Here is a 96,891-nt window from a genome sequence, read left to right as displayed (position 1 = left end):
TCGGCATGCTCTTCTGGACTGAGGACAATGTTGAGTGCGTTCACCTGCGCTTCTCCGAACGTTGGATGACACCGGAAGTGTAGCCAATATCGGAGAAATGTTAATTTGAGAACAGCACACTAGCGGCCCATAAAATTCTCTGGGGAGAGGAGGCGGATCAAGTTATTCATGACCTGCCGAATCTCACCGAAGAAGAAAGAGCCCTTTTCGATGAACTGAGGGATAACCGAATACAAAATGGTTTGCGGTTGGAGCAAGAGTACGTCAGCTTTCAGTGGCTTCAATCAGCATTGGCAGCATTGGACTGCGAGTGATGACAAAAAAGCCCCAGTCCCTAAAGGCTTGAGGCTTTCTAATTATTATTTATGCTGCGTCTACCGTCGGAGACACGGAATCCAGACCGAGAACCGATTTAGCTTTTTTTCCCTCGTGAGATGTCGTACAGCGCCTCAATACCCAATCGTTCGCCCTCCACTTCTTTTAGGCTTCGGCATTGTTCGGCATAGACTTCATATTCCGCCCGGGCTTTTTCTTCAGCCGCCTGTTTACTGATCTGCCCTGCACCTTGCAGAACATCACGATTGTTGAACACCAGAAACTGATCCAGCTTCTCCTGCCAGTCCCGCAGAAAAACTTGCTTGCGCATCAATGCCTGATCTTCCGCAAAATCCAGCCACATAGTGACGATGCGATTTAGCGCATTGATTTCTTCTTGATTAAGGTAGTTTTTGGCGATTGTGACATCGCTCTTTCGCACCTCATCTCCTTTGAATCCAGTCAAACCCATATTCGGCTTGGTTGCGTCTACGCGATGGGCAATCAACTCAGCCGCGGTCAGACCGGTACTGGCGAAGTGGAGCTTGTTTTGGATGATTTGGAAGAATGCTGTGGTTTCTTTGTTTGACGGCACATAGTCCGCGGCCATTGCGAAAATGTCCCTAACCCTCAAGTAAACCCGCCGCTCGCTGGCCCGGATGTCGCGAATACGTGCCAGCATTTCGTCGAAATAGTCGGGTACCTGCGACGGACCTACGGGAGGATTCCTCAACCGTTCGTCATCCATCACGAAGCCCTTGATCAGGTACTCCTGAAGAGTCTGTGTGGCCCACTGCCGGAATTGGGTGCCACGCTGGGATCGAACTCGGTAGCCAACCGCGAGAATCAGCGGCAGGCTGAAATGCTTAACGTTGTAAGGTTTGTTGTCCGCGGCAGTTGTTCGGTAAAACCGAACAACTGAATCCTCTATCAATTCTCCCTCGGCAAGGATGTGGCTGATGTGCTCGCTGATGGTCGCTTTGGCCTTGCCGTACAATTCGCAGATCATCGCTTGAGACAACCACAGCGTATCGGCCCCGAACCGACATTCCAGACGCACCCGGCCATCCACGCTCTGAAAGAGCAGCATTTCACCCTGTGGGGCTGGGGGATGGTCAGTCTCTTTCTGATCCGTCATCGGGGGCTCCGTCATTGCCTCGGGTTTTGATTGAGATGGTTAAATAGGAACCGTGGCTGTAGGTATAGTTGAACACTCGAACCGCAGATCCACCACCATCGGTTACTTTGAGGTCGTCAGTTTTTGTTTCAGGCAAAGCTGCTGAATTGGTTTCTTAGCACCCACAAAAAAGCCCCAAACCCTACGGGCCTGAGGCTTTCTCGTTTCTTCTATATGGTGCACCAGGCGGGATTCGAACCCACGACCACTGCCTTCGGAGGGCAGTACTCTATCCAGCTGAGCTACTGGTGCAAGCGGGCGCCATGATACTCATATGCGTTGCGGGCGTCCATGCTGCTGAATAGCCTGTGTTTTTCCAAGCTGTAACAGCCGTTTACTACGTTGATCAGAAAAAATAGGCAAATGCGCCGTTTTCGTTCTTTTTTTCGAACGGCCTATTGTCCTTTCCCGGCATTGATCCTAGGATTCGTTCGAGATTTCAAACGCTCTTGTCTGGGTGCTGAACCGCACGAGTTTCAATCAGTGCGCTATTTATGTGCTTCAGCCCGGTGAATGATTTCCCTGACGGCAGCCTTTGAGGCGCCTTTCTACAATCATAATTCGCTCCGCGCTGGTCGCGGTGCTGTTAAGGAAAGCCGACATGCAGCTTAAAGACACCCAGTTGTTCCGCCAGCAAGCCTTTATCGATGGCGCTTGGGTCGATGCGGACAACGGTCAGACGATCAAGGTCAATAACCCGGCAACGGGCGAAATTCTGGGCACCGTACCGAAGATGGGCGCCGCCGAAACCCGCCGTGCAATCGAAGCCGCTGACAAAGCGCTGCCGGCCTGGCGTGCACTGACCGCCAAGGACCGCGCGAACAAGCTGCGTCGCTGGTTCGAGCTGATCATCGAGAACCAGGACGACCTGGCTCGCCTGATGACCCTCGAGCAAGGCAAGCCATTGGCCGAAGCCAAGGGCGAAATCGTTTACGCCGCTTCCTTTATCGAGTGGTTCGCCGAAGAAGCCAAGCGCGTCTACGGTGATGTGATTCCGGGTCACCAGCCAGACAAGCGCCTGATCGTGATCAAGCAGCCAATCGGTGTGACCGCTGCAATCACCCCGTGGAACTTCCCGGCCGCGATGATCACCCGTAAGGCTGGCCCAGCACTGGCCGCCGGTTGCACCATGGTGCTGAAGCCTGCTTCGCAAACTCCATTCTCGGCATTCGCTCTGGCTGAACTGGCCCAGCGCGCCGGCATCCCGAACGGTGTGTTCAGCGTTGTTTCCGGCAGCGCCGGCGACATCGGCAGCGAGCTGACCAGCAACCCGATCGTGCGTAAATTGTCCTTCACTGGCTCGACCGAAATCGGTCGTCAGCTGATGGCCGAATGCGCCAAGGACATCAAAAAGGTTTCCCTGGAACTGGGCGGCAACGCGCCGTTCATCGTGTTCGACGATGCGGACCTGGATAAGGCCGTCGAAGGCGCGATCATTTCCAAGTACCGCAACAACGGCCAGACCTGCGTCTGCGCCAACCGTCTGTACATTCAGGATTCGGTCTACGACGCGTTCGCCGAGAAGCTGAAAGTGGCTGTGGCCAAACTCAAGATCGGCAACGGTCTGGAAGAAGGCACCACCACTGGCCCGCTGATCGACGAAAAAGCCGTGGCCAAGGTTCAAGAGCACATTGCTGACGCGATCAGCAAAGGCGCAACCGTTCTGGCCGGTGGCAAGGTGATGGAAGGCAACTTCTTCGAGCCGACCATCCTGACCAACGTGCCGAAAAACGCTGCCGTGGCCAAGGAAGAAACCTTCGGTCCACTGGCACCGCTGTTCCGTTTCAAAGATGAAGCCGAAGTGATCGCGATGTCCAACGACACCGAGTTCGGCCTGGCTTCGTACTTCTATGCTCGTGACCTGGGCCGTGTGTTCCGTGTGGCTGAAGCCCTGGAATACGGCATGGTCGGCGTCAACACCGGGTTGATCTCCAACGAAGTCGCGCCGTTTGGCGGCATCAAGGCGTCGGGCCTGGGCCGTGAAGGCTCCAAGTACGGCATCGAAGATTACCTGGAAATCAAATACCTCTGCCTGGGCATCTAAGCCCGGCAAGGCGTTTTGCTTCAAGCAGAAAGGGCACGAGAGCGCTGTCCCTTTCTGCGCTTCAAATGGAATTTTCTCTGTGGCCGGGAAAGCTGTGGCAGTCGATCATCGCATGCTGCCGTAGTTGCCTCCCCGCCGCATTTTCCTTGAACCACGCCGCCCGATGAGCGGTGAATGAGGACTTTATGAGCAAGACTAACGCATCCCTGATGAAACGCCGCGAAGCCGCTGTACCACGCGGTGTTGGCCAGATTCACCCGATCTTCGCCGAGTCCGCGAAGAACGCCACCGTGACTGACGTTGAAGGTCGCGAGTTCATCGACTTCGCCGGCGGTATCGCTGTGCTGAACACCGGCCACGTGCACCCGAAAATCATCGCCGCCGTGACCGAACAGCTGAACAAGCTGACCCACACTTGCTTCCAGGTACTGGCTTACGAACCGTACGTAGAAGTGTGCGAAAAAATCAACGCCAAGGTGCCAGGTGATTTCGCCAAGAAAACCCTGCTGGTCACCACCGGTTCCGAAGCGGTAGAAAACGCCGTGAAAATCGCCCGTGCCGCCACTGGCCGTGCCGGCGTGATCGCTTTCACTGGCGCCTACCACGGTCGCACCATGATGACCTTGGGCCTGACCGGTAAAGTCGTGCCTTACTCGGCCGGCATGGGCCTGATGCCAGGCGGCGTCTTCCGCGCGCTGTACCCGAACGAACTGCACGGTGTGAGCATCGACGATTCGATCGCCAGCATCGAACGCATCTTCAAGAACGACGCCGAGCCGCGTGACATCGCTGCGATCATCATCGAACCAGTTCAGGGCGAAGGCGGTTTCTACGTCGCGCCTAAAGAGTTCATGAAGCGTCTGCGCGCTCTGTGCGACCAGCACGGCATCCTGTTGATCGCTGACGAAGTTCAAACTGGCGCTGGCCGTACCGGCACCTTCTTCGCCATGGAACAGATGGGCGTTGCTGCCGACCTGACCACCTTCGCCAAATCCATCGCTGGCGGCTTCCCGTTGGCCGGTGTGTGCGGTAAAGCCGAATACATGGACGCCATTGCTCCGGGTGGCCTGGGCGGCACCTACGCCGGTAGCCCGATCGCTTGCGCTGCGGCCCTGGCCGTAATGGAAGTGTTCGAAGAAGAACACCTGCTGGACCGCTGCAAGGCAGTCGGCGAGCGTCTGGTTACTGGCTTGAAAGCCATCCAGGCCAAGTACCCGGTGATCGGCGAAGTCCGTGCGCTGGGCGCGATGATCGCGGTCGAACTGTTCGTCGACGGCGACAGCCACAAGCCGAACGCTCCAGCAGTGGCAGCGGTTGTGGCCAAGGCTCGCGACAAGGGTCTGATCCTGCTGTCTTGCGGCACTTACGGCAACGTTCTGCGCGTCCTGGTACCGCTGACTTCGCCGGACGAGCAACTGGACAAAGGTCTGGCAATCATCGAAGAGTGCTTCTCTGAACTCTGATCGCCAAGTGTGACCTGATCGACAAAAAAACCCGCTTCGGCGGGTTTTTTCGTGTCCGCGGAACACATCACGCTGTATCGAATGGCCAGCATTGACTAAGGTTCATGCATTGCCGTTGGAGTGTCCGAATGACCGCTGTGGTTTTACCCGCTGTTCCGCGAGTGCTGATTGCCGAGGCCGACCCCTGGTCCCGCGACCTGCTCAAGCAGGTGTTGTTGAATGTGCGTTGCGACGCACGGCTGGACCTGTGTGCCGATGGCCAGCAAGCGATGGAGCTGCTGGCGACTGTGCCATACGACCTGGTGATCGTTGACTGGGAGTTGCCCGGTATCGATGGCCTGAACGTGTTGCGCAGTGTTCGTCAGCGCAAACGCAATCCGCCGTTGCCGTTCATTTTGTTGAGCAGCCGCAACGACAGTGCCAGCGTACGCGAAGCCTTGCCCCTGGCGCCCACCGCGTATCTGACCAAACCCCTGGACATGGAAAACCTGACCCACCGTCTGCAGGAGTTGCTGCTGAACGCCGGTGAAGAGGTGTCCTGCGAGGTGCCTGCGTTGTCGCCGGGCATGACGTTGTCGGTGTACCTGGAGCGTCGACGTGAGTCGACAGACGGCGCACCGCTGATGACCGACGTGCAGTTGGCGGTCAAACGCAGCCTTAATCCCAATGGCCTCGATCTGACGTTGCTGGAAGCCGAGATCCGCAATGATCCGCAAATCACCGCTGTGCTGATTGCCGCCGCCAACAGTGCGGCCCAGCACCTTGGCGTTGGGGTGCAAACCCTGTCCCAGGCGTTGCATCGTTTGGGCACCGGGCAAAGCATGAACCTGATTCTGGGCCTGGCCCTGAAACGCTGCGCACGGCTCAGTGATCCGCTGCTGGCGGACTATGCCGAACGTTATTGGGATCTGTCACTGCGCACCGCCGAATATGGCCGGACCCTGGCGCGCTTGCTGGATCTGGACCAGGAACGCTGTTATTGCGCGGGAATGCTGCATCGCCTCGGCGACCTGGCGTTGCTGCGCTGCTTGCAGGAGTGGAAGCAGGCCGGCGGCGAGCTGGACGAGTGGGAAGAGATCGGTGATGCGTTAGTCGAGTTCGGCGCGGGCTATGGCTCGGCGCTGCGGACTCGCTGGCGTCTGCCGTTGGAACTGCGAGAGCTGATTGCGGCGGTCTATCAGCTCGGTGGCGGGGTTTACTCTCGTGAAGCGCTGGTGATGAACATGGCCGCGCAACTGGCGCGCCTGACCGAGCATGAGGGCATTGAGGAACTGTCCAAGAGCCGGACGGCGCGGTTGCTGAAGATTGGGCTGCCCGAACTGATGCGACTGCGCAAAAAGTGAGCCTTACACATTCCCCCTGTGGGAGCGGGCTTGCTCGCGAAGGCGTCCTGTCAGGCGACATTAACATTGAATGACCCACCGCTTTCGCGAGCGAGCCCGCTCCCACAGGGGATCTATGTTGAGTCTGTCAGGCCGAGATAATCCGGTTCTTGCCCTGGCGCTTGGCTTCGTACATCGCCGCATCGGCGCGAGCAAACATACTGTCGAGGCTTTCGTCTTCGCCGGTGAGACTGGTCAGGCCCTGGCTGACGGTGATGCCGAAGGTCTGGTCGTCATGGCTGAAGCTCAACCGCTGGATCTCCCGCTGCAGGCGCTCGGCCACTTGCATGGCCATGTCCGGCGCGCAGCCCGGGAATACCGCAGCGAATTCTTCCCCGCCAATTCGCCCGAACAGATCGCCTCGGCGTAATGCCGCACGGCCGCTTTCGGCGATGTGTTGCAGCACGGTATCGCCTGCCGGGTGGCCGTAGGTGTCGTTGACCTTCTTGAAATCATCGATGTCCAGCAGCAGGAATGCCAGCGGCGCACCTTGCAGCTTCGCCTGTTCAAATTCGCGATGGGCGCATTCAAAGAAGTGCCGGCGGTTGCTGCTCTGGGTCAATACGTCGGTGGTCGCCAGGCGTTGCAACTCGGTTTCCATTTGCTTCTTTTCGGTAATGTCCTCGGCAATGCCGACGATGATCACCGGTTGCCCCGGTTCGGCCTGGCGGTTGATAAAGCACTTGTCGCTCAGCCAGCGCACCTGGCCGTCGGCAGCGATGATGCGGTATTCGCGGTCTTCGACGGCACCTTTGACCAGTACTTCGGCCAGGCTGTGCTCGGCGTAGTCCAGGTCGTCGGGGTAAATGCTGTCGCGCCACTGGTTGTAGTCGGCCAGCAACAGGCCGGCGGAACGGCCGAAAATCCGTTCATACGCGGGGCTGACGTAGAGCACCTGACGGGTTTCCCAGTTGAACGCCCAAAGCACTGCGTTGACACTCACCAGCAGCGAGCTGAAGAGTTGTTCGCGTTCGCTCAGGCGTGCAACTTCGCCTTGGGCATGCATGAGCGCCATCAGTGTTTGCGCGGCCTCGGGCCATTGCGGGTGGGATGAGTCTTGCAGGTTTTTGGTGACCATCGGCACAAATCTCAAAGGGCGTGCGCCGCTCGAGGTTTCGAAAGCGGCCACTACGTGGGCCCCTTATCGATTATTTCTTGTGCCACAGCAGGCGCTGTCACGCTTTGGTGGGAAATAATTGATAACAGGTCTCGGCCCGCCTGGATGGCGAAGTGTCTTTGAGATAGGGGATTTGGAGCTTAGTTCCCGGCTGGCGTGGCGAGGGAGGGGGCTCCCGCCGGGCGGTACTGACGACGCGTTTTTTCAGCGAAAGAACGCGTCGTCAGGTTTTGCGATGCTGCGCGGTCGAGCGGGAGCGAGCCCCCTCGCCACAGTCAGACTGCGGCAGCTGGGCGCAGGGAGTAGGTTTTCAACTGATCAGCGAAGTCGCGCAGGGATTGAATCCCGCTGGCTTCGGCTTCGTGTACCCAATCCTTGATGGCAGCAAGCATATCGTGACCATTTGAGCTGGTCTTGACCCAGATCTGCTGCAAGGCCAGGCGTTTCTCGTAAATTACCTTCAGCGCCTGGCTGTGCTCGAGCATGTTCTGGATGCGGATATGGTGCTTGTCATCCAGCAGGCTGGTTTCCCGCGACAGCAAACGCTTGGCACGGTGGAATTGGTGACGGACCGAGTGATCGACCTTTTCCAGCTCCTGTTTGACCAGCGGCGCGATCACCAGCTTGCGGTACTGGGCCATGATCTGGAAGCGGTTGTTGAGGATGGCCATGGCGGTGTCCATGTCCAGGCTGCCCTTGCCTTCGACCCGGTGGGCGATCGGCGCAACCCGCTGGACTTTGGCCAGACGGAAGAAACTGAAGACCTGGATCCAGGCCCAGCCGAGGTCGAATTCCCACTTCTTCACCGACAGTTTTGCCGAGTTAGGGTAGGTGTGATGGTTGTTATGCAGTTCTTCGCCGCCGATCAGGATGCCCCAAGGCACCAGATTGGTCGCCGCATCACGGCATTCGAAGTTGCGGTAGCCGATGGCATGGCCCAGGCCATTGACCACGCCGGCGGCCCAGACCGGAATCCACATCATCTGGATGGCCCAGATGGTAATGCCGATGGTGCCGAACAGCAGCAGGTCGATGACGCCCATGATCGCCACGCCCAACAGCGGAAAACGGCTGTAAAGGTTACGTTCGATCCAGTCTTCAGGGCAGTTCTTGCCGTAGATGCGCAGGGTTTCCGGGTTTTCCGCTTCCTCGCGGTACAACTCGGCGCCCTTGCGCAGCACGGTGGAAAGGCCCTTGATGACCGGGCTGTGCGGGTCATCGACGGTTTCGCATTTGGCGTGATGCTTGCGGTGGATGGCTGTCCACTCGCGGGTGTTCTGCGCCGTGGTCAGCCACAGCCAGAAGCGGAAGAAATGTTTCAGGCCGGCATTGAGCTCCAGGGAGCGATGGGCTGAATAACGATGCAGATAGACCGTGACGCCAACAATCGTGACGTGGGTCATCAGCAGGGTGACTGCCACCAGTGACCAGGGCGACAAGCCGAGAAAACCTTCGTACCACATAGGCTATAGGGCCCTCGATAAATAAAAAAACAGCCGTTGCATTATCACTAAGCCCACAGATAAAACCAGTCGCCCTTTCAGATAAGAGTGGCTGGATGTTTCTTTAACCTATAATTCCAACCCTTTTGTAGGGACATGGACGGCCGAATGTCTGCCACATATCGCGATGCCTTGCGTGCAGCGCTGCTTTACCTGGTGCTTTCAGTAGTCTGGCTCCAGTTCAGTGGTTATTTATTGAACAGTTTCTTCGATAGCTCCGCCGAACTGTTGCGATGGCAACTGATCAACGGTTACGCCTGGGTGCTGCTCAGCGCTGGATTAATCTTCCTCGCCCGGGCCAGATTGTTCCGCTGCCTGGGAATCGGCGCGAAATTACGTGAGCGCAGTGAAGACCGGGAACGGCTGCGCCAGGCCGCCGCCGTGTTCGACTGCACCCATGAAGGGGTTTTGGTCACCGACAGCAAAGGCCTGATCGTCCATGTGAACCGGGCGTTTATGGAAATCACCGGTTATCAGAGTGAAGAAGTACTCGGTCAGCAGCCCAGTATGTTCAAGTCCGGTCACCACCCGCCGGCGTTCTATCAGGCGATGTTTGCCATGCTCGGCAGCGCCGGCCAGTGGAGTGGGGAGATCTGGAACCGGCGCAAAAGCGGCGAGATCTACCCGCAATGGCAGACCATCCGCCTCATTCATGACGATCTGGGCCGACTCAGTCATTACGTGGCGGTATTTTCCGACATCAGTGCGATCAAGAATTCCGAACACGAACTGATTCACCTGGCCCATCACGACCCGCTGACTGACTTGCCCAACCGCCTTCTGTTCACCGATCGCGTCGAGCAGGCGCTGACTTCGGCGCAACTGCACAAGCGCGGTTGCGCCTTGCTGATGATCGATCTGGATCACTTCAAGATGATCAACGACAGCCTCGGGCACAACGTCGGCGACCAACTGCTCAAAGCCGTGGCCGAGCGTTTCAAAGGCCTGTTCGTGCCGGGCATCACCCTGGCGCGGCTGGGCGGGGACGAGTTTGCCGTCCTCGCGGAAAACTGTCCGCAACTGGTGCAGGCAGCGGCACTGGCGCAGCGGATCATTGATGGCCTCAAGCAGCCGTTCGAGATTGATGGGCATCAGTTGTTCATCAACGCCAGCATCGGCATCAGTCTGTTCCCCAGCGACGCCCTTGGTGCCGAGCAATTGCTGCGCAATGCTGATTCGGCGCTGTTCAAGGCCAAGAGCGCCGGTCGCGATGGCTACGCGCTGTACACCGAAGAATTGACCGCGCATGCCCAGCAGCGGGTCGAGATTGCCTTCGAACTGCGTCGGGCGCTGGAGTTGCAGGAACTGCGGGTCTACTACCAACCGGTTCATGACCTCAAAACCAGTCGTCTGATCGGTGTCGAAGCATTAGTGCGCTGGGAGCATCCGCAGCGCGGGTTGATCTCGCCGGCGGAGTTCATTCCCGTCGCTGAACGCACCGGGTTGATTTCCGAGATCGATGCTTGGGTCATGCAACAAGCCTGTCAGCAGATGTGCGATTGGCAGCAGGCGGGCGTGGTGTTGTCGTTTGTCGCGGTGAATGTGTCTTCGCGCTTGTTTGCCCGCCGCGAGTTGTATCAGCAGGTGGCGCAGGTGCTGCGCGAAACCGGCCTGGACCCGGCGTATCTGGAACTTGAAGTCACCGAAAGCGCGGTGATGGATGATCCGGAGGTGGCGTTGGAGCAGATGCATCGCCTGCGGGAATTGGGGGTTCGGTTGGCCATCGACGATTTCGGCACCGGGTATTCATCGCTGCTGCGACTCAAGCGATTGCCCGTGCAGAAGCTCAAGATCGATCAGGGTTTTGTCGCCGGGTTGCCGTGGGACGAAGACGATGGCGCGATTGTGCGGGTGATTATTGCGTTGGCCAAAAGCATGGGGATGCAGGTGCACGCCGAAGGGATCGAGCAGGTAGAGCAGGCGGGTTTTCTGCTCGAACAGGAATGTGATCTGGGGCAGGGCTATTGGTTTGGCCGGCCGGTGCCGGCTGAGCAACTGGATTGGGCGCGGGCTCCCGTGATTGGCTGAGGCCCGCGACCTGCTTTTGTGGCGAGGGGGCTTGCCCCCGTCGGGTGGCGAAGCCGCCCCAAAATGTCTGATACACAGCGCTAGCAGAATTTACGACAGCTTCGCAGCCGAACGGGGGCAAGCCCCCTCGCCACAAGGGTTTTGTGTGGCTTTCGAAAAAGCCAAATCCCTCGCAACCCCTTGTCCCATCAAATAATACTTTCTGGTTATATAAACATTCTTAAATAGTCTTTTTAAGAATATCCGCGCGTATCTACTATTGCCCTCACGCCGCAAGCAGTGCCGCCACTGCCAGGCAACCTCTCAGACTAAGGAGCAGCACCATGAGCGCATCCCTACGTAGCGTTGACGGCCAGGACGAAGCAACCATTTTGCGTGAGATCCAGAGCGCCCTGCGCGATCTGCGTTTCGGCGCAGTGGAAATCACCGTGCACAACGCCCAAGTGGTCCAGATCGAACGCAAAGAGAAATTCCGCTTGCAGAACCCGGTTAACAAGCCGAGCTGAAGCGAAAAAATCGAAAGATCAAAAGATCGCAGCCTTCGGCAGCTCCTACGGGGGATGGATGTAGGAGCTGTCGAAGGCGGCGATCTTTTAACCGGCAACCGCGATTCCAGAAACCCATAAGAAAAGCCAACACAACCAGAATTCCAGGAGCTTTCACCATGTCGTCGATTCGTCATTTCGCTTTGGCCGCGCTGGCCAGCGCCCTTTTTGCGGGTTCCGCGGTTGCCAAGGATTACGAGCTGCTCAACGTGTCGTACGACCCGACCCGCGAGCTGTATCAGGATTACAACGCCGAATTCATCAACTTCTGGAAGAAAGACCACGCGGGCGACACCGTGAAAATCCAGCAGTCCCATGGTGGTTCGGGCAAACAGGGCCGTGCGGTAATCGACGGCCTGCGTGCTGACGTAGTGACCCTGGCCCTGGCCGGTGACATCGATGAAATCGCCAAACTCGGCAAAGCCCTGCCGGCTGACTGGCAGAAGCGTCTACCGGATGCGAGCACCCCTTACACCTCGACCATCGTATTCCTGGTGCGCAAAGGCAACCCTAAAGGCATCAAGGATTGGGGCGACTTGATCAAGAATGACGTGTCGGTCATCACTCCGAACCCGAAAACCTCCGGCGGTGCACGCTGGAACTTCCTCGCGGCCTGGGCCTATGGCCTGAAAGCCAACGGCGGTGACGAAGCCAAGGCCAAAGAATATATCCAGACCCTGTTCAAGCACGTGCCTGTGCTGGACACCGGCGCTCGTGGTTCGACCATCACCTTCGTCAACAACGGTCAGGGCGACGTGTTGCTGGCCTGGGAAAACGAAGCGTTCCTGGCACTGAAAGAAGACGGCGGCGCGGACAAGTTCGAAATCGTCGTGCCTTCGCTGTCGATCCTCGCCGAACCGCCAGTGGCCGTGGTCGACAAGAACGCCGAGAAGAAGGGCAACGAGCAAATCGCCGAAGCCTACCTCAAGCATCTGTACAGCCCGGCCGGTCAGGAAATTGCCGCGAAGAACTTCTACCGTCCACGTGACAAGGACGTAGCGGCCAAGTACGCCAAGCAGTTCCCGACCCTGGATCTGGTGACCATCGACAAAGACTTCGGCGGCTGGAAAACTGCCCAACCGAAATTCTTCAATGACGGTGGCGTGTTCGACCAGATTTACCAGGCGCAGTAATCTGCCATAAGCCACACAGCGAGCCTTAAGCTTAGGCACTGAACATGTGGGAGCGGGCTTGCTCGCGAAGGCGGTGTGTCAGACGACGGAAATGTTGACTGATGTTCCCTCTTCGCGAGCAAGCCCGCTCCCACATTGATGCGTTTAGCTGATTGATTTTTTCAACCAAGGACTTTTATGTCGCGTCGTATCTCCCCCGTCATACCCGGCTTCGGGCTGACGCTGGGCTACACCTTGGTGTACCTCAGCCTGATTGTGCTTATTCCATTGGCGGCCATGTTTGTGCACGCCGCCCAGCTCACCTGGGATCAGTTCTACGCCATCGTCACTGCGCCTCGCGTGCTGGCGGCGTTGAAGTTGAGCTTCGGCACTGCGCTGTATGCCGCGATCATCAACGGCATCATCGGCACGTTGCTGGCCTGGGTGTTGGTGCGCTACACGTTCCCGGGTCGCAAGATCATCGACGCGATGATCGACCTGCCGTTCGCCCTGCCCACTGCCGTGGCCGGTATCGCGCTGACCGCGCTGTACACACCGACCGGTCTGGTCGGGCAGTTCGCCGCAGACATGGGCTTCAAAATCGCCTACACCCCACTCGGTATCACCCTGGCGCTGACTTTCGTCACTTTGCCCTTCGTGGTGCGCACGGTGCAGCCGGTGTTGGCCGACATTCCGCGTGAAGTCGAAGAAGCCGCCGCTTGCCTCGGTGCCAAACCATTGCAAGTGTTCCGCTACATCCTGGTGCCCGCGCTGTTGCCCGCCTGGCTGACCGGCTTCGCCCTGGCGTTTGCCCGTGGCGTCGGTGAGTACGGTTCGGTGATTTTCATCGCCGGCAACATGCCGATGAAAACCGAAATCCTGCCGCTGCTGATCATGGTCAAACTCGACCAATACGATTACACCGGAGCTACCTCCATTGGCGTGTTGATGCTGGTGGTTTCCTTCGTCCTGTTGCTGCTGATCAACTTGCTGCAGCGGCGCATCGAAACCCCATAAGGAGGCGCGAACATGTCCCAATCGTCTATTGCGGCCGCCTCTTCGGCCAACGCCGCTCGCCGTGGCAGTGCTACTTCGCGGCGTATCCTGATCGGCCTGTGCTGGCTGGTCTTCACCCTGTTTTTGCTGTTGCCGCTGTTCATCGTGGTGTCCCAGGGTTTGAAAAACGGCCTGGGTGCGTTCTTCACCGCGATCTTTGAGCCGGACGCCTTGTCGGCGCTGAAACTCACGGTGATCGCCGTGCTGATTTCCGTGCCGTTGAACGTGGTGTTCGGCGTCAGCGCGGCGTGGTGCGTGAGCAAATATTCGTTCCGCGGCAAGAGCATGCTAGTGACGCTGATCGACCTGCCATTCTCGGTGTCGCCGGTGATCGCCGGTCTGGTCTACGTGCTGATGTTCGGCGCCCAGGGCCTGTTCGGGCCGTGGTTGCAGGATCACGACATCCAGATTGTCTTTGCCTTGCCGGGCATCGTGCTGGCGACGATTTTCGTCACCGTGCCGTTCGTGGCGCGCGAGCTGATCCCGCTGATGCAGGAACAAGGCACCCAGGAAGAAGAAGCCGCGCGCCTGCTTGGCGCCAATGGTTGGCAGATGTTCTGGCACGTCACCGTGCCCAATATCAAATGGGGCCTGATCTACGGCGTGGTGCTGTGTACCGCGCGGGCGATGGGTGAGTTCGGTGCGGTATCGGTGGTTTCCGGGCACATTCGCGGGGTGACCAACACCCTGCCGCTGCACGTCGAGATCCTCTACAACGAATACAACCACGTGGCCGCGTTCGCTGTGGCGAGCCTGTTGCTGATCATGGCGCTCTTCATCCTGCTGCTGAAGCAGTGGAGCGAAAACCGTATTAACCGCCTGCGCGCCAGCGCCGCGGAGGAATAATTCATGTCGATCGAAGTGCGTAACGTCAGCAAGAATTTCAACGCGTTCAAGGCGCTGGACAACATCAGTCTGGACATCCACAGCGGTGAACTCGTGGCACTGCTCGGCCCGTCCGGCTGTGGCAAGACCACGCTGCTGCGGATCATCGCCGGCCTGGAAACCCCGGATCAGGGCAACATCGTGTTCCACGGTGAAGACGTCTCCGGCCACGACGTGCGTGATCGCAACGTTGGGTTCGTATTCCAGCATTACGCCTTGTTCCGCCACATGACCGTGTTCGACAACGTCGCGTTCGGCCTGCGCATGAAGCCGAAAAACCAGCGCCCGAGCGAAAGCCAGATCGCGGTGAAAGTCCACGAACTGCTGAACATGGTGCAACTGGATTGGCTGTCGGATCGCTACCCGGAGCAACTGTCCGGTGGCCAGCGCCAGCGGATTGCTTTGGCCCGCGCGTTGGCAGTGGAGCCAAAGGTTTTGCTGCTGGACGAACCCTTCGGCGCACTGGATGCCAAGGTTCGTAAGGAACTGCGTCGCTGGTTGGCGCGGCTGCACGAAGACATCAACCTGACTTCCGTGTTCGTGACCCACGACCAGGAAGAGGCGATGGAAGTCGCGGACCGCATCGTGGTGATGAACAAAGGTGTGATCGAGCAGATCGGCTCACCGGGCGACGTCTACGAAAACCCGGCCAGCGATTTCGTTTATCACTTCCTCGGCGATTCGAACCGTCTGCATTTGGGCGACGACAATCACGTGCTGTTCCGTCCGCACGAAGTGTCGCTGTCGCGGCATGAGCTGGAGGATCACCACGCGGCTGAAGTGCGCGATATCCGGCCGTTGGGCGCCACCACGCGGGTGACGTTGAAGGTTGAAGGGCAGAGTGAATTGATCGAGGCCGAAGTGGTGAAGGATCACGACAGCCTAGTTGGCTTGGCCAAGGGTGAGACGTTGTTCTTCAAGCCCAAGGTTTGGCAGAAAGTCGCCAACATCTAAAGCAAAAGCTTCGCGAGCAAGCCCGCTCCCACATTGGATCTATGGCGTACATAAATCCCCTGTGGGAGCGGGCTTGCTCGCGAAGTCGTCCTACGCCGCAGCGCGATTCGGATTAATTCTCACCCCGCCAACCCGCGCCTCAATTTGCTCCTTGAGGTCCCGCCGCAACCCCAGCAAAAACGCCAACTCCGCCACCACAAACAACGGCCCCACAATCAACCCCGTCACATCATCGACAAACGCCGGTTTGCGTCCTTCATAGTGATGGCCGACAAACTGAATCGCCCAGCCAATCACAAACATCGCCACACCACTGCTCAGCCAGACCATCGTGCTTTGCTGTGCGAGAATCTGACCTGCCCAAATGCACAAGCCCAGCAATACCGTCATCAGCACCCCGAGGCGCAGCTCCAGGCGCAGGTAAAACCACGCCGACGCCAACGCCAGCAGCACTGCCGGCGAAACCCAGCCGCCGGCCCATTGCGGCCGCGACAGCAAAACCGCCACCGCCACCACAATCAGCGGAATGCCGATAAAGTGGCTGGCGATATTGCGTGGGTCACGGTGGTAAGCGGCGTATTGACTGAGATGGTCAACGAGGTTTTTCATTGTTATTCCTCCTGTAGGGTGACTGATCATGCCCCGGGTACCGTGTTCGCTCTGTCAGCCAGGCGACAATCTCTAGGAGACTTCATGGACATGCAGGTTTGGCGTCCACGCCTGATGAGTGGGCAGTGGTTCAGTCATTTACCCGTTTCCCTACAGGATAGTCTGCTGGCGGTGGCCCGGGTGCGACGGTTGACGGCGGGGCAACGCCTATTCAAACGCGGCGATCCGCCCTGCGGCTTGTACGCGGTGCTTGAGGGCACCGTGCGCATCGGCGCAGTGAGCGAGCAGGGCAAAGAGGCCTTGCTGAGCCTGGTCGAACCGCCACACTGGTTCGGCGAAATCTGCCTGTTCGATGGCCAGCCGCGCACCCACGACGCGTTTGGCGCCGGTCCATGCACCCTGTTGCATATCCCGCAGTCGGCGCTGCTGAAACTGCTCGATGAACAACCGGTGTACTGGCGGCAACTCGCGCTACTGATGAGCCACAAACTGCGCCTGACCTTCATCAACCTCGAACAACTGAGCCTGATGCCGGCCCCGGCACGTCTGGCCCATCGTCTGCTAATGATTGCCGAAGGCTACGGCGAAATCGACCCGCCGCGTCGAGTGCTGCAACTGCCCCAGGAGCAACTGGCGTCGATGCTGTCGCTGTCGCGGCAGACCACCAACCAGATGCTCAAGGAGTTGCAAGGGCAGGGGATTATCGGGTTGGGCTACGGCGAAATCGAAATTTTGGATGCCGAGCGGTTGCGAGCATTAGCGGTGGTTTGAAGCAAAAGATCGCAGCCTTCGACAGCTCCTACATTGGAATGGCTTACACCTATAGGAGCTGCCGAAGGCTGCGATCTTTTAAAACCTGGCGGTTAGTGATGGGCTTTGTGCCCAAACGCGCCTAGCCTGTACCCCTGAATAATCGAGGTGTGCCATGCGTGTCCTGTTAGTGGAAGACGAACCCGAAATCGCCAAACACTTGGCCAACGGCCTGAACGAAGCGAGCTATTCGGTGGATGTGGCGCTTAACGGCATGGACGGCCGCCGCTTCATCGAGTCCGGCGAATACGACTTGATCATCCTCGACGTCATGCTCCCGGGCCTCAACGGCTGGCAGCTGCAGCAACAAATCCGCAAGCTCGGCGAAACCCCAGTGCTGTTCCTCACCACCAAGGACGGCATCGAAGATCGCCTGCGCGGCTTGGAGCTGCATGAGGATGACTACCTGCTCAAACCGTTTGCCGTGAGCGAACTGGTGGCGCGGGTGCGCAAGTTGTTGCGGCGGGACCGGGGGCGGTGATTTCTAGAGACTGATCAAAAAACGAGCTGGACTTCATTTAAAAACTGCACTAAATACAATGCATATCCACGATTTGTGGAAATTTGCACTGTATACGATGCAGGTTTAATGAATGGAAAGCCTTGGTGAACTGATCCGAACATTGCGCAAAGAGAGAAAACTCTCTCAGCAGGCGCTGGCGCAACAATACGGAATGAGCCGTGCGACGATCTCGGGTATCGAAAACAACACCCTCTCTGAAATTGGTATTCGCAAGGTTGAGGCCATTCTCAATGGTTTCGGGTACGAACTCACAGCCGTGCCTAGACAATCCACGCGTCCGACTCTGGACACCCTGAAGAAGGTGAACTTCCATGGTTGATTCGTGGGATAACGACAGGCTCCACATCAGCGTTGCCGACACCAGCGTAGGGACCTTGGGCCGCAATTATTCTCGCGGTGATTCAGTTTTCACCTACGCCGACGACGTGCTTGAAAAAAACGCCGTATCGCTGACGATGCCGGCTCGCCTCGAAAGCTATCAATGGGAACGAGGTGTCCCGCCGATTTTTGAAATGAACCTGCCGGAAGGTGCCCTGCGCGAAGAGCTGATTCGTCGCTTCAGCAAAGCGGTTCGCGGGTTTGACGACTTCTCGATGCTGGCAATCGTCGGCCCGCATCAGCTCGGGCGAGTGGGGATTGCAAGCTCGCAAGAAGCAAACAACCGACAGCCTGAAACCAGCCTCGCAGACCTTCTTGTGCATGACGGTGCGCAAGGTTTGTTCGAGGACTTGTTGCACACCTACGGTCAATACTCGGGTGTCTCCGGCGTCCAGCCAAAGGTGCTTGTGCGTGACAGTGCAACCACAGCTGACCGGCTTACCCATCGCGGAGCGACGCACCTGGTTAAAGCATTTCGCCCGGAGGAATATCCCGAGCTTGCGGCCAACGAATACTTCTGTATGCGGGCCGCGTTGCATTCCGGGCTGGAGGTACCGGAATTCGAACTGAGCGAGCACGGTAAATTTTTGGTGGTTAAACGCTTCGATCTGAATGACAAAGGCTATCTGGGCTTTGAGGATTTCTGTGTGCTCAATGCCTGGCCTTCCAAGGCCAAATACGACGGTTCATACGAAGGCGCCGCGAAGCAAATAAAGGGATTCGTTTCTCCATTGCTGCTCAACCAGGCACTGGAGTCATTTTTCAAAATCGTTGCGTTGTCATCCGGTCTGAAAAACGGTGACGCGCACCTGAAAAACTTCGGTGTGTTGTATGAACACTGTGGCGACGATGCACAGATCAGCCTTGCCCCGGCCTATGACATCGTCACGACGTCGGTCTACATCAAGACAGATAGCATGGCATTGCTGTTGGGCGGTTCGAAGGCTTGGCCAAAATACAAAATGCTGATGCGCTTTGGTCGTTCGGCCTGCAACCTGACGGAAGGCCGCTGCAATGAACTGCTGCAACAAGTCGTCCATGGGATAGACGTGGCGATGGGCGAGATGGCTGATTACATCAAGGCCAATAGCGGCTTCGCCGAGGTTGGCGGAGCGATGATGGATCAGTGGAAATCAGGTGTAGCCCGCAGCCTGATTAAAGGTTGATGGTTTTGTGTTGGGTTGACGGACGCCATCGCGAGCAAGCTCGCTCCCACATTGGATCTCGGGTGTTCACAAATTTTGTGCCTACTGAAGATCCAATGTGGGAGCGGGCTTGCTCGCGAAGAGGCCGGCCCAGGCAACCCATTTCCCGGGTTCGTCAGCGCAACCCATCCCGAAACTGCCCCGGCGTCATCCCCGTCCAGCGTTTGAACGCGCGGCTGAAGCTGCTGGTATCGGCAAACCCCAGCAGATAGCTGATCTCACTCAGCGAGCACAGCGGATCACGCAGGTGCAGCAGTGCCAGGTTCTCGCGGCTTTCGTTGAGCAGCGTATCGAATCGACAACCCTCGTCCGCCAGATGTCGTTGCAGGCTGCGCAAGCTCAGGTGCAGGGCTTGGGCGATGCGTTCGGCGCTGGGTTCGCCTTCCGGTAGTTGTTCTTCAATCGCGTCACGCACTTTGCGTTCCCAGGTCAGCGGTTTGAGCTGGGCCAGGGTGCGTTTGAGCACGGTTTCGTTGTGTTCGGCCAGTTCCGGGTTGGCGTCGTCCAGGTGGCTGTCGAAATCCACCAAGGCGAATTCCAGTCGGTCTTCGTCGGCAGCGAAATACACCGGTGAGCGGAAGACTTTGTGCCATTGGTGCGGGTCCGCCGGTTCCGGCCGGCGCAGGTACACCGCCAGCGGGGCGTAGTCGCGGCCCAGGCGATTGCGGCAGGTGCGCACGTAAATTGCGGCAAAGGCGTCGATGGCTTCGAAAGCCGGGGCCGGGTTGCCGGGGGGGACTTTCAGGCGAAAACGGTAGCGATCCTCGGTGCGGGTCAATTCCAGTTCCAGGGCATCGCTGACCACTTGGTGATAACGCACGATCCGCTCGAAGACTTCCCGCAGGCTGCCGCTGGCCACCAGCGCATAACCGAGCGCGTGAAACGTGGTCGGGCTGACAAAACGCGACACCCGCAAGCCAATCGCCGGGTCGCCGCTGACTTGCACGGCGATTTCCCACAGGCGCGTGGTGCTGGACAACGGATAACGGGCGTTAGGGTCGTCCATCAACTGCGGGTCAAGCCCCGCCTGTTGGCACAGGGCGGTGCTGTCGAGACCCAACGCATCAAGTTGCTTGCGCAGGGCGCGGGTCCAGCTGGCGAGGGAGGTCGGTTCAGTCATGCTGATTGGCGCTTCCGGTCAACAGGTTGGCGTTCACGGCTACTACCCTGGAATGCATCACAAGGCAGGATGTGACCATCAATAACCAGAGGATGGAAGCATGGACGGTACTTCTGCAAGTCCCCAGCGACTGAATGCAGCCCAACGATCAGCACATATTCGCGAAGTGGTGCTGGCCAGAGGCGTCGAGCTGCGCAAACGCTACCCGATTCTCAACCATCAAGACGCCTTGGGCGCGGGCATTCTGGCCTTCGCGCTGGCCGGGATGATCGGCTCGGCGGCGCTCTACATCACCGGCCACATGGCCTGGTGGTTGTGCCTGTTGCTTAACGCCTTTTTCGCCTCGTTGACCCACGAGCTGGAACACGACCTGATCCACAGCATGTATTTCCGCAAACAGCGGCTGCCGCACAACCTGATGATGGGCCTTGTCTGGCTGGCGCGGCCGAGCACCATCAACCCGTGGATACGCCGCCATCTGCACCTCAACCACCACAAGGTCTCCGGCACCGAAACCGACATGGAAGAACGGGCGATCACCAACGGCGAGCCTTGGGGTATCGCGCGGTTGCTGATGGTCGGCGACAACGTGATGTCGGCGTTTATCCGCATGCTCCGGGCGAAAACCTGGGCGCACAAATTCAGCATCATCAAGCGTACGTTGAAGGTGTATGCGCCGCTGGCACTGGTGCATTGGGGCGCGTGGTATGTGTTTCTCGGTTTTCACGCGGCCAATGGCATCGCGGCTTTGTTGGGCGCGCCGATTGAGTGGTCAGCGACCACGTTGTCGGTGATGCAAGTGATCGACATCGCGGCGGTGGTGATTATCGGGCCGAACGTGTTGCGCACGTTTTGCCTGCACTTTGTCAGCTCGAACATGCACTACTACGGTGACGTCGAACTGGGCAATGTGATCCAGCAAACCCAAGTGCTGAACCCATGGTGGATGTGGCCGATGCAGGCGTTCTGCTTCAACTTCGGCAGCAGCCACGGGATTCATCATTTTGTGGTGAAGGAACCGTTCTACATCCGCCAGATGACCGTGCCCGTGGCGCATAAAGTCATGCGCGAGATGGGGGTTCGGTTTAATGATTTCGGGACGTTTGGGCGGGCGAATCGGTTTGTGCGCAAAGAGGAAGTTCAGGTGCAGCCAGTAGAAGGTGCGCGCGTCTGATGGCCCCTTCGCGAGCAAGCCCGCTCCCACAGGAGATCTCGGGTGTTCACAAATTTTGTGTTCACTGAAGATCAAATGTGGGAGCGGGCTTGCTCGCGAAAGCGGTCGTTCAGTCACCCTCAATCCGGCTGAAACGGCGACTCACTCAATATCACCCCGGTCTCATCCACATACCGCTGCCAATGCTCGATCAACGCAGTCAGTTTGTCCGGCTGCAAAAGCGCCAAATCATGAATCTCCCCAGGATCACTCCCCAGATCATAAAGCTGCCAGGTCGCCGGCCCTACCGGCCCCGGGATGTAAACCGCTTTCCACTGCCCCTGCCGAATCGCCCGCCGTCCAAACAACTCCCACCCGGTCACCGTGTGTTCGTCGTGCACCTGCGCCGTTTCGCCGGACAGAAACCCCAGCCACGATTTGCCGCGCAACTCCGCCACGTCCTTGCCCCTCCAACGCTTGCCCGGATGCCGCACGCCGGCCAGGTCGAGAATGGTCGGCGTGATGTCCATCACCGTGCCAAACCCATGGCTGATCTGCCCTTTAAGCGACAACTGCGGGTAATGCACCAGCGCCGGCACACGAATCCCGCCTTCGGTGGTGAACGCCTTGAACAGCCGTGACGGCGCGGTCGCGACCTGGGCCCAGCTCGGTCCGTACCAGACGTAGGAGTTGGCGCGGCCGATGTTGTCCAGGCTGTTGTCGTAATGCTGGTTCAGATAGGTCAGCAACTCCGGGCCGAATTTCGGGAAGGCTTCCAGCAGCGCCCCTTCAGCGCCGTTATCGGACATAAACAGGATGAACGTATTGTCCAATTGCCCCTGCTTGCGCAGGTAATCAACGACACGCCCGATGTTCCAGTCCATGCGCTCGACCATCGCCGCGTAAACCTCCATAGCTCGCGCGGAGACCTGTCGCTGTTCTTCGCTCAAGGCATCCCATTGCGCGTTGAGTTGAATCAGCGGATGAGGTTCGACATCCGCATCGATCAAGCCAAGGGATTTGAGTTTTTCCAGGCGTTCAAGCCGAAGCACTTCGGGGCCGGCGTCATAGCGTCCGCGATATCTTTCGACCACATCGGCCGGCGCCTGCAACGGCCAGTGGGGCGCGGAAAACGGCAGATACGCAAAGAACGGCCGGGTCTGGTCGCGCTCCTTGAGGTACTGCAGCAACTTGTCGCCAAAAGCATCGGAGGAATAGAAATCCTTCGGCAGCTCATCAACGAAAGTGTCGTCTTCGATGTACAGCGCCGGAGTGGATTTCAACAGCCCCGGCGTTTGTTCATCGTAAGTCGGCTCATAACCGTAATGGTTGGCGGCCCCTGGCAGCAGCGAGAACGAGCGCTCGAAACCCCGTGCGTGGGGCGCCAGTTCGGCGGTCAGGCCCAGGTGCCATTTGCCGCTCATCAACGTCTGGTAACCGGCCTCGCGCAGCAATTCCGGCAACGCCACCACGCGGTCGTTGAGATGCCCCTCGTAACCCGGTTTGCCAATCAGCTCCGGGGTCAGCGCTTCGGCCATGGTGCCGATGCCGGCGATGTGGTGGTCGGTGCCAGTAAGCAGCATCGAACGGGTCGGCGAGCAGGTCGGTGCGGTGTGGAAATCGGTCAGGCGCAAGCCATTGTTGGCCAGGGCATCCAGATTCGGCGTGGCGATTTCGCCGCCGAATGCGCCGATATCGGAAAAGCCCAGGTCATCGGCCAGGATCACCAGAAAGTTGGGACGTTGCGGCATCAAAAGTCTCCTGTTCAGCAGGCAATGAAGGACAGTGGCAGGTCGCGGATCTGCACCGGCACGGCGGGTTGGTAGTGGTCTTCGCTGGTCAATTCGTGCAGCAGCTCTTCGCGCAATTGGTGGAAGTCGAAACTGCTGCGCTGGCGCGGATGGGGCAGGGCGATATCGACCACTTGCTTGATCCGTCCGGGACGCGGCTCCATCACCACCACGCGGTCGGCGAGGAAGATCGCCTCTTCCACGTCGTGGGTGACCAGGATCGTGGTGATCTTGGCCCGACTACGAATCGCCAACAGTTCGTCCTGCATCTGCTGACGAGTCAGGGCATCGAGGGCCCCGAAGGGTTCGTCCAGCAGCAGAATCCGAGGGCTGGCGACCAGGCCGCGAGCGATCGCCACCCGCTGCGCCATGCCGCCGGAGAGTTGGTGCGGGTAGGCGCGGGTGAAATCGCTGAGCCCGACCAGTTCGATGAAATCATCGACGCGTTTTTGCTTTTGTTCGGCGCTCAGCGCTTCGTTGACCAAGCCCAGGCCAATGTTGTCGGCCACCGTCAGCCACGGGAACAAACGGTGTTCCTGGAAGACAATTCCGCGCTCGCCACCGATGCCGGTAACCGCTTTGCCGTCCACGGTAATCTGCCCGCGAAACTGGGTATCGAGGCCAACCAGCAGCCGCAGCAACGTGGATTTCCCACAGCCGCTGGAGCCGACAATGGCGACGAATTCGCCCTCGGCAATCTCCAGGTTGAATTCGCGAATCGCCTCCAGTTCAAAGCCGTCGACGTCGAAGGATTTGCCCACGTGGTTGAAGCTGACAATTGGTGCGTTCATGCGTGTCTCCAGCGGGTCGCGCGGATTTCCAGGCGTTGGCCAATAAGGTTAAGCAGAGCGCCGGTCAGGCCCACCAGGAGCATGCCGGCCATGATCAGGTCCATGCGCAGCAGTTGTTGCGCGCCGATCATCTGACTGCCGATGCCGCCATTGGACGGCATGAAGTATTCGGCGCCGATGGTGCCGAGCCAGGCGTAGATCAGGCTCAGGCGCAGGCCGGCGAAAATCCCCGGCGCGGCGCCCGGCAGAACCAAACGGCGCAGGCGCTGGCCGAGGTTCAGGCGCAGCACTTGCGCGGCTTCGTTGAGTTGCGGCGAGAGGTTGGCGACGCTGCGTTGGGTGGCGATGAACAGCGGGAAAAATGCGGCGAGGGCGACGAATACCCATTTGGCCAATTCCCCCAGGCCGAACCACGCGGTGAGCAGCGGTACCCAGGCGAAAATCGCGATCTGTCGGATGGCAGCAAGGGTCGGGCCGAGCACTCGTTCACTGGTGCGCGACAAACCCAGCAGCAAGCCCAGCGCAAATCCGAGACTGCCTCCCAGCAACAGACCGCCGAGGGTGCGGCCCAGGCTCAGGGCCATGCCGCCGATCAAGGTGCCGTCGAGCAAGCCGTGCCAGGTGGTTTGCAAAACCGTCAGTGGGCTTACCAGAATATTTGCGTCGATCCATTGCTGATCCGTAGTCACTTGCCACAGCGCCAGCAGTGCCAAGGGCAGCAGCCAGGGTTGCAGGCGTTGCCAGCCTTCATAACGCGGGCCTCGGCGAATCTCTGCGGTGGCCGGGTGCGGCCAGTGCACCAGTTTTTTGTCGAGCAGACCGATGCCACGATCCATCGCCACGCCGATAAAACCAATCACCACGATCACCACGAAGACGATGTCGAGCATGAACAACTGCCGCGCCCAGACCATCAGGTAACCGATGCCTTCGCTGGAGGCCAACAGTTCCACGGCCAGCAACGACGTCCAACCGGCCGCCAGCGCCAGCCGCACGCCGGCCATGAACGCCGGCAACGCGGCGGGCAAGATCAGACGACGAATCAACAACCGGGTTGGCAGCCGCAGCACGGCGGCGGCTTCCCGCAGTTTGGGTTGCGCGTCGCGCACGCCGACCAAGGTGTGCAACGTCACCGGCACCACGATGGCCTTCACCAGCACCACCAGTTTCAACACTTCGCCGATGCCGAAAAACACCATGAACAACGGAATCCAGGCCAGGGTCGGGACTTGCGCCAACCCGGCGAAGGTCGGGAACACCAGACGCTCCAGACGCCGACTGAAACCCAGTGACGCGCCTAATACGGCACCGACACTGACCCCGGCCAGCAAACCCCAGAACAGGCGTTGCAGGCTGATCCACAGATGACTCCACAACTCGCCCTGGGACAGTTCGACGGCGCTGCTCCACACCAGCGAGGGCGCCGGCAGGATTTGCTCGCTCATCCAGTGATTTCGGCTGGCCAGCCACCAGAGTGTGAACAGGCTGACGGGTAGCAACCAAGGCAGCAGTCGTTGGCTCAGGCTTGGCCAAAGACGCTGGCCATTGAGCGGCGGCGCGAGCAGCGGCAGGCTGAGAAGGGAAACACGGGCCATGGATGACCTCCGTTTTTGACCTTGTAGGAGCGAGGCTTGCCCGCGAAGGCGTCTGTCCATCCAACATTGTTGGCGACTGACACTCCGTCTTCGCGGGCAAGCCTCGCTCCTACAGGGGGCGGTGTATGCAAATTTGATCTATAAAAATTCAAATCAATACTATTGAGAGATAAGCCAAGCCATTTAAGGCCTACAGCCCACACGCATCCAATGCATTCGAAGAATATTTTCGATGCTGTTTATGCATACGCGCCCAAGAGCCGCGCTTTAACTGACATAGATCTAAAAGATATAAAAATGTGAATTTATAGTATTTAAGTGCTGGCTCCGATTCAGCCTACGTTCTGCTCCTCAACGCCGTCGCCACCAGGAGCCGCACCCATGAATCGTCCCTTCAAACGTGTCATCAGTCTGTTCGCCATACCGGCGCTGGCGGGGTTGTTGGCGTTCACTGCCCACGCCGACGAACTCAAGGAAATCAGGATCGCCGTGCCCGATCTCAGCGCCGGCACCCAACACAGTGGCGGCGGCATAGCGGATGTCTTGCGCGACCAGCAGATCTACGAAAAAGCCTTCGCCGATCAGGGCATCAAGATTCAGTGGAGTTTCTTCAAGGGCGCCGGTCCTGTGATCAACGAAGCGTTCGCCAACGGTCAGGTGGACCTGGCTTACCTGGGGGATTTGGCAGCGATCATCGGTAAGTCGAATGGCCTCGATACGCGGCTGCTCAGCGCCTCCGCGCGGGGCGTGAAACAGTATCTGGGCGTGGTGCCGGGCTCGGGGATCAAAACCCTGCAAGACCTCAAAGGCAAACGCGTGGCGATCTTCCGTGGCACCGCCACGCAGCTGTCCTTCGATGCGGCGCTGGCCAGCCAAGGGTTGAGCGAGAAGGACGTGAAGGTGATTAACCTGGACTTCAACGGTGCGGTTGCGGCATTGGCGGCCAAGCAGATCGATGCGTCCTGGGGTAGCTCCGGGCTGACGGCGTTGCAAGCCAAAGGGCTGGCCGAGTTGCCGTTGAACACCAAGGATCTGGGTGGCGCTGGCAGTGTGCAGGCGGTGTTGGTCGGCACTGGCAAATTTGTCGACGAACATCCTGACGTCGTCGCGAAATTGCTGAAGGCGCAGCAGCAAGCGGTGGAGTGGCTGACTCAGGACAGTAACAAGGACGCGTACATTCAGTTGGTGTCGGGGCTGGCGAGTTATCCGGCGGTGATTCTTCAGCAGGATTTGAAGGATCAGAAGTTGAGCGAAGTGTTCCCGTCGACCCTGGACCCGATATTCCTCGGGAAATTGCAGGATGCGGTGGATTTGGCTTCGCAGCAGAAGTTGATTCGCAAGCCGTTCAAAGTGACGGATTGGGTGGTGCCTGAGTTGGCTGCTGCCAAGCTCTGAATCTTTAGCGCCTGTGCAGGCGCCTTCGCGAGCAAGCCCGCTCCCACAGTAGATTTTCGGCGTACACAGATGTTGTGTCCGACAGAGATCCACTGTGGGAGCGGGCTTGCTCGCGAAGAGGCCCTAAACCGCTACGCTAATCTGCTGCTTATCCACCGCCACCAACGTCTCAATCATCGCCCGCGCCGCCGGCGACAACCTGAACCCCGTGCGGCTCACAATCCCGCACCGCGCATTCATGCTGTCAATGTTCTGCGGCAAGTTGCGCCAGTGCAGCAGCACCAGTGAACCCTTGGCAATGTCCTCGATAAACGCCTCTTCCGTGCCGATGCCGATGGCGTTCGATTGCAGCACGATCTTCACCAGCGCCGGAAAGTGCTCGGTTTCGATGGTCGGCGAAAAATCCATCCGCCCACTGAGGTTTGCCAGCAGTTTGCGGATGCCCGGCGGGATCAGAGTGGTCGCCAGCGGGTAGTCGAACATATCGTTGGTCGACAGGCTGTCCTTGGCCAACAGCGGATGCCCCGGCCGGCAGAAAAACACGCCGCGCTTGGGCGTCAGGGCCTGGGTCTGGAAGTTAGGGTCGGCTTCGAAATGGCGGATGTCGGCGATGAAGAATTCGATCTCTTCCCGGCTTAGGGCGCGGCTGAGTTTTTCCCAGTTATCCACCTGGAAACAGGTGCGCACTTTCGGGTGCGCATTGATGAATTGTGCCACCGCATCCGGCACCAGTTTCACCGCTGGCGCCGGGCCGCAACCGAAGCGCAGTTCGCCGGCGTCGAGCTTGGTCATCTGCGTCACTTCAGCATTGAGCAACGCCGCGCCTTGCACCAGGGTCAGGGCGTGTTGCAGCACTACCTGGCCTTCCGGTGTCGGGCGCAAATCCTTGTTGCCACGGTCCACCAGCACACAGCCGAACTCTTGCTCCAGCCCCTGGATACTGCGGCTGAACGCCGGTTGAGTGATGCCCATGGCGTCGGCCGCGCGGACAAAACTGCGGTGTTCGTTGAGGGCGATGAAGTAGCGCAACTGGCGAAGATCCATATGCTTTTGCGGCATCCTAAAAATAGCTCGAAGGCATTTGCGACGAAGGTTGCTTGAGGTTTTAAATGCAAGCTCTTATTCCGTCAACGAAGCATGTGAATATCTATTAGACCTAAATTGAATATAGATAGAGCAATGCTTCGCTGCCGCTCAACCGTCAGCAGTCCGATCGAGGGTCTACCCATGAGCAATGCCGCTTTAGCTGTAAAACCCGCTGTTCACGCGCTTGAAATCCATCCGGTGGCCGGTCGGATCGGCGCCGAGATCCGCGGCGTGCAACTCTCCGGCGAGCTGGATGCCGGCACCGTCGAAGCGATCCAGCAGGCGCTGGTCCAATACAAAGTCGTGTTCTTCCGCGAGCAGACGCAGCTCGACGACCAGAGCCAGGAAGCCTTCGCGCACTTGCTCGGCGAACCGGTGGCGCATCCGACTGTGCCGGTACGCGACGGCACCCGTTACCTGCTGGAACTCGATGGCGCTGAAGGCCAGCGCGCCAACTCCTGGCACACCGACGTGACCTTTGTCGACGCTTACCCGAAAGCCTCAATCCTGCGCTCGGTGGTGGCCCCGGCGTTCGGCGGCGACACCTTCTGGGCCAACACCGCCACGGCCTACAACGAACTGGCGCCGGAACTGCGCGAACTGGCAGACAAACTCACGGCGGTGCACAGCAACGAATACGACTACGCCGGCGCCAAGCCCGACGTGTCGGCTGAGAAGCTGGAGCGCTACCGCAAGATCTTCACCTCCACGGTTTACGAGACTGAGCACCCGGTGGTGCGCGTGCACCCGATCAGCGGCGAGAAGAGCTTGCTGCTGGGGCATTTCGTGAAGCGTATCAAGGGCTATTCCCAGGCGGATTCGGCGCATCTGTTTGGGCTGCTGCAAAGCCATGTCACCCGTTTGGAAAACACCGTGCGCTGGCGCTGGAAGGCCGGCGATGTGGCGATCTGGGATAACCGTTCCACGCAGCATTACGCGGTGGATGACTATGGGACCCAGGATCGGATTGTTCGCCGGGTGACGTTGAAGGGTGAAGTGCCGGTTGGGGTGGCGGGGCAGCGGAGTCAGACCATTAAAGGCGCTTGAAACACGGACCCTGTGGGAGCGGGCTTCTGTGGGAGCGGGCTTGCTCGCGAAGAGGGAGTGTCAGTCGATCAAGTGTTGACTGACACACCGCTTTCGCGAGCAAGCCCGCTCCCACAATTTGATTGGGTTACCACACGCCGATCTGGACCAACTTTTCGGTTTCGGGCTCGCCATAACGAAACCGCTGACCGCGCAAATCAATCTCCTGATGGCTAATGGTCGTGCGCCGCTTCAACCCGCGCACCCACTCGAACAAATACCCCGCATGCTCTTCGCGCACCGCCGCATACGCCGGATCCGCGCCCAAATCCTTCAACTCCTGCGGATCATTCAGCAGATCAAACAGCTGCGGCCGAAAGCCGTCATACGCCAGGTATTTCCAGCGCTCACTGCGCACCATGGTCATGCGGCAACGGTCAATCGGCTGTTCCAGACGCTCACGCGCCGGGGCCTGGAAGGCGTAGTCGTATTCGCTGATCGCATAGCGGCGCCAGTCAGTTTCCACGCCGTGCAATAGCGGGATCAGCGAGCGCCCTTCGAGTCGGTGATCGGCGCTTGGCAACCCAAGTGCTTCAAGGAAAGTCGACAACGCATCGATGGTTTCCACCAGCCGATCATCCACCGAACCCCGGGTTACATCCGCCGCCACACGCGGGTCGCGCACGATCAGTGGAATCCCCACCGCCGGCTCCAACAAAAACTCTTTCTCCCCCAGATAATGGTCGCCCAGGAAGTCGCCGTGATCGCTGGTGAACACAATCAGCGTGTCATCCCAGCGGCCATTGCTCTGCAGAAAGTCGAACAACCGCCCGAGCTGATCATCGACCTGTTTGATCAAACCCATGTAGGTCGGCACCACGTTTAAGCGCACTTCGTCGCGGGAGAAATTCAGGCTTTCTTCATGCTGGCGAAACGCGTTGTACACCGGGTGATCGCTTGCCTCGCCAGCCGCTGCACGCACCGGATCAATCACCTGATCGGCGCCGTACAACGCGTGATACGGCGCCGGGGCGATGTAGGGCCAGTGCGGCTTGATGTACGACAGGTGCAGGCACCACGGCTGCTCGCCTTGCTCGCCGATAAAGTCGATGGCGCGGTCGGTGGTGTAGACGGTTTCCGAATGCTGTTCGGGGACGCGCGCCGGCAAATGAGCGTTGCGCATTTTCCAGCCGCTGAGGATTTCTCCCCGTTCGCCTTCGGCCGCGTTGGCCCAGTCGTGCCACGGGTTGCGGCCTTCGAAACCGTGGTCGCGCAGGTAACGGGTGTAGGGCGCGGACTCGCGTTTATCGTCAAACAAAGGGTCGTCGGGGAAGATCCCGTCGTGGCGGAAAAAGGGTTCGAAGCCGACCTCGTTCAACACCTCTGCCTGCTGACTAAGCGGGTCGATGGCAAGGCGTTGCAGCGCATCCAGATTAGGCGTGGCGTGGGTCTTGCCCACCAGCGCGGTGCGGATGCCGTGGGGGCGCAGATAGTCGCCGATGGTCAGTTCTTCCAGGGGCAACGGCACCGCGTTCCATGCCACTTGATGGCTGCTGACATAGCGCCCGGTGTAGGCCGACATCCGCGACGGTCCGCAGATCGTGCCTTGGGTGTAGGCGCGGCTGAAACGCACGCCGGCGGCGGCGAGGCGATCGATGTTCGGGGTGTGCAAGTGCGGGTGGCCGTAGCACGACAGGTAATCGCGGCGCAGTTGATCGCACATGATGTACAGCACGTTGCGCACGGGTTTTGGGGTGTTGGGCATGGGGTTCACCAATCGGAAGACAGGCGAGGGTTTTCGCTGGTGGGGCGGGGTTGAGGCAAGTGCATTTGGGGAATGGGTTTTATGCAGTGGGTGCATTGGCGCCTGGTCTGGCCTCTTCGCGAGCAAGCCCGCTCCCACATTGGTATTGCGTCGTTCACAAATTCCCTGTGGGAGCGGGCTTGCTCGCGAAGGCAGCCTATCAGACGGCCAGATTCTCCAGCGAACACACCTCTTCATCCTGCTGATCAATCGCCTTGATCTGCGCAATCATCGCCTCGGCCAACGGCGACAAGCGATACCCGGCGCGGCTGACAATCCCGTACCGCGTGTACAGCTCCTCCAGATCATCCGCCAACCCGTCGATCTTCAAACACACCAGCTCACCCTTGGCGAGATGCAGCGCATCTGAATAAGCGCCGACAATCCCGATCGCATCCGAACGCATCACCACGCTCAACAGGCTGTAGCTGTTTTCGCACTCCACATTCGGCGTGAAATCGGGCCGGCCGCTCAGGTCGACGATGACTTTGCGCAGGTTCGGCGGGCGGATGCTCACCGCCATCGGATAGCTCATCAACTCCGCCGCGCTGACGCTTTCGCGCCCCGCCAGTGGATGCCCGGCGCGGCAGCAGAAATGCCATTTGCGTGGGCGCAGGCGTTGAGTCTGGTAATCCGGGTCCGCTTCGAAATAGCGGGTGTCGGCGACGAAGAATTCAAACTCCTCACTCAGCAATCGCTTACTCAAGCTCTGCCAATCATCCACCTGAAACTGCACCCGCGCTTTCGGATAGCGCCCGATGAAGGCGCCAATCGCCCGAGGGATCAACCCTGCCGCTGGCGCCGGGCCGCAACCGAAGCGCAACTCGCCGGCCTCCAGGCCATTGAACTGGCTGATCTCGTTGGCCATCTGCTGCGCGCCGCTGACCAACCGCCGCGCATGTTCGAGCAACACCTGGCCTTGTTTGGTCGGCGCCAGGTCCTTGCGTCCGCGATCCACCAACTGACAACCGACGCTGTGTTCCAGCGCCTGAATGCTGCGGCTGAACGCCGATTGCGAGAGGTTCACCGCCAGCGCACCCGCGACGAAACTGCGCTGGTCGGCGAGGGCGATGAAGTGTCGGAGTTGGCGCAAATCGATATGCATTTTTCACATAAAAAATATCGGGCAAATGCATTGGATATGCATTAGGTCGACTCCTTATAAAGGCAATCTCTTATGCAGTAAATCTTTGTAAAAACATAAATAAATAACTTTAAAGAATATGCAGTGCGAAAAGTCGTTGCGTGTTTTTTGACCAGGAGCCGCCCCATGAGTCCGTTGAACCTTGCGTCACCCCTATCGCCCCGACGGCTCAAACGCCTGCCCCTGGCCCTGTTGCTGGCGGGAAGTGCCCAGGCTTACCCGGCTGACACCACATCCCCGCAAGCGGCTCCCGCCGGCAAAACCACGGCCGATAGTTCGCAGCTGGAAACCGTGACCGTCACCACCCGCCGTCGTGAAGAAAGTTCGCAAGATGTGCCGACGCCGATGAGTGTGGTCAGCGGCCAGGCCCTGGAAACCCAGCGGGTCTATCGCATCCAGGATCTGCAACAACTGGTGCCCAGCGTCAACGTCGCCTACATGCATGCGCGTCAGTCCAGCGTGTCGATTCGCGGCCTCGGCAACAACCCGGCCAGCGATGGCCTGGAGGGCAGCGTCGGGCTCTATATCGACAACGTTTACCTCGGGCGGCCGGGCATGGCGGTGTTCGACTTGATGGACATCGAGCAGCTCGAAGTGCTGCGCGGTCCGCAAGGCACGCTGTTCGGCAAGAACACCACCGCCGGGGTGATCAACATCAGCACCCGCGCACCGACATTTACCCCGGAGCGCAGCATCGAAACCTCGGTGGGCGAGGACGGTTACTTCCAGACCAAGGGCACGATTTCCGGGCCGTTGAATGACGAGCTCGCCGGACGTTTTTCCGCTTACCGCACCCGCAGCGACGGCGACATCAAGAATGAATTCAACGGCCATGAGTTGAACGGTGGTTCGCGCGACGGCTTCCGTGGCCAGTTGCTCTACAAGCCCAACGAGTCGTTCAACCTGCGCTGGATCGGTGATTACAACGAAGAGGATTCCAGCGCCGGCACCCGCGTGCTGTACAACACCGGGCCGACCATCAATGGCGTCAACCTCTACTCGGCGCGGGCCGCTGCGGCTGGCGCCACGTTGGTGAACGGCTCTCATCGCAAGGTCAATCTGGACAACGATCAGCACGTCACGGTGCATCAGGGCGGCACGTCGTTGGAGGCCAACTGGACCTTGCCGAACGACTTCACCCTGACTTCGATCAGTTCCTATCGCTGGTGGAATTTCACCCCACGCAACGACGACGGTTTGAACGTACCGGCGAGCTACAACGCCGGGGTTTCGGTTGAAGATAAGCAGTATTCCCAGGAATTCCGCCTGGCGTCGCCCAAAGGCGAATTCTTCGACTACGTACTCGGCGCCTATTACTTCGGTTCGAACCTGGACAACAAATCCTTCTCCTTTTACGGCCCGCAAGCGGACATCTGGAACGGCACGCCACGGGGCGCACTGGCCAATGTCGACAGCGTCGGCAACGGCCATATCGAAACCAACAGCTTTGCGCTGTTCGCCCAAGGCACCTGGCACCTCACCCCGCGTCTGGACTTTACCGCCGGCGTTCGTGGCACTTATGAAGAGAAAAACGCCTGGGTGACTCGCAATGCGCCGGTCGGTGGCGCGGCAGTAACTGGCGCGGCAGCGACCGCTAGACGCGGTCGTGCCGGGGCCTACGACTCCGGTGATTTGAATCAGTACAGCTCAAGCCCTTCCGGCCTGTTGAACCTCAGTTATCGCTTCACCGACGATTTGCTCGGCTACGCGACCCTGTCCCACGGTGAGAAGTCCGGCGGCGTGAACCTCGCCGTGGGTTCCGCGCCCACCGCTGGCGCCGACTCGTTGTTGATCGGCACCGAGCGCGCCAACAACGCCGAACTCGGATTCAAAAGCACCCTGTGGGACCGTCGCCTGCAACTCAACGCCAACGTGTTCTGGACCCAGGTCAACGCGTACCAGACCAACGCCTACGACGACGTCAATCGCGTGCAATACCTGACCAACGCCGGCTCCGTGCGCTCGCGCGGGGTGGAAGTCGAAAGCACAATCATCCCGTTGCGCGGCCTGACCCTGAACCTCAACGGCTCGTTCAACGACGTCAGCTACCTCTCCTATAAAGATGCCCCGTGCCCGCCAGAAGTCAGTCTGCGACCAGGTGCACCGGCCTCCTGCGACCTCAGCGGCCATCAGGTGGTCGGTGCCTCGAAATGGATCGGCAACGCCAACGGCGAATACAAATGGAACCTGAGCAACGGCTTCGAAGAGTACGTCACCGCCAGCTACGCGTTCCGCTCCAAAGCCGTGGGCACGGTGGAGGATTCCGACTTTGGGCAGATCCCGAGTTACGCCGTGGTCAACTTATCCACAGGCCTGCGCGGTGACTTCAACCAAGGGCAGTGGGATGTCTCGCTATGGCTGAAAAACGCCTTCGATAAAACCTATTACACGACCCTGTGGACGGGTGGGAACGGTGGGTATGAAGGCTTGCTCGGCACGCCACGGACCTTGGGCGTCACCGGTCGCTACGACTTCTGAATCGGCTTAGTACTGGTGGAAGTAATGTCTGATTGTTTTGGAATAATTTATGAAGACTTTGCATAGTGGCTATCGCATTTTTGTCGAACAATAAGTCTGTTTCCGCGTGGACAATAAACGATTGTCGAACCATGCTCTGTTTCGTGAGTTTCCAGGAGGAAACTTGCTCTCATCGGAAGACACTTATTTAACAGATAAAGGAAGTCGAACCATGTCGAGCATTAATGGTACTTACGTAAACGACAACGCTGGCGCCAAACTGGTGATTACCGATGGCAACGATTCCAACGGCACCTTCAGCGGTACGTTCAGCCAGGGCGGCGTGAACTACGATGTCAGCTATGGGCATTATCATTTCCAGAACAGCACCGGACAACCTACCACTATCACGTTCACCGGGCTGAATGGCAGCAGTGGTTTTCAAGCATGGTCGTTGTTTTCACCTGACCACAATTACAAAAAAGTTCGTGCGGTGGGTTCCCGTACTAACTTTGATGGCGAAGTAGTTGGTCTGGCTGGAGAGTTCATCAAGCAATAAACATCGCTGTAATAAACAACAGGCTGATGCATTTAACATGCATCAGCCTGTTTTCGTTTGTGGGCGATTTACGCTGTAGTTAGTTGTAGCGCCTACTACTTTTCCCATAATTCGATGCCTTCCACGAATACTTTCAATGCTTGGAAAGCATCGTTTTTGCGGTGCTTCGCTACAAGCCTTGTACGACGTGGCTTTGGCGAATTTGACTGTTTTGCATATTCGATCTGGATCTATCCATAACTTTAAAGATTACTTTAAGAGATAAGCGTCTGGCCCAATGATTGGCCCCTCGATACGCCGCGCGGGGGATGGATAAGCGGGTGTATGGGGTTATTCGCAAAGAGACCGCAGGGAGTTAATCAATGGGCAATGTCCAGACCGCCGCCGGCGCACATGAGGTGCTCTGGCGCCAGGCGCCGAGTGGCGAGTTGGTCGACCTCGGCCGGGTGCATCGCGTGCCGTTGGGCCAGTTGCGTTTGCAGCGGGCGCCCAAGGGTATTTTGAGCCGACGCGAAGCGATCCTGCTTGGCGTGCTGGCGTTGCTGGTACATGGCGCGGTGATCTATTGGGTCAATCAACAACCGACCAAAGTATTGCCTATCGTGCCGCCAGAAATTCCGCCGATGACCATCGAGTTTTCGCGCCCGGCACCGCCCGTGGTCGAGCCGCCGCCGCCACCGCCTCCTCCGCCGCCTCAACCAGTGGTCGAGCCACCGCCGCCGGTGCAAGACGAGTTGGCCGTGAAGCCGCCGCCACCGAAACCGATTCCCAAGCCGAAACCTGTGGTTAAGCCTGTGCCGAAACCGGCACCCAAAGCCGTCGAGCAACCACCGGCGCCGCCACAACCCGCTGCGCCTGTCGCGGCTCCAGCACCACCCGCGCCACCAGCGCCGGCACCGGTTACTCCCGCTTCGGCCAACGCTGCGTACCTGAAAAACCCGGCGCCGGAATACCCGTCCCTGGCTCAGCGTCGGGGTTGGGAAGGCACGGTGTTATTGCGGGTGCATGTGCTGGCAAACGGCAAGCCCGGCGAAATCCAGATTCAGAAAAGCAGTGGTCGCGATCAGCTCGACGAGGCCGCGTTGAACGCGGTGAAGCGTTGGAGCTTCGTCCCGGCCAAGCAAGGTGATGTAGCCCAGGATGGCTGGGTCAGCGTGCCCATCGATTTCAAGATTCATTAAACCGAAACCAATTTCGCGCGAAACGTTTACACGAGGGAATACATCATGACGTTACTGGCATCTCCACTTGAATCCATCGAAGGCGCGGTGATCTGGCTGCTGGTGGTTTTTTCCGTTGCCACTTGGGGTCTGGCGTTGCTCAAGGGCGTGCAGTTTGGCCGCCTGAAAGCCCAGGATAAAAAATTTCATAAACAGTTTTGGGCCGCTTCGAGTCTCGACTCAGCGGCCGAGCTAAGCGAGACCCAACCGGGTGCTGCGGCCCGTGTGGCCCAGGCCGGTTATGCGGCGATTCAGGTGGGTGAAGCGCCGCCGGCGAATGACCTGAGCCAGGCGATCAATCATCAGGATCGTCTGGAGCGCGCCTTGCGTCAGCAGATCGTCCGCGAGCGTCGCTCGCTGGAAACCGGGCTGGCGGTGGTCGCGAGTATTGGTAGCACCTCGCCGTTCATTGGTTTGTTCGGCACGGTGTGGGGAATCATGGAAGCGTTGAAAGGCATCAGCGCGGCGGGTTCGGCGAGCCTGGAAACGGTGGCCGGACCGATTGGTGCGGCACTGGTCGCCACGGGTGTGGGGATCGCCGTCGCGGTGCCGGCGGTGCTGGTTTACAACTACTTTTTGCGGCGCCTGAAACTGACGGCGGCGGACCTGGATGACTTCGCCCATGACTTCTACAGCCTGGCGCAGAAGAGTTCGTTCCGGCTGTTGATTCACCCGACTTCGCACAAAGTGGTAGCCCAGGGCGGCGCGCAGAAAGTGAAGGAGGCGTCCTGATATGGCCTTCTCCACGCAAGACAGTGACGAGGTGCTGAGCGAGATCAACGTGACACCGCTGGTAGACGTGATGCTGGTGCTGCTGGTGGTGTTTATCGTCACCGCGCCGCTGCTGACCAACGCGATACCGATCAACCTGCCCAAGACCGAGGCCGTGGCCCCGGTGGAGCAGAAAGACCCGCTGGTGGTGAGCATCGATGGCGCCGGCAAGTTGTTTATCAACAAGGACGAGATTCAGCCGGACTTGCTGGAATTCAACCTCAAGTCGGCGAAGGCCAAGGACCCCGAAGTGCGCGTGCAATTGCAAGCCGACGACGGAGTGAATTATGGCGAAGTGGCACGGGCGATGGCGTCCATTGAGCGGGCGGGGATTACCAAGTTGTCGGTGATTACCGCGCGCTGACAGATTTCAAGTTTTCCGGGGCCGTCTCCTTGGCAGGGTGCGGCCCTTTTTTTTTGCGTAGGACTTGGGATCCACCCCTCACCCCAACCCTCCCGAAACGTCGGACCGCCCCAAAGGGGAGAGGGGGAAAGGGGGCCGATCTTCATGCTGTTCAAACCGGAGTTCGCCTCGGACGTTCAGGTCGATGCAGCTCGAATGAACAACTCGGTCAGTCCCCTCGCCCCCTTGGGGAGAGGGTTAGGGAGAGGGGTGGTTCTAAAGCCAGGCACAAATATCCAATCCACCTCGCATATGCAATTAAGGTCTTAATAAATAGCTTCTTATTCCTTAACGAATATAACTCTCATCCCTATACTCGATCAGGAACAGACAAGCAGCAGGAGAGCTCCCCATGCGCAACGAATCAATTCGCTACCTGATTGTGCCGGGCTGGCAAGGATCGCCAGAAGATCATTGGCAAAGCCATTGGCAGAACAGTCTGCCGAACAGTGCGCGGGTAGAGCAGGCCGACTGGCTGACACCGCGCCGTGAAGACTGGGTCGCGGCGCTGGCCGAGGCGATTGCCGCCGACAGCACGCCGGTGATCCTGATCGCCCATAGCCTGGGGTGCATCACCGTTGCCCATTGGGCCGCCACTGCCCCACTGAATTTTCTGCGTCAGGTGCGTGGTGCCTTGCTGGTCGCGCCAGCGGATGTTGAACGTCCGGCCTGTGCACCGGCCCTGCGTAACTTTGCGCCGATCCCGACCACGTTGCTGCCGTTCCCGAGCCAGGTTGTCAGCTCCGATAACGACAGCGCCGTCAGTGCAACCCGTGCGATGGAGCTGGCCCGCAACTGGGGCGCCGAGGCGGGGATTCTGGCGGGTGCCGGACATATCAACGTCAAGTCCGGACACCAGCGTTGGGAGCAGGGTTTTGCCTATCTCTATCGCCTGCAAAATCGCATGGAGCATCACGCCCTGCGCCGCGCTTAAATCTTTTTTTTAACGCCCCCGTCTCCCGACGGTTTTGGGCGGGAGTCTGCCATGAGTTTTGAAGCCTTCGGTCAGCCACTGCTGACCTTCCCCGACGCAGAAAAAAGTCCCCTGAGCATCCGCGCCAAAGCGTTGGTGTTTGTCGATCCGCGTTCGCGGCAGTTGCGCCAGGAGCTGGAGCAACTGGCTCCGCGCTCCATTTCAGTATTGATTCGCGGTGAAACCGGCAGCGGCAAGGAATTGCTCGCCCGGCACATCCACCGTGCCAGTGATCGCGGCGGCTTGTTCGTCTCGGTCAATTGCGGTGCGATCAGCCCGACCTACGCCGATGCAGAATTGTTTGGTTATGCCGCCGGCAGCTACACCGGCTCAGCCAGCAGTCGTGCCGGTTGGTTCGGTTCGGCCAATGGCGGGACGCTGTACCTGGATGAGATCGGCGACTTGCCGCTGCCGATCCAGATCAAGTTGCTCTCGGCCTTGGAAAACCACGAAGTCACCCGCGTCGGCGCGCACCAGCCGAGCCCGGTGGACGTTCGCCTGGTTGCCGCCACCAGCATCGACCTGGCCCAGGCCGTGGCCGCCGGCAAATTCCATGAACGGCTTTATCACTACCTCAGCGAAGGCCAGCTCGAATTGCCGGCGCTACGTGAACGGGTGGGCGACATCCTTTCCCTCGCGGAATACTTTCTGGGCATCTACAGCCAGCGCCTGGACTTGCCGGTGCCGCTGATCAGCGAAGCGGCGCAACATGTGCTGGAGGCACACAGTTGGCCAGGCAACACCCGGGAGCTGGAGAACGTCATTCACTTTGCGCTGCTGGTCAGCACCGGGGATGAGATCTTGCCCGAGCATTTGAATCTGCCGGAGGCATTGCCGTCGTTGGCGCAGATTGAGCGGCAAGCGGCTCAGCTCGTGAAAAACGGCACGGCCGCCGAGCGCTCGGCCCTCAAAGACTTGCTCGAAAGCTTGAGCCAAACGCTGTAACCCTTGTGGGAGCGGGCTTGCTCGCGAATGCGGTGTATCAGTCGAAATCAATGTTGGCTGACACACCGCATTCGCGAGCAAGCCCGCTCCCACATTGGGATGCGCGAGTTAGAGCTGTATGAACAAAATGGAATATCAAAGTGAATAAAAGATATTGTTCGGGAATAAAAAATCCCGGTATTGTCCGCTTCACGCCAGCGATAGCACTTCACTGGCACTCGTACTAATAGCCGTCGTCATTGGCGACCGTGATTTTCGATAAGGACACTGCATGAAAAAGGTTCTGTTGTTCACCGCATTGGCGGCTGCCCTGACTGCGGGCCTGGCCCAGGCTGGCGAGAAACTGGTGGTTGCGGCGACCCCGATTCCACACGCCGAGATTCTGGAACTGATCAAACCGACCCTCGCCAAAGAAGGCGTGGATCTGGAAATCAAAGTCTTCACCGACTACGTTCAGCCGAACGTACAGGTTGCCGAAAAGCGCCTGGATGCCAACTACTTCCAGACCAAGCCGTACCTGGACAGCTTCAACAAAGGTAAAGGCACCAACCTGGAAACCGTTATCGGCGTCCACGTTGAACCGTTCGGTGGCTACTCGAGCAAATACAAATCCCTGGCTGACCTGCCAAACGGCGCGACCATCGCTCTGCCGAACGAAGGCAGCAACAGCGGCCGTGCCCTGATCCTGCTGCAGAAGGCTGGCTTGATCGAACTCAAAGATCCGAAAAATGCTCTGGCTACGCCGAAAGACATCGCCAAGAACCCGCACAACTTCAAGTTCAAAGAACTGGAATCGGCCATGCTGCCGCGCGTTCTGAAGGAAGTCGACCTGGACTTGATCAACACCAACTACGCGCTGGAAGCAGGCCTGAACCCGGCTAAAGACGCGCTGGTGATCGAAGGTGCAGATTCGCCTTACGTGAACTTCCTGGTCGCTCGTCCGGACAACAAGAACAGCGACGCTATCCAGAAACTGGCCAAAGCCTTGACCAGCCCGGAAGTGAAAGCGTTCATCGAGAAGAAATACAGCGGCGCGGTATTGCCGGCGTTCTGATTCGACGCAACATCAAACCCCTTCAAGGTTTCGAACGCCGACGGCTGATATAGCGTCGGCGTTTTTTATTGCGCCAGAAGATCAAAAGATCGCAGCCTCGTTTCACTCGACAGCTCCTACAGGGATACGCATTCAATGTAGGAGCTGTCGAGTGAAACGAGGCTGCGATCTTGATCGTTCCCACGCTCCGCGTGGGAATGCCTCAACGGACGCTCCGCGTTCGGCGTTGGATGCGACGCGGAGCGTCACGGGCTGCATTCCCACGCGGAGCGTGGGAACGATCATCGCCCTCAGGCCATCCCGGCCTTCAACGCCCTGCGCAACGCAACCAACAACTTCACGATGTCTTGCGGGTCCAGCCGTTGCGGCACTTTTACGTCAGCCATTTTTTTCTTCCTTGTGATGGTTTGGCCGGGGAGTCTGGCCAAAAGCTGTGGGTCCTTGGAGGGGCTTTTTGAAAAAAAGATCCTTCCTACAGCGCAAAGAAAAATAGTCGTCTTCCCTCAGCCCCGCAAATCCACGGGATAGTTTTTTGCGTGATATCAATATGCCTTAACGGTATTTAAATTCTTCTTTTTATACCTTTAAAGTCGGTGCCTGCCGGGTGGTTATCCACCGCCCATGGACTGCACCACCGTCGCTTACCGAGCGACGTCCAGGATGTTCAATGACCTTCGATTACGCTTTTATCCTCAGCACGCTGCCGGCGTTTCTCAAAGCCGTGGGCGTGACGTTGCAGGTCGGCTTCATTGCCATCGGCACATCGTTGCTGGTGGCGCTGATCAACGCGACGATTCTGGTGTTCCGCACGCCTTACCTGCAGCGTCTGGTCGGGCTGTACGTGGAGCTGGCGCGCAACACGCCGTTGTTGATCCAACTGTTTTTCGTCTACTTCGCCTTGCCGGCGCTGGGCATCAGCGTTTCAGGTTTTGCGGCGGCGATCATCACCATGACTTTTCTCGGCGGCGCCTACCTCACCGAAGTGCTGCGTGCCGGCGTGGATGCGGTGCCCCAGGCGCAACTCGAATCCGGTCGCTCCATCGGCCTGTCCCACGGACAATTGCTGCGCTACGTGATTCTGCCGCAGGCCGGAATACTCAGCTTGCCGTCACTGTTTGCCAATTTCATTTTCCTGATCAAGGAAACCACCGTGGTCTCGGCGGTGGCGGTGGCGGAGATTATCTACACCACCAAAAGCTACATCGCGCTCTACTACAAAACCTACGAAATGCTCGCCGTGCTGACGCTGATTTGCGTGCTGTTGTTCTTGCCGCTGTCGCTGCTGCTCAGCCGTCTGGAAAGGAGGCTCCAGCATGGCCAGTTCGGGTCTTGAGTTGCTGTGGGTGTCGTTGTCGCAACTGGGCAAGGGCGCCGCGCAAACGTTGTCGATTTCTTTTCTGAGCATCGCCATCAGCACCGTCGGCGGTGTGCTCTACGGCGTGTTACGCACGCTGAGTTCGAAATGGCTGAACGCAATCCTGCGGGTCTATCTGGAGCTGTTCCGGGCGATTCCGGTGCTGGTCTGGCTGTATCTGTTGTTTTTCGGTTTGCCGATCTTTTTTGGCCTGAGCATCCCGAGCTTCTGGTGCGCTGTGCTGGTGCTGTCGCTGTGGGGCGCGAGCGAGGTTGGCGAAGTGGTGCGCGGCGCGTTGCTGTCGTTGCCGCGCGGCCAGCGTGAGGCGGGGTTGTCGATTGGCCTGAACGGCCCGCAATTGTTCGGTTACGTGCTGCTGCCCCAGGCGCTGAAACGCATGACGCCGCCGACCATTAACGTCTACACGCGAATCATCAAGACCAGCTCCCTGGCGGTGTTGATCGGTGTGGTGGACGTGATCAAGGTCGGCCAGCAGATCATCGAGCGCACCTACGAATCAGTGCTGATCTACGGCGCTCTTTTCCTGTTTTTCTTTTTCATCTGCTACCCACTCTCGGCCGCCTCGCGCGTGCTGGAGCGGCGCTGGACGCAAGCATGAGCGCATTGATCGAGTTCAAGGGTTTCAACAAGTTTTTCGGCGAGCAACAGGTGCTCAAAGAGATCGACCTGAGTGTGAAATCAGGTGAAGTGATCGTCATTCTCGGCCCCAGCGGCTGTGGCAAAAGCACTTTGCTGCGTTGCCTCAACGGCCTCGAAGTCGCCCACAGCGGCAGCTTGAAATTCAACGGTCGCGAGCTGCTGGACAAGGGCACCGACTGGCGCGACGTGCGCCAGCAAATCGGCATGGTGTTCCAGAGTTATCACCTGTTTCCGCACATGAACGTGCTCGATAACTTGCTGCTCGGCCCGGTCAAAGTGCAAAAGCGTGATCGCCGCGAGGCCCGTGACCAAGCCGAAGCCTTGCTGGCGCGCGTGGGCCTTTCGGACAAGCGCGACGCCTTCCCGCGCCAACTCTCCGGTGGTCAGCAGCAACGCATCGCCATCGTCCGTTCGCTGTGCATGAACCCTAAAGTCATGCTCTTCGATGAGGTCACCGCCGCCCTCGATCCGGAAATGGTCAAGGAAGTGCTGGAAGTGATTCAGGGCCTGGCCCGCGAAGGCATGACCCTGTTGATCGTCACCCACGAAATGGCCTTCGCCCGCGCCGTGGCCGACCGTATCGTGTTCATGGATGCCGGGCGCATCCTCGAACAAAACCCTCCCGAGCTTTTCTTTACGAACCCGCAAACCGCACGAGCGCAGCAGTTCCTGGAGAAATTCTCCTACGTCGAAGCCCTGCCCAAAAAGACTCAAACAAAGGAACTGGAACTGCTATGAAAACTGCCAAGTCTTCACTCTTGCTACTCCCATTGCTCGGCCTCGCTTTGCTGGCCGGCTGCAACAAATCCGAAGAAACGCCAAAGCCGAAGGTCGCCAGCGAAAGTGCGGCGCCGGCCAGCTACCTGGAAAAAATCAAGGCCCGGGACAAGCTGATTGTCGGGATCTTCACCGATAAACCGCCATTCGGCTTCGTCGATGAGGCCGGGCGTTACGTCGGTTTTGATACCGACATCGGCCGTCAATTCGCCAAGGACTTGCTCGGCGATGAAAACAAAGTCGAGTTCGTCGCGGTGGAGCCGGCGAGCCGGATTCCGTTCCTGCAAAGCGACAAGGTTGACTTGATCCTGGCCAACATGACCGTGACCCCGGAGCGCAAGGAAGCGGTGGATTTCACCAACCCGAACCTCAAGGTCGCGGTGCAAGCGCTAGTCCCACAGGGCAGCTCGGTGAAAAACCTTGATGACCTGGCGAGCCGCACCACCATCGTTACTACCGGCACCACGGCTGATATCTGGCTGACCAAGAATCACCCGGACTGGAAACTGCTGAAGTTCGAGAAAAACACCGAGTCCCTGCAAGCCCTCGCCAATGGCCGTGGCGATGCCTATGCGCAAGACAACCTGGTGCTGTTCAGCTGGGCCAAGCAGAACCCGGGCTACCGCGTACTTGCACAGACCCTGGGTGCCGAAGCGCCAATTGCGCCGGCGGTGAAGAAAGGCAACATCGAACTGCGTGACTGGGTGAATACCGAGTTGGCGAAGTTGGGTGAAGAGAAGTATCTGCTCAAGCTGTATGACCAATATGTGCGTAAAGAACTGAGCGATGACACCAAGCCTGAGAGCGTGATTGTCGAGGGTGGGAAGTGGCAGGGGTGATGACCAGACCTACGCGGTGATCTTTCGATCGCCTTCGCGAGCAAGCCCGCTCCCACATTAGACCGCATCCGCCGGGACAACTCGGTCAACTGTGGGAAGTGGCAGGGGTGATGACCAGACCTATGCGGTGAACTTTCGATCGCCTTCGCGAGCAAGCCCGCTCCCACATTAGACCGCGTCCGCCGGGACAACTCGGTCAACGGTGGGAAGTGGCAGGGGTGATGACCAGACCTATGCGGTGATCTTTCGATCGCCTTCGCGAGCAAGCCCGCTCCCACATTAGACCGCATCCGCCGGGACAACTCGGTCAACTGTGGGAGCGGGCTTGCTCGCGAAAGCGGTGTATCAGGTGCCGCTCAATCCGGCCAATTCCACGCCGGCTCATCCAGCATCCGCTGCCCGACGATCCCGGTCTGACCCAACGTCTTCTCCAACACAATGCAATTGCATTCCGGGTCTTCCTGCAAGGCCGAGATCAACCGTCGGGCGTGGGACACCACCCACACCTGACACTGCCCGGACACACGGATAATCAACCGCGCCAACGCCGGCAGCAGGTCCGGGTGCAGGCTGGTTTCCGGCTCGTTCAGCACCATCAACGACGGTGGTCGCGGCGTCAGCAGCGCGGCGACCAGCAGCAGATAACGCAGCGTCCCGTCCGACAACTCCGCCGCCGACAACGGCCGCAGCAATCCTTCCTGATAAAACTCGATGGCAAACCGTCCACCCTGCAACGGCGCGATGTTCAGTCGTGCGCCGGGGAACGCATCGCTGATCGCCGCCTGCAAAGCCTCCGGATCGCCGATTTCACTGATCGTCTGCAACGCCGCCGCCAGGTCCCGACCGTCGTGGTGCAGCACCGGCGTGCGCGTACCCAGTTGCGGTTGACGCACCGGGGCGTCGGCGTCGCTGCGAAAGTGATCGTAGAAGCGCCATCGGCGGATGAATTCGCGTAGGTGCATGACTTCCGGCGAGGTGCGGAAACTGCCGACCTGATCGAACAGGCTGTCGAAATTCGGCGTGTGCTGGACCAGTACGTCCCAGTTGCGCCCTTCACGGGCGCGGATCATCGGGCCTTCGCGATCCACCAGCAGGCTGGCCGGGCGATAGAGCGGTCCGGCCCAGATGCATTCCTTCTTGATTTCCGGGTCGAGGGAGAAGTAGGACTGTGTCGGCGCAGGCAACCCCAGGGCAATCGAATAGCTGAAGTCTTCCCCGGCAAATCCCAGACGCAGGCGTTTGACGCCGTGGCGCACGGTGGCTTCGATCGGCACTTCACCGTTGCGCATGCGCCGGGTGATGGATTCCGGTCCGGCCCAAAACGTCGAATCCAGCCCGCCTTCACGGGCCAGCGCATTGACCACGCCGCCCTGGGCGGTTTCCGCCAACAGGCGCAAGGCGCGATAGAGGTTGGACTTGCCGCTGCCATTGGGGCCGGTGATCAGGTTCAACCGACCCAGCGGGATCACCAATTTGTTGATCGAGCGGTAATTGGCCACCGCGAGGGTTTTGAGCATAAGCGCTTCCTGCTGCATAGGCGGCCAGTTTGCCTTATTGTCGGCCACATGGAGATCCCTTGTGGGAGCGGGCTTGCTCGCGAAAGCGGTCTGTCAGTCGCATCAGTCATTGACTGACACGGCCCCTTCGCGAGCAAGCCCGCTCCCACAGGGTTTGCAGCAAACCCGTGCGTGCGTGGAACCCTGTTCTAAGCTCACAGTCGTATCGTCACTGGCACGTTCGTACAACGCAAAGGAGTCTGCATGACGGGTCCCGGATTTAAAATTTTGGTGGGGCTGGGCGTGTTCGCGCTGCTGACCGCTTGCGGCGATAAGAAACCGGTCGAAAAAGACCTGCCGCGGGTCTTCGTGCAAGCGGTCAAACCCGCGGATTACGCGGCTTCGGTGACCCTCACCGGCGATGTCCAGGCCCGAGTGCAGACCGAGTTGTCGTTCCGCGTCGGCGGCAAGATCATCCAGCGCATGGTCGATGTCGGTGACCGGGTGTCCGCCAAACAGGTGCTCGCCAAACTCGATCCGAAAGACCTGCAGACTAACGTCGATTCGGCCCAGGCCCAGGTCGTCGCCGAACAGGCGCGCGTCAAACAGACCGCCGCCGCGTTCGTGCGCCAGCAAAAACTCCTGCCCAAAGGCTACACCAGCCAAAGCGAATACGATGCCGCCCAGGCTGCGTTGCGCAGCAGCCAGAGCGCCCTGACCGCTGCCCAGGCACAACTGGCCAATGCCCGCGAACAACTGAGCTACACCTCACTGATCTCCGAAGCCCCCGGCGTGATCACCGCGCGCCAGGCCGAAGTCGGCCAGGTGGTGCAAGCCACGGTGCCGATCTTTAGCCTGGCCCGGGACGGGGAGCGCGATGCAGTGTTCAACGTCTACGAATCACTGCTGGCCGAGCCGCCCTCGGACAAATCGTTGGTGGTCAGCCTGCTCGATAACCCTGCAATCAAAACCACCGGCACTGTCAGGGAAATCACCCCGGCGGTGTCCGCGCAGACCGGCACCGTGCAGGTCAAAGTCACCCTGCATGGCCTGCCCGACGGCATGCAGCTCGGCTCGGTAGTCAGCGCGACGGCGAAGACGCCGGGCAAATCCGCGGTGGAATTGCCCTGGTCAGCCCTGACCAAAAACCTCAGCGACCCGGCCGTGTGGCTGGTGGACGCTGACGGCAAGGCGCAATTGCACACCGTCACCGTCGGCCGTTACCTGACCGGCAAAGTCATCATCAGCGGCGGTCTGGACGGTGGCGAAAAAGTCATCATCGCCGGCGGCCAGTTATTGCACCCGGGAATGAAAGTGGAAATCGCCGAAAACACCTACAAGGATTTGGCACCGGGAGCCGATCAATGAAGCGCCTGATGCTGTTGTCCGCCGGCCTGTTGCTGGTCGCCTGCTCAAAAAAAGAACCACCGCCGGAGCCAGTGCGCCCGGTGTTGTCTATCGAGGTCAAATCCCTGAGTCAGGAAGACCTCGGGCGTTTCGCCGGCAGCATCCAGGCCCGATACGAAAGCAACATCGGCTTCCGTGTGCCGGGCCGAATCGCCAGCCGTAATGTCGATGTCGGCGCCGAAGTCGAGAAGGGCGCCTTGCTCGCGACCCTCGACCCTACCGACCAGCAGAACCAGTTGCGTTCGGCTGAGGGCGATCTGGCGCGCATCCAGGCGCAGTTCATCAACGCCCAGGCCAACGCACGCCGTCAGCAAGCCTTGTTTGATCGCGGGGTCGGCGCCCAGGCGCAACTGGACATCGCCCAGACCGACTTGAAAACCACCCAGGCGTCCCTTGATCAAGCCAAGGCTGCGGTCGATCAGTCCAAGGACCAACTCAATTACGTGCAGTTGCGCACCGATCACAAAGCCATCGTCACCGCGTGGAACGCGGAGGCCGGGCAAGTCGTCACCGCCGGCCAGCAAGTGGTGACCCTGGCGCAACCGGACATCAAGGAAGCGGTGATCGACCTGCCGGACACCCTGGTCGATCAACTGCCAACCGATGTGGTGTTCCAGGTCGCCTCGCAACTGGACCCAAGCATCACCAGCACCGCGATCATCCGTGAAATCGAACCCCAGGCTCAAAGTGCGACCCGTACCCGCCGCGCCCGCCTGACCCTGAACGACACGCCACCGGGCTTTCGCCTGGGCACGGCGATCAGCGTGACCCTCAGCTCGGCGATCAAACCGCGTCTGGAATTGCCGGTCGGCGCTCTGCAAGAAGTCGATGGCAAAACCCGAATCTGGGTGATCGACCCGCAAAACCAGACCGTTTCCCCACGGGATGTCAGCCTGATCAGCCGTACCGATTCGACGGTGGTGCTGGCCGACGGCGTGAGGTCCGGTGAGCGCGTGGTCAGCGCCGGTGTGAACAGCCTGAAACCCGGGCAAAAAGTCAAAATCGACGAGGAAAGCCCGCGATGAAAGGGAGTTTCAACTTATCCGAATGGGCCCTCAAACATCAGTCGTTCGTCTGGTATTTGATGTTCGTCGCGCTGCTGATGGGCGTGTTCTCGTACATGAACCTGGGCCGCGAGGAAGACCCCTCGTTCACCATCAAAACCATGGTCATCCAGACCCGCTGGCCCGGTGCGACCCAGGAAGAAACCCTCAAGCAGGTCACTGACCGTATCGAGAAAAAACTCGAAGAGCTCGACTCCCTCGACTATGTGAAAAGCTACACCCGGCCCGGCGAATCCACGGTGTTCGTCTACCTGCGCGACACAACCAGCGCCAAGGACATCCCGGAAATCTGGTACCAGGTGCGCAAGAAGATCAACGACATTCGCGGCGACTTCCCCAAAGGCCTGCAAGGGCCGGGGTTCAACGACGAATTCGGTGATGTGTTCGGTTCGGTCTACGCCTTCACCGCCGACGGCTTGTCGATGCGTCAGTTGCGCGATTACGTCGAGCAAGTGCGGGCGGCGATTCGCGATGTGCCGGGGCTGGGCAAGGTCGAGATGGTCGGTGAGCAGGACGAAGTCCTCTATCTGAACTTCTCCACGCGCAAACTCGCCGCGCTGGGCATCGATCAGCGTCAGGTGGTGCAGAGCCTGCAATCGCAGAACGCCGTGACCCCGGCGGGTGTGATCGAGGCCGGGCCGGAGCGGATTTCCGTGCGCACTTCCGGGCAGTTTGCCTCCGAGAAAGACCTGGCCAACGTCAACCTGCGGCTCAACGACCGCTTCTATCGCTTGGCCGACATCGCTGAAATCAGCCGTGGTTACGTCGATCCGGCCAACCCGGAATTCCGCTTCAACGGTCACCCGGCCATCGGCCTGGCAATTGCGATGAAGAAGGGCGGCAACATCCAGGAATTCGGCAAGGCCCTGCACCAGCGCATGACCGACCTGACCGCCGACCTGCCGGTGGGCGTCGGCGTGCACAACGTCTCTGACCAGGCTGACGTGGTGGAAAAAGCCGTTGGCGGCTTCACCAGTGCGCTGTTCGAAGCGGTGGTGATCGTGCTGATCGTCAGCTTCATCAGCCTCGGCGTGCGCGCCGGGTTGGTGGTGGCCTGCTCGATTCCGCTGGTGCTGGCGATGGTCTTCGTCTTCATGGAATACAGCGGCATCACCATGCAGCGAATTTCCCTCGGCGCGCTGATCATCGCCCTCGGCCTGCTGGTGGACGACGCGATGATCACCGTCGAGATGATGGTCACGCGCCTGGAGATGGGCGAAACCAAGGAGCAGGCGGCAACGTTCGCCTACACATCGACGGCGTTCCCGATGCTCACCGGTACGCTGGTGACCGTGGCTGGTTTTGTGCCGATTGGCTTGAACGCCAGCTCCGCCGGTGAGTACACCTTCACGCTGTTTGCGGTGATCGCCGTGGCGATGCTGGTGTCATGGGTTGTCGCGGTGTTGTTCGCTCCGGTGATCGCCGTGCACATCCTCAGCACCGATGTGAAACCGCATTCCGCTGAGCCGGGTCGCATTGGTCGGGCGTTCAATGGCGGCATGTTCTGGGCCATGCGCAATCGCTGGTGGGCCATCGGCATCACCATCGCGTTGTTCGTGGCGTCGGTGTTTTCCATGCAGTTTGTGCAGAACCAGTTTTTCCCGTCCTCGGACCGCCCGGAAATCCTCGTCGACCTCAACCTGCCGCAAAACGCCTCGATCGACGAAACCCGCAAGGCCGTGGACAAGCTCGAAGCGACGCTCAAGGACGACCCGGACGTCGTGCGTTGGAGCACCTACATCGGCGAGGGCGCGATCCGTTTCTACCTGCCTCTCGACCAGCAATTGCAGAACCCGTACTACGCGCAATTGGTGATCGTCAGCAAAGGCCTGGAATCGCGCACCGCACTCAGCCAGCGCTTGCGTGAGCGGCTGCGCAAAGACTTTGTCGGCATTGGCAGTTACGTCCAGGCCCTGGAAATGGGGCCTCCGGTCGGGCGGCCGATTCAGTACCGGGTCAGCGGCAAGGACATCGATCAAGTGCGCAAACACACGATCGAACTGGCCACCGAACTCGACAAGAACTCGCACATCGGCGAAATCATTTACGACTGGAACGAACCGGGCAAAGTCCTGCGCATCGACATCGCCCAGGACAAGGCGCGGCAACTGGGGCTGTCGTCGGAAGACGTGGCCAACTTGATGAACAGCATCGTCGTCGGCTCGCCGATCACTCAGGTGGACGATGATATTTACCTGATCAACGTCGTTGGTCGCGCCGAGGATGCCGAGCGGGGTACGCCGGAAACCTTGCAGAACCTGCAGATCGTTACGCCGGGCGGCACCTCGATTCCGTTGCTGGCCTTCGCCACGGTGCGTTATGAACTGGAGCAACCGCTGGTCTGGCGCCGCGACCGCAAACCGACCATCACCATCAAGGCTGCGGTGCGCGACGAGATTCAGCCGACTGACCTGGTGAAACAGCTGCAACCGACCATCGACAAATTCGCTGCCGGGTTGCCGGTGGGTTACAAGGTCGCCACCGGCGGCACCGTCGAAGAAAGCGGCAAGGCCCAGGGGCCGATTGCCAAGGTTGTGCCGCTGATGCTGTTCTTGATGGCGACGTTCCTGATGATCCAGCTGCACAGCGTGCAGAAGCTGTTCCTGGTGGCCAGCGTCGCGCCGCTCGGCTTGATCGGCGTGGTGCTGGCGCTGATCCCGACCGGCACGCCCATGGGCTTCGTGGCGATCCTCGGGATTCTGGCGTTGATCGGCATCATCATCCGCAACTCGGTGATCCTGGTGACGCAGATCGATGCGCTGGAGAAGGAAGGCCTGGCACCGTGGGATGCGGTGGCGCAGGCGACGGAGCATCGTCGCCGGCCGATCCTGCTGACGGCGGCGGCCGCGAGCCTGGGGATGATCCCGATTGCGAGGGAAGTGTTCTGGGGGCCGATGGCCTACGCGATGATTGGCGGGATTATCATTGCGACGTTGCTGACGCTGCTGTTTTTGCCGGCGCTTTATGTCGCCTGGTACAAAATTCGCGAGCCGAAGAAAGACGCACGGTAAAGCACGAACCCTGTGGGAGCGGGTTTGCTCGCGAAAGCGGTTTATCAGTCGACCTCTCCATTGACTGAAACGGCCCCTTCGCGAGCAAGCCCGCTCCCACAGTTGACCGAGTTGTCCAGATGGACGCGACCCCTGTAGGAGCTGCCGAAGGCTGCGATCTTTTGATCTTCGCGCTAGTCGGCGCGACGCCAAACACTCGCCAACCAAGGCTGTTGCTCCCGAGGCAACCCCGCTGGCCGGAAGTAATGCTCCAACTCGACAAAACCGGCTTCGGTCAGCAATTTCTGCCACGTCTGCAAATCGTGATACGCCCCATATCGCGGCCCGTTCCAGCCTTCCTGATTCTCCCCACGCGGGTTGGAACTGAACAACACACCGCCCGGTTTCAACGCCCCGCGCAATTCCTTCAACACCCGAGGCAATTCCTGACGCGGGATATGAAACAGCACCGCATTGGCAAAAATCCCGTCGAAGCGTTCAGCCGGCAGATCCAGCTTCAGGAAATCCTGCTGCAAGACTTCACAACCGCTGTCCTCCCGGGCCATCTGCGCAAACTTCTCCGAGCCATCAAGGCCGACGGCGATGTGGCCCATGCGCGTAAACGTCTGCAAATCCCGCCCCGGCCCGCAGCCAAAGTCGAGAATGTTGAACGGCGCCTCACCCTGGATGTGCCGCAGCAACGCATCGATATTTTGGCTGACATCGTGATCGCGCGTGCCCTCGCGAAAACCCTCGGCCACCGAGTTGTAATGGCCCAGGGTGGTGGCGGTGATTTTCTGGAGGTCGTCGGGGGTTTGTTTCATGGGGGGCTGCGCAGGCAATGGGGATTTGCCGAATATACGCCATCAACCTTGGGGCTGCTTCGTAGCCATTCGCGGGCAAGCCTCGCTCCTACAGGGAAATGCGGTCAACTGTGGGAGCGCGGCTTGCCCGCGAAGGCGATGTCACTGACGACGCATGACGTCTGTGTGTATGCACCCCTGTGGCGAGGGAGCTTGCTCCCGCTGGGTTGCGAAGCAGCCCCCAAGCCATTCAATGAGGTGTGTAAGGCAAAACAGGTCAGCAGGTTTTGCGATTGCTGCGCAATCGAGCGGGAGCAAGCTCCCTCGCCACAAAAGCGCTTCAATCGCACTGCATTCAACGCTTGTTCAACCCTCGAGCCAACCGATCCCCGCCGAGTTGAATAATCGCCACCAACACCACCAGCAACACAATCACCGTCAACATGATCTGGCTGTCAAAGCGCTGATACCCATACCGATAGGCAATGTCCCCCAACCCGCCAGCACCAATCGCCCCGGCCATGGCGGAAGAGTTGATCATCGTCACCAGCGTGATGGTGAAACCGCCAACAATCCCCGGCAATGCCTCAGGCAACAGCACATGCCAGACGATATGCCAGCGCCGGCAACCCATCGCCTGCGCCGCTTCGATCAAGCCGTGATCGACTTCGCGCAAGCTCACTTCGGCAATCCGCGCAAAGAACGGTGTAGCCGCAATGGTCAGCGGAACGACGGCAGCCCAAACACCATAGGTGGTGCCGACGATCAACCGGGTAAACGGAATCAGCGCCACCATCAGAATCAAAAACGGAATCGAGCGAAACAGGTTCACGAACGCGCCCAACACGCGATTCAAAACGGGTGCCTGGTAGATGCCACCCTTGTCGCTGGTGACCAGAATCACCGCCATCGGAATCCCCACCAGCAGCGCGATCAGCGATGACACGCCGACCATCAGAAAGGTGTCGATAAAGCCCTGAAGCAAGCGATCAAACCACATAACCCAACACCTCCACCTGTTGCGCCCAGTTACCGGCGCGCTGACGCAATTCCTCGGCGCCCAGGGACGATCCCGCCACCGCTAACAGCAATTGCCCCAGCGCATGCCCCTGAATCCGCTCCACGCCGCCCTGAAGCAGGCGCACGCGGCCACCGAGGGCGCTGAACAGCGCTGCCAGATCCGGTTCGTCCGTGGCGCTCCCGGTGAATTGCAAACGCAGCACCACGGCGGCGTCCGAAGATTGAGGTTGGGCTTGTAGCCGACTCTGCAATTCTTCCGGCAACGCGTGTTGCAGCGGCGCGAGCAAGGTCTTGCTGACCTCGTGCTGCGGGTTGCCGAAGACTTCCCACACCGGCCCTTGCTCGACGACACGTCCGTGCTCAAGCACCACAACGCGGTCGCAGATATCGCGGATCACCGCCATCTCGTGGGTGATGAGCACGATGGTCAAACCGAGGCGCTGATTGATCTCGCGCAACAGGCCGAGGATCGATTGCGTCGTCTCGGGATCAAGCGCCGAAGTTGCCTCGTCGCACAGCAGAATTTCCGGGTCATGCACCAATGCGCGGGCGATCCCGACACGCTGCTTCTGCCCGCCGGAAAGCTGCGCCGGGTAAGCCTTGTGCTTCTCTTGCAGGCCCACCAGCTCCAGCAATTCGCGGACTTTCTGCTCGCGTTTGTCCTTGGGCACACCGGCGACTTTCAACGGCAACTCAACGTTCTGCCAAACCGTCTTGGCCGACATCAGATTGAAGTGCTGGAAGATCATGCCGATCCGCCGGCGCAGCGCGACCAAACGGTCTTCGTCGAACTCGCCGATGTCGACCTGATCGATCAATACGCGCCCGGTGCTCGGCTGCTCCAGGCGATTGATGGTGCGGATCAGCGATGATTTGCCAGCGCCGCTGCGGCCGATAATGCCAAACACTTCACCGCGCTGGATCGCCAGGTCGATGCCGTGTAACGCCGCCACCGGACCTTGCTGACCGTTGTAGGTTTTACCCAAGCCGATGAAGCGCACGTGAGCACGATTCAGGTCGGGACGCAGTTCAGTCTGTTCGGCTTTCTGAGGCTCTGGAATATCCAGTCGCCGTTGGATCGCGGCCGTCATTCTCAGCTTTCCCAACCGGCTTGATACAGCTTGCCGTGGGCCTTATCCAGCGCCGCGCGAACGACTGGCGAGTGCTGATAGATGTCGACGAATTTGATCAGGCGCGGATCGGTTTTGCTTTTTGGCTGGATCACGAACTGGATCACGTATTCCTTGTGATCGAGGCCGTCGAACAGCAGCGCCGAGCCGGCATCGAAGGTCTTCGCCAGGCGGATGTAGGCCGGGTAGCCCTGGACCAGATCGGCGTCGTCATAGGCGCGCACCAGTTGCACGGCTTCGACCTGGAGGATTTTGATCTTCTTCGGGTTGGCGATGATGTCTTCTTCGGTGGCCTTGTAGCCAACCCCCGGTTTGAGGGTGATCAGCCCGGCCTTGGCCAGCAGTTGCAGGCCGCGACCGCTGTTGATCGGGTCGTTGGCGATGGCGACGCTGGCGCCTTCTGGCAGTTCGTCGAAGCTTTTGTATTTCTTCGAGTAGAGGCCGACGTTGTTGATGATCCCAGGCGCAAACGGCACCAGGTCAAAACCGGCGGCAGCCTTGGCGTTTTCCAGGAACGGCACGTGCTGGAAGTAGTTCACGTCGATGTCGCCGGCGGCGAGGCTGACGTTCGGGGCGATCCAGTCGGTGAACTCCACGAGTTCGACTTTCAGGCCTTGTTTGGAGGCCTCTTCGACGGCGGCTTCCAGCGGGATGGCGAACGCGGCGGTGGTGCCGACTTTCAGCGGCGCGTCGGCGGCGAAGGTGATGGAGCTGAAGAGGCCGAGGGCCAGGGCCAGTGCTTTGACTGGGTGGGAGAGGTAGTGCTTGGTCATGATGGTTATTCCAGTCAGTGCATTAAATTTTGGGTGTTTGGGCGGGCCTCTTCGCGGGCAAGCCCGCTCCCACAGGGGAGCGCATTCCAAATGTGGGAGCGGGCTTGCTCGCGAAGCTTTTAACGGCGAAACGCTGCGCCCGTGTGTTGCTCAGGCAAATGCGCCTCGCCGTGAAACAGCTTCTCGCGCAGGCTGCCGCTGTCATAAGCCGTTTTGTAAGACCCGCGACGCTGCAACTCCGGAATCACCAGATCGATGAAATCCACGTAGCTTTCCGGCGTGACGATGCGTGTCAGGTTGAAGCCGTCGAGGCCGGTTTCGGCGATCCACGATTCCAGCTCATCGGCCACTTGTTCGGGCGAACCAACCACGGTGATGTAGCGGCCACCGAGGGCGTGTTGTTCGAGCAATTTGCGCCGGGTCCAGTCGTTGTTTTGCAGGTTCTTGGTCGCCGACTGGATCGCGTTGCTCTTCACGTACTGGATCGGTTCGTCGATCTCGTACTGGGAAAAATCGATCGCGGTGGACGCCGAGAAATGCGCCACGCCGGCCTCGGCACTGGCGTAGCTCAGGTACTCGGCGTGCTTGGCCCAGGCCAGTTCTTCGGTGGCGCCGACGATCACGTTCAGCCCCATGAACACCTTGATGTCCTCAGGGTTGCGCCCGGCTTCAACGGCGCTGGCCCGGACTTTGTCCACTTGCACCTTGGTCGATGGTTTGTTCTGGCCGCTGATAAACACGCACTCGGCATGGCGCCCGGCGAACAGCAAGCCGCGATCCGAACTGCCGGCCTGGAACAGCACCGGCGTGCGCTGCGGCGACGGCTCGCAAAGGTGATAACCCTCGACCTGATAGAACTCGCCCTTGTGCTCGACCTTGTGCACTTTCTCGGGTTGGGCGTAGATCCGCTGCTTGGGATCGTTGAGCACCGCGCCGTTTTCCCAGCTGCCTTCCCAGAGTTTGTAGAGCACTTGCAGGTACTCATCGGCCTGGTCGTAGCGGCGGTCATGTTCGACCTGTTCGCTGAGGCCCATGGCCTTGGCGGCGCTGTCGAGGTAGCCGGTGACGATGTTCCAGCCCACGCGGCCGCGACTCAAATGGTCGAGGGTCGACATGCGGCGGGCGAACAGATACGGCGGCTCGTAAGTCAGGTTGGCGGTCAGGCCAAAGCCAAGATTTTTCGTCACCGCAGCCATGGCCGAGACTAGCAGCAGCGGGTCGTTGACCGGCAGCTGGATTGACTCTTTCAGCGGCACGTCCACCGAGTTCTGGTAGACGTCGTACACGCCGACGATGTCAGCGATGAACAAGCCGTCGAACAGACCGCGCTCCAGCAGTTGCGCCAGTTCGGTCCAGTATTCGATGGTTTTGTATTGGGTGGAGGTGTCCCGTGGATGGGTCCACAAGCCATGGTTGATGTGCCCGATGCAGTTCATGTTGAACGCGTTGAGCAGGATCTTCTTTTTCGCATCAGCCATCAGATGGTCCCCCGCAGCGGCGGGTTTTCATCGTTGAGGTAGTAATTGCCCACCGCGTGATACTTCCAGCGCACCGGGTCGTGCAGCGTGTGTACCCGGGCGTTGCGCCAGTGGCGATCCAGACCGTGTTCGATCAGGGTCGCCTGGCTGCCGGCCAGTTCGAACAGCGTGGTGCCGGCGGCGAGGGAGATTTCGGTGCTGATGGCCCGGGCTTCGGCAACGGCAATCGAGGCGGCTGCCACCGTCTCGGCGTTCATGTTGGCCTGGGCTTTGTCGAGGAATTCGCCGGAGCGTTCCAGCAGCGCTTCGGTGGCGTGCAAGCGAATCGCCAGGTGGCCGAAGCTCTTGATGGTCAGCGGGTCTTCGACGGCTTTTTCATGGGTGGCGTCGATCCATGGCCGGGTTTTAGTGCGCACGAAATGCAGGGCATCTTCGTAGGCTGCGCGGGCGATGCCGGTGTCGATGGCGGCGTGAAGAATCTGCGCCAGCGGGCCAACGGTGGTTGGGCGTTCGAAGGCGCTTTGAAATGGAATCACGTCTTCGGCGGCAACGTAGACGTCTTCGAACACCACCGAACCGCTGCCGGTGGTGCGCTGGCCGAAGCCGCTCCAGTCGTCGATCACCGTCAGGCCTTGGCTGTCGCGAGGTACGAAGGCCAGTTGCTGCACGCCGTTTTCATCCACGACTGACGTCGGAATGCGCTGGGCGTAGATCGCGCCCGTGGCGTAGAACTTGCGACCGTTGATGCGATAGCCGTCACCGTCGCGCTTGAGGCTGGTGACGCGGTCATGGGCAGTCTTGGTGCCGAGTTCGGCGAGGGCATTGCCGAAGCGCTGACCGGCCAAGACTTCGGCGTACAGGCGTTTCTTCTGCGCGTCGCTGCCGTTCACACGCAGCACTTCGAGGGCGTAGAAATGGTTCTGCGGGATTTGCCCGAGGGACCCATCGGCCTGGGCGATCAGGGCAATGACTTTGGCCAGGGTGACGTTGGACACGCCAGCGCCGCCGTATTCTTTTGGCACGCTGATGCCCCAGAGACCCGAACGGGAAAACACTTCCAGTTCCGGGTGCGGCAAACGGCGTTCGCGGTCGCGCAGGGCGCTGTCGCGTTTGAAATCTTCGGCCAGGTCACTGGCGACGATCAGGGCTTGCTCATCGCTGGTTATGACCGCGACGTGGTGAGAAAGAGTCATGTGTTTCTCCAGAGGTCTGGTCAAATCCAGGAATGGCGAGCGGGCAAAGTACCGTTCAAGTGGTAAGTGCCGACGGCGTAATACTTCCAGCGCACAGGGTCGTGCAGGGTGTGCACGCGAGCGTTGCGCCAGTGGCGGTCGAGGTTGAATTCGGCGAGGGTGGCGCGGCTGCCGGCCAGTTCGAAGAGTTTTTCGCTGGCCAGCAGCGAGATCTCGGTGGTCAGCACTTTGGCTTCGGCCACCGCAATCGAAGCGCGGGCAGCGGACTCGGCGGTGAGCGGCGCGGCGTTAACCTGATCGAGCACTTGCCCGGCCTTGCGCAACAGCGCTTCGGCGGCGTGCAGTTCGATTTTCAGTTTGCCGATGTCGGCGATCACGTACAGGTCATCGCTGGCGCGTTCGACCTTGGCGTCGATCCATGGGCGGGCGCGGGTTTTGACGAACTCGATGGCGTCGTCGATGGCACCGCGAGCGATGCCGGCGTCGATGGCGGCTTGAATCAATTGCGACACGGCGCCCTGGATGTTCGGGCTGTCGTTGATCTTCCAGTTATCCACCACCAGCTCGGCGTCGACCCGCACGTTATTGAGCAAAATGGTGCCGCTGGCGGTGGTGCGCTGGCCGAAACCGGACCAGTCATCAACGATGCGCAAACCCGGCGTGCCACGGCGGACGAAGGCCAGCACTTGCTTGCCGTCGTCGTTCAACGCCTTGACCGCCACCCAGTGAGCGAACAGCGCGCCGGTGGAATAGAACTTCTGACCGCTAACGACGAAACCGTCGCCGTCGGCAGTGATCCGCGCCTTGAGTTCGAGGGTGTTCTTGGTGCCGCGTTCTGGCCCGGCATTGCCGATGCGCCAGCCTTCGAGCACGCTTTTGAACAGCTGCTTTTTCTGCGATTCCGTGGCGCTGCCGAGCACCAGATTCAGGATGCCGAACTGATTCTGCGGGATCTGCCCGAGTGCCGGGTCCGCCGCGGAAATGATCGCGAAAACATCCGCGATGGTCACAAAGGAAACCTGCGGGCCACCGTACTCGCGCGGGATGGCAATACTGCCCAGGCCGCTGCGGGTGAACTGTTCGATTTCCGACCACGGCAGCTTGCGCTGCTGGTCACGTTTGGCCGCTTGCAAGCGGGCGGTTTGCGCCAGCTCATGGGCAGCTTTGATGGCTTGTGCGTCGTTGCGCAAAACCTGCGCGGGCAACAACAGGGGGGCGATATCCAGATCACTCTGGATGGTGGCTTCTGCCAGACTGGACATCAGTGCCGCTCCTTGGCTGCACGCAATGCCCTGGCGATCTGCACTGGGGTGATTGTGTTGTGGACCATACCTACCTCACATCTCATGGAAACGCCGCGATGGTGGCGGCGAATGAATATCAAGAATGTCCGGTGGTCCGGTGCATATACCCTAAGCGTGTATAAATAATTAATAAACTAACTTTTGGGAATATGCATAGAAGGGCGTCTGTCCGCAGGGCAACAGTTGTTTGTGGAGCAACAGTCGGCGTTTGGGCTGGGGCGGCAGGGTCTCCTGTGGGAGCGGGCTTGCTGTGGCGAGGGGGCTTGCCCCCGTCGACTGCGCAGCAGTCGCCATTGCGTTCTCCGCGATTCAACAGAGAAATCACAGTTGCAGATTTGGGGGCGCTTCGCGCCCCAACGGGGGCAAGCCCCCTCGCCACAAAAGCCCTCCAGGCACAGTGGTGTTTTTACTTTTTGCGGGGTTCTGCTGCCTTCAGTTCTTCCTTCAACGGCGCTTTCAGATAGGGATTGGCGCAGCCGATCTTCAGCATTCGCGGCGGCGCCCAGCGGGAGTTGTTGCCCACTCGGTCGAGGATGCAGTAGGTCACTTCCAGACGAAGGTCTTCGCCAGCCTCAAGAATGATCGCTGGCGGCACCCAGACCTGAATTGGCTCGCCAATGTCACCAGCCTTGAGCTTGGGCAGGTCCATGCGTACATCGCCCCACTGCAGAGTGATTTCGTCGTCGATGGCCATGTTCAGGTAAGGCTCGATGGTCAGCGGTACGCCGCGTTTGATCTGGTTCGGGTTGACCCCCTGGCGGCGAATGGTTTCGGGAATGTTCACCGGAGCCAGGCTCTGGTTTTCGTCGCCGGATAGGGCTGGCGCCTGACCGCCCGGGCAATCGAGCTTGATCTGCACCCGCGTGGTCGGCGACAGCGCCGGGTCGTGCCCTACCTGCATGACGCGGTAGTGGACGTGTGAGGTGCCATTGATGACAAAGCTCTCGGGCACTCGCAGTTGCACGGGTTGATTGACGTCGTCGACGATCAGGGCCTTTGAAGCCACGTAGCAGTCGTCCCAGTAGAGTTCGATCAGATCGCCTTCGTCCATGCCGGGGTAGGGCGCTACCGCAATCAGCAAGTGGGCGGCCGAGGTGATGTTGATACCGCTCCTGTGGGATTGCGCCAGGGTCGGTGCCGCAAGTTCGGGTTTGTTCGAGGTGCTTGTCATGGGTTCTCTCCTTGAAGCCTGCAGCGAAGTCCGTTTCTGGAAGTCAAAGGCGTGAATTGCCGAGCAACAAAACTGTTAATTATGTGTGAGAGTTAAAAACGATTGAGTTGGATGGCTGGCGCCTGTTGGTGACTAGATAAGAACGCGCTTGAATAGGTGTCAATAGAGTTTGTTAGTTGGATGTTGGAATCGGTGTTATTCAGAAATTTCCTACAGGTGAAAGTTAATAAGCGGCATCGCGCTGTCGAACTTTTCCGTGTTTTTCTCTTGGTTTTACGCTCTGTGTACGGTGAGCGGTGGAGCTTGATGATTAGGTTTTGGCTTGATTTCAGGCGGCAGGATTCTGTTGCAGGACATATATATATGTACCGCATGAAGAGAGGGGGAAGTTATATGTACGTGAGTACGAGGTGGTTTAGCGGGGGAGAAGGGCGTGTAATTTTTTGATTGGATACAAGTGCAACTTCCTTCCATGGAAGCTGACAAGTTTTAAATCAATATTTCAGTGGTGCGCGTTATTCAGAAACTTGCTGAGGAACTGTTTGGTCCGTTCTTCTTTCGGGTTGGCAAACAACGCCTTGGCTTCGCCTTGTTCGACGATCACACCCTTGTCGAAAAACACCACGCGGTTCGCCACGTCCCGGGCAAAGCCCATTTCGTGGGTGACGATCACCATGGTGCGATTCTCTTCTGCCAGGCTGCGGATGGTCGCCAGCACTTCACCGACCAGCTCCGGGTCGAGTGCAGAGGTGGGTTCATCGAACAGAATGACTTCCGGTTCCATCGCCAGCGCCCGGGCAATCGCCACACGCTGTTGCTGACCACCGGACAGGCGTCGCGGGTAAGCATCTTCCTTGCCCGCCAGGCCAACCCTGGCCAACAGCTTTTTACCCAAGGCAACGGCTTCGGCGTGGGGGATCTTCTTCACGATGATCGGGCCTTCGATCACGTTTTCCAACGCCGTGCGATGCGGGAACAAATTGAAGTTCTGGAACACGAAGCCCACATGCTGGCGCAGACGTCGCACCAGGCCTTGCTGCTGGTTCAACGGGCGGCTGCCATCGATCTCGATGTCGCCAACCTTGATCCGGCCGCTGGTGGGTTCTTCGAGGAAGTTCAGGCAACGCAGGAACGTGGTCTTGCCCGAGCCGCTCGGCCCGATAATCGCCACCACCTCGCCTTCCTTCACTTCCAGATCGATGCCGTTGAGCACCACTTGACCCTTGAACTGCTTTGTCAGTTTTTCCACGACAATCATTGGGTCAGGACTCCTGGTCGTGCCGATTGACCCGCTCTTCCAACTTGTTCTGCAGGTGCGAGAGCACCGTGGCAAGAATCCAGTAGATCAGGGCGGCGGCCAGATACATGGTGAAAATTTCAAAGGTGCGCGCGGTGATCAGTTGCGCCTGGCGGAACAGCTCCGGCACCTGGATGGTGGCGGCCAGCGCCGTGTCCTTGACCAGTGAAATGAAGCTGTTGCCCAGCGGCGGCAGGGCCGTGCGCATCGCTTGCGGCAGGATGGCCCGGCGCAGGGTCTGCGCGCGGGTCATGCCGATACTCGCAGCGGCTTCCCACTGGCCACGCTCGATGGAACTGATCGCAGCACGCAGGATTTCACAGGCGTAGGCGGCCATGTTCAGCGAGAAGCCGATCAGGGCGGCTGGCAGCGGATCGAGTTCGATGCCCAATTGCGGCAAGCCGTAATAGATCACGAACAACTGCACCAGCAACGGCGTGCCGCGAAAGAACGACACGTAGATGCGGGCCAGCCAGCTGACCGATTTGAAACGCGACAGGCGCATCAACGCCAGGCCGAAGCCCATCACCAGGCCGAAGAACATTCCGCCCAGGCTCAGGATGACCGTGTAATACGCGCCCTTCAGCAGGAAGGGCGCGGAGTCCAGCGCAAGTTGGAAAGCTTCTTCCATTATTGAGTGACGTCAGCGCTGAAGTATTTTTCCGAAAGCTTTTTCAGCGTGCCGTCGGCGCGCAGCTTGTCGATGGCCTTGTTCACCGCAGCCAGCAGCTCAGGCTCGCCTTTGCGCAGGGTTACACCGGCTTCCTGACGGGAGAACGCTTCGCCGGCGGCGGAGGTGTCCTTGGCCTTCTTGGCGTATTCGAGGGCGGCGAGGCGGTCGATCAGAATGGCGTCGGTGCGGCCGTTACGCAGGTCGGCGAACTTGCTCGGATCATCTTCATAGGTGCGCACGTCAGCGGTCGGCACGTTGGCTTTCACCCATTGCTCGTAGTTGGTGCCCAGGCCTACGCCGACTTTCTTGCCACCCAGGTCGGCGGCAGTCTTGATGTTCAGCTCCGCAGCCTTCTTGGTCAGCACCAGCGCCTGAATCCCGGAAACGGTGTACGGCTCGGAGAAGTCATACTTCTTCTTGCGCTCGTCCGAGATGGTCACCTGGTTGATCACCGCGTCCAGACGCTTGGATTCCAGCGCCGCGAGGATGCCGTCCCATTTGGTCGGTTGCAGTTTGACCTTCACGCCCAGCTCTTTGGCCAGGGCTTCGGAGAACTCGACTTCGAAGCCGGCCAGTTTGCCGTCGGCGTCAACGAAACTGAACGGTGGGTAAGTGCCTTCCAGGCCGACGTTGATCACGCCTGCGTCCTTGATTTTTTGCAGTTGCTCACCGGCAACCGCTTGCCCCAACAGGCCAGCGCTCAATGCCAGGCCCAGCGAACCTACCAGCAGGTTGCGACGTAGTGCGGAAAAATTCATGACAAGCCCCTGTGTTTTCTTATGAAGACGCTTTTAGGAATGTTGGCAAAATCGGGATTTGAACGATTGCGATATCCTGCCCTAAAGCAGCTTATGCGTCTCGCGCCAAATTCGCCTGCGGCGCGACTATATGATGATGTCGTTAGATAGGAAAATACTAAATATTCAGTTTGTTATTCTTTAAAAGAATATACGGCTGATGCGATTCCCTGTGGCGAGGGGGCTTGCCCCCGCTGGAGGCCGAAGGAATCCCAAAAACAGCGAAGCGTAGTGTCAGGCTTTACACGGTCGCAGATATTGCGGCTGCTGCGCAGCCGAGCGGGAGCAAGCTCCCTCGCCACAAAAAGGCTGAATCCAGTTACAGAAAATCTTTATAGGCAAACAACGCCGGTGCCCCGCCGGTGTGCAGGAAGATGATCGGGCCTTCATCAAAGCGCCCGCGCCCGATGCCATCCAACAACCCGGCCATGGCCTTGCCCGTGTACACCGGGTCCAGCAACAAACCTTCCTGACTCGCCAGCAACTTCACCGCCGACAGCGTCCCGGCATTCGGCTCGCCATAGCGCGGGCCAAAGTATTCGTCCCACAATTCAACCTTGAAGCTCTTCGGCAGGCTCACACCCAGCAACTCGGCTGTGCGCTCGGCTAGGCCCTGGACTTTCGGTCGTTGATCCTCTTCGCTGCGGGAAACCGTCACGCCAATCACTGGCAAATCCGGGAGTGCTTCACTCAAGGCCAGCGCCAGACCACTGTGGGTACCGGCACTGCCCGACGCCAGGACCACGGCGGCGAATTGCAGGCCGGTGTCCTTTATCTGTTCCGCCAATTCCAGCCCCGCACGCACATAACCCAAAGCGCCCAAGGCATTGGAACCACCAATCGGCACCAGATAGGGCTTTTTGCCGTTGTTGCGCAGGCGATCAGCCAAGGCTTGCAGTTGGTCGTCGGCGTTATCGAGGTTCTCCACCAGCTCGACCTTGGCATCGAACAGGTCCAGCAGCAGCCGATTGCCGTTACCAACATAGTTGGCGTCATCGGTGCCCAGCGGGTTTTCCAGCAGCGCCACACAACTCAGGCCCAGTTTGGCGGCAATGGCAGCGGTCTGGCGTACGTGGTTGGATTGCAGCGCGCCAGCGGTGATCAAGGTGTCGGCGCCCTGGGCCAGCGCATCGGCAGCCAGGTATTCGAGTTTGCGCAGCTTGTTGCCGCCCATGGCCAGCGGCGTCAGGTCATCGCGCTTGACGTACACATCCCGGCCCAACCAGGTCGACAGTCGTTCAAGTTTTTCCAGGGCGGTGGGGTGGCCGAGCAGGTCGAGGCGGTTAAAGCGGGCAAGCGATTGTTTGATCATGGGTCCGTACTGGCGGTGGAGGATGTCAGGACTATAGGCACGCCCATTTGTACGGGCAACCGCCAATCGCTTATATCCGAATGTATTGATCACAGCACAATTGGTTCTTAATTCGGCTTCAAGCCCTTGCCGTAAAGTAATCGCCGTCAGTGCGGCCAGACAGTCCGGCCGCCCGTGAGGAGTTTTTACCGTGAGCGAGCGTTCCAGCCATTGGCAATTGCAGACCATCGTCAGCCAGCTGCGCACGGCGCGTGATCAATGGCGTGCACAAAACGGCCGCGCCAGCGGCGAGCAGGGCGGTCGCGAGTTGCCGTCCCGGGCGGCAATGGCGGAGATTCTTGAAGCGTTGTGTGGTGCGCTGTTCCCGATGCGCCTGGGGCCGGTGGATTTGCGTGAAGAGAGTGAAGATTTCTACGTCGGCCACACCCTCGATGTCGCGCTGAATGCGTTGCTGGCCCAAGCGCGGCTTGAACTGCGTTACGCCGCTCGCCACAGTGCCCAGGCTGACACTGAAGTCGAAGCCAAGACCATCCAGATCATCCAGGACTTTGCCCTCGCATTGCCGGGGCTGCGCAGTCTGTTGGACACCGACGTGCTGGCTGCTTATCACGGTGACCCGGCGGCCCGCAGTGTCGATGAAGTGTTGCTGTGCTATCCGGGGATTCTGGCGGTTATTCACCATCGCCTCGCCCACCATTTGTACCGCGCCGGGTTGCCGTTGCTGGCGCGGATCAGCGCGGAAATCGCCCACTCCGCCACCGGCATCGACATTCATCCGGGGGCGCAGATCGGCCGCAGCTTCTTTATCGATCACGGGACGGGTGTGGTGATCGGCGAGACGGCGATCATTGGCGAGCGGGTGCGGATTTATCAGGCCGTGACCCTAGGTGCCAAGCGCTTCCCTTCGGATGAGGACGGGCAGTTGCAGAAGGGGCATCCGCGGCATCCGATCGTTGAAGATGATGTGGTGATTTACGCCGGGGCGACGATTCTCGGGCGGATCACCATCGGCCAGGGTTCGACCATTGGCGGCAACGTGTGGCTGACCCGCAGCGTGCCGGCGGGGTGCAACCTGACGCAGGCGAATTTGCAGCATGATGATGGGACGCAGAAGTAAGCATCAGTTAGATCGTTGTTTGATTTGAGAGCCACCCCTCACCCCAACCCTCTCCCCAGGGGGGAGAGGGGAAGGGAGCCGATCTTTGTTGCTTTCAAATCCTGAGCTCGGCTCGATAGTTCAGGTCGATGTAGCTCAACTGAACACCTCGGTCAGTCCCCTCTACCCCTTGGGGAGAGGGTTAGGGTGAGGGGTGGTTCTCAAGGTTGATCGAGATACTGGCAATTAGCTCCTTTCTCAATGAACGAATCCTCCAAACCCCGCGTCATACCCTTCCCTGAGCTAGCGTAGGAAAGCGACCGCCGAGCCCTGCGATTAGTCCTTAGCACGCTATTCATGTTTAACTTGAACGCTCATTCAAGTTAAACCGCCGGTTTGCTGCCCGCTCACAACAGGAGGCTTGCCCTTGCCGAGTCCGTTACTGATTGCCCTGTTTCACCCCCTTGAGGCGCACTGTTCATGAGTGCACCGTCCACCCCTCCAAGCGGCCAAGTCCGCATGAATCCGCCGGTGTTCTACTTTGCTGCGGGTTTCATTCTGCTGTTCGGCATTGTCGTCATGGCCATGCCCAAACAGGCCGGTGCCTGGTTACTGGAAGCGCAAAACTGGGCGGCCAACACGGTCGGCTGGTATTACATGCTCGCGATGACCCTGTATCTGGTCTTCGTGGTGGTCACCGCGTTGTCTGGCTACGGCAAGATCAAGCTCGGTGCCGACCACGACGAACCCGAATTCAGTTACCTGTCCTGGGCCGGCATGCTGTTCGCCGCCGGGATCAGCATCACGCTGTTTTTCTTTTGCGTGTCCGAACCACTGACGCACCTGGCGCAGCCACCCCAAGGCACCGCCGGTACGCCGGAAGCGGCGCGGCAGGCGATGCAGATTCTGTTTCTGCACTGGGGCCTGCATGGCTGGGGCGTGTTCGCCTTCGTCGGCATGGCCCTGGCCTACTTTGCCTATCGACATAACCTGCCGCTGGCCCTGCGCTCGGCGCTGTACCCGCTGATTGGCAAACGCATCAACGGCCCGATCGGCTACGCAGTGGACGGCTTCGGCATCATCGCCACGGTGTTCGGTCTCGGCGCGGACATGGGCTTCGGGGTGTTGCACCTGAACTCGGGCCTGGACTACCTGTTCGGCATCGCCCACACCCACTGGATTCAGGTCGGTTTGATCACCTTGATGATGGGCGCGGCGATCATCGTGGCGGTGTCCGGCGTCGATAAAGGCGTGCGGGTAATGTCCGATATCAACATGCTGCTGGCCTGCGCGTTGCTGCTGTTCGTGTTGTTTGCCGGCCCGACGCAGCACCTGCTCAACACCTTGATCCAGAACATCGGCGACTACCTCGGCGCATTGCCGATGAAGAGTTTCGACCTCTACGCCTACGACAAACCCAGCGACTGGCTGGGCGGTTGGACAGTGTTCTATTGGGCCTGGTGGATTGCATGGTCGCCGTTCGTGGGCCTGTTCATCGCACGGATTTCCCGTGGCCGGACCATCCGTGAATTCGTCTTCGGCGTGCTGCTGATTCCGCTCGGTTTCACCCTGGCGTGGATGTCGATCTTCGGCAACAGCGCCATCGATCAAGTCCTCAACCACGGCATGACGGCGCTGGGTATGTCGGCCATCGATAATCCGTCGATGACCTTGTACCTGCTGCTGGAAACCTATCCGTGGAGCAAGACCGTGATCGCGGTGACGGTGTTTATTAGCTTCGTGTTCTTCGTCACGTCCGCCGACTCGGGCACCGTGGTGTTGTCGACGCTCTCTGCGAAGGGCGGCAACCCGGATGAAGACGGGCCGAAATGGCTGCGGGTGTTCTGGGGGGCGATGACGGCGTTGGTGACCAGTGCGCTGCTGTTCTCGGGCAGCATCGATGCGCTGAAATCTGCGGTGGTGCTGACCTCGTTGCCGTTCTCGATGATCCTGTTGCTGATGATGTGGGGGCTGCACAAGGCGTTCTACCTGGAATCCCAGAAGCAGATCGCGCAGATGCATTCCCTGGCACCGGTCTCCGGTTCCAAGCGTGGCGGCTGGCGTCAGCGCTTGAGTCAGGCGGTGCATTTCCCGTCGCGGGATGAGGTCTATCGCTTCCTCGAAACGACGGTGCGTCCGGCGATTGAAGAAGTGACGGCGGTGTTTGTCGAGAAGGGTCTGAACGTGGTCGCTCAGCCGGACCCGGCGAATGACAGCGTCAGCCTGAAAATCGGGCATGGCGAGCAGCATCCGTTCATTTACCAAGTGCAGATGCGCGGCTACTTCACGCCGTCCTTCGCCCGTGGCGGCATGGGTTCCAAGCAACTCAACAACCGTCGCTACTACCGGGCCGAAGTGCATTTGAGCGAGGGCAGTCAGGACTACGATCTGGTGGGTTACACCAAGGAGCAGATCATCAACGACATCCTCGACCAGTACGAACGGCACATGCAGTTCTTGCACCTGGTTCGTTGATCGGGAGCCGGTGGCGTCTAGGTTTTGCTCAGCACCATGAACAGAACCAGCGCCGCCACCGGCACGCCGAACACCACCGTGCCGACCACCAGTTCCGAACTCACCGGCTGCCCGGCCGTGACCACGCCCACCGCGCCGTTGATCACCGTCAAGGCTAGCCACAGGACGACGAAACTGTAGGTCAGCGTCTGACGGCTGAAGCCGACCCGCTCGCCGATGTAGAGCATCAGCGCCAGCAGGACCAGGCCGAAGAAGATGATGATGGTGGTGTGCATGGTGTGGTCCGTCCTTTAGATGTTTGGTGCCTGATAGGCCGCTTTCGCGGGCAAGCCTCGCTCCTACGGAACGCGCGAACCCTTGTAGGAGCGAGGCTTGCCCGCGAAGGCGTCCTTACTGACTCACGCGAAGCAAATCATCTATTCCAATCCGCTTGGCAAAGTCGATCCGCACCCGCTCCGAAACTTCCAATACCTCAGCCGCGCCATCCCCGACAAAATCGATCACCGACCGCGCCGGCCGTGAGCCTTGCGGCAGTCCGACAATGCGCACGATGTCATCGGCCACCGCTTGCGGGTCGGCATCGTCCGGGGTCAATGCGCTCAATCGTTCGCCGACTTTATCCATCACCCCGTCATATCGAGCATAGGCGGCGTTGCGCGCGACGTCGGCCGGTTTGCCGGCGCTGGGGAAATGATCGGTGCCACGGGTGAACGCGCCGGGCACCACGATCGAGGTTTCGATGCCGAAGCGGGTCAGCTCATAGGACATGCTCACCGCCAGGGAATCCATCGCCGCTTTCGCGGCGGCATAAGGCCCCAGGAACGGTGGGAAGCCGCCCTTGGTCGTGGAGCTGCTGATCCACAACACCAAGCCCGAAGCCTGAGCGCGCATCTGTGGCAACACCGCGCGGCTGACCCGGTGGGCGCCGTAGAAGTTGGTGTCGAAGACCTTCATGATTTCTTCGGCGGTGTAGGCTTCGCTCGGGCCGATCACCAGGTGCCCGGCGTTCTGGATCACCACATCGAGGCGACCTTGCTCCTTGATGATGGAGGCGACCGCAGCGTCCGCCGAATCCTGGGACAACACGTCCAGTTCCAGTGGATGCAATTCAACATTTTGCTCCTTCGCCCACCGGCGAATAGCGTCGGCCCGAGTGGCGTTGCGCCCGTTCACGTCACGCATGCTGGCGTAAACGATGTGCCCGGCCCGGGCGAGGGATTGGGCGGCGACTTTGCCGATGCCGGTGCCGGCGCCCGTGATTAGGATGACGTTTTTCATAAGGTTCTCCTTGAGTCGGCTGGCTTAAACCAGACCACCGTTAACCCGCAGGATTTGCCCGTTGACCCAGCCCGAATCAGGGCCGACCAGGAAAGACACCACGCGGGAGATATCTTCTGGCTGCGCCAGGCGTTCCAGCGGCGCCATCTTGGCGAAGGTCTGAATCTGTTCTTCGCTCTTGCCGTGCAGGAACAGGTCAGTGGCGACCGGGCCTGGTGCGACCGCGTTGACCGTGATGTTGCGACCGCGCATTTCCTTGGCGAACACCTGGGTCAGGGATTCCACGGCCGCTTTGCTGGCGATGTACACCGCGTAGCCCGGCAGATTCAGGCCGACGGTGCTGCTGGAAAAGTTGATGATCCGCCCGCCGCTGTTCAGGCGCGTGGCGGCTTCACGCAGGGCATTGAACGTGCCGCGGGTGTGGATATTGAAGTTCTGGTCGAACAGTTCGTCGCTGTGCTGGGCCAGTGGCAGCACCTTGAGGATGCCGGCGTTGTTGATCAGCACATCGACCTTGCCCAGTTGCGTTTCGGTCTCGTCGAACAAACGGCGAACGTCGTCGGCACTGGAAACGTCGGCCTTGATTGCTATGGCCTGGTGGCCGGCCTGACGCAATTCAACCACCAGTTTCGAGGCTTCGGTGGCGCTGCTGGCGTAGTTGATGGCGACGGCAAAACCTTCGTTGGCCAGTTGCTTGGCGATCACCGCGCCGATGCCGCGGGAGGCGCCGGTGACGATGGCTACTTTCGAAGTTTGAGTGGTCATGGCGGTGGTTCCTGTGAAGTGGTTGGCTTGGGGTGGAGCCAATTTCACATGTTTACTCAGGGCGATAAATGCACGAGAGTTGCCTTGACTGTTCAATAATCGCCAACAATCGAAGGCCAGGAGTCGAACGTGGATCAAGTCAAAGCGATGAAGGTTTTCGTGCGGATCTACGAGCGCAGCAGCTTCACCCTGGCCGCCGATGACCTGAACCTGCCACGGGCCACATTGACCCATACGCTGAACCAGTTCGAAGCCTGGCTCGGCACGCGATTGTTGGAGCGCAGCACACGCAAAGTGCGCCCGACCCTGGATGGCGAGGCGTATTACCAACGTTGTGTGCAGTTGCTGGCGGAGCTGGAAGAAGCCGAACTGGCGTTTCGCGGCGTGGCGCCGAAAGGGCGGCTGCGCGTGGATTTGCATGGCACCTTGGCCAAGCACTTTGTGATCCCGGCGCTGCCGCAATTCATGGCCCGTTATCCGGACATCGAGCTGTCGATCAGCGAGGCCGACCGTTTTGTCGACCTGATCGCTGAAGGCGTCGATTGTGTGCTGCGCGCCGGCACGCTGAGTGACTCGGCATTGATCGGTAGGCGCGTGGCCAACTTGCGCCAGATCACCTGCGCCAGCCCCGCGTACCTGCGCAAATACGGCGAACCGAAAAGCCTCGAAGACCTGAGCAATCACCGCGCGGTGAACTACGTGTCGCGCACCACCGCCAAGCAGTTTCCGCTTGAATTCATGGTCGATGGCGAACTGCAGGAAGTGTCCATCGATGGCGCATTGTCGGTGTTCGGCGCCGAGATCTACGCCGCCTCGGCGATTGCCGGACTCGGCATCATCCAGTGCCCGCACTACCGGATGGAAACGCAGATAGCCCAAGGTCTGGTGCAGGAAATCCTCACCGACACACCGCCACCAGCGATGCCGGTTTCAGTGCTGTATCCGCACAATCGACACATGTCGCCACGGGTCCGGGTGTTTGTAGATTGGTTGGGGGAAGTGTTTGCTGGGGGCGCGGTAGCCACGACTATCAAGCCTGGCAAATAAACCTGTGGGAGCGGGCTTGCTCGCGAAGGCGTCCTGGCATTCAACATTGATGTCGTCTGATACGCCGCCTTCGCGAGCAAGCCCGCTCCCACAGGTATTGTGGAGTTCCGTCAGGCGCTTTCGCGCTCGATCACATGGCACTCCAGCAGGTTCAACCGCTGCACTTCATCCCCCACCGGCAGCACCCCCAGGCTCTCCAGCACTCGTGTCGCGGCCAGTACGCCGATCTCCAGTGCCGGTGGCTTGATGGTACTCAAACTCGGCAGTAGCATTTCGGCGAACGGGTAATCGCCGAACCCGAGGACTGCACAGTCTTCAGGGATTTTCAGCCCCGCCCGTTGCCCGGCCAGCAAGCCGCCAGCGGCGAGGTTGTCGTTGGCGAAGATGATTGCGTCGGGGCGGGGTGAGGCGTTCATCAAAGCTTCCATCGCCTGCTTGCCGGCCTCGAACGGCGCGCGATCCGCATCCGGGGCGAACACCCACGGTTCCAGCCCCAGCTCGATAACGGTCGCCGCGTAGCCATCCCGTCGCTCCAGTGCACTGAGGTCCCCCGGTGCGCTGTTCTGCACAAAGGCAATCCGCCGATAGCCCTTGCCATGCAGATAACGCGCGGCTGTTACGCCGACTTCAAAATGTGAAAAACCAATCTGTAGCGGCTCGCGTTCGGGCTGATAGTCCCAGGTTTCGATCACCGGAATATCCGCCTCGGCAATCATCTTTTCGGTGCCGACGCTATGAAAGTGACTGGTCAGCACCAACGCCGCCGGCGACCAGCCGAGAAACGCTCGCACGGCGCTTTCTTCCTGTTCGGCGCTGAAGTAACTCGACGCTAACAACAGTTGGTAACCGTGGCGGCTGAGGGTGTCGCTGAAGCCCTGGATCGTGTTGGCGAAGATCGGCCCGGAGATGTTCGGGATCACCATGCCGACAATCTTGCCGCGCGCCGACGCCAACCCGCCGGCCACCAGGTTCGGCACGTAACCCAACTCGGCGACCACCGCCGCGATGCGCTCGCGTCGTTCCGGCGACACCTGTTCCGGCTGATTGAAATAACGCGACACGGTGATCGCCGAAACCCCGGCCTGCCGCGCCACGGTATTGAGCGTGACGCGGCCGGCGCCACGGCGTTTGCGGGGCTTGTCTTCACTCAACGGGTGATCCCTCTCAAAACCAAAACGCATATAAAAGTAATTTTTCAGTATTGGACGGTCTATGTCCGGCTTGCCGATACTGGCGATGTTAGCGCTAACAAAGCGTTCTGTCTGCTACTCGCTCGAGCGAATGCCCAAGACACATTCACACGCGCTGTCTTCGCAGAAGGGCAGCGGTTCAGGGCAATTTTTCGAGCGGGCAGACCATGCACAGCATTCCTGGGGAATCACATAAACTGGCGCGATCGATTCGCGCCGCCACACCACGCCGACCGTATCTGGGCTGGCTGCTCGCCGGGTTGACCGCGATGCCTGTGTCTGGTGCTTTCGCCGCAGACAGCGCAGACCAGGAGCCAACCCTCAAGTCTGTGACAGTCACCGCCACCCGCCGCGAAGAGTCGCTGCAAAAAGTCCCGGTGGCGGTGTCGGTGCTGGATGGCGAGCAACTTGAGCGCGACAACCGCAATGGCGTGGCCAGCATCGTCCAGCAAGTGCCGTCGTTGAATTTCCGCACCGGCGCGTCGAACAAGGACACCTCGCTGTTTGTCCGTGGTGTCGGCACGATTTCCACCTCGCCGGGCGTCGAGCCGACCGTGGCCACGGTGATCGACGGCGTGGTCTACGCCCGCCCGGGGCAGGCGACCCTCGACCTGCTGGACCTGGAGCGCATCGAAGTCCTGCGCGGCCCTCAAGGCACACTGTTCGGCAAGAACGCCTCGGCCGGGGTGCTCAATATCACCAGCAAAGCGCCGACCGCCGAGACCCACGGTTTCATCGATCAGTCGTACTACAGCGGCAACGAAAGCCGCACCCGTTTCGGTATTGGCGGCAGCCTGATTCCGGATACGCTGAAAGGCTCGATCACCACGCTGTTCGGCAGTTACGACGGCAATGTCGACAACGAGCACAACGGTCAGGAGGTCAACGGCTACAACCACAAAGGCGTGCGCGGCAAACTGGAATTCACCCCGAATGACGACCTCAAATTCACCCTGATTGCCGACTACATGCAGTCCCACGACGACGCGCCCAACGGCGTGGTCAGCAAGTCCCTGACCCCGGCGTTCGCCAATGCCTTGAACCCGGTGCGGGCGTCCAGCGACAACCGTGACATCAACACCGACACCCGCACCCACGTCGATGACATCAACAAGGGCCTGTCCGGCCAGCTCGACTGGAACCTCGGCGATTACACCCTGACCTCGATCACCGCGTGGCGTGGCTGGGACAACACGCAATATCAGGACGGCGATCGCCTCGGTACGGTGACTGCTGCGTTCCCGGGCACGGCTGACAAGGGCGATCTGGCGTTCGATCAGTACTCCCAAGAACTGCGTCTGGCTTCACCGAAAGGCGAGTTCCTGGAGTACGTCGGCGGCTTGTTCTACATGCACGGCAAGGACGAGGAAACCTATCAGCGCACGCTGACTACGCCGACCAGTGTCAACCGTGGTGTCGCCGACTACAGCACCACCAGTGACAGCTACGCGGTGTTCGGCGAAAGCACCCTCAACTTCACTTCGAACTTCCGCAGCATCGCCGGCCTGCGCTGGACCCACGACGATTTGGAATACGATCACCGCCGAGTCTCCACGTCGGCCACCACCGTCAGTGGCATTCAGCCGGGCACCAGCAGTTCGGGTTCGGTGGACGAAGACGGCTGGTCCGGGCGGCTCGGCGTGCAGTACGACTTGAGCGATACGGTCACCACGTACCTGACCTATTCGCGCGGCTACAAAGGTCCGGCCTACAACGTGTTCTTCAACATGCAGCCACGGGACACCGAGGCGCTGAAACCGGAGACGTCCAACACTTGGGAGGCCGGGATCAAAGCCACTTCCTGGAACAATCGCCTGACCACCAACCTGGCGGTGTTCCACAGCGATTACGACAACTATCAGGCTAACTTCTTCGACACCGTCGCCGGGCAAGTGGTGACGCGTTTGATCAGCGCCGGCAGCGTCAGCACTGAAGGCGTCGAGCTCGATTACGCCTTGCAGGCCACCCAGCAACTGAAGTTCTCCGGCGCCCTGGCCTACACCCGCGCGCGCATCGACGAATTCGCCTGCCCGGCCGGTGCGGCGGCGTCGTGCAACGTCAATGGCAAGCCGCTGCCGTTCAGTCCTGACTGGAAAAGCTACGTGCGCGCCGACTACAGCATCCCGCTGGATAACGGCCTGGATATCGAACTCGGCACCGACTATAGCTGGCAGAGCGAAGTGCAGTACGACATCAGCCAGAACGTCGACACCAAGCAAGGCGCCTACGGCTTGTGGAACGCGAGCGTGGCCCTGGCGGATTACAGCAACGGCTGGCGCGTGGCGTTGCTGGGCAAAAACCTCGCTGACAAGTCCTACTCCCCACTACTGGCCAGCGGCGGCAACTACATCTACCGCGCCGTGCCACGGGACGACGAGCGCTACTTCGGCGTGCAACTGCGCAAGGACTTCTGACCATGGCTCGACAGCTCAAGCTTGGCGCGTTCCTGATGGCCACCGGGCACCACGTCGCTGCCTGGCGTCACCCCGACGTACCGGCCGACGCCGGACTCGACTTCGCCCACTACAAGCACTTGGCGCAGATTGCCGAGGCGGCGAAGTTCGATGCGTTGTTCATCGCCGACAGCCTGGCGGCGCCGACCGGAGCGATTGCCAGCCGCATGGCTCGCTCAGACCACTTTGAACCCCTGACTTTGCTCGCTGCATTGAGCGCTGTGACAGCGCGTATCGGGCTGATTGCCACGGCCACAACCAGCTATAACGAGCCGTACCATGTAGCACGAAAGTTCGCCTCCCTGGACCACCTTTCCGGGGGGCGCTCGGGGTGGAATCTGGTGACTTCCGACAATGCCGCCGAAGCGCAGAATTTTGGTCGTGACGAGCATATAGGTCACGCAGACCGCTACAGCCGGGCTCGGGAGTTTTATCAAGTGGTCACCGGGTTGTGGGACAGTTGGGAAGATGACGCCTTTGTACGGGACAAAGCCAGCGGTACGTACTACCGCCCGGAAAAAGTACACGTGCTGGATCATGTCGGGGAACACTTCCGTGTTAAAGGTCCGCTGAATGTGGCGCGCTCACCCCAGGGTCAACCGGTGATTGTGCAGGCGGGTTCTTCCGAACTCGGTCGTGAATTGGCAGCGCAAACCGCTGAGGTGGTGTTCACTGCGCAGACGTCCCTGGCCAATGCCCAGGCGTTTTATGCCGACCTCAAGGGACGCTTGAGTCGCTACGGTCGCAGTGCCGACTCGCTGAAAATCATGCCGGGTGTTTTTGTGGTCGTCGGGCAGACCGAAAGCGAAGCCCGGGAGAAATATGAAACGTTTCAGCAATTAGTCGAACCTGAGGTTGGCGTCGCATTACTTGGGCGTATGCTGGGCAACTTCGACTTGTCGAAGTACCCGTTGGACGGACCGCTGCCGGAATTACCGTTGACCGAAAGCGGCCAGCAAAGCCGTCAGAAACTGCTGACCGAATTGGCAGGCCGGGAAAACCTCAGCCTCGCCGAACTGGGCCGCAAGATTGCCGGCAGTCGCGGGCATTACAGCCTGGTGGGCACGCCGGTACAGATTGCCGACCGCTTGCAGGAATGGTTCGAACAAGGCGCGGCGGATGGCTTCAACGTGTTGGTGCCGCATCTGCCGGGCGGGTTGCAAGACTTTGCCAACGGCGTGGTTCCGGAACTGCAACGGCGTGGGTTGTTCAGAACAGAGTACGAAGGCCGGACCTTGCGCCAGAACCTTGGGCTCGCCAGGCCCGGCAACAGATTTACGTAACACCCTGTAGGAGCGAGGCTTGCCCGCGAAGGCGATCTTGAGTACGCCTTCGCCAGCAAGCTTGGCTCCCACAGACTCCAGACAAAACAGACAAGAGAGGATTCGATGACTTACACCGCTGCCGAAAACCGCTATGACTCTATCCCTTACCGCCGCGTAGGCCGCAGCGGGCTGGTGCTGCCGGCACTGTCCCTGGGCCTGTGGCACAACTTCGGCGACAGCACGCCGATCGACACCCAGCGCTCACTGTTGCGTACCGCGTTCGACCTGGGCATCAACCACTTCGACCTGGCCAACAACTACGGCCCGCCGTACGGCAGCGCCGAAATCAACTTCGGTCGCCTGCTGCGCGAAGATTTCAAGCAGTACCGCGACGAACTGATCATCTCCAGCAAGGCCGGTTGGGACATGTGGCCAGGCCCGTACGGCCAGGGCGGCGGTTCGCGCAAATACGTGCTGGCCAGTCTCGATCAGAGCCTGCAACGCCTGGGCCTCGACTACGTGGATATCTTCTATTCCCACCGCTTCGATCCGGACACCCCGCTGGAAGAAACCGCCAGCGCATTGGCCACTGCTGTGCAGCAAGGCAAAGCGTTGTACATCGGCATCTCGTCGTATTCCGGGGTAAAAACCCGCGAAATCGCTGCGCTGTTGCAAGAGTGGAAAGTGCCGCTGCTGATTCACCAGCCGGCCTACAACCTGCTCAATCGCTGGGTGGAAAAGGATCTGCTGGACGTCACCGATGAACTCGGTGCCGGCGTGATTGCCTTTACTCCGTTGGCCCAGGGATTGTTGACCGACAAATACCTCAACGGCATTCCGAAGGATGCGCGGGTCAACCGTCCGGGCGGTGGTTCGTTGCAGGAATCGCACCTGTCCGAAGCCAACATCGCCCATGTTCGCGGGCTCAACGAAATCGCCAAGCGTCGCGGCCAGAGCCTGGCGCAATTGGCGTTGGCCTGGACCCTGCGCGACCCGCGCGTGACCTCGGCCCTGATCGGCGCGAGCCGGCCAGAGCAGATCATCGAGAACGTCGGGGCGTTGAAGAACCTGAGCTTTAGCGCGGAAGAGTTGGCGGAGATCGATCGGTTTGCCCAGGAGGGCGGGATCAATTTGTGGGAGAAGCCTTCGACGGCTGAATAAGTGTTCGGTGCCGGATCTTTCGGCGCCTGTCTTATCGCCTTCGCGAGCAAGCCCGCTCCCACATTGGAACGCATTCCAACTGTGGGAGCGGGCTTGCTCGCGAAGGGGCCAGATCGGGCAATGAAGAAATCAATGCTCACCGAAAAAACGGCACATCCCCCAACACCGTAGCCCGCTGCATCACCCGCCGCGCCGGGCGGTAGTCATCTACCGCGTAATGCTGGGTCACGCGGTTATCCCAGAACGCCACGTCATCCTTCTGCCAGCGCCAGCGAATGGTGAATTCCGGCCGGGTCGCGTGGGCGAACAGCAGCTTCAGAATCGCCTCGCTTTCGGTCTCCGACAATTCATTGATCTTCGACGTGAACCCTTCATTGACGAACAACGAACGGCGCCCGCTCACCGGGTGCGTGCGGATCACCGGGTGCGACAGTGGCGGATTCTTGCGACGTGCCTCTTCCCACTGCGCCAATGCCTCAGGCGTGTTGCCATAGCGTTCAAGCGGAAATGAGCGAGTGAAATCGTGAGTCGCGGTCAGCCCTTCGAGCAACGTTTTCATCGGCGCCGACAACGCCTCATACGCCGCAATCCCACTGGCCCACAACGTGTCGCCTCCAAACTCCGGCAGCAACTTGGCGCTGAGTACCGCGCCCATGGCCGGGGTCGGCAGGAAGGTCACGTCGGTGTGCCAGATCGCGTTGTCGCGCACGTCGGTGACGGCGGTGTCGAGGATCAACACTTCCGGTTGTTCCGGTACGTTCGGGTAGATCGGGTGAATGTGCAGGTCACCGAAATTGGCGGCGAAACGCGCTTGCTGCTGCGGCGTGATCGGTTGGTCGCGAAAGAACAGCACTTGGTGCTTGAGCAGCGCCTGTTCGATGGCGTCGCGCTGTTCCTGGTCCAGCGGCTGGCTGATGTCGATGCCACTGATTTGCGCGCCGAGGGCCGAGCTCAGAGGGACGATGGTCAAGTTGCTCATGGCGGTTCTCTTCAATTCTGGGTGTCGTACATGAATGTTGTGAACGACACCGCACCCGTAGGAGCTGTCGAGTGAAACGAGGCTGCGATCTTTTGATGTTGTTTTTAGAGAGCAAGATCAAAAGATCGCAGCCTCGTTTCACTCGGCAGCTCCTACAGGGTTGATCCAAAAAAGTGGGGATCAAGACAGTTGATCCCCACATTCAAACGTTTTAGTGCGCCTGGCCGTGCCACGGCACCAGTTTGCGTTGCAGTGCGCGCAGGCCCATTTCCATGGCGAAGGCGATCAGCGCGATCACCAGAATCCCCAGCACCACCACATCGGTGACCAGGAACTGCGCAGCCGACTGCACCATGAAGCCGAGGCCGCTGGTGGCGGCGATCAGCTCGGCAGCAACCAGCGTCGACCAACCCACACCCAAACCAATGCGCACGCCGGTCAAGATGTCCGGCAGCGCACTCGGCAGAATCACATGCCGAATCAACTGCGCCCGGGTTGCGCCCAAGGACTGCGCGGCGCGCAACTTGGCCGGATCAACCGTGCGCACGCCAGTCGCGGTGGCGATGGCAATCGGGGCGAAGATCGCCAGGTAGATCAGCAAAACTTTCGACAACTCGCCGATACCGCACCAGATCACAATCAGCGGCAGATAGGCCAGCGGTGGAATTGGACGGTAGAACTCGATCAGTGGATCGAGAATCCCGCGCGCGATGCGGTTGTGGCCGATGGCAATCCCGACCGGCACGGCGGTCAGCACCGCGAAGCCGAGGCCCAGGCCAATGCGGCTCAGGCTCGCGCCCAAGTGCTGCCACAAGGTTGAATCCATATAGCCCGTAGTCGCCAGCAGCCAGCCTTTTTGCAGCACGGCAGACGGCGGTGGCAGGAACAGTGGTTCGATCATTCCAGTGGCCGTCACGGCCCACCAGATGAACACCAAAGCGAACAGCGTCAGCACGCTGATCCAACGAGTATTGAGACTGCGGCGCACCGGAATCACCGTTGAACCCGGTTTCACCGATACGGCCGGAATTTCATAGCTGCTCATGCGCGCTCCTGCCGCGTGGCGGCGCTGCGTTGGGAGAACACTTTGGCGAGCACGTGTTCACGAGTCTCGATAAAGCGCGGGTCGGATTTGATCGCCCGTGCCGACTCGCCAGCGGCGTAACGCTGACCGAAATCCAGGCTTAAACGCTCGACGATTTGCCCGGGATTCGGCGCCAGCAGAATCAGATCCGTGGCGAGGAACACCGCTTCTTCGATGTCGTGGGTAATCAGGAATACCGGTTTGGCGGTGCGCTGCCAGACTTGCAGCAACAGCTCCTGCATCTGTTCGCGAGTGAAGGCATCAAGGGCGCCGAAGGGTTCGTCCATCAGCAACACACGCGGGTCGGCGGCGAGGGCGCGGGCCAAGCCAACGCGTTGCTTCTGGCCGCCCGAGAGCTGCCAGATCCGGCGGTTTTCAAAACCGGAAAGGTCCACCAGCGCGAGCATTTCCCGGGCGCGGATTTCCCGTTTGTCTTTGGCAATGCCGGCCAGTTCCAGACCGAAGCCCACGTTGGCCAACACGTCTTGCCAAGGCAGCAGGGCGTCGTCCTGAAACACCACGCCGCGCTCGGCGCTCGGGCCTTTGACCGGCACGCCGTCAAGGGTGATGCGCCCGGCGCTGGGCTCGACGAAACCGGCAATCAGGTTCAACAGCGAAGTCTTGCCACTGCCGGACGGGCCGAGGGCCACCAGCAATTGCTGGGGCCCAAGGCTCAAGGAAATATCCGTCAGTACCGGTTCCGGACTGCCGGGGTACTGTGCGCTGATGCGCTCCAGCTGTAGCAAAGCCATCGCGGTTAACTCCGATCAGTTGGTGATGTATTTAGCGCTGACATACGGGGCGTAGTCCGGCAGCACGGCCTCGACCTTGCCTTGTTCTTTCAGGAACGCGGCGGTGTCGGTGATGGCCTTGGTGGTTGGTGCGCCGAGGGTGATCACTTGATCAGCCGCCAGCGGGTAGACGTTGCCTTGCAGCAGCAATGGAATGTCAGTGGCCTTGGCGCCGGAGAGCTTCACCAGTTTGTCGACGTTGCTCTGGTTGGCGAGCCAGGCTTTCGGGTCTTTGCGGTAGTCGGCGTAGGCGTCGAGGGTCACTTTGGCGAACGCGGTGACGATTTCCGGGTGCTTCTCGGCGAAGTCTTTACGCACGATCCAGGCATCGAAAGTCGGCGCGCCAAACTTGGCCAGTTCGCCGGAGGTGATCAGCACTTTGCCGTTTTCCTTGGCCACGCCGAGGGCTGGGTCCCAGACGTAAGTGGCGTCGATGTCACCGCGTTTCCACGCAGCAACGATGGCCGGTGGCGCGAGGTTGAGGATGGTGACTTTCGACGGGTCGATGTTCCAGTGCTTGAGCGCGGCCAATAGGCTGTAGTGGCCGGTGGAAACGAACGGTACGGCGATTTTCTTGCCGATCAGGTCTTGCGGGGTTTTGATCCCGGAACCGTCGCGGGCAACCAGTGCTTCGGCGGCGCCGATCTGGGTGGCGATGAGGAAGGTTTCAACCGGGACTTTGCGGGTGATCGCCGCCGTCAGCGGGCTGGAACCGAGGTAGCCGATCTGCACGTCGCCGGAAGCGATGGCGGCGATGATGTCGGCCCCGTTATCGAATTTGCGCCAGTCGATTTTGGCGTTGGTGGCTTTTTCGTACGCGCCGTCGGCCTGGGCGACTTTGGCCGGGTCCACGGTGGTCTGGTAGGCGACGGTGACGTCAGCCGCCTGGGCAAAGAAACTCGCCGCAGCCAGGGACGCGGCCGCCAGGAGGCGAAGAGGGAAATTCAGTTTCATTGGGAAGCTCCTTGTCAGGCGACCGAGGATCGGCGTGAAAAGGAGACTAAATGATATAAGAATCAGAAAATAAATAACTTTTTCGAATGAGCTTATGAGCGGAAAATTCTAAGGGATGGGTGGGAGGGTAGTGGAGAATTTGCCATTGTGTGCAGTCAGGTGGATCGACCCCTCACCCCAGCCCTCTCCCCACAGGGGAGAGGGAAAGGGAGCCGATCTTCGTGATGTTCAGAACTTGAGTTCGACTCGGTTTTTCAGGTCGATGTAGCTCTAAGAACAACCCGGTCAGCCCCCTCTACCCACAGGGGAGAGGGGGAAAGGGAGCCGATCTTCGTGATGTTCAAAACTTGAGTTCGACTCGGTTTTTCAGGTCGATGTAGCTCTAAGAACAACTCGGTCAGCCCCCTCTACCCTCTGGGGAGAGGGTTGGGGTGTAGTGGTCAGGGTGAGGGGTGAGTCTCGAGGTTAGTTACTGATCGCCAGAATACTCGCCTGATACGACCCGACAAACACATCGAAATCGCCAACTTCGTTCTGCTCCAGCTCCGCCTGCTCAGCCAGCGACGAACGCGCCCGCTCTTCAAACTTCGCCTGGTCTTCAACGCTCAGCGGCTCACTGCGGAAGTACTCCGCATGCACCCGGCTCTGACGCAGGGAGAATTGAGCGAAGCTTTCCTTGTGCTCGGCCATGGCCGCCAGCACTTGGGCCGATGGGGTTCGCGACGAATCCTTGACCTTCTCCAGTTGCACGTCCAGCGCCTTGCTGTACGCATCGCCGCCATGGCTCTGATCGAGCAACGCCGCCAGTGGCGCAATGTTCTCCAGCAGTTCGGTGGCCCATTCCTTCATGTCCACCGGCTGACCGTCACGCTGCAATTGCAGGCCAGGGCGACGACCTTCCTTGACCACGCTGAGGAAGTTCGAGGTCGCATTGCCGCAGGTGTTGTTGGAGAGCAACGGGCTGTCGTTCAGCGCGCAGTACAGCAGGAATGCGTCGAGGAAGCGCGATTCCGTCAGGTCGATGCCCATCGGCAGGAACGGGTTGATGTCCAGGCAACGCACTTCGACGTACTGAATGCCGCGAGCCACCAGCGCCTGGATCGGCCGTTCGCCGGTGTAGGTCACGCGTTTCGGGCGGATGTTGGAGTAGTACTCGTTTTCGATCTGCAGGATGTTGGTGTTGAGCTGAACCCACTCACCGTCCTTGTGCGTGCCGACTTCGACGTACGGCGCGTAAGGCGTGGCCACCGCTTTGCGCAGGCTGTCGGTGTAGCTCGCCAAATCGTTGTAGCACGGCGTCAGGCCGGCCTGGGCGTTGCTCTGGTAACCGAGGTCGCTCATGCGCAGGCTGGTGGCATACGGCAGGTACAAGGTGTCCGGGTCCAGTTGTTCCAACTGGTGCGAACGACCGCGCAGGAAACCGGCGTCCAGGGCAGGGGAGGCACCGAACAGGTACATCAGCAGCCAGCTGTAGCGACGGAAGTTGCGGATCAGCGCGATGTAGGCCGATGACTGATAGTCACGGTCGGTGCCGACAAAGCCTTCGGCCTCTTTGAGCAGCGGCCAGAGCTTTTCCGGCAGGGAAAAGTTGTAGTGAATCCCGGCGATGCACTGCATGGTCTTGCCGTAACGCAGGGCCAGGCCCTTGCGGTAGACGTACTTGAGCTGACCAATGTTGGAGGTGCCGTAATAGGCAATCGGGATGTCTTCCTCGGCCGGCAGCGGGCACGGCATCGATGGACTCCACAGAAACTCGTTGCCGAGCTTGCTGTAGGCAAAACGGTGAATGCTGTCCAGGCTCGCCAGCGTGTCTGCCGGGTCGGGCAGGGCGGGCGTGATGAACTCCAGCAGCGATTCGGAATAATCGGTGGTGATCTGTTCGTTGGTCAGCGCGGAACCCAATTCTTCCGGGTGCGGCGTTTGCGCCAGGCGACCTTCGTCGGTCACGCGCAGGCATTCACGTTCGATGCCGTGAAGGCACTGTTCGAGCAGAGAGAGGTTAGCGCGCTCGCCAAGCAGAGCCAGGCGGCGGTTGAGAAGTTCGCTCAAGTTGGATTCCTTCACGCGTCAGTCGCCCCAATATGGGGGTGGGCAAGACGGTCTACAAGGGTGAAGTTAAAACTGGCGTTTTCGCCTGGTTCTTGAGTCGCACAGACCTGATGCCTGCCAGTTAAGGATTGATCACCGCAGCCCCCTGTGGGAGCGGGCTTGCTCGCGAAGAGGGCGTGTCAGTCAACATTAACGTCGCCTGACACACCGCTTTCGCGAGCAAGCCCGCTCCCACAGGTTGCGCGTCTTAACTGGCGGGCATCAGCCGCACAGCTCACAGTTAATTGCCAACTTCACTCCATGAATCTGGCTGTCGCGAACGCGGAAAAGTTCGACGCCGCAGTCGTAGCGCCGAAATTAACTCAAATCGAGGGTGGGGAGCTATAGGACAGCGAAGGTGCCTTGTGCTTTTGCGACCAGTTTGTCGCCTTGCATCACGTCGGCTTCAACTACCAACGTGCGCCGGCCCGGATGGATCACCCGTGCCGTGCACATCACTTCGCCGTCGGAAACCGCGCGAATGTAGTTGATCTTGCATTCGATGGTCGCGCTCTGCTGGTCAAAGCCGTGGGTGCTGGAACAGGCCAGCCCCATGGCAATGTCCACCAGACTGAACAAAGCCCCGCCGTGCAGCTTGCCGCCGCGATTGCGCAGCTCTGGCTCAAGCGCTAGGGCGACTTGCGCCACCCCGGTTTCCAGGCTGTGCAAGCGACACCCCAGCAGCTTGAAAAAAGCGCTTTCGGTCAGCCCGGCAGGGATATCCATCAGCGTTTCTTCAACTGCTTGGCGTTGGCGAACAGCGAAGCCATGGCGTTGTTGGCCGGGGCCGGCGCCGTGGTTTCCTTACGCGGTGCAGAGTTCTGGGATTGGCGCGGTGCCGAACCCGGACGTGCACCACGAGCACCGTCGATTTTCTCGCCCGGCGTGTCGCTCATGCGCATCGACAGGCCTACGCGTTTGCGCGGGATGTCGACTTCCATGACCTTCACTTTCACCACGTCACCGGCCTTCACCGCTTCGCGCGGATCCTTGATGAACTTCTCCGAAAGCGCGGAGATGTGCACCAAACCGTCCTGATGCACGCCGATGTCGACGAACGCGCCGAAGTTGGTCACGTTGGTCACCACGCCTTCGAGGATCATGCCCAGTTGCAGGTCCTTGAGGTCTTCGACGCCTTCCTGGAACTCGGCGGTCTTGAACTCGGGACGCGGGTCGCGACCGGGTTTTTCCAGCTCTTGCAGGATGTCGGTGACCGTTGGCAAACCGAAGGTTTCGTCGGTGTACTTTTTCGGATCGAGGCGCTTGAGGAAACTCGCGTCGCCGATCAGCGAACGGATATCACGGTCGGTTTCAGCGGCAATGCGCTGTACCAGCGGATAGGCTTCCGGGTGAACCGCCGACGAATCCAGCGGGTTGTCGCCGTTCATGACGCGCAGGAAACCAGCGGCCTGTTCGAAGGTTTTTTCGCCCAGACGCGCGACTTTCTTCAACGCCGCACGGGTTTTGAACGCGCCGTGTTCGTCGCGGTGGCTGACGATGTTCTGCGCCAGGGTCGCGTTGAGGCCGGAGATGCGGGCCAGCAGCGCCACGGAAGCGGTGTTCACGTCCACGCCAACGGCGTTTACGCAATCCTCGACCACAGCGTCCAGGCCGCGGGCCAGTTTCAACTGCGACACGTCGTGCTGGTATTGGCCGACGCCGATGGATTTCGGATCGATCTTCACCAGTTCGGCCAACGGGTCTTGCAGACGACGAGCAATGGACACCGCGCCACGGATCGACACGTCCAGATCCGGGAATTCCTTGGAAGCCAGTTCCGACGCCGAGTAAACCGATGCACCGGCCTCGGAGACCATGACTTTGGTCATCTTCATGGCTGGGTATTTTTTGATCAGTTCAGCGGCCAGTTTGTCGGTTTCGCGGCTGGCGGTGCCGTTGCCGATAGCGATCAGGTCTACCGCGTGCTTGGCGCACAGGGCAGCCAGAATCGCGATGGTCTGGTCCCACTTGTTGTGCGGCACGTGCGGATAAACCGTGGCGTGATCCAGCAGCTTGCCGGTGGAGTCGACCACTGCAACTTTGCAACCGGTGCGCAGGCCCGGGTCGAGGCCCAGGGTGGCGCGCGGACCGGCCGGGGCCGACAGCAGCAAGTCGTGCAGGTTGTGCGCGAAGACGTTGATTGCTTCGGTTTCCGCGCCGTCACGCAGTTCGCCCAGCAGGTCGGTTTCCAGGTGGGTGTAGAGCTTGACCTTCCAGGTCCAGCGCACCACTTCGCCCAGCCATTTGTCGGCTGCTCGGTTCTGGTTCTGGATGCCGAATTGCTGGCCGATCATGCCTTCGCACGGGTGCATGGTGCCCGGCAGTTCATCGCCGACTTTCAGCGCGGAGCTGAGAATGCCTTCGTTGCGGCCACGGAAAATCGCCAGCGCGCGGTGCGACGGCATGCTTTTCAGCGGTTCATCGTGTTCGAAATAGTCGCGGAACTTGGCGCCTTCCTCTTCCTTGCCGGCAATCACGCGGGCACTGAGGGTGGCTTCCTGCTTGAGGTAGCTGCGCAGCTTGTCCAGCAGGCCGGCGTCTTCGGCGAAGCGTTCCATCAGGATGTATTTGGCGCCTTCGAGGGCGGCCTTCACATCCGCCACGCCTTTTTCGGCGTCGACAAAGCGCGCGGCTTCGGCGTCCGGCGTCAGGCTCGGGTCGTTGAACAGGCCGTCGGCCAGGTCGCCGAGGCCGGCTTCCAGGGCGATCTGGCCCTTGGTGCGGCGCTTCTGCTTGTACGGCAGGTACAAGTCTTCGAGGCGGGTCTTGGTGTCGGCGAGTTTGATGTCGCGTTCGAGTTGAGGGGTCAGCTTGCCTTGCTCCTGGATGCTGGCAAGGATGCTGATGCGCCGTTCGTCGAGTTCTCGCAGGTAGCGCAGACGCTCTTCCAGATGCCGCAACTGGATGTCATCGAGGCTGCCGGTCACTTCTTTCCGGTAGCGGGCGATGAAGGGAACGGTAGAGCCCTCATCGAGTAGCGCGACGGCCGCTTCGACCTGTTGTGGGCGTACACCGAGTTCCTCGGCGATGCGGCTGTTGATGCTGTCCATAAAACCACCTGACAAATTGTGAAAGCAGGCTCGCAGGCGCAGGGATAAAGGCTCGGCGAGACTGGTTGAGCGGCCTGGCCTGCGCCGCTACCTGGGTCAACAGGCATCCCGTTGACCCGTGAAATCGAACAATTACTGCGCAGGCCATGAAAATAAAAAGCGGCCTTCTACAGTAACGATCAGACGTTGCCTGACACAAAACGCCGCGCATTATAACCAGCGTTCTGTCATTCGGGGGCATTGCACCCTGTAGGCAGAAATACCGGTTTTCTGGCAGTGAAGGAAAAATCTGCTAACAATGCACACGGTGCGTATAACGGCAGCTACGCCATAATGCGCGCCGAGCTAAAAGGAGCATCTAATGAGCAGCACTGCAAACAATGCTGAAGGCGAAAAAATTCTTATTGTTGATGACGATCCAGGGCTAAGCAGCCTGCTGGAACGCTTTTTCGTCAGCAAGGGCTACCGTGCCCGTGCCGTACCGAACACAGAGCAGATGGACCGTCTGCTGGCGCGTGAAGTGTTCAACCTGGTCGTCCTCGACCTGATGCTGCCCGGCGAAGACGGTTTGACTGCCTGCCGCCGTCTGCGCGGCGCGAACAATCAGATTCCGATCATCATGCTGACCGCCAAGGGCGATGAGCTGAGCCGCATCAAGGGCCTGGAGCTGGGCGCCGACGATTACCTGGCCAAGCCGTTCAATCCGGACGAGCTGATGGCGCGGGTCAAAGCGGTCCTGCGTCGTCAGGCTGCGCCAGTGCCGGGTGCACCGGGCAGCGAAGACGAAAGCGTGACCTTCGGTGACTACGAACTGTCCCTGGCCACCCGCGAACTCAAACGCGGCGATGAAGTGCACATGCTCACCACTGGTGAGTTCGCGGTGCTCAAGGCCCTGGTCATGAACGCCCGTCAGCCGTTGACTCGCGACAAGTTGATGAACCTGGCCCGTGGCCGCGAGTGGGATGCCCTGGAACGTTCCATCGACGTGCAGATCTCCCGTCTGCGCCGGATGATCGAGCCCGATCCATCCAAGCCGCGCTACATCCAGACAGTCTGGGGCGTGGGTTACGTGTTCGTTCCGGACGGCGCCGCCACCAAGTGATCGGCGATTTGTAGGAGCGGGTGTGCGGGCAACGGGTCAAACGACCTTGCCCGCAGACTCGCGATCCGCAATGTGCGAGCATCGCTCGCTCCTGCAAGTGTGTAGCGGTTATCCATGAAAACCCCCGTTTGGTTCCCCCAGAGTTTCTTCTCTCGCACCCTGTGGCTGGTGCTGATCGTCGTCCTGTTCTCCAAGGCGCTGACCCTGGTTTATCTGTTGATGAACGAAGACGTGCTGGTGGACCGCCAATACAGTCACGGCGTCGCCCTGACGCTGCGTGCCTATTGGGCCGCCGATGAAGAAAACCGCGCGAAAATCGCTGATGCCGCGACCCTGATCCGGGTAGTGGGCGCCGGTGTGCCGGAAGGTGAGCAACACTGGCCATACAGCGAGATTTACCAGCGGCAGATGCAGGCGGAGCTGGGTGCCGACACCGAAGTTCGATTACGCATGCACTCCCCGCCGGCGCTGTGGGTCCGGGCGCCCAGCCTGGGCGATGGCTGGCTGAAAGTGCCGCTGTATCCGCATCCGCTGCGTGGCCAGAAAATCTGGAACGTACTCGGCTGGTTCCTCGCCATCGGCTTGCTGTCCACCGCCTCGGCGTGGATCTTCGTCAGCCAGCTCAATCAACCGTTGAAACGCCTGGTCTACGCCGCACGGCAACTCGGCCAGGGCCGCAGTGTGCGCCTGCCGATCAGCGACACACCGAGTGAAATGGCCGAGGTTTACCGCGCGTTCAACCAGATGGCCGAAGACGTCGAGCAGGCGGGTCGCGAGCGTGAGTTGATGCTGGCCGGGGTGTCCCACGACCTGCGAACGCCATTGACCCGGTTGCGCTTGTCCCTGGAATTGATGGGTGACCACAGCGATCTGTCGGACGACATGGTGCGCGACATCGAAGACATGGACGCGATTCTCGACCAGTTCCTGGCGTTCATTCGCGACGGTCGTGACGAGTCGGTGGAAGAGGTGGACCTGAGCGATCTGGTGCGCGAAGTTGCCGCGCCGTACAACCAGAACGAAGAGAAAGTGCGCTTGCGTCTGGAGCCGATCCAGCCGTTCCCGCTGCGTCGGGTGTCGATGAAACGCTTGCTGAACAACCTGATCGGCAACGCCTTGCACCATGCGGGCAGTGGGGTTGAGGTCGCGGCGTATGTGTCCGGCGACACCAGTGCTCCGTATGTGGTGCTGAGCGTGATGGACCGCGGGGCGGGGATTGATCCGTCGGAGCTGGAGGCGATCTTCAATCCGTTTACCCGTGGTGACCGGGCTCGGGGCGGTAAGGGCACCGGGTTGGGCCTGGCGATCGTGAAGCGGATTGCTTCGATGCATGGCGGGAATGTTGAGCTGCGTAATCGGTCGGGTGGCGGGCTGGAAGCGCGGGTGCGGTTGCCGTTGGGGTTGATGTTGCCGCGGGATGCGGTTTAAGGACATTAGGTTTTGGTGGGAATCTAAAGCCACCCCTCACCCCAGCCCTCTCCCCAGAGGGGAGAGGGGAGAGGGGAGAGGGGAGAGGGGAAAGGGAGCAGACCGCATGCTATTCAAATCCTGAGTTCACCTCGATTTTTCAGGTCGATGTAGCTCTAAGAACAACTCGGTCAGTCCCCTCGCCCCTTTGGGGAGAGGGTTAGGGTGAGGGGTGTCCCTAACTGACACCCCTTAGTTCCGAAACCTCAACCCTTACCTTTGGTGCGCGTCATATTCGGCCCACCATTCTTCTCCAGATGCTCAATGATGATCCCCGCCACGTTCTTGCCGGTGGTGGTCTCAATCCCTTCCAGCCCCGGCGACGAGTTCACTTCCATCACCAACGGCCCGTGATTGGAGCGCAGGATATCCACACCTGCCACCGCCAAACCCATCACCTTCGCCGCACGCAACGCAGTCATGCGTTCTTCCGGGGTGATCTTGATCAGGCTGGCGCTGCCGCCGCGATGCAGGTTGGAGCGGAACTCCCCTGGCTTGGCCTGGCGCTTCATCGCCGCGATCACCTTGTCGCCGACCACGAAGCAGCGAATGTCCGCGCCGCCGGCTTCCTTGATGTATTCCTGAACCATGATGTTCTGCTTCAGGCCCATGAACGCTTCGATCACCGACTCGGCCGCCGTCGCTGTTTCACACAGCACCACGCCGATGCCCTGGGTGCCTTCCAGCACCTTGATCACCAGCGGTGCGCCGTTGACCATGTCGATCAGGTCGGGAATGTCATCTGGCGAGTGGGCAAACCCGGTGACCGGCAAACCGATTCCCCGGCGCGACAGCAATTGCAACGAACGCAGCTTGTCCCGCGAGCGGGCAATGGCCACCGACTCGTTGAGCGGGAACACCCCCATCATTTCAAACTGGCGCAACACCGCGCAGCCATAAAACGTCACCGACGCACCGATCCGCGGGATCACCGCATCGAAACCTTCCAGCGGCTTGCCGCGGTAGTGGATCTGCGGCTTGTGGCTGGCAATGTTCATGTAGGCGCGCAAGGTGTCGATCACCACCATTTCATGGCCACGCTCGATACCGGCTTCGACCAGACGACGGGTGGAATACAGACGCGGGTTCCGCGACAGCACAGCGATCTTCATGCAACACCTGTGGAAGAGGTAGATACCGGGAACACCGGCTTGTCTTGTACATATTTAATGCCCGGATTGACCACCAACTGGCCGTCGATCAGGGCTTTGGAGCCGAGTAGCAGGCGATAACGCATGGACTTGCGGCAGGCGAGGGTGAACTCGACCCGCCAGACCCGATCACCGAGGGCCAGGGTGGTGCTGACCACGTAACGCATTTGCGCGTGGCCGTTGGAGCTTTTAATGGTTTTCATCGTCACCAGCGGCGCCTCGCAGCGTCGGTGGCGCAATTGCACCACCGTGCCCAGGTGCGCGGTGAAGCGCACCCATTCCTGCCCGTCGCGCTCGAATGTCTCGATATCGGTGGCGTGCAGGCTGGAGGTGCTGGCCCCGGTGTCGATTTTTGCCCGAAGGCCCGCGACTCCCAAATCCGGGAGCGCCACCCACTCGCGCAGACCGACAACGGTCAAATGGTCAAATGTCTTCAATAGGAAAAAACCGGCGATTAACGCGTCCAGGCTTCAGGCGTTACCTGAGCCAACGCTTTGAATGCAGGTTTGGCGAACCAGAAACCCTGCATCAGAAATATTCCACAGTCCGCCAGGAAATCCCGTTCGCCAGCGCTCTCAATGCCTTCGGCAATGACTGTAACGTTCAACTCCGCACAGATTGTGACAATCCCCCGAACGATAGCCTGACGAACACGGTCGCGGTCGACATCGCGGATCAGCGCCATGTCGAGTTTGATCAGGTCCGGTTGGAAATCTGCCAGCAGATTGAGCCCCGAATAACCGGCACCGAAATCATCGATGGCGGTCTTGAAGCCGAATTCGCGGTATTCACGCAGAATATTGGTCAAATGGCGATAGTTATCTACGTGCTCGCTTTCCAGTGTCTCGAAAATCAGCCGGTTGATCGGGAAATTGTGTTTTTTCGCCGCCTCCAGGGTGCTGCGAATGCATAGCTCTGGACGATAGACGGCGTTGGGCATGAAGTTGATCGACAAGTGTGTCTGCATATTTAGATTCGCCGCGCCTTCGATGGCGCGGGTCCGGCAGAGCTGGTCGAAGCGGTAGCGGTTCTCTTCTGTAACCTGATCTAACACGGATAATGCGCCTTCACCGGCCACCCCACGGACCAGTGCTTCGTGGGCAAAAATCGATTGGTCCCGCAGGTCGACGATCGGTTGGTAGGCAAAGGCAAAATCGAAGCCCAGCGGCTCGCTTTGCTGGCAGCCCTGGCAACCGACTTTGGGTGAGGTCAAAGAAGAGGGGAATATAGTCACTCGATCACTCCATGCCGGTGAGCCGGCCACGATCACAGTCTATCGGGAGGGCCGAGTTCTTGCGCCCGACAGAAACGGTAGTACAGTTCCGACTACTGGCGGAAAGAGGAATTCATATGGCACAAAAACAGGAAGAGGACGACAAGGTCCGTCTAGATAAATGGTTGTGGGCCGCGCGTTTTTTCAAAACACGTGCCCTGGCCAAATCGGCAATCGAGAGTGGCAAGGTGCACTGTCGGGGCGAACGTTGCAAACCGGGCAAGGAACCGCGCATCGGCGATGAGTTTCAGATCCGCATTGGGTTCGAGGAAAAAACGGTCGTGGTCCAGGCACTGTCGATCGTGCGCCGTGGCGCGCCAGAGGCGCAGACGCTGTATGCGGAGACCGAAGCGAGCGTCGCCAAGCGCGAAGCGGCAGCGGCGATGCGCAAGGCCGGGTCGCTGGGCGTGAGCACTGATGGCAAGCCGAGCAAAAAGCAGCGGCGGGATTTGTTCAAGTTTCGCGGCAGTAGCAACGACGAGTGAATCAGTTGGTTATGTGTTGTCTGGGCTGACGCTTTCGCGAGCAAGCCCGCTCCCACAGGGGAAGCGCATTCCAATGTGGGAGCGTGGCTTGCCCGCGAACGAGTGCGCAGCACTCGGCCAGGCGCCTTAGTCTTATCAGGCGCTACGCACCACACTCATCCGCGAAACCACCGGCAATTTCCCCAGCAGCTCAAACAGCGGCGCCGTCACTTTCAGGAAAAACTCCGAAACGTGATACGCAAACGGCGTGTAGTAACCCCAGCCCAACGCCCACACCGCCAGCAACACGCCACCGATGTAATCGTCCTGGCCCCAATGCGCGCCCGCCACCAGCCGCGGCATCATGAACAGCAGCGCCAGGCCCCAGATCGTCAGCGTCTGCCAGGTGCTGCGGCTGAACACCGTCATGAACATGGCCCAGATCAGCAACACCGAAGCATGGTCGCCAGGGAAGCTTTGGGTCGAGCGGTCCTTCAATTCCCACGTCTTCTCAAGCTCGGGGAAGTAGTTGCTCATGCGAATGGCGTTTTTGATCATCATCGACGGACTGCTGTGCTGCCAGTCCATGTGATCGGCAAGTTTTGTGAACAGCATGCGAATAAACAGCAGCAGCAACAGAATCGCCAGGAAGCCAAAAAACGCCCGGCGTACATCGATGGCATCGAACACCCAATCGCCCTTGATCAGCAGCGTCAGCAGAATCACTCCGACCACCGCGTCAAATGGACGCAGACTTGCAATTGCCCAGATGTGGAGCCATATCGGGTTGCTGGCCAATGGAGCATTGAGCAGGTGAAACAGCCACTCGTCGAAAATCACGCACAACATCTGACCCGTAGGCCATAACCAGAATGCCAACAGCACCAAAGGCACAAAATTGCACAAAACCAGCCGGCGCAGGTTCCACCTTGCTTGGAACAAACCCGGATTGTTCATAAAATGCCTCCAATGGCTGAACATTGCGCACCAAAATGGTGCTGCAAAGACGTAATTGTCACTACTAGCAACTAAATTGTCATCACTTCAGATACCCAGACCTATGACCGATCTACCGGATTCCGACTTCACCCAACGCTTCATCTTCGATGACAGCGACACCCGCGGCGAGCTGGTGGCGTTGGAACGTAGCTATGCCGAAGTGCTGGCCAAACACCCCTACCCAGAGCCGGTCGCGCAACTGCTGGGCGAACTGATGGCGGCCGCCTCGTTGCTGGTCGGCACCCTTAAGTTCGATGGACTGCTGATCCTGCAAGCGCGTTCCGATGGCCCGATCCCGCTGCTGATGATCGAGTGCTCCAGCGAGCGCGAAATCCGTGGCCTGGCCCGTTACGAGGCCGACCGGATTGCCCCCGACGCGACCCTCGCCGACCTCATGCCCAACGGCGTGCTGGCGCTGACCGTCGACCCGACCCAGGGCCAGCGTTACCAGGGCATCGTCGACCTCGACGGCGAAACCCTGTCCGAGTGCTTCACCAACTATTTCGTCATGTCCCAGCAGGTCGGTACCCGCTTCTGGCTGTACGCCGATGGCCGTCGCGCCCGTGGCCTGTTGCTCCAGCAATTGCCCGCCGACCGTCTGAAAGACGAAGAAGAACGCGCCGCCAGCTGGCAGCACATCACCGCGCTGGGCAGCACCCTGACCGCCGATGAATTGCTGAGCCTGGATAACGAAACCGTGCTCCATCGCCTCTACCACGAAGAGCAAGTGCGCCTGTTCGATGTGCAGAAACTGCGCTTCCGTTGCAGCTGCTCGCGCGAACGTTCTGCCAATGCGCTGGTCAGCTTGGGTCTGGAAGATGCCCAGTCGCTGGTGATTGAGCATGGCGGAAATATCGAGATCGACTGCCAGTTCTGTAACCAGCGCTACCTGTTTGATGCCGCGGATATCACTCAATTGTTCGCTGGAGCGGGTGTGGATACCCCGTCAGATACCCGGCACTAAAACGGTTCAGCGCAGGTAAATTCACTGGTTTGCGCCGGAATAACGCCGTTACGACGGGAGGGCCCTACTCTTTTTGGGCGTTTCTGGCATAATCCGGCCCACTTTTTGTCGCGGTAGTAGTGCACGACTTTCTACTACAAAACGTTTGGAGCACACTCGGCCACTGGCCGACGGGGAATCTCATGACGCAAGCCAATAACGCCGTGTACACCGATCTGAGTGTTGATGATCTGGTAAAAGAAGCCTTGAGTCGCGGTGAAGGCGAGCTTGCCGATACCGGCGCGCTGGTTGTTCGCACCGGTCACCGCACCGGCCGCTCGCCAGTCGATCGTTTCATCGTTGACGAGCCATCCACTTCGGCTTCCATCGCCTGGGGCCCGATCAACCGCAAGTTCCCGGCCGACAAGTTCGATGCCCTGTGGAGCCGCGTAGAAGCATTCAACAACGCGCAAGAGCATTTCGTTTCCCACGTGCATGTAGGCGCAGCTGAAGACCACTACCTGGCCGTGAAGATGACCACCCAGACTGCCTGGCAGAATCTGTTCGGTCGTTGCCTGTTCATCAACCCGGAAAAGTACAACCCGGCTGGCCGTGATGAGTGGCAAGTGCTCAACGTAGCCAACTTCGAATGCGTGCCTGAGCGTGACGGCACCAACTCCGACGGTTGCGTGATCCTCAACTTCGCACAGAAGAAAGTGCTGATCGCCGGCATGCGTTACGCCGGTGAAATGAAGAAAGCCATGTTCTCCGTGCAAAACTTCCTGCTGCCGGCCGCTGACGTGCTGCCGATGCACTGCGCCGCCAACATCGGCGAAGCAGGCGACGTGACCCTGTTCTTCGGTCTGTCCGGCACCGGCAAAACCACCCTGTCCGCCGACGAAAGCCGTTACCTGATCGGTGACGACGAACACGGCTGGGGCGAAGGCGTTGTCTTCAACATCGAAGGCGGCTGCTACGCCAAGTGCATCGACCTGTCCGAGAAGAACGAGCCGGTCATCTGGAAAGCCATCAAGCACGGCGCTGTACTGGAAAACGTCGTCATCGACGACGCCAAGCACGCCGACTATGCCGATGTCAGCCTGACCCAGAACAGCCGCGCCGCCTACCCGCTGGAGCACGTTGCCAAGCGCTCCGAGCACAACCTCGGTGGCGAGCCAAACGCGGTGATCTTCCTGACCTGCGACCTGACCGGCGTCCTGCCGCCAGTGTCCATCCTCAGCGAAGAACAAGCGGCCTACCACTTCCTGTCCGGCTACACCGCACTGGTGGGCTCGACCGAAATGGGTTCCGGCAGCGGCATCAAATCCACCTTCTCCACCTGCTTCGGCGCACCGTTCTTCCCGCGTCCGGCTGGCGAATACGCAGAACTGCTGATCAAGCGCATCCGCGGCTTCGGCTCCAAGGTTTACCTGGTTAACACCGGTTGGACTGGCGGCGGCTACGGCGTCGGCAAGCGCTTCAACATCCCGACCACCCGTGGCGTGATTGCAGCGATCCAGAGCGGTGCGTTGATCGGTGTTGAAACCGAGCACCTGGACACCATCAACCTGGACGTGCCGTTGGCTGTTCCTGGTGTTGAGACTGGCCTGTTGAACCCGCGTAATACCTGGGCTGATAAAGCTGCTTACGATGAAGCAGCCAAGGCGTTGGCTGGGTTGTTTGTTGAGAACTTCAAGAAGTTTGAAGTGAGCGACGCGATCAAGGCTGCTGGGCCTAAGTTGTAAGATTTGGTCTGACGCAATGAAAGAGCCGCCCTCAGGGGCGGCTTTTTTGTGGGAGCTGTTTGGTCTTGAAAGTTATGAAGATCCCTTGTGGGAGCGGGCTTGCTCGCGAAAGCGGTTATTCATTCAACATTGATGCTGACGGCTCCACCGCTTTCGCGAGCAAGCCCGCTCCCACAGGAACTGGCGTGCGTTTCAGGTTTTCAGGTGCAGAACTAATGCGCCAACCAAGACCAAAACAACGCCCAGCACTTGTACCTTGGCCAATCGCTCCTTGAAAAAAACATAGCCCAAAATCGCCGCAATCCCGCCCGACAATGTGCTGATCACGGTCACAACCGAAACTGATCCGGCCACCGCGCCCCAGGCGAATGACGAAAAGCCACCCAGGTTCATTAGGCTTGCACCCGTCAGCGTCATGCAGTTTTTCAGGGGAGGGATTTTCAAGCCATCCTTTATTTTGATCACGATGAGCACCAGCACGATCAGCCCAACAAGATAAGCGAGCCAGAGCATCGTCACCGGCCCAAGAACAGGAAGGACGAAGTGTCCTTGCAACCAAAAACTGGTGCCGTAGAACACTGCCGCCAACAATGCGTAGGCAATCGAACTGCTGGCTTGTGTGGTGTGTGGAATCTTCGGGTCAGAGTGAATGCTGGAAAGAATGACCCCGAGCACGCACAGGCCAATGCATAGCAGTTGAATCAAGCTGATCTGCTCACCGCCAGCCCACGAGAGCAATGTCGTGACCACACCGTAGGACGTCACCAGCGGCGCGACAATGGAGGCTTTTCCGAGGGCGAAGGCTTTGGACAGCGCCAGGGCGCCAGACACGGTCAGGATGGCGGCGGCGATGCCGATCAGCCAGACGTTGAGTGGTGCCGCCATGGATTTGAAGATGAAGCTGGGAACGGCGATCAGCAACAGGCTCATGATCGTAAAGCCCAACGCCTGGCCAAAATAAACAGCCCGTTTGACGCCGACTGCGCGGGCATTCAGGCCCACGAGAAAATCTGTACCACCCCAGAGCAGGGCGGCGAGTAAACCCATCAGTACGTCCACGCTATGTCCTTATAGGTGTTCGCTGCGCACGTTTAGAGGCTTTCCAGCTCCTGAGTGTCCCAGCGTTGGGCCTTGATGGCCTGGTAGAGCATGCCGATAGTCAGCGGGACTTTGTCGCCGCGACCCTTGGCCCTGCGTTTGAGGAACACATCGTAGCCTTCGCGTTGGAAGTAGCGATAGGTATCTTGTTCGATGATAAGAGGAGGGCTCTCAGCTATTTTCCTGATAGCCGAAACGCTGAAGCCATATTGTCTTGCTCCCGTTTCGACAGCCCCGCAGCACTGGCCACTTTTGGCCACTGGCTCACCACTTCTCGGAAACGCTCAATAATCTCCTGTGCATCATCACGGCCGACTCGGAAGATTTCGGCGACTTCGCGAGCGAGTTCGAGATCCAGCGCATTGTCGGCATCGGTAATGTTGAGCTTCAATCCATCGGCATGTGCGACCGGATTCATGTCGTAGGCATCAGACAGGCGCCACCCACGACCCGGATCAAGAAGAAAGCCATGGTTGCGCATGTGATCGTCGGTATTTGAAACCAAGATGTTGAACACAATCCGTGACCACAATTCGCGGAGATCTTCGTCGGGCTCTGAACCGTGCTGCACGAGTACTTCTGCCAACTCAAGGTAGCTGGCGCCTACTGACGCATCATCACCGTCTACGCGGTCGGTCATGGTCATGGCTGAGGCGAAATGCAGTCGCCCTCCCGTTGCAGTGCGGTCGAAGCGTTTGACCATGAAGCAGTAATGGTCACTCGCATAGCGCTGCGCCATCCCCGTAGCCACGCGCAGACCACATTGCTTCGCCATGGCGTTCACCACGAATTCCCATCCGCCGACGTCATAGTCGTCGCGAGTGCTCGGGAACTTGGCGATCCACAGATGACCGTTCTTGTCAGCAACGCTGGCCTTGGGTCTGGCGCCGCCCAGTGAGCCACCGGGTGCAATCAACATTCTTAACCACTCGCGCCCATCGAGTGATGTGTTGTCTGGATCGTTTTCCAGCGCGCGACTTGCCTGTTCCAGCTCCCGTAACTTGATAAAGGGCGGCGCTGCCAACCCATCTCGATCGTCCAGAA

At 59.6% G+C, this 96,891-nt stretch carries 83 protein-coding genes, 1 tRNA gene and 2 pseudogenes (1 of these 86 only partly in view); 43 read left to right on the top strand and 43 right to left on the bottom strand.

The window, feature by feature from the left end:
• Positions 1-122: 122 nt before the first annotated feature.
• Positions 123-314: pseudogene (locus tag ACWIKB_RS27190) on the top strand (Wadjet anti-phage system protein JetD domain-containing protein); the annotation flags it as partial.
• A gap of 98 nt (positions 315-412) precedes the next feature.
• Here the strand turns inward: ACWIKB_RS27190 and ACWIKB_RS27185 are convergent.
• Both ACWIKB_RS27185 and ACWIKB_RS27180 read right to left on the bottom strand, forming a co-directional pair.
• Positions 413-1,453: a virulence RhuM family protein gene (locus ACWIKB_RS27185; protein ID WP_475270563.1), complete on the bottom strand. Its 1,041-nt coding sequence runs from the start codon at positions 1,451-1,453 to the stop codon at positions 413-415.
• Between the two features lie 214 nt (positions 1,454-1,667).
• Positions 1,668-1,744, bottom strand: a tRNA-Arg gene (locus ACWIKB_RS27180).
• Between the two features lie 349 nt (positions 1,745-2,093).
• On the opposite strand from ACWIKB_RS27180, the gene gabD reads away from it, so the two are divergent.
• The 3 genes from gabD to ACWIKB_RS27165 all read left to right on the top strand — a co-directional run bounded on the left by gabD (position 2,094) and on the right by ACWIKB_RS27165 (position 6,342).
• A complete protein-coding gene (gabD, locus tag ACWIKB_RS27175) occupies positions 2,094-3,536 on the top strand; it encodes an NADP-dependent succinate-semialdehyde dehydrogenase (RefSeq protein ID WP_054050229.1) in 1,443 nt (480 codons plus the stop codon).
• Positions 3,537-3,721: 185 nt separating this feature from the next.
• On the top strand, positions 3,722-4,999 hold the full coding sequence (gene gabT, locus ACWIKB_RS27170) for a 4-aminobutyrate--2-oxoglutarate transaminase (protein WP_054050227.1): 1,278 nt from the start codon (positions 3,722-3,724) through the stop codon (positions 4,997-4,999).
• A gap of 128 nt (positions 5,000-5,127) precedes the next feature.
• Complete coding sequence (locus ACWIKB_RS27165; protein ID WP_475270562.1) at positions 5,128-6,342, top strand: HDOD domain-containing protein; 1,215 nt, start codon at positions 5,128-5,130, stop codon at positions 6,340-6,342.
• A 127-nt stretch (positions 6,343-6,469) separates the two neighbouring features.
• On the opposite strand, the gene ACWIKB_RS27160 is transcribed toward ACWIKB_RS27165, so the two are convergent.
• On the bottom strand, positions 6,470-7,459 hold the full coding sequence (locus ACWIKB_RS27160) for a GGDEF domain-containing protein (protein WP_475270561.1): 990 nt from the start codon (positions 7,457-7,459) through the stop codon (positions 6,470-6,472).
• A 314-nt stretch (positions 7,460-7,773) separates the two neighbouring features.
• A complete protein-coding gene (gene desA, locus ACWIKB_RS27155; RefSeq protein WP_403024925.1) occupies positions 7,774-8,961 on the bottom strand; it encodes a delta-9 fatty acid desaturase DesA in 1,188 nt (395 codons plus the stop codon).
• A 147-nt stretch (positions 8,962-9,108) separates the two neighbouring features.
• On the opposite strand from desA, the gene dibA reads away from it, so the two are divergent.
• The 6 genes from dibA (at position 9,109) to ACWIKB_RS27125 (ending at position 15,580) form a co-directional block, all read left to right on the top strand.
• Entirely contained in the window at positions 9,109-11,028 is a 1,920-nt protein-coding gene (dibA, locus tag ACWIKB_RS27150) for a phosphodiesterase DibA (RefSeq protein ID WP_475270560.1), read from the top strand.
• 323 nt (positions 11,029-11,351) lie between these two features.
• On the top strand, positions 11,352-11,534 hold the full coding sequence (gene oscA, locus ACWIKB_RS27145; protein ID WP_123498265.1) for a sulfur starvation response protein OscA: 183 nt from the start codon (positions 11,352-11,354) through the stop codon (positions 11,532-11,534).
• Positions 11,535-11,692: 158 nt separating this feature from the next.
• Entirely contained in the window at positions 11,693-12,706 is a 1,014-nt protein-coding gene (locus ACWIKB_RS27140) for a sulfate ABC transporter substrate-binding protein (protein ID WP_475270558.1), read from the top strand.
• A 177-nt stretch (positions 12,707-12,883) separates the two neighbouring features.
• Positions 12,884-13,702, top strand: coding sequence for a sulfate ABC transporter permease subunit CysT (cysT, locus tag ACWIKB_RS27135; RefSeq protein ID WP_123402746.1), 819 nt, complete (start codon positions 12,884-12,886; stop codon positions 13,700-13,702).
• A gap of 12 nt (positions 13,703-13,714) precedes the next feature.
• On the top strand, positions 13,715-14,587 hold the full coding sequence (cysW, locus tag ACWIKB_RS27130; RefSeq protein WP_054050211.1) for a sulfate ABC transporter permease subunit CysW: 873 nt from the start codon (positions 13,715-13,717) through the stop codon (positions 14,585-14,587).
• A 3-nt stretch (positions 14,588-14,590) separates the two neighbouring features.
• The gene (locus tag ACWIKB_RS27125; protein ID WP_475270557.1) at positions 14,591-15,580 is read left to right on the top strand and encodes a sulfate/molybdate ABC transporter ATP-binding protein; all 990 of its coding nucleotides are present in this window, start codon (positions 14,591-14,593) and stop codon (positions 15,578-15,580) included.
• 90 nt (positions 15,581-15,670) lie between these two features.
• Here ACWIKB_RS27125 and ACWIKB_RS27120 read toward each other — a convergent pair whose 3' ends face one another.
• Positions 15,671-16,189: an Mpo1 family 2-hydroxy fatty acid dioxygenase gene (locus ACWIKB_RS27120; protein WP_475270556.1), complete on the bottom strand. Its 519-nt coding sequence runs from the start codon at positions 16,187-16,189 to the stop codon at positions 15,671-15,673.
• Positions 16,190-16,273: 84 nt separating this feature from the next.
• On the opposite strand from ACWIKB_RS27120, the gene ACWIKB_RS27115 reads away from it, so the two are divergent.
• The 4 genes from ACWIKB_RS27115 to ACWIKB_RS27100 all read left to right on the top strand — a co-directional run bounded on the left by ACWIKB_RS27115 (position 16,274) and on the right by ACWIKB_RS27100 (position 19,066).
• Positions 16,274-16,960, top strand: a complete 687-nt coding sequence (locus tag ACWIKB_RS27115) for a Crp/Fnr family transcriptional regulator (protein WP_475270555.1) — start codon at positions 16,274-16,276, stop codon at positions 16,958-16,960.
• 154 nt (positions 16,961-17,114) lie between these two features.
• Positions 17,115-17,480, top strand: a complete 366-nt coding sequence (locus ACWIKB_RS27110; protein WP_475270554.1) for a response regulator — start codon at positions 17,115-17,117, stop codon at positions 17,478-17,480.
• A gap of 112 nt (positions 17,481-17,592) precedes the next feature.
• Complete coding sequence (locus tag ACWIKB_RS27105) at positions 17,593-17,841, top strand: helix-turn-helix domain-containing protein (protein ID WP_475270553.1); 249 nt, start codon at positions 17,593-17,595, stop codon at positions 17,839-17,841.
• Positions 17,834-19,066: a type II toxin-antitoxin system HipA family toxin gene (locus tag ACWIKB_RS27100; RefSeq protein ID WP_475270552.1), complete on the top strand. Its 1,233-nt coding sequence runs from the start codon at positions 17,834-17,836 to the stop codon at positions 19,064-19,066. Before ACWIKB_RS27105 ends, ACWIKB_RS27100 begins: the two co-directional genes overlap by 8 nt.
• Positions 19,067-19,220: 154 nt before the next feature.
• Here ACWIKB_RS27100 and ACWIKB_RS27095 read toward each other — a convergent pair whose 3' ends face one another.
• Complete coding sequence (locus ACWIKB_RS27095) at positions 19,221-20,225, bottom strand: AraC family transcriptional regulator (protein ID WP_475270551.1); 1,005 nt, start codon at positions 20,223-20,225, stop codon at positions 19,221-19,223.
• 100 nt (positions 20,226-20,325) lie between these two features.
• Here ACWIKB_RS27095 and ACWIKB_RS27090 point away from each other — a divergent pair, with 100 nt between their 5' ends.
• A complete protein-coding gene (locus ACWIKB_RS27090) occupies positions 20,326-21,399 on the top strand; it encodes a fatty acid desaturase (protein WP_475270550.1) in 1,074 nt (357 codons plus the stop codon).
• Between the two features lie 119 nt (positions 21,400-21,518).
• Here the strand turns inward: ACWIKB_RS27090 and ACWIKB_RS27085 are convergent, their stop codons facing one another.
• From ACWIKB_RS27085 to ACWIKB_RS27075, 3 genes are read right to left on the bottom strand one after another with little or no spacing between them, the layout of a single operon-like run.
• Positions 21,519-23,129, bottom strand: coding sequence for an arylsulfatase (locus ACWIKB_RS27085; RefSeq protein WP_475270549.1), 1,611 nt, complete (start codon positions 23,127-23,129; stop codon positions 21,519-21,521).
• Between the two features lie 14 nt (positions 23,130-23,143).
• On the bottom strand, positions 23,144-23,959 hold the full coding sequence (locus ACWIKB_RS27080; protein WP_475270548.1) for an ABC transporter ATP-binding protein: 816 nt from the start codon (positions 23,957-23,959) through the stop codon (positions 23,144-23,146).
• Complete coding sequence (locus ACWIKB_RS27075) at positions 23,956-25,554, bottom strand: ABC transporter permease (RefSeq protein ID WP_475270547.1); 1,599 nt, start codon at positions 25,552-25,554, stop codon at positions 23,956-23,958. Before ACWIKB_RS27075 ends, ACWIKB_RS27080 begins: the two co-directional genes overlap by 4 nt.
• Before the next feature lie 381 nt (positions 25,555-25,935).
• On the opposite strand from ACWIKB_RS27075, the gene ACWIKB_RS27070 reads away from it, so the two are divergent.
• A complete protein-coding gene (locus ACWIKB_RS27070; protein WP_475270546.1) occupies positions 25,936-26,949 on the top strand; it encodes an ABC transporter substrate-binding protein in 1,014 nt (337 codons plus the stop codon).
• 123 nt (positions 26,950-27,072) lie between these two features.
• On the opposite strand, the gene ACWIKB_RS27065 is transcribed toward ACWIKB_RS27070, so the two are convergent.
• Positions 27,073-27,993: a LysR family transcriptional regulator gene (locus ACWIKB_RS27065; protein WP_475270545.1), complete on the bottom strand. Its 921-nt coding sequence runs from the start codon at positions 27,991-27,993 to the stop codon at positions 27,073-27,075.
• 183 nt (positions 27,994-28,176) lie between these two features.
• On the opposite strand from ACWIKB_RS27065, the gene ACWIKB_RS27060 reads away from it, so the two are divergent.
• Positions 28,177-29,082, top strand: coding sequence for a TauD/TfdA dioxygenase family protein (locus tag ACWIKB_RS27060; RefSeq protein WP_123402734.1), 906 nt, complete (start codon positions 28,177-28,179; stop codon positions 29,080-29,082).
• Positions 29,083-29,209: 127 nt separating this feature from the next.
• Here the strand turns inward: ACWIKB_RS27060 and ACWIKB_RS27055 are convergent, their stop codons facing one another.
• Together ACWIKB_RS27055 and ACWIKB_RS27050 are read right to left on the bottom strand one after the other, a co-directional pair.
• Positions 29,210-30,826 (bottom strand): alkaline phosphatase family protein, encoded by a 1,617-nt coding sequence (locus tag ACWIKB_RS27055; protein WP_475270544.1) that lies wholly within the window; start codon positions 30,824-30,826, stop codon positions 29,210-29,212.
• 199 nt (positions 30,827-31,025) lie between these two features.
• Entirely contained in the window at positions 31,026-31,970 is a 945-nt protein-coding gene (locus ACWIKB_RS27050; protein WP_475270542.1) for a LysR family transcriptional regulator, read from the bottom strand.
• A gap of 165 nt (positions 31,971-32,135) precedes the next feature.
• Between ACWIKB_RS27050 and ACWIKB_RS27045 the strand changes: the two genes are divergently transcribed.
• From ACWIKB_RS27045 to ACWIKB_RS26990, 12 genes are all read left to right on the top strand, one after another.
• Positions 32,136-34,487 (top strand): TonB-dependent receptor, encoded by a 2,352-nt coding sequence (locus tag ACWIKB_RS27045; protein ID WP_475270541.1) that lies wholly within the window; start codon positions 32,136-32,138, stop codon positions 34,485-34,487.
• 211 nt (positions 34,488-34,698) lie between these two features.
• Positions 34,699-35,025 (top strand): hypothetical protein, encoded by a 327-nt coding sequence (locus ACWIKB_RS27040; protein WP_054616563.1) that lies wholly within the window; start codon positions 34,699-34,701, stop codon positions 35,023-35,025.
• A 362-nt stretch (positions 35,026-35,387) separates the two neighbouring features.
• Positions 35,388-36,206 carry an energy transducer TonB gene (locus ACWIKB_RS27035; RefSeq protein ID WP_475270540.1) on the top strand — a complete coding sequence of 273 codons (819 nt, stop codon included), beginning with the start codon at positions 35,388-35,390 and terminating at the stop codon, positions 36,204-36,206.
• A gap of 45 nt (positions 36,207-36,251) precedes the next feature.
• Positions 36,252-36,977, top strand: a complete 726-nt coding sequence (locus ACWIKB_RS27030; RefSeq protein ID WP_475270539.1) for a MotA/TolQ/ExbB proton channel family protein — start codon at positions 36,252-36,254, stop codon at positions 36,975-36,977.
• 1 nt (position 36,978) lies between these two features.
• Positions 36,979-37,380, top strand: coding sequence for an ExbD/TolR family protein (locus ACWIKB_RS27025; protein ID WP_003220570.1), 402 nt, complete (start codon positions 36,979-36,981; stop codon positions 37,378-37,380).
• Positions 37,381-37,771: 391 nt separating this feature from the next.
• Positions 37,772-38,353 carry an alpha/beta hydrolase gene (locus tag ACWIKB_RS27020; protein WP_475270538.1) on the top strand — a complete coding sequence of 194 codons (582 nt, stop codon included), beginning with the start codon at positions 37,772-37,774 and terminating at the stop codon, positions 38,351-38,353.
• Positions 38,354-38,404: 51 nt separating this feature from the next.
• Positions 38,405-39,337 (top strand): sigma 54-interacting transcriptional regulator, encoded by a 933-nt coding sequence (locus ACWIKB_RS27015; protein WP_475270537.1) that lies wholly within the window; start codon positions 38,405-38,407, stop codon positions 39,335-39,337.
• Between the two features lie 271 nt (positions 39,338-39,608).
• Entirely contained in the window at positions 39,609-40,391 is a 783-nt protein-coding gene (locus ACWIKB_RS27010) for a MetQ/NlpA family ABC transporter substrate-binding protein (protein WP_475270536.1), read from the top strand.
• A gap of 667 nt (positions 40,392-41,058) precedes the next feature.
• The gene (locus ACWIKB_RS27005; protein ID WP_475270535.1) at positions 41,059-41,724 is read left to right on the top strand and encodes an amino acid ABC transporter permease; all 666 of its coding nucleotides are present in this window, start codon (positions 41,059-41,061) and stop codon (positions 41,722-41,724) included.
• Complete coding sequence (locus ACWIKB_RS27000; protein WP_475270534.1) at positions 41,705-42,364, top strand: amino acid ABC transporter permease; 660 nt, start codon at positions 41,705-41,707, stop codon at positions 42,362-42,364. Before ACWIKB_RS27005 ends, ACWIKB_RS27000 begins: the two co-directional genes overlap by 20 nt.
• The gene (locus tag ACWIKB_RS26995) at positions 42,361-43,143 is read left to right on the top strand and encodes an amino acid ABC transporter ATP-binding protein (RefSeq protein WP_475270533.1); all 783 of its coding nucleotides are present in this window, start codon (positions 42,361-42,363) and stop codon (positions 43,141-43,143) included. Before ACWIKB_RS27000 ends, ACWIKB_RS26995 begins: the two co-directional genes overlap by 4 nt.
• Positions 43,140-44,021 carry a transporter substrate-binding domain-containing protein gene (locus ACWIKB_RS26990; RefSeq protein WP_475270532.1) on the top strand — a complete coding sequence of 294 codons (882 nt, stop codon included), beginning with the start codon at positions 43,140-43,142 and terminating at the stop codon, positions 44,019-44,021. The genes ACWIKB_RS26995 and ACWIKB_RS26990 overlap by 4 nt, the downstream gene beginning before the upstream one ends.
• Positions 44,022-44,377: 356 nt before the next feature.
• Here the strand turns inward: ACWIKB_RS26990 and ACWIKB_RS26985 are convergent, their stop codons facing one another.
• Complete coding sequence (locus ACWIKB_RS26985) at positions 44,378-45,538, bottom strand: AAA family ATPase (RefSeq protein ID WP_475270530.1); 1,161 nt, start codon at positions 45,536-45,538, stop codon at positions 44,378-44,380.
• A 243-nt stretch (positions 45,539-45,781) separates the two neighbouring features.
• Here ACWIKB_RS26985 and ACWIKB_RS26980 point away from each other — a divergent pair, with 243 nt between their 5' ends.
• From ACWIKB_RS26980 to ACWIKB_RS26970, 3 genes are read left to right on the top strand one after another with little or no spacing between them, the layout of a single operon-like run.
• The gene (locus tag ACWIKB_RS26980) at positions 45,782-46,885 is read left to right on the top strand and encodes an efflux RND transporter periplasmic adaptor subunit (RefSeq protein WP_475270529.1); all 1,104 of its coding nucleotides are present in this window, start codon (positions 45,782-45,784) and stop codon (positions 46,883-46,885) included.
• Positions 46,882-47,949 carry an efflux RND transporter periplasmic adaptor subunit gene (locus tag ACWIKB_RS26975; protein WP_475270528.1) on the top strand — a complete coding sequence of 356 codons (1,068 nt, stop codon included), beginning with the start codon at positions 46,882-46,884 and terminating at the stop codon, positions 47,947-47,949. Before ACWIKB_RS26980 ends, ACWIKB_RS26975 begins: the two co-directional genes overlap by 4 nt.
• The gene (locus tag ACWIKB_RS26970; protein WP_475270526.1) at positions 47,946-50,999 is read left to right on the top strand and encodes an efflux RND transporter permease subunit; all 3,054 of its coding nucleotides are present in this window, start codon (positions 47,946-47,948) and stop codon (positions 50,997-50,999) included. Before ACWIKB_RS26975 ends, ACWIKB_RS26970 begins: the two co-directional genes overlap by 4 nt.
• A 173-nt stretch (positions 51,000-51,172) precedes the next feature.
• Here the strand turns inward: ACWIKB_RS26970 and ACWIKB_RS26965 are convergent, their stop codons facing one another.
• The 12 genes from ACWIKB_RS26965 to ACWIKB_RS26910 form a co-directional block, all read right to left on the bottom strand.
• Complete coding sequence (locus ACWIKB_RS26965) at positions 51,173-51,802, bottom strand: class I SAM-dependent methyltransferase (RefSeq protein WP_475270525.1); 630 nt, start codon at positions 51,800-51,802, stop codon at positions 51,173-51,175.
• A gap of 334 nt (positions 51,803-52,136) precedes the next feature.
• Positions 52,137-52,781: a methionine ABC transporter permease gene (locus ACWIKB_RS26960; RefSeq protein WP_475270524.1), complete on the bottom strand. Its 645-nt coding sequence runs from the start codon at positions 52,779-52,781 to the stop codon at positions 52,137-52,139.
• Positions 52,771-53,892 carry a methionine ABC transporter ATP-binding protein gene (locus ACWIKB_RS26955; RefSeq protein WP_475270523.1) on the bottom strand — a complete coding sequence of 374 codons (1,122 nt, stop codon included), beginning with the start codon at positions 53,890-53,892 and terminating at the stop codon, positions 52,771-52,773. The genes ACWIKB_RS26960 and ACWIKB_RS26955 overlap by 11 nt, the downstream gene beginning before the upstream one ends.
• 2 nt (positions 53,893-53,894) lie before the next feature.
• Complete coding sequence (locus tag ACWIKB_RS26950; RefSeq protein WP_475270522.1) at positions 53,895-54,704, bottom strand: MetQ/NlpA family ABC transporter substrate-binding protein; 810 nt, start codon at positions 54,702-54,704, stop codon at positions 53,895-53,897.
• A gap of 119 nt (positions 54,705-54,823) precedes the next feature.
• A complete protein-coding gene (locus ACWIKB_RS26945; RefSeq protein ID WP_163907714.1) occupies positions 54,824-56,182 on the bottom strand; it encodes an LLM class flavin-dependent oxidoreductase in 1,359 nt (452 codons plus the stop codon).
• A complete protein-coding gene (locus ACWIKB_RS26940) occupies positions 56,182-57,375 on the bottom strand; it encodes an SfnB family sulfur acquisition oxidoreductase (protein WP_475270521.1) in 1,194 nt (397 codons plus the stop codon). Before ACWIKB_RS26940 ends, ACWIKB_RS26945 begins: the two co-directional genes overlap by 1 nt.
• Positions 57,376-57,395: 20 nt before the next feature.
• Complete coding sequence (locus tag ACWIKB_RS26935; protein WP_475270520.1) at positions 57,396-58,637, bottom strand: SfnB family sulfur acquisition oxidoreductase; 1,242 nt, start codon at positions 58,635-58,637, stop codon at positions 57,396-57,398.
• A 448-nt stretch (positions 58,638-59,085) separates the two neighbouring features.
• On the bottom strand, positions 59,086-59,850 hold the full coding sequence (locus tag ACWIKB_RS26930; RefSeq protein ID WP_475270519.1) for a hypothetical protein: 765 nt from the start codon (positions 59,848-59,850) through the stop codon (positions 59,086-59,088).
• 502 nt (positions 59,851-60,352) lie between these two features.
• The gene (gene tcyN, locus ACWIKB_RS26925) at positions 60,353-61,108 is read right to left on the bottom strand and encodes an L-cystine ABC transporter ATP-binding protein TcyN (RefSeq protein WP_475270518.1); all 756 of its coding nucleotides are present in this window, start codon (positions 61,106-61,108) and stop codon (positions 60,353-60,355) included.
• Positions 61,109-61,112: 4 nt separating this feature from the next.
• Positions 61,113-61,778 (bottom strand): cystine ABC transporter permease, encoded by a 666-nt coding sequence (gene tcyL / locus ACWIKB_RS26920; RefSeq protein WP_054047827.1) that lies wholly within the window; start codon positions 61,776-61,778, stop codon positions 61,113-61,115.
• Complete coding sequence (tcyJ, locus tag ACWIKB_RS26915) at positions 61,778-62,578, bottom strand: cystine ABC transporter substrate-binding protein (RefSeq protein ID WP_475270517.1); 801 nt, start codon at positions 62,576-62,578, stop codon at positions 61,778-61,780. The genes tcyL and tcyJ overlap by 1 nt, the downstream gene beginning before the upstream one ends.
• 358 nt (positions 62,579-62,936) lie before the next feature.
• Positions 62,937-63,929, bottom strand: coding sequence for a D-cysteine desulfhydrase (locus ACWIKB_RS26910; protein WP_475270515.1), 993 nt, complete (start codon positions 63,927-63,929; stop codon positions 62,937-62,939).
• A gap of 190 nt (positions 63,930-64,119) precedes the next feature.
• Here ACWIKB_RS26910 and epsC point away from each other — a divergent pair, with 190 nt between their 5' ends.
• On the top strand, positions 64,120-65,046 hold the full coding sequence (epsC, locus tag ACWIKB_RS26905; protein WP_475270514.1) for a serine O-acetyltransferase EpsC: 927 nt from the start codon (positions 64,120-64,122) through the stop codon (positions 65,044-65,046).
• Positions 65,047-65,544: 498 nt separating this feature from the next.
• Positions 65,545-67,500, top strand: a complete 1,956-nt coding sequence (gene betT, locus ACWIKB_RS26900) for a choline transporter BetT (protein ID WP_475270566.1) — start codon at positions 65,545-65,547, stop codon at positions 67,498-67,500.
• Between the two features lie 17 nt (positions 67,501-67,517).
• On the opposite strand, the gene ACWIKB_RS26895 is transcribed toward betT, so the two are convergent.
• The 3 genes from ACWIKB_RS26895 to ACWIKB_RS26885 all read right to left on the bottom strand — a co-directional run bounded on the left by ACWIKB_RS26895 (position 67,518) and on the right by ACWIKB_RS26885 (position 69,543).
• A complete protein-coding gene (locus ACWIKB_RS26895) occupies positions 67,518-67,775 on the bottom strand; it encodes a hypothetical protein (protein WP_475270513.1) in 258 nt (85 codons plus the stop codon).
• 115 nt (positions 67,776-67,890) lie between these two features.
• Positions 67,891-68,778, bottom strand: a complete 888-nt coding sequence (locus tag ACWIKB_RS26890) for an SDR family oxidoreductase (RefSeq protein ID WP_475270512.1) — start codon at positions 68,776-68,778, stop codon at positions 67,891-67,893.
• Between the two features lie 24 nt (positions 68,779-68,802).
• Positions 68,803-69,543 carry an SDR family oxidoreductase gene (locus ACWIKB_RS26885; RefSeq protein WP_475270511.1) on the bottom strand — a complete coding sequence of 247 codons (741 nt, stop codon included), beginning with the start codon at positions 69,541-69,543 and terminating at the stop codon, positions 68,803-68,805.
• A gap of 129 nt (positions 69,544-69,672) precedes the next feature.
• Between ACWIKB_RS26885 and ACWIKB_RS26880 the strand changes: the two genes are divergently transcribed.
• On the top strand, positions 69,673-70,590 hold the full coding sequence (locus ACWIKB_RS26880) for a LysR family transcriptional regulator (RefSeq protein WP_475270510.1): 918 nt from the start codon (positions 69,673-69,675) through the stop codon (positions 70,588-70,590).
• A gap of 110 nt (positions 70,591-70,700) precedes the next feature.
• Here the strand turns inward: ACWIKB_RS26880 and ACWIKB_RS26875 are convergent, their stop codons facing one another.
• Positions 70,701-71,741, bottom strand: coding sequence for a LacI family DNA-binding transcriptional regulator (locus tag ACWIKB_RS26875; RefSeq protein ID WP_475270509.1), 1,041 nt, complete (start codon positions 71,739-71,741; stop codon positions 70,701-70,703).
• 206 nt (positions 71,742-71,947) lie between these two features.
• Between ACWIKB_RS26875 and ACWIKB_RS26870 the strand changes: the two genes are divergently transcribed.
• The 3 genes from ACWIKB_RS26870 to mgrA all read left to right on the top strand — a co-directional run bounded on the left by ACWIKB_RS26870 (position 71,948) and on the right by mgrA (position 76,659).
• On the top strand, positions 71,948-74,194 hold the full coding sequence (locus tag ACWIKB_RS26870) for a TonB-dependent receptor (protein WP_475270508.1): 2,247 nt from the start codon (positions 71,948-71,950) through the stop codon (positions 74,192-74,194).
• Positions 74,195-74,196: 2 nt separating this feature from the next.
• On the top strand, positions 74,197-75,516 hold the full coding sequence (locus ACWIKB_RS26865) for an LLM class flavin-dependent oxidoreductase (RefSeq protein WP_475270507.1): 1,320 nt from the start codon (positions 74,197-74,199) through the stop codon (positions 75,514-75,516).
• 105 nt (positions 75,517-75,621) lie between these two features.
• Positions 75,622-76,659: an L-glyceraldehyde 3-phosphate reductase gene (gene mgrA, locus ACWIKB_RS26860; RefSeq protein ID WP_054047800.1), complete on the top strand. Its 1,038-nt coding sequence runs from the start codon at positions 75,622-75,624 to the stop codon at positions 76,657-76,659.
• 136 nt (positions 76,660-76,795) lie between these two features.
• Here the strand turns inward: mgrA and tauD are convergent, their stop codons facing one another.
• From tauD to ACWIKB_RS26825, 7 genes are all read right to left on the bottom strand, one after another.
• Positions 76,796-77,638 (bottom strand): taurine dioxygenase, encoded by an 843-nt coding sequence (gene tauD / locus ACWIKB_RS26855; RefSeq protein WP_475270505.1) that lies wholly within the window; start codon positions 77,636-77,638, stop codon positions 76,796-76,798.
• 211 nt (positions 77,639-77,849) lie between these two features.
• Positions 77,850-78,683 (bottom strand): taurine ABC transporter permease TauC, encoded by an 834-nt coding sequence (gene tauC / locus ACWIKB_RS26850; protein ID WP_475270504.1) that lies wholly within the window; start codon positions 78,681-78,683, stop codon positions 77,850-77,852.
• Entirely contained in the window at positions 78,680-79,474 is a 795-nt protein-coding gene (tauB, locus tag ACWIKB_RS26845) for a taurine ABC transporter ATP-binding subunit (protein WP_054047794.1), read from the bottom strand. Before tauB ends, tauC begins: the two co-directional genes overlap by 4 nt.
• Before the next feature lie 15 nt (positions 79,475-79,489).
• Positions 79,490-80,467 carry a taurine ABC transporter substrate-binding protein gene (gene tauA, locus ACWIKB_RS26840; protein ID WP_201199701.1) on the bottom strand — a complete coding sequence of 326 codons (978 nt, stop codon included), beginning with the start codon at positions 80,465-80,467 and terminating at the stop codon, positions 79,490-79,492.
• Between the two features lie 465 nt (positions 80,468-80,932).
• Positions 80,933-82,516 carry a glutamate--cysteine ligase gene (gene gshA / locus ACWIKB_RS26835; RefSeq protein WP_475270503.1) on the bottom strand — a complete coding sequence of 528 codons (1,584 nt, stop codon included), beginning with the start codon at positions 82,514-82,516 and terminating at the stop codon, positions 80,933-80,935.
• Between the two features lie 381 nt (positions 82,517-82,897).
• Complete coding sequence (locus ACWIKB_RS26830) at positions 82,898-83,281, bottom strand: PaaI family thioesterase (protein ID WP_007972875.1); 384 nt, start codon at positions 83,279-83,281, stop codon at positions 82,898-82,900.
• A complete protein-coding gene (locus ACWIKB_RS26825; protein ID WP_475270502.1) occupies positions 83,281-85,605 on the bottom strand; it encodes a Tex family protein in 2,325 nt (774 codons plus the stop codon). Before ACWIKB_RS26825 ends, ACWIKB_RS26830 begins: the two co-directional genes overlap by 1 nt.
• Before the next feature lie 361 nt (positions 85,606-85,966).
• Here ACWIKB_RS26825 and ompR point away from each other — a divergent pair, with 361 nt between their 5' ends.
• Positions 85,967-86,707 (top strand): osmolarity response regulator transcription factor OmpR, encoded by a 741-nt coding sequence (gene ompR / locus ACWIKB_RS26820; RefSeq protein ID WP_054047784.1) that lies wholly within the window; start codon positions 85,967-85,969, stop codon positions 86,705-86,707.
• Positions 86,708-86,821: 114 nt separating this feature from the next.
• A complete protein-coding gene (locus tag ACWIKB_RS26815; protein ID WP_401326337.1) occupies positions 86,822-88,135 on the top strand; it encodes an ATP-binding protein in 1,314 nt (437 codons plus the stop codon).
• A gap of 245 nt (positions 88,136-88,380) precedes the next feature.
• On the opposite strand, the gene rimK is transcribed toward ACWIKB_RS26815, so the two are convergent.
• Genes rimK through rimA form a run of 3 tightly spaced genes read right to left on the bottom strand, consistent with a single transcriptional unit; the run spans position 88,381 to position 90,559 of the window.
• Complete coding sequence (gene rimK, locus ACWIKB_RS26810) at positions 88,381-89,286, bottom strand: 30S ribosomal protein S6--L-glutamate ligase (RefSeq protein WP_054047778.1); 906 nt, start codon at positions 89,284-89,286, stop codon at positions 88,381-88,383.
• The gene (gene rimB / locus ACWIKB_RS26805; protein WP_054047776.1) at positions 89,283-89,762 is read right to left on the bottom strand and encodes a retropepsin-like aspartic endopeptidase RimB; all 480 of its coding nucleotides are present in this window, start codon (positions 89,760-89,762) and stop codon (positions 89,283-89,285) included. The genes rimK and rimB overlap by 4 nt, the downstream gene beginning before the upstream one ends.
• 17 nt (positions 89,763-89,779) lie before the next feature.
• On the bottom strand, positions 89,780-90,559 hold the full coding sequence (rimA, locus tag ACWIKB_RS26800) for a S6 modification regulatory phosphodiesterase RimA (protein WP_475270500.1): 780 nt from the start codon (positions 90,557-90,559) through the stop codon (positions 89,780-89,782).
• A 116-nt stretch (positions 90,560-90,675) separates the two neighbouring features.
• Here rimA and ACWIKB_RS26795 point away from each other — a divergent pair, with 116 nt between their 5' ends.
• Complete coding sequence (locus ACWIKB_RS26795) at positions 90,676-91,083, top strand: RNA-binding S4 domain-containing protein (RefSeq protein WP_092274946.1); 408 nt, start codon at positions 90,676-90,678, stop codon at positions 91,081-91,083.
• A 135-nt stretch (positions 91,084-91,218) separates the two neighbouring features.
• Here ACWIKB_RS26795 and ACWIKB_RS26790 read toward each other — a convergent pair whose 3' ends face one another.
• The gene (locus tag ACWIKB_RS26790) at positions 91,219-92,019 is read right to left on the bottom strand and encodes a phosphatase PAP2 family protein (protein WP_475270499.1); all 801 of its coding nucleotides are present in this window, start codon (positions 92,017-92,019) and stop codon (positions 91,219-91,221) included.
• 103 nt (positions 92,020-92,122) lie between these two features.
• Here ACWIKB_RS26790 and hslO point away from each other — a divergent pair, with 103 nt between their 5' ends.
• Together hslO and ACWIKB_RS26780 are read left to right on the top strand one after the other, a co-directional pair.
• A complete protein-coding gene (gene hslO, locus ACWIKB_RS26785; protein WP_475270498.1) occupies positions 92,123-93,025 on the top strand; it encodes an Hsp33 family molecular chaperone HslO in 903 nt (300 codons plus the stop codon).
• A 182-nt stretch (positions 93,026-93,207) separates the two neighbouring features.
• Entirely contained in the window at positions 93,208-94,749 is a 1,542-nt protein-coding gene (locus ACWIKB_RS26780; protein WP_475270497.1) for a phosphoenolpyruvate carboxykinase, read from the top strand.
• Positions 94,750-94,941: 192 nt separating this feature from the next.
• On the opposite strand, the gene ACWIKB_RS26775 is transcribed toward ACWIKB_RS26780, so the two are convergent.
• The 3 genes and pseudogenes from ACWIKB_RS26775 to ACWIKB_RS26765 all read right to left on the bottom strand — a co-directional run.
• The gene (locus ACWIKB_RS26775) at positions 94,942-95,796 is read right to left on the bottom strand and encodes an EamA family transporter (RefSeq protein WP_475270565.1); all 855 of its coding nucleotides are present in this window, start codon (positions 95,794-95,796) and stop codon (positions 94,942-94,944) included.
• Positions 95,797-95,840: 44 nt separating this feature from the next.
• Positions 95,841-96,002: pseudogene (locus ACWIKB_RS26770) on the bottom strand (DUF1493 family protein); the annotation flags it as partial.
• Positions 96,003-96,022: 20 nt separating this feature from the next.
• Positions 96,023-96,891 carry the 3' portion of a type II toxin-antitoxin system HipA family toxin gene (locus ACWIKB_RS26765; RefSeq protein ID WP_475270496.1) on the bottom strand. It continues 403 nt past the right edge of the window, so only the last 869 of its 1,272 coding nucleotides appear in the window; its start codon lies beyond the right edge, outside the window; the stop codon is at positions 96,023-96,025.

It is taken from the genome of Pseudomonas sp. 5Vm1k, assembly GCF_056161485.1.
This window is presented reverse-complemented; position numbering and strand designations above follow the sequence as displayed.

Excerpts from the sequence above, each read along its gene's own strand:
- ACWIKB_RS26870 (WP_475270508.1), top strand. The coding sequence starts at position 71,948 with ATGCACAGCATTCCTGGGGAATCACATAAACTGGCGCGATCGATTCGC.
- ACWIKB_RS27075 (WP_475270547.1), bottom strand. The coding sequence starts at position 25,554 with ATGGCCCGTGTTTCCCTTCTCAGCCTGCCGCTGCTCGCGCCGCCGCTC.
- ACWIKB_RS27050 (WP_475270542.1), bottom strand. The coding sequence starts at position 31,970 with ATGCATATCGATTTGCGCCAACTCCGACACTTCATCGCCCTCGCCGAC.
- ACWIKB_RS26990 (WP_475270532.1), top strand. The coding sequence starts at position 43,140 with ATGAAAACTGCCAAGTCTTCACTCTTGCTACTCCCATTGCTCGGCCTC.
- ACWIKB_RS26955 (WP_475270523.1), bottom strand. The coding sequence starts at position 53,892 with ATGACGGCCGCGATCCAACGGCGACTGGATATTCCAGAGCCTCAGAAA.
- ACWIKB_RS27110 (WP_475270554.1), top strand. The coding sequence starts at position 17,115 with ATGCGTGTCCTGTTAGTGGAAGACGAACCCGAAATCGCCAAACACTTG.
- ACWIKB_RS27045 (WP_475270541.1), top strand. The coding sequence starts at position 32,136 with ATGAGTCCGTTGAACCTTGCGTCACCCCTATCGCCCCGACGGCTCAAA.
- ACWIKB_RS26985 (WP_475270530.1), bottom strand. The coding sequence starts at position 45,538 with ATGCTCAAAACCCTCGCGGTGGCCAATTACCGCTCGATCAACAAATTG.
- ACWIKB_RS27025 (WP_003220570.1), top strand. The coding sequence starts at position 36,979 with ATGGCCTTCTCCACGCAAGACAGTGACGAGGTGCTGAGCGAGATCAAC.
- tauB (WP_054047794.1), bottom strand. The coding sequence starts at position 79,474 with ATGGCTTTGCTACAGCTGGAGCGCATCAGCGCACAGTACCCCGGCAGT.
- ACWIKB_RS27085 (WP_475270549.1), bottom strand. The coding sequence starts at position 23,129 with ATGCCGCAACGTCCCAACTTTCTGGTGATCCTGGCCGATGACCTGGGC.
- cysW (WP_054050211.1), top strand. The coding sequence starts at position 13,715 with ATGTCCCAATCGTCTATTGCGGCCGCCTCTTCGGCCAACGCCGCTCGC.
- ACWIKB_RS26795 (WP_092274946.1), top strand. The coding sequence starts at position 90,676 with ATGGCACAAAAACAGGAAGAGGACGACAAGGTCCGTCTAGATAAATGG.
- ACWIKB_RS27010 (WP_475270536.1), top strand. The coding sequence starts at position 39,609 with ATGAAAAAGGTTCTGTTGTTCACCGCATTGGCGGCTGCCCTGACTGCG.
- ACWIKB_RS27095 (WP_475270551.1), bottom strand. The coding sequence starts at position 20,225 with ATGACTGAACCGACCTCCCTCGCCAGCTGGACCCGCGCCCTGCGCAAG.
- ACWIKB_RS26890 (WP_475270512.1), bottom strand. The coding sequence starts at position 68,778 with ATGAAAAACGTCATCCTAATCACGGGCGCCGGCACCGGCATCGGCAAA.
- ACWIKB_RS26965 (WP_475270525.1), bottom strand. The coding sequence starts at position 51,802 with ATGAAACAAACCCCCGACGACCTCCAGAAAATCACCGCCACCACCCTG.
- ACWIKB_RS26945 (WP_163907714.1), bottom strand. The coding sequence starts at position 56,182 with ATGGCTGATGCGAAAAAGAAGATCCTGCTCAACGCGTTCAACATGAAC.
- cysT (WP_123402746.1), top strand. The coding sequence starts at position 12,884 with ATGTCGCGTCGTATCTCCCCCGTCATACCCGGCTTCGGGCTGACGCTG.
- ACWIKB_RS27140 (WP_475270558.1), top strand. The coding sequence starts at position 11,693 with ATGTCGTCGATTCGTCATTTCGCTTTGGCCGCGCTGGCCAGCGCCCTT.
- betT (WP_475270566.1), top strand. The coding sequence starts at position 65,545 with ATGAATCCGCCGGTGTTCTACTTTGCTGCGGGTTTCATTCTGCTGTTC.
- tcyL (WP_054047827.1), bottom strand. The coding sequence starts at position 61,778 with ATGGAAGAAGCTTTCCAACTTGCGCTGGACTCCGCGCCCTTCCTGCTG.
- tcyJ (WP_475270517.1), bottom strand. The coding sequence starts at position 62,578 with ATGAATTTTTCCGCACTACGTCGCAACCTGCTGGTAGGTTCGCTGGGC.
- ACWIKB_RS26950 (WP_475270522.1), bottom strand. The coding sequence starts at position 54,704 with ATGACCAAGCACTACCTCTCCCACCCAGTCAAAGCACTGGCCCTGGCC.
- ACWIKB_RS27165 (WP_475270562.1), top strand. The coding sequence starts at position 5,128 with ATGACCGCTGTGGTTTTACCCGCTGTTCCGCGAGTGCTGATTGCCGAG.
- ACWIKB_RS26995 (WP_475270533.1), top strand. The coding sequence starts at position 42,361 with ATGAGCGCATTGATCGAGTTCAAGGGTTTCAACAAGTTTTTCGGCGAG.
- oscA (WP_123498265.1), top strand. The coding sequence starts at position 11,352 with ATGAGCGCATCCCTACGTAGCGTTGACGGCCAGGACGAAGCAACCATT.
- ACWIKB_RS26940 (WP_475270521.1), bottom strand. The coding sequence starts at position 57,375 with ATGACTCTTTCTCACCACGTCGCGGTCATAACCAGCGATGAGCAAGCC.
- mgrA (WP_054047800.1), top strand. The coding sequence starts at position 75,622 with ATGACTTACACCGCTGCCGAAAACCGCTATGACTCTATCCCTTACCGC.
- ACWIKB_RS26960 (WP_475270524.1), bottom strand. The coding sequence starts at position 52,781 with ATGTGGTTTGATCGCTTGCTTCAGGGCTTTATCGACACCTTTCTGATG.
- ACWIKB_RS26895 (WP_475270513.1), bottom strand. The coding sequence starts at position 67,775 with ATGCACACCACCATCATCATCTTCTTCGGCCTGGTCCTGCTGGCGCTG.
- ACWIKB_RS27065 (WP_475270545.1), bottom strand. The coding sequence starts at position 27,993 with ATGGATCTTCGCCAGTTGCGCTACTTCATCGCCCTCAACGAACACCGC.
- ACWIKB_RS27115 (WP_475270555.1), top strand. The coding sequence starts at position 16,274 with ATGGACATGCAGGTTTGGCGTCCACGCCTGATGAGTGGGCAGTGGTTC.
- ACWIKB_RS27005 (WP_475270535.1), top strand. The coding sequence starts at position 41,059 with ATGACCTTCGATTACGCTTTTATCCTCAGCACGCTGCCGGCGTTTCTC.
- dibA (WP_475270560.1), top strand. The coding sequence starts at position 9,109 with ATGTCTGCCACATATCGCGATGCCTTGCGTGCAGCGCTGCTTTACCTG.
- ACWIKB_RS27060 (WP_123402734.1), top strand. The coding sequence starts at position 28,177 with ATGAGCAATGCCGCTTTAGCTGTAAAACCCGCTGTTCACGCGCTTGAA.
- ACWIKB_RS26980 (WP_475270529.1), top strand. The coding sequence starts at position 45,782 with ATGACGGGTCCCGGATTTAAAATTTTGGTGGGGCTGGGCGTGTTCGCG.
- gabT (WP_054050227.1), top strand. The coding sequence starts at position 3,722 with ATGAGCAAGACTAACGCATCCCTGATGAAACGCCGCGAAGCCGCTGTA.
- ACWIKB_RS26885 (WP_475270511.1), bottom strand. The coding sequence starts at position 69,543 with ATGACCACTCAAACTTCGAAAGTAGCCATCGTCACCGGCGCCTCCCGC.
- ACWIKB_RS26830 (WP_007972875.1), bottom strand. The coding sequence starts at position 83,281 with ATGGATATCCCTGCCGGGCTGACCGAAAGCGCTTTTTTCAAGCTGCTG.
- ACWIKB_RS26790 (WP_475270499.1), bottom strand. The coding sequence starts at position 92,019 with ATGAACAATCCGGGTTTGTTCCAAGCAAGGTGGAACCTGCGCCGGCTG.
- ACWIKB_RS27040 (WP_054616563.1), top strand. The coding sequence starts at position 34,699 with ATGTCGAGCATTAATGGTACTTACGTAAACGACAACGCTGGCGCCAAA.
- ACWIKB_RS26865 (WP_475270507.1), top strand. The coding sequence starts at position 74,197 with ATGGCTCGACAGCTCAAGCTTGGCGCGTTCCTGATGGCCACCGGGCAC.
- ACWIKB_RS26970 (WP_475270526.1), top strand. The coding sequence starts at position 47,946 with ATGAAAGGGAGTTTCAACTTATCCGAATGGGCCCTCAAACATCAGTCG.
- tcyN (WP_475270518.1), bottom strand. The coding sequence starts at position 61,108 with ATGATTGTCGTGGAAAAACTGACAAAGCAGTTCAAGGGTCAAGTGGTG.
- tauA (WP_201199701.1), bottom strand. The coding sequence starts at position 80,467 with ATGAAACTGAATTTCCCTCTTCGCCTCCTGGCGGCCGCGTCCCTGGCT.
- ACWIKB_RS27105 (WP_475270553.1), top strand. The coding sequence starts at position 17,593 with ATGGAAAGCCTTGGTGAACTGATCCGAACATTGCGCAAAGAGAGAAAA.
- ACWIKB_RS27090 (WP_475270550.1), top strand. The coding sequence starts at position 20,326 with ATGGACGGTACTTCTGCAAGTCCCCAGCGACTGAATGCAGCCCAACGA.
- ompR (WP_054047784.1), top strand. The coding sequence starts at position 85,967 with ATGAGCAGCACTGCAAACAATGCTGAAGGCGAAAAAATTCTTATTGTT.
- ACWIKB_RS27020 (WP_475270538.1), top strand. The coding sequence starts at position 37,772 with ATGCGCAACGAATCAATTCGCTACCTGATTGTGCCGGGCTGGCAAGGA.
- ACWIKB_RS26930 (WP_475270519.1), bottom strand. The coding sequence starts at position 59,850 with ATGACAAGCACCTCGAACAAACCCGAACTTGCGGCACCGACCCTGGCG.
- ACWIKB_RS27120 (WP_475270556.1), bottom strand. The coding sequence starts at position 16,189 with ATGAAAAACCTCGTTGACCATCTCAGTCAATACGCCGCTTACCACCGT.
- ACWIKB_RS27185 (WP_475270563.1), bottom strand. The coding sequence starts at position 1,453 with ATGACGGATCAGAAAGAGACTGACCATCCCCCAGCCCCACAGGGTGAA.
- ACWIKB_RS27055 (WP_475270544.1), bottom strand. The coding sequence starts at position 30,826 with ATGCCCAACACCCCAAAACCCGTGCGCAACGTGCTGTACATCATGTGC.
- rimK (WP_054047778.1), bottom strand. The coding sequence starts at position 89,286 with ATGAAGATCGCTGTGCTGTCGCGGAACCCGCGTCTGTATTCCACCCGT.
- ACWIKB_RS27030 (WP_475270539.1), top strand. The coding sequence starts at position 36,252 with ATGACGTTACTGGCATCTCCACTTGAATCCATCGAAGGCGCGGTGATC.
- ACWIKB_RS27080 (WP_475270548.1), bottom strand. The coding sequence starts at position 23,959 with ATGAACGCACCAATTGTCAGCTTCAACCACGTGGGCAAATCCTTCGAC.
- tauD (WP_475270505.1), bottom strand. The coding sequence starts at position 77,638 with ATGAGCAACTTGACCATCGTCCCTCTGAGCTCGGCCCTCGGCGCGCAA.
- hslO (WP_475270498.1), top strand. The coding sequence starts at position 92,123 with ATGACCGATCTACCGGATTCCGACTTCACCCAACGCTTCATCTTCGAT.
- gabD (WP_054050229.1), top strand. The coding sequence starts at position 2,094 with ATGCAGCTTAAAGACACCCAGTTGTTCCGCCAGCAAGCCTTTATCGAT.
- ACWIKB_RS26935 (WP_475270520.1), bottom strand. The coding sequence starts at position 58,637 with ATGTCCAGTCTGGCAGAAGCCACCATCCAGAGTGATCTGGATATCGCC.
- ACWIKB_RS26780 (WP_475270497.1), top strand. The coding sequence starts at position 93,208 with ATGACGCAAGCCAATAACGCCGTGTACACCGATCTGAGTGTTGATGAT.
- ACWIKB_RS27160 (WP_475270561.1), bottom strand. The coding sequence starts at position 7,459 with ATGGTCACCAAAAACCTGCAAGACTCATCCCACCCGCAATGGCCCGAG.
- ACWIKB_RS26775 (WP_475270565.1), bottom strand. The coding sequence starts at position 95,796 with ATGGGTTTACTCGCCGCCCTGCTCTGGGGTGGTACAGATTTTCTCGTG.
- ACWIKB_RS26975 (WP_475270528.1), top strand. The coding sequence starts at position 46,882 with ATGAAGCGCCTGATGCTGTTGTCCGCCGGCCTGTTGCTGGTCGCCTGC.
- ACWIKB_RS27035 (WP_475270540.1), top strand. The coding sequence starts at position 35,388 with ATGGGCAATGTCCAGACCGCCGCCGGCGCACATGAGGTGCTCTGGCGC.
- tauC (WP_475270504.1), bottom strand. The coding sequence starts at position 78,683 with ATGAGCAGCTATGAAATTCCGGCCGTATCGGTGAAACCGGGTTCAACG.
- ACWIKB_RS27070 (WP_475270546.1), top strand. The coding sequence starts at position 25,936 with ATGAATCGTCCCTTCAAACGTGTCATCAGTCTGTTCGCCATACCGGCG.
- ACWIKB_RS27015 (WP_475270537.1), top strand. The coding sequence starts at position 38,405 with ATGAGTTTTGAAGCCTTCGGTCAGCCACTGCTGACCTTCCCCGACGCA.
- ACWIKB_RS27000 (WP_475270534.1), top strand. The coding sequence starts at position 41,705 with ATGGCCAGTTCGGGTCTTGAGTTGCTGTGGGTGTCGTTGTCGCAACTG.
- ACWIKB_RS26825 (WP_475270502.1), bottom strand. The coding sequence starts at position 85,605 with ATGGACAGCATCAACAGCCGCATCGCCGAGGAACTCGGTGTACGCCCA.
- ACWIKB_RS26815 (WP_401326337.1), top strand. The coding sequence starts at position 86,822 with ATGAAAACCCCCGTTTGGTTCCCCCAGAGTTTCTTCTCTCGCACCCTG.
- ACWIKB_RS27125 (WP_475270557.1), top strand. The coding sequence starts at position 14,591 with ATGTCGATCGAAGTGCGTAACGTCAGCAAGAATTTCAACGCGTTCAAG.
- ACWIKB_RS26910 (WP_475270515.1), bottom strand. The coding sequence starts at position 63,929 with ATGATCAAACAATCGCTTGCCCGCTTTAACCGCCTCGACCTGCTCGGC.
- desA (WP_403024925.1), bottom strand. The coding sequence starts at position 8,961 with ATGTGGTACGAAGGTTTTCTCGGCTTGTCGCCCTGGTCACTGGTGGCA.
- ACWIKB_RS27100 (WP_475270552.1), top strand. The coding sequence starts at position 17,834 with ATGGTTGATTCGTGGGATAACGACAGGCTCCACATCAGCGTTGCCGAC.